The organism is Streptomyces sp. NPDC001744 (genome assembly GCF_042892575.1).
GTDB lineage: Bacteria > Actinomycetota > Actinomycetes > Streptomycetales > Streptomycetaceae > Streptomyces.
Genome location: NZ_JBIAUG010000005.1, coordinates 1 through 113,770, shown reverse-complemented (window position 1 = coordinate 113,770; position 113,770 = coordinate 1). Strand labels below are relative to the sequence as shown.

100 protein-coding genes and 2 pseudogenes (1 of these 102 cut by a window edge) are annotated in these 113,770 nt (G+C 74.2%); 67 read left to right on the top strand and 35 right to left on the bottom strand.

Annotated features, from left to right (window positions below; translation table 11 throughout):
- From ACFYZY_RS08460 to ACFYZY_RS08360, 21 genes are all read left to right on the top strand, one after another.
- Positions 1-574 carry the 3' portion of an SDR family NAD(P)-dependent oxidoreductase gene (locus ACFYZY_RS08460; protein ID WP_388690877.1) on the top strand. The gene continues 239 nt to the left of window position 1, outside the view, so only the last 574 of its 813 coding nucleotides appear in the window; its start codon lies off the left edge, out of view; it ends in the stop codon at positions 572-574.
- Between the two features lie 49 nt (positions 575-623).
- Entirely contained in the window at positions 624-1,844 is a 1,221-nt protein-coding gene (locus tag ACFYZY_RS08455; RefSeq protein ID WP_388690875.1) for an acyl-CoA dehydrogenase family protein, read from the top strand.
- A 58-nt stretch (positions 1,845-1,902) separates the two neighbouring features.
- A complete protein-coding gene (locus ACFYZY_RS08450) occupies positions 1,903-2,400 on the top strand; it encodes a PhzA/PhzB family protein (protein ID WP_388690872.1) in 498 nt (165 codons plus the stop codon).
- A gap of 10 nt (positions 2,401-2,410) precedes the next feature.
- Positions 2,411-3,034: an isochorismatase family protein gene (locus tag ACFYZY_RS08445; protein WP_388690870.1), complete on the top strand. Its 624-nt coding sequence runs from the start codon at positions 2,411-2,413 to the stop codon at positions 3,032-3,034.
- On the top strand, positions 3,031-4,899 hold the full coding sequence (locus ACFYZY_RS08440; RefSeq protein WP_388690867.1) for an anthranilate synthase family protein: 1,869 nt from the start codon (positions 3,031-3,033) through the stop codon (positions 4,897-4,899). Before ACFYZY_RS08445 ends, ACFYZY_RS08440 begins: the two co-directional genes overlap by 4 nt.
- Positions 4,896-5,252 (top strand): hypothetical protein, encoded by a 357-nt coding sequence (locus tag ACFYZY_RS08435; protein ID WP_388690864.1) that lies wholly within the window; start codon positions 4,896-4,898, stop codon positions 5,250-5,252. The genes ACFYZY_RS08440 and ACFYZY_RS08435 overlap by 4 nt, the downstream gene beginning before the upstream one ends.
- Positions 5,245-6,105, top strand: a complete 861-nt coding sequence (locus tag ACFYZY_RS08430; RefSeq protein WP_388690862.1) for a PhzF family phenazine biosynthesis protein — start codon at positions 5,245-5,247, stop codon at positions 6,103-6,105. Before ACFYZY_RS08435 ends, ACFYZY_RS08430 begins: the two co-directional genes overlap by 8 nt.
- A 13-nt stretch (positions 6,106-6,118) precedes the next feature.
- Positions 6,119-6,784 carry a phenazine biosynthesis FMN-dependent oxidase PhzG gene (gene phzG, locus ACFYZY_RS08425; RefSeq protein WP_388690859.1) on the top strand — a complete coding sequence of 222 codons (666 nt, stop codon included), beginning with the start codon at positions 6,119-6,121 and terminating at the stop codon, positions 6,782-6,784.
- Positions 6,785-6,802: 18 nt separating this feature from the next.
- On the top strand, positions 6,803-7,324 hold the full coding sequence (locus ACFYZY_RS08420) for a flavin reductase family protein (protein WP_388690856.1): 522 nt from the start codon (positions 6,803-6,805) through the stop codon (positions 7,322-7,324).
- Between the two features lie 81 nt (positions 7,325-7,405).
- Positions 7,406-8,983 (top strand): amino acid adenylation domain-containing protein, encoded by a 1,578-nt coding sequence (locus ACFYZY_RS08415; protein WP_388690853.1) that lies wholly within the window; start codon positions 7,406-7,408, stop codon positions 8,981-8,983.
- Positions 8,980-9,258: a phosphopantetheine-binding protein gene (locus ACFYZY_RS08410; RefSeq protein ID WP_388690850.1), complete on the top strand. Its 279-nt coding sequence runs from the start codon at positions 8,980-8,982 to the stop codon at positions 9,256-9,258. Before ACFYZY_RS08415 ends, ACFYZY_RS08410 begins: the two co-directional genes overlap by 4 nt.
- A 2-nt stretch (positions 9,259-9,260) precedes the next feature.
- Entirely contained in the window at positions 9,261-10,325 is a 1,065-nt protein-coding gene (locus ACFYZY_RS08405) for a 3-oxoacyl-ACP synthase III family protein (RefSeq protein ID WP_388691338.1), read from the top strand.
- Positions 10,326-10,656: 331 nt separating this feature from the next.
- Complete coding sequence (locus ACFYZY_RS08400; protein ID WP_388690847.1) at positions 10,657-11,754, top strand: phenazine antibiotic biosynthesis protein; 1,098 nt, start codon at positions 10,657-10,659, stop codon at positions 11,752-11,754.
- Complete coding sequence (locus ACFYZY_RS08395) at positions 11,754-13,247, top strand: aldehyde dehydrogenase family protein (RefSeq protein ID WP_388690846.1); 1,494 nt, start codon at positions 11,754-11,756, stop codon at positions 13,245-13,247. Before ACFYZY_RS08400 ends, ACFYZY_RS08395 begins: the two co-directional genes overlap by 1 nt.
- 238 nt (positions 13,248-13,485) lie before the next feature.
- Entirely contained in the window at positions 13,486-15,465 is a 1,980-nt protein-coding gene (locus tag ACFYZY_RS08390; RefSeq protein ID WP_388690843.1) for an FAD/NAD(P)-binding protein, read from the top strand.
- Positions 15,462-16,967: a lyase family protein gene (locus tag ACFYZY_RS08385; RefSeq protein ID WP_388690840.1), complete on the top strand. Its 1,506-nt coding sequence runs from the start codon at positions 15,462-15,464 to the stop codon at positions 16,965-16,967. The genes ACFYZY_RS08390 and ACFYZY_RS08385 overlap by 4 nt, the downstream gene beginning before the upstream one ends.
- Positions 16,964-18,154, top strand: coding sequence for a 3-deoxy-7-phosphoheptulonate synthase (locus ACFYZY_RS08380; RefSeq protein ID WP_388690838.1), 1,191 nt, complete (start codon positions 16,964-16,966; stop codon positions 18,152-18,154). The genes ACFYZY_RS08385 and ACFYZY_RS08380 overlap by 4 nt, the downstream gene beginning before the upstream one ends.
- On the top strand, positions 18,151-19,626 hold the full coding sequence (locus tag ACFYZY_RS08375) for an acetyl-CoA carboxylase biotin carboxylase subunit family protein (RefSeq protein ID WP_388690835.1): 1,476 nt from the start codon (positions 18,151-18,153) through the stop codon (positions 19,624-19,626). Before ACFYZY_RS08380 ends, ACFYZY_RS08375 begins: the two co-directional genes overlap by 4 nt.
- Entirely contained in the window at positions 19,623-20,921 is a 1,299-nt protein-coding gene (locus tag ACFYZY_RS08370; RefSeq protein ID WP_388690833.1) for an MFS transporter, read from the top strand. Before ACFYZY_RS08375 ends, ACFYZY_RS08370 begins: the two co-directional genes overlap by 4 nt.
- A gap of 83 nt (positions 20,922-21,004) precedes the next feature.
- The gene (locus ACFYZY_RS08365; protein ID WP_388690830.1) at positions 21,005-21,853 is read left to right on the top strand and encodes a LuxR family transcriptional regulator; all 849 of its coding nucleotides are present in this window, start codon (positions 21,005-21,007) and stop codon (positions 21,851-21,853) included.
- Positions 21,850-22,878 carry a histidinol-phosphate transaminase gene (locus tag ACFYZY_RS08360; protein WP_388691336.1) on the top strand — a complete coding sequence of 343 codons (1,029 nt, stop codon included), beginning with the start codon at positions 21,850-21,852 and terminating at the stop codon, positions 22,876-22,878. Before ACFYZY_RS08365 ends, ACFYZY_RS08360 begins: the two co-directional genes overlap by 4 nt.
- 114 nt (positions 22,879-22,992) lie before the next feature.
- Here ACFYZY_RS08360 and ACFYZY_RS08355 read toward each other — a convergent pair whose 3' ends face one another.
- The 5 genes from ACFYZY_RS08355 to ACFYZY_RS08335 form a co-directional block, all read right to left on the bottom strand.
- Positions 22,993-24,684, bottom strand: a complete 1,692-nt coding sequence (locus tag ACFYZY_RS08355) for a class I adenylate-forming enzyme family protein (RefSeq protein WP_388690827.1) — start codon at positions 24,682-24,684, stop codon at positions 22,993-22,995.
- 190 nt (positions 24,685-24,874) lie between these two features.
- Entirely contained in the window at positions 24,875-25,753 is an 879-nt protein-coding gene (locus ACFYZY_RS08350) for a prephenate dehydrogenase/arogenate dehydrogenase family protein (RefSeq protein WP_388690824.1), read from the bottom strand.
- Positions 25,750-27,885 (bottom strand): aminodeoxychorismate synthase component I, encoded by a 2,136-nt coding sequence (pabB, locus tag ACFYZY_RS08345; RefSeq protein WP_388690821.1) that lies wholly within the window; start codon positions 27,883-27,885, stop codon positions 25,750-25,752. The genes ACFYZY_RS08350 and pabB overlap by 4 nt, the downstream gene beginning before the upstream one ends.
- Positions 27,882-28,229 carry a chorismate mutase family protein gene (locus ACFYZY_RS08340; protein ID WP_388690818.1) on the bottom strand — a complete coding sequence of 116 codons (348 nt, stop codon included), beginning with the start codon at positions 28,227-28,229 and terminating at the stop codon, positions 27,882-27,884. Before ACFYZY_RS08340 ends, pabB begins: the two co-directional genes overlap by 4 nt.
- 422 nt (positions 28,230-28,651) lie before the next feature.
- Positions 28,652-29,044, bottom strand: coding sequence for a DUF6479 family protein (locus tag ACFYZY_RS08335; protein WP_388690817.1), 393 nt, complete (start codon positions 29,042-29,044; stop codon positions 28,652-28,654).
- Between the two features lie 138 nt (positions 29,045-29,182).
- Here ACFYZY_RS08335 and ACFYZY_RS08330 point away from each other — a divergent pair, with 138 nt between their 5' ends.
- A complete protein-coding gene (locus ACFYZY_RS08330) occupies positions 29,183-29,692 on the top strand; it encodes a SigE family RNA polymerase sigma factor (RefSeq protein WP_388690814.1) in 510 nt (169 codons plus the stop codon).
- 138 nt (positions 29,693-29,830) lie between these two features.
- Complete coding sequence (locus ACFYZY_RS08325; protein WP_388690812.1) at positions 29,831-31,111, top strand: hypothetical protein; 1,281 nt, start codon at positions 29,831-29,833, stop codon at positions 31,109-31,111.
- 182 nt (positions 31,112-31,293) lie between these two features.
- Here the strand turns inward: ACFYZY_RS08325 and ACFYZY_RS08320 are convergent, their stop codons facing one another.
- Positions 31,294-32,988, bottom strand: a complete 1,695-nt coding sequence (locus ACFYZY_RS08320; protein ID WP_388690809.1) for a bifunctional 3'-5' exonuclease/DNA polymerase — start codon at positions 32,986-32,988, stop codon at positions 31,294-31,296.
- Between the two features lie 326 nt (positions 32,989-33,314).
- Between ACFYZY_RS08320 and ACFYZY_RS08315 the strand changes: the two genes are divergently transcribed.
- The 3 genes from ACFYZY_RS08315 to ACFYZY_RS08305 all read left to right on the top strand — a co-directional run bounded on the left by ACFYZY_RS08315 (position 33,315) and on the right by ACFYZY_RS08305 (position 37,105).
- Positions 33,315-34,439 carry a DUF2786 domain-containing protein gene (locus tag ACFYZY_RS08315; protein ID WP_388690806.1) on the top strand — a complete coding sequence of 375 codons (1,125 nt, stop codon included), beginning with the start codon at positions 33,315-33,317 and terminating at the stop codon, positions 34,437-34,439.
- 134 nt (positions 34,440-34,573) lie between these two features.
- On the top strand, positions 34,574-36,658 hold the full coding sequence (locus tag ACFYZY_RS08310) for an FUSC family protein (protein WP_388690804.1): 2,085 nt from the start codon (positions 34,574-34,576) through the stop codon (positions 36,656-36,658).
- Positions 36,659-36,892: 234 nt separating this feature from the next.
- Positions 36,893-37,105 (top strand): DUF397 domain-containing protein, encoded by a 213-nt coding sequence (locus tag ACFYZY_RS08305; protein WP_173861569.1) that lies wholly within the window; start codon positions 36,893-36,895, stop codon positions 37,103-37,105.
- 75 nt (positions 37,106-37,180) lie between these two features.
- On the opposite strand, the gene ACFYZY_RS08300 is transcribed toward ACFYZY_RS08305, so the two are convergent.
- Positions 37,181-37,678 (bottom strand): ATP-binding protein, encoded by a 498-nt coding sequence (locus ACFYZY_RS08300; RefSeq protein ID WP_388690801.1) that lies wholly within the window; start codon positions 37,676-37,678, stop codon positions 37,181-37,183.
- A 338-nt stretch (positions 37,679-38,016) separates the two neighbouring features.
- Here ACFYZY_RS08300 and ACFYZY_RS08295 point away from each other — a divergent pair, with 338 nt between their 5' ends.
- The 4 genes from ACFYZY_RS08295 to ACFYZY_RS08280 all read left to right on the top strand — a co-directional run bounded on the left by ACFYZY_RS08295 (position 38,017) and on the right by ACFYZY_RS08280 (position 41,775).
- Positions 38,017-38,889: a helix-turn-helix domain-containing protein gene (locus ACFYZY_RS08295; protein WP_388690799.1), complete on the top strand. Its 873-nt coding sequence runs from the start codon at positions 38,017-38,019 to the stop codon at positions 38,887-38,889.
- Between the two features lie 136 nt (positions 38,890-39,025).
- Positions 39,026-40,483 carry an aldehyde dehydrogenase family protein gene (locus tag ACFYZY_RS08290; RefSeq protein WP_388690797.1) on the top strand — a complete coding sequence of 486 codons (1,458 nt, stop codon included), beginning with the start codon at positions 39,026-39,028 and terminating at the stop codon, positions 40,481-40,483.
- 85 nt (positions 40,484-40,568) lie between these two features.
- Positions 40,569-41,117 carry a DinB family protein gene (locus tag ACFYZY_RS08285; RefSeq protein ID WP_388690795.1) on the top strand — a complete coding sequence of 183 codons (549 nt, stop codon included), beginning with the start codon at positions 40,569-40,571 and terminating at the stop codon, positions 41,115-41,117.
- Positions 41,118-41,160: 43 nt separating this feature from the next.
- Entirely contained in the window at positions 41,161-41,775 is a 615-nt protein-coding gene (locus ACFYZY_RS08280) for a PadR family transcriptional regulator (protein ID WP_388690793.1), read from the top strand.
- 44 nt (positions 41,776-41,819) lie between these two features.
- Here the strand turns inward: ACFYZY_RS08280 and ACFYZY_RS08275 are convergent, their stop codons facing one another.
- Both ACFYZY_RS08275 and ACFYZY_RS08270 read right to left on the bottom strand, forming a co-directional pair.
- The gene (locus ACFYZY_RS08275; protein WP_388690790.1) at positions 41,820-43,109 is read right to left on the bottom strand and encodes an ion channel protein; all 1,290 of its coding nucleotides are present in this window, start codon (positions 43,107-43,109) and stop codon (positions 41,820-41,822) included.
- 280 nt (positions 43,110-43,389) lie between these two features.
- Positions 43,390-43,758, bottom strand: coding sequence for a YbjQ family protein (locus ACFYZY_RS08270; protein ID WP_388691332.1), 369 nt, complete (start codon positions 43,756-43,758; stop codon positions 43,390-43,392).
- Positions 43,759-44,003: 245 nt separating this feature from the next.
- Here ACFYZY_RS08270 and ACFYZY_RS08265 point away from each other — a divergent pair, with 245 nt between their 5' ends.
- Positions 44,004-44,705, top strand: coding sequence for a DedA family protein (locus tag ACFYZY_RS08265; RefSeq protein ID WP_388690788.1), 702 nt, complete (start codon positions 44,004-44,006; stop codon positions 44,703-44,705).
- 25 nt (positions 44,706-44,730) lie between these two features.
- Here ACFYZY_RS08265 and ACFYZY_RS08260 read toward each other — a convergent pair whose 3' ends face one another.
- The gene (locus tag ACFYZY_RS08260; RefSeq protein WP_388690785.1) at positions 44,731-46,428 is read right to left on the bottom strand and encodes a threonine/serine exporter ThrE family protein; all 1,698 of its coding nucleotides are present in this window, start codon (positions 46,426-46,428) and stop codon (positions 44,731-44,733) included.
- Between the two features lie 137 nt (positions 46,429-46,565).
- The gene (locus tag ACFYZY_RS08255; protein WP_388690783.1) at positions 46,566-47,057 is read right to left on the bottom strand and encodes an inorganic diphosphatase; all 492 of its coding nucleotides are present in this window, start codon (positions 47,055-47,057) and stop codon (positions 46,566-46,568) included.
- Between the two features lie 102 nt (positions 47,058-47,159).
- Between ACFYZY_RS08255 and dacB the strand changes: the two genes are divergently transcribed.
- The 6 genes from dacB (at position 47,160) to folE (ending at position 54,723) form a co-directional block, all read left to right on the top strand.
- Positions 47,160-48,569, top strand: coding sequence for a D-alanyl-D-alanine carboxypeptidase/D-alanyl-D-alanine-endopeptidase (gene dacB / locus ACFYZY_RS08250; RefSeq protein ID WP_388690781.1), 1,410 nt, complete (start codon positions 47,160-47,162; stop codon positions 48,567-48,569).
- A 296-nt stretch (positions 48,570-48,865) separates the two neighbouring features.
- On the top strand, positions 48,866-50,005 hold the full coding sequence (locus ACFYZY_RS08245) for a zinc-dependent metalloprotease (RefSeq protein ID WP_388690779.1): 1,140 nt from the start codon (positions 48,866-48,868) through the stop codon (positions 50,003-50,005).
- 218 nt (positions 50,006-50,223) lie between these two features.
- Positions 50,224-51,243, top strand: a complete 1,020-nt coding sequence (gene tilS, locus ACFYZY_RS08240; RefSeq protein WP_388690777.1) for a tRNA lysidine(34) synthetase TilS — start codon at positions 50,224-50,226, stop codon at positions 51,241-51,243.
- A gap of 41 nt (positions 51,244-51,284) precedes the next feature.
- Entirely contained in the window at positions 51,285-51,824 is a 540-nt protein-coding gene (gene hpt, locus ACFYZY_RS08235; RefSeq protein ID WP_388691329.1) for a hypoxanthine phosphoribosyltransferase, read from the top strand.
- A 171-nt stretch (positions 51,825-51,995) separates the two neighbouring features.
- Positions 51,996-54,017, top strand: coding sequence for an ATP-dependent zinc metalloprotease FtsH (gene ftsH, locus ACFYZY_RS08230; protein WP_388690775.1), 2,022 nt, complete (start codon positions 51,996-51,998; stop codon positions 54,015-54,017).
- A 97-nt stretch (positions 54,018-54,114) separates the two neighbouring features.
- Positions 54,115-54,723 (top strand): GTP cyclohydrolase I FolE, encoded by a 609-nt coding sequence (gene folE, locus ACFYZY_RS08225; RefSeq protein ID WP_388690773.1) that lies wholly within the window; start codon positions 54,115-54,117, stop codon positions 54,721-54,723.
- 18 nt (positions 54,724-54,741) lie between these two features.
- On the opposite strand, the gene ACFYZY_RS08220 is transcribed toward folE, so the two are convergent.
- The 6 genes from ACFYZY_RS08220 to ACFYZY_RS08195 form a co-directional block, all read right to left on the bottom strand.
- Positions 54,742-55,221, bottom strand: coding sequence for a DUF3180 domain-containing protein (locus ACFYZY_RS08220; protein WP_388690770.1), 480 nt, complete (start codon positions 55,219-55,221; stop codon positions 54,742-54,744).
- A 47-nt stretch (positions 55,222-55,268) separates the two neighbouring features.
- Positions 55,269-55,868 (bottom strand): 2-amino-4-hydroxy-6-hydroxymethyldihydropteridine diphosphokinase, encoded by a 600-nt coding sequence (folK, locus tag ACFYZY_RS08215; RefSeq protein ID WP_388690769.1) that lies wholly within the window; start codon positions 55,866-55,868, stop codon positions 55,269-55,271.
- Positions 55,865-56,224, bottom strand: a complete 360-nt coding sequence (gene folB / locus ACFYZY_RS08210) for a dihydroneopterin aldolase (protein WP_388690767.1) — start codon at positions 56,222-56,224, stop codon at positions 55,865-55,867. Before folB ends, folK begins: the two co-directional genes overlap by 4 nt.
- Positions 56,225-56,358: 134 nt before the next feature.
- Positions 56,359-56,835, bottom strand: a complete 477-nt coding sequence (locus tag ACFYZY_RS08205; protein WP_388690765.1) for a nuclear transport factor 2 family protein — start codon at positions 56,833-56,835, stop codon at positions 56,359-56,361.
- Positions 56,832-57,692 carry a dihydropteroate synthase gene (gene folP, locus ACFYZY_RS08200; RefSeq protein WP_388690764.1) on the bottom strand — a complete coding sequence of 287 codons (861 nt, stop codon included), beginning with the start codon at positions 57,690-57,692 and terminating at the stop codon, positions 56,832-56,834. Before folP ends, ACFYZY_RS08205 begins: the two co-directional genes overlap by 4 nt.
- Positions 57,693-57,723: 31 nt before the next feature.
- On the bottom strand, positions 57,724-59,565 hold the full coding sequence (locus ACFYZY_RS08195; RefSeq protein WP_388690761.1) for a phosphatidylglycerol lysyltransferase domain-containing protein: 1,842 nt from the start codon (positions 59,563-59,565) through the stop codon (positions 57,724-57,726).
- Positions 59,566-59,731: 166 nt separating this feature from the next.
- On the opposite strand from ACFYZY_RS08195, the gene ACFYZY_RS08190 reads away from it, so the two are divergent.
- Complete coding sequence (locus ACFYZY_RS08190) at positions 59,732-60,844, top strand: alpha/beta hydrolase (protein WP_388690758.1); 1,113 nt, start codon at positions 59,732-59,734, stop codon at positions 60,842-60,844.
- A gap of 147 nt (positions 60,845-60,991) precedes the next feature.
- Here the strand turns inward: ACFYZY_RS08190 and ACFYZY_RS08185 are convergent, their stop codons facing one another.
- Complete coding sequence (locus tag ACFYZY_RS08185; RefSeq protein ID WP_388690756.1) at positions 60,992-62,011, bottom strand: ABC transporter ATP-binding protein; 1,020 nt, start codon at positions 62,009-62,011, stop codon at positions 60,992-60,994.
- Between the two features lie 154 nt (positions 62,012-62,165).
- Between ACFYZY_RS08185 and ACFYZY_RS08180 the strand changes: the two genes are divergently transcribed.
- The 5 genes from ACFYZY_RS08180 to ACFYZY_RS08160 all read left to right on the top strand — a co-directional run bounded on the left by ACFYZY_RS08180 (position 62,166) and on the right by ACFYZY_RS08160 (position 66,378).
- Entirely contained in the window at positions 62,166-62,852 is a 687-nt protein-coding gene (locus ACFYZY_RS08180; protein ID WP_388690753.1) for an ABC transporter permease, read from the top strand.
- Position 62,853: 1 nt separating this feature from the next.
- A complete protein-coding gene (locus ACFYZY_RS08175; protein WP_388690750.1) occupies positions 62,854-63,585 on the top strand; it encodes an ABC transporter permease in 732 nt (243 codons plus the stop codon).
- A gap of 126 nt (positions 63,586-63,711) precedes the next feature.
- Entirely contained in the window at positions 63,712-64,701 is a 990-nt protein-coding gene (locus tag ACFYZY_RS08170; RefSeq protein ID WP_388690747.1) for an ABC transporter substrate-binding protein, read from the top strand.
- A 130-nt stretch (positions 64,702-64,831) separates the two neighbouring features.
- Positions 64,832-65,893: a hypothetical protein gene (locus ACFYZY_RS08165; protein ID WP_388690745.1), complete on the top strand. Its 1,062-nt coding sequence runs from the start codon at positions 64,832-64,834 to the stop codon at positions 65,891-65,893.
- A complete protein-coding gene (locus ACFYZY_RS08160; RefSeq protein ID WP_388690743.1) occupies positions 65,890-66,378 on the top strand; it encodes a GNAT family N-acetyltransferase in 489 nt (162 codons plus the stop codon). Before ACFYZY_RS08165 ends, ACFYZY_RS08160 begins: the two co-directional genes overlap by 4 nt.
- Before the next feature lie 23 nt (positions 66,379-66,401).
- Here the strand turns inward: ACFYZY_RS08160 and ACFYZY_RS08155 are convergent, their stop codons facing one another.
- Positions 66,402-67,544, bottom strand: coding sequence for an NADH-quinone oxidoreductase subunit D (locus ACFYZY_RS08155; protein WP_388690740.1), 1,143 nt, complete (start codon positions 67,542-67,544; stop codon positions 66,402-66,404).
- A 30-nt stretch (positions 67,545-67,574) separates the two neighbouring features.
- Complete coding sequence (locus ACFYZY_RS08150; protein ID WP_388690737.1) at positions 67,575-68,570, bottom strand: SAM-dependent methyltransferase; 996 nt, start codon at positions 68,568-68,570, stop codon at positions 67,575-67,577.
- A gap of 96 nt (positions 68,571-68,666) precedes the next feature.
- Between ACFYZY_RS08150 and ACFYZY_RS08145 the strand changes: the two genes are divergently transcribed.
- Together ACFYZY_RS08145 and ACFYZY_RS08140 are read left to right on the top strand one after the other, a co-directional pair.
- Positions 68,667-69,869, top strand: a complete 1,203-nt coding sequence (locus tag ACFYZY_RS08145; protein ID WP_388690734.1) for a sensor histidine kinase — start codon at positions 68,667-68,669, stop codon at positions 69,867-69,869.
- Positions 69,870-69,898: 29 nt separating this feature from the next.
- Positions 69,899-70,579 carry a response regulator gene (locus ACFYZY_RS08140; RefSeq protein WP_388690732.1) on the top strand — a complete coding sequence of 227 codons (681 nt, stop codon included), beginning with the start codon at positions 69,899-69,901 and terminating at the stop codon, positions 70,577-70,579.
- Positions 70,580-70,647: 68 nt separating this feature from the next.
- Here the strand turns inward: ACFYZY_RS08140 and ACFYZY_RS08135 are convergent, their stop codons facing one another.
- Positions 70,648-71,982, bottom strand: coding sequence for a threonine aldolase family protein (locus tag ACFYZY_RS08135; protein WP_388690729.1), 1,335 nt, complete (start codon positions 71,980-71,982; stop codon positions 70,648-70,650).
- A 125-nt stretch (positions 71,983-72,107) separates the two neighbouring features.
- Between ACFYZY_RS08135 and ACFYZY_RS08130 the strand changes: the two genes are divergently transcribed.
- The 10 genes from ACFYZY_RS08130 to ACFYZY_RS08085 all read left to right on the top strand — a co-directional run bounded on the left by ACFYZY_RS08130 (position 72,108) and on the right by ACFYZY_RS08085 (position 80,238).
- A complete protein-coding gene (locus ACFYZY_RS08130; protein WP_388690726.1) occupies positions 72,108-73,073 on the top strand; it encodes a Rossmann-like and DUF2520 domain-containing protein in 966 nt (321 codons plus the stop codon).
- Complete coding sequence (panC, locus tag ACFYZY_RS08125) at positions 73,070-74,152, top strand: pantoate--beta-alanine ligase (RefSeq protein WP_388690724.1); 1,083 nt, start codon at positions 73,070-73,072, stop codon at positions 74,150-74,152. Before ACFYZY_RS08130 ends, panC begins: the two co-directional genes overlap by 4 nt.
- Complete coding sequence (locus ACFYZY_RS08120) at positions 74,149-75,846, top strand: L-aspartate oxidase (RefSeq protein WP_388690721.1); 1,698 nt, start codon at positions 74,149-74,151, stop codon at positions 75,844-75,846. The genes panC and ACFYZY_RS08120 overlap by 4 nt, the downstream gene beginning before the upstream one ends.
- The gene (gene nadC, locus ACFYZY_RS08115) at positions 75,843-76,868 is read left to right on the top strand and encodes a carboxylating nicotinate-nucleotide diphosphorylase (RefSeq protein WP_388690718.1); all 1,026 of its coding nucleotides are present in this window, start codon (positions 75,843-75,845) and stop codon (positions 76,866-76,868) included. The genes ACFYZY_RS08120 and nadC overlap by 4 nt, the downstream gene beginning before the upstream one ends.
- The gene (locus ACFYZY_RS08110; protein WP_388690716.1) at positions 76,868-77,674 is read left to right on the top strand and encodes a type III pantothenate kinase; all 807 of its coding nucleotides are present in this window, start codon (positions 76,868-76,870) and stop codon (positions 77,672-77,674) included. The genes nadC and ACFYZY_RS08110 overlap by 1 nt, the downstream gene beginning before the upstream one ends.
- A gap of 232 nt (positions 77,675-77,906) precedes the next feature.
- Complete coding sequence (locus tag ACFYZY_RS08105; RefSeq protein WP_388691326.1) at positions 77,907-78,476, top strand: hypothetical protein; 570 nt, start codon at positions 77,907-77,909, stop codon at positions 78,474-78,476.
- Between the two features lie 14 nt (positions 78,477-78,490).
- Positions 78,491-78,670 (top strand): hypothetical protein, encoded by a 180-nt coding sequence (locus ACFYZY_RS08100; RefSeq protein ID WP_388690715.1) that lies wholly within the window; start codon positions 78,491-78,493, stop codon positions 78,668-78,670.
- 116 nt (positions 78,671-78,786) lie between these two features.
- Positions 78,787-79,206, top strand: a complete 420-nt coding sequence (locus ACFYZY_RS08095) for a BlaI/MecI/CopY family transcriptional regulator (protein ID WP_388690712.1) — start codon at positions 78,787-78,789, stop codon at positions 79,204-79,206.
- 9 nt (positions 79,207-79,215) lie between these two features.
- Positions 79,216-79,749, top strand: a complete 534-nt coding sequence (locus tag ACFYZY_RS08090) for an amino-acid N-acetyltransferase (RefSeq protein WP_388690709.1) — start codon at positions 79,216-79,218, stop codon at positions 79,747-79,749.
- Positions 79,750-79,902: 153 nt separating this feature from the next.
- Positions 79,903-80,238 carry an Lsr2 family protein gene (locus ACFYZY_RS08085; protein ID WP_388690706.1) on the top strand — a complete coding sequence of 112 codons (336 nt, stop codon included), beginning with the start codon at positions 79,903-79,905 and terminating at the stop codon, positions 80,236-80,238.
- Here the strand turns inward: ACFYZY_RS08085 and ACFYZY_RS08080 are convergent.
- Positions 80,217-80,807 carry an SCO3374 family protein gene (locus ACFYZY_RS08080; protein WP_388690704.1) on the bottom strand — a complete coding sequence of 197 codons (591 nt, stop codon included), beginning with the start codon at positions 80,805-80,807 and terminating at the stop codon, positions 80,217-80,219. The genes ACFYZY_RS08085 and ACFYZY_RS08080 overlap by 22 nt on opposite strands.
- Before the next feature lie 484 nt (positions 80,808-81,291).
- On the opposite strand from ACFYZY_RS08080, the gene ACFYZY_RS08075 reads away from it, so the two are divergent.
- Complete coding sequence (locus ACFYZY_RS08075) at positions 81,292-83,817, top strand: ATP-dependent Clp protease ATP-binding subunit (RefSeq protein ID WP_388690702.1); 2,526 nt, start codon at positions 81,292-81,294, stop codon at positions 83,815-83,817.
- A 69-nt stretch (positions 83,818-83,886) separates the two neighbouring features.
- On the opposite strand, the gene ACFYZY_RS08070 is transcribed toward ACFYZY_RS08075, so the two are convergent.
- Positions 83,887-86,601, bottom strand: coding sequence for an NACHT domain-containing protein (locus tag ACFYZY_RS08070; RefSeq protein ID WP_388690699.1), 2,715 nt, complete (start codon positions 86,599-86,601; stop codon positions 83,887-83,889).
- Between the two features lie 599 nt (positions 86,602-87,200).
- Between ACFYZY_RS08070 and ACFYZY_RS08065 the strand changes: the two genes are divergently transcribed.
- The gene (locus ACFYZY_RS08065; protein ID WP_388690697.1) at positions 87,201-87,896 is read left to right on the top strand and encodes a M23 family metallopeptidase; all 696 of its coding nucleotides are present in this window, start codon (positions 87,201-87,203) and stop codon (positions 87,894-87,896) included.
- 13 nt (positions 87,897-87,909) lie between these two features.
- On the opposite strand, the gene ACFYZY_RS08060 is transcribed toward ACFYZY_RS08065, so the two are convergent.
- Positions 87,910-88,467, bottom strand: coding sequence for a TetR/AcrR family transcriptional regulator (locus ACFYZY_RS08060; protein ID WP_388690694.1), 558 nt, complete (start codon positions 88,465-88,467; stop codon positions 87,910-87,912).
- Positions 88,468-88,570: 103 nt separating this feature from the next.
- Between ACFYZY_RS08060 and ACFYZY_RS08055 the strand changes: the two genes are divergently transcribed.
- Positions 88,571-90,154 carry an MDR family MFS transporter gene (locus ACFYZY_RS08055; RefSeq protein ID WP_388690692.1) on the top strand — a complete coding sequence of 528 codons (1,584 nt, stop codon included), beginning with the start codon at positions 88,571-88,573 and terminating at the stop codon, positions 90,152-90,154.
- A gap of 120 nt (positions 90,155-90,274) precedes the next feature.
- On the opposite strand, the gene cseC is transcribed toward ACFYZY_RS08055, so the two are convergent.
- From cseC to ACFYZY_RS08025, 6 genes and pseudogenes are all read right to left on the bottom strand, one after another.
- On the bottom strand, positions 90,275-91,723 hold the full coding sequence (gene cseC, locus ACFYZY_RS08050) for a two-component system sensor histidine kinase CseC (protein WP_388690689.1): 1,449 nt from the start codon (positions 91,721-91,723) through the stop codon (positions 90,275-90,277).
- Positions 91,606-92,292, bottom strand: a pseudogene (gene cseB, locus ACFYZY_RS08045) (two-component system response regulator CseB); the annotation flags it as partial. The pseudogene cseB and the gene cseC, both read right to left, overlap by 118 nt.
- Positions 92,293-92,362: 70 nt before the next feature.
- Positions 92,363-93,181 (bottom strand): hypothetical protein, encoded by an 819-nt coding sequence (locus tag ACFYZY_RS08040; RefSeq protein ID WP_388690686.1) that lies wholly within the window; start codon positions 93,179-93,181, stop codon positions 92,363-92,365.
- Positions 93,169-93,741, bottom strand: coding sequence for a SigE family RNA polymerase sigma factor (locus ACFYZY_RS08035; RefSeq protein WP_388690684.1), 573 nt, complete (start codon positions 93,739-93,741; stop codon positions 93,169-93,171). Before ACFYZY_RS08035 ends, ACFYZY_RS08040 begins: the two co-directional genes overlap by 13 nt.
- Before the next feature lie 252 nt (positions 93,742-93,993).
- Positions 93,994-94,929, bottom strand: coding sequence for an A/G-specific adenine glycosylase (locus tag ACFYZY_RS08030; RefSeq protein WP_388690682.1), 936 nt, complete (start codon positions 94,927-94,929; stop codon positions 93,994-93,996).
- A 410-nt stretch (positions 94,930-95,339) separates the two neighbouring features.
- A pseudogene (locus ACFYZY_RS08025) lies at positions 95,340-96,002 on the bottom strand (phosphatase PAP2 family protein); the annotation flags it as partial.
- A gap of 222 nt (positions 96,003-96,224) precedes the next feature.
- On the opposite strand from ACFYZY_RS08025, the gene ACFYZY_RS08020 reads away from it, so the two are divergent.
- On the top strand, positions 96,225-97,133 hold the full coding sequence (locus tag ACFYZY_RS08020; RefSeq protein ID WP_388690679.1) for a hypothetical protein: 909 nt from the start codon (positions 96,225-96,227) through the stop codon (positions 97,131-97,133).
- A 72-nt stretch (positions 97,134-97,205) separates the two neighbouring features.
- On the opposite strand, the gene disA is transcribed toward ACFYZY_RS08020, so the two are convergent.
- Positions 97,206-98,330: a DNA integrity scanning diadenylate cyclase DisA gene (gene disA / locus ACFYZY_RS08015; RefSeq protein WP_388690677.1), complete on the bottom strand. Its 1,125-nt coding sequence runs from the start codon at positions 98,328-98,330 to the stop codon at positions 97,206-97,208.
- A 379-nt stretch (positions 98,331-98,709) separates the two neighbouring features.
- Positions 98,710-100,113: a DNA repair protein RadA gene (gene radA, locus ACFYZY_RS08010; protein WP_388690674.1), complete on the bottom strand. Its 1,404-nt coding sequence runs from the start codon at positions 100,111-100,113 to the stop codon at positions 98,710-98,712.
- 242 nt (positions 100,114-100,355) lie between these two features.
- On the opposite strand from radA, the gene ACFYZY_RS08005 reads away from it, so the two are divergent.
- Positions 100,356-102,149, top strand: coding sequence for a hypothetical protein (locus ACFYZY_RS08005; protein WP_388690671.1), 1,794 nt, complete (start codon positions 100,356-100,358; stop codon positions 102,147-102,149).
- 30 nt (positions 102,150-102,179) lie between these two features.
- On the opposite strand, the gene ACFYZY_RS08000 is transcribed toward ACFYZY_RS08005, so the two are convergent.
- The gene (locus ACFYZY_RS08000) at positions 102,180-102,938 is read right to left on the bottom strand and encodes a hypothetical protein (RefSeq protein ID WP_388691323.1); all 759 of its coding nucleotides are present in this window, start codon (positions 102,936-102,938) and stop codon (positions 102,180-102,182) included.
- 154 nt (positions 102,939-103,092) lie between these two features.
- On the opposite strand from ACFYZY_RS08000, the gene ACFYZY_RS07995 reads away from it, so the two are divergent.
- The 3 genes from ACFYZY_RS07995 to ilvD all read left to right on the top strand — a co-directional run bounded on the left by ACFYZY_RS07995 (position 103,093) and on the right by ilvD (position 107,053).
- Entirely contained in the window at positions 103,093-104,025 is a 933-nt protein-coding gene (locus tag ACFYZY_RS07995) for a Ppx/GppA family phosphatase (RefSeq protein WP_388690669.1), read from the top strand.
- Between the two features lie 136 nt (positions 104,026-104,161).
- The gene (locus ACFYZY_RS07990) at positions 104,162-104,998 is read left to right on the top strand and encodes a sugar phosphate isomerase/epimerase family protein (RefSeq protein WP_388690666.1); all 837 of its coding nucleotides are present in this window, start codon (positions 104,162-104,164) and stop codon (positions 104,996-104,998) included.
- Positions 104,999-105,199: 201 nt separating this feature from the next.
- Positions 105,200-107,053 (top strand): dihydroxy-acid dehydratase, encoded by a 1,854-nt coding sequence (gene ilvD / locus ACFYZY_RS07985; RefSeq protein WP_388690664.1) that lies wholly within the window; start codon positions 105,200-105,202, stop codon positions 107,051-107,053.
- Between the two features lie 85 nt (positions 107,054-107,138).
- Here ilvD and ACFYZY_RS07980 read toward each other — a convergent pair whose 3' ends face one another.
- Positions 107,139-109,334 carry a PQQ-binding-like beta-propeller repeat protein gene (locus ACFYZY_RS07980; RefSeq protein WP_388690661.1) on the bottom strand — a complete coding sequence of 732 codons (2,196 nt, stop codon included), beginning with the start codon at positions 109,332-109,334 and terminating at the stop codon, positions 107,139-107,141.
- A gap of 167 nt (positions 109,335-109,501) precedes the next feature.
- Here ACFYZY_RS07980 and ACFYZY_RS07975 point away from each other — a divergent pair, with 167 nt between their 5' ends.
- The 3 genes from ACFYZY_RS07975 to proC all read left to right on the top strand — a co-directional run bounded on the left by ACFYZY_RS07975 (position 109,502) and on the right by proC (position 111,350).
- Positions 109,502-109,837, top strand: a complete 336-nt coding sequence (locus ACFYZY_RS07975) for an SH3 domain-containing protein (protein ID WP_388691320.1) — start codon at positions 109,502-109,504, stop codon at positions 109,835-109,837.
- Between the two features lie 58 nt (positions 109,838-109,895).
- The gene (locus tag ACFYZY_RS07970) at positions 109,896-110,420 is read left to right on the top strand and encodes a hypothetical protein (protein ID WP_388690658.1); all 525 of its coding nucleotides are present in this window, start codon (positions 109,896-109,898) and stop codon (positions 110,418-110,420) included.
- 120 nt (positions 110,421-110,540) lie between these two features.
- The gene (gene proC / locus ACFYZY_RS07965; RefSeq protein ID WP_388690655.1) at positions 110,541-111,350 is read left to right on the top strand and encodes a pyrroline-5-carboxylate reductase; all 810 of its coding nucleotides are present in this window, start codon (positions 110,541-110,543) and stop codon (positions 111,348-111,350) included.
- A 16-nt stretch (positions 111,351-111,366) separates the two neighbouring features.
- Here the strand turns inward: proC and ACFYZY_RS07960 are convergent, their stop codons facing one another.
- Entirely contained in the window at positions 111,367-111,963 is a 597-nt protein-coding gene (locus ACFYZY_RS07960) for a cysteine hydrolase family protein (protein WP_388690653.1), read from the bottom strand.
- A 76-nt stretch (positions 111,964-112,039) separates the two neighbouring features.
- Between ACFYZY_RS07960 and ACFYZY_RS07955 the strand changes: the two genes are divergently transcribed.
- Positions 112,040-113,080 carry a GlxA family transcriptional regulator gene (locus ACFYZY_RS07955; protein ID WP_388690650.1) on the top strand — a complete coding sequence of 347 codons (1,041 nt, stop codon included), beginning with the start codon at positions 112,040-112,042 and terminating at the stop codon, positions 113,078-113,080.
- Positions 113,081-113,770: the final 690 nt, after the last annotated feature.

The following is a 113,770-nucleotide window of genomic DNA, read 5'->3' as shown; positions in this document are numbered from 1 at the left end:
CGTCGTCAACAACGCCGGCTACGGCCTGTTCGGCGCCGTCGAGGACGTCACCGAGGCCCAGGCCCGGGACCAGATCGACACCAACCTCTTCGGCACCCTCTGGGTGACCCAGGCCGTCCTGCCGGTCCTGCGGGCCCAGGGCGGCGGCCACATCCTCCAGATGTCCTCCATCGCGGGCCTCGCCTCCTGGCCGATGCTCGGCCTGTACCACGCCTCCAAGTGGGCCGTGGAGGGCCTGAGCGACGCCCTGGCCCAGGAGGTCGGCCGCTTCGGCATCCACGTCACGCTGGTCGAGCCCGGCCCGTACCGCACCGACTGGCGCGGCGCCTCCGCCGTCTGGGCCGAACCGGGCGAGGCGTACGCGGAGTTCGCCCACGCGCCCTCGGCCGGAGCCGCCCCCGGCGACCCGGCCGCCACCGCCGGAGCGGTCCTCGAACTGGTCGACACCCCGAACCCGCCGCTCCGGCTGCCGCTCGGCTCCTCCGTGCTCGACACCGTCACCGCCTCGTACGAGGAGCGGCTGGCCGGCTGGAAGCAGTGGGACGCGCTCGCCCGCGCCGCCCAGGGCGCCTGACACCCCGTCCGGCTCCACCCCGAACCACCGACGCGAAGGGAACAGCACCGTGCTGACGACAGCGGTGAACGGCACGACGGCCCCCGGGACCCAGGTCCCCGGCCGTGACGAACTGGTGGCCAGGGCCGCCGGACTGCGCGAGGCCCTGTGGGAGGACGCGGCGGAGAGCGACCGGACTCGCCGCCTCACCGAGCGGGGCGTCACCGCCCTGACCGACGCGGGCCTGATGCGCCTGATGACCCCGCGCCGCCTCGGCGGCTACGAGGCGGACGTGCGCACCCTGCTCGACGTCGCCACCGAGGTCGGCCGGGGCTGCTCCTCCGCCGCCTGGATCACCGGCGTGCTGAACGCGGGCAACTTCGTGGCCTCCCTCTTCCCCGCCGAGGTGCAGGACGAGGTGTGGGGCGCGAACCCGGACGCCCGCACCGCCCTGGTGCTCGGCCGGCCGGCCCGCGGCGTGGAGCCCGCCGACGGCGGCGTCGTCGTCACCGGCGAATGGGGCTACGTCTCCGGCTCGCTGCACGCCGACTGGGTGGGCGTGCTGATCGCCGTGCCCACCCCGGCCGGGGAGAACGCCGTCCACTTCGCGCTGCTGCGCACCGACGAGGTGGAGATCGAGGACACCTGGCACTTCGCGGGGATGCGCGGCACCGGCAGCAACACCGTCGTCGCCACCTCCGTCTTCGTGCCCGAGCGCCGGCTGCTGCCGTACGCGCCGCTGCTCAACGGCGAGACCGACGGCCTGGTCGACGCTTCCCACCGCTACCGCAACAGCCTGGTCGGACTCTTCTCCATCGGCCTGCTCGGCTCCCTCATCGGCGGCGCCGCCGCCGCGTTCGACCTCGTCCGCGAGGCCGCGCCCCACCGGCCCGCCGCCGGCTCGACCTTCCCCCGCCAGGCCGAGTCGCCCACCCTCCAGCTCGACCTCGCCGAGGCCGCCACCGCGATCGAGACCGCGCGGCTGCTGGCCGGGCGGATCGCCGACACCGTGGACGAGGCCGCCTACGCGGGCGAGTTCCCCGACGTGCTGACCCGGGCCGCCGCCCGGCAGAACTCCACCAGGGTCGCCCAGCTCTGCCGCGAGGCGGTGGACCGGCTGATGACCGCCTACGGCTCCTCCGCGTTCAGCGAGTCCAACCCGCTCCAGCGGATCTGGCGCGACGTCAACGTGGGCAGCCGCCACGCCGGCTTCGGCATGGGCATCCCCGCCCAGCTCTACGGCCGGGCGCTGGTCGGCAAGGACCCCCGCGACATCAGCCTGCTGGTCTGACCGGCGGGACGGCCCCGCCCCGACGCCCCCACCCCGACGCCCGAGGAAGGCACTCCCCGTGAGCAACCCCGCAAGCACCGAGGACCAGGCCGGCCCGCAGGACGAGCAGGCGGTGCGCGCCCGCAACCGCGCCGTCGTGGAGCAGTACATGAACACCCGCGGCGAGGACCGGCTGCGCCGCCACCTCCTCTTCACCGAGGACGGCGTCGGCGGCCTGTGGACCACCGAGACCGGCGAGCCGATCACCATCACCGGCCGCGACCGGCTCGGCGAGCACGCGGTGTGGTCGCTGCGCTGCTTCCCCGACTGGGTCTGGACCGACATCGAGATCCACGACACCCAGGACCCCGACCGCTTCTGGGTCGAGTGCCGGGGCGAGGGAAAGATCGTCTACCCGGGCTACCCGGTGGGCCACTACCGCAACCACTTCATCCACTCGTTCCAGTTCGAGAACGGGCGGATCAAGCTCCAGCGCGAGTTCATGAACCCCACGAACCAGTTCCGCGCCCTCGGGATCGACGTCCCGCGGGTCCGGCGCGAAGGAATCCCCACCTAAGGAGAACCCGATGGCCGGCCTGCCGACCGTGGAGTCCTACCCCCTGCCTTCCCCCGGGACCCTGCCGGAGAACGTCGCCCGCTGGACCCCGGACCCGGACCGCGCGGTCCTGCTCGTCCACGACATGCAGCGCTACTTCCTCGCCGCCCTGCCCGACCCGCTGCGCTCCACCCTGGTGCGGCGCGCCGCACTGCTGCGCGAGCGGGCCGCGTCCCTCGGCGTGCCCGTCGCGTACACCGCGCAGCCGGGCCGGATGACGGACGAGGAGCGCGGCCTGCTCAAGGACTTCTGGGGACCGGGCATGCGGACGGAGACCGCGGACCGCGAGGTGGTCCCCGAGCTGGCCCCCCGGGAGGGGGACTGGCTCCTCACCAAGTGGCGCTACAGCGCCTTCTTCCGCACCGACCTGCTGGAGCGGATGCGCGCGGCCGGCCGCGACCAGCTCCTCCTGTGCGGGGTGTACGCCCACGTCGGGGTGCTGGCCACCGCCATGGAGGCGTACAGCCACGACATCCGGACGTTCCTCGTCGCCGACGCGGTCGGCGACTTCTCCGAGGCCCACCACATGCTCGCCCTGACCTACGTCGCACAGCGCTGCGGCAGCGTCGTCACCGCCCAGGAGGTCTTCGCATGAGCCGTGCCCACCGCACCGACCTGCTGGACCGCGTCCTGGCCGGCGAGGTGGCGGACTTCGCCCTGCTGCACCGCCCCGAGGCCGCCCCGGACACCGTCACGGTCCTCACCGGCCGCGTCAGCCGCCCCGAGACCCTCGCCGGCATCCCCCTGGACACCGAACAGGTCCTCGTCCTCGTCCCCCACCGGCAGCTCGCCGAACGCGGGTTCGCCGCCCCCGACGACGGCGCGCCGCTGCTCGCCCTCGCAGTCACCGAGCAGGACAGCCTGCCGCTGGACGCGGTGCCCGAGCGGATCGCGGACACCCCGGTCACCCTGACCGGCGGCCGGTTCGACGTCGACGACACGGACTACGCCGCCACCGTGCGGCGCGTCGTCGAGGACGAGATCGGCACCGGCGCCGGCGCCAACTTCGTCGTCAAGCGCGACTACCTGGCCCGGATCGACTCCTACGGGCCGCACACCGCCCTCACCCTCTTCCGCCGGCTCCTCGCCCGCGAACAGGGCGCGTACTGGACCTTCGTCATCCGCGCCGGCGGCCGGACCTTCGTCGGCGCCACCCCCGAGCGGCACGTGTCGCTGCACGGCGGCACCGCCGTGATGAACCCGATCAGCGGCACCTACCGCTACCCGGCCACCGGCCCCACCCTCGACGGCGTCACCCGCTTTCTCGCCGACCGCAAGGAGGCCGACGAGCTGTACATGGTGGTGGACGAGGAACTGAAGATGATGTCCCGGATCTGCGGGGCGGGCGTCCGGGTCACCGGCCCCTACCTCAAGGAGATGGCCCGCCTCGCCCACACCGAGTACTTCATCGAGGGGACCACGCGCCGCGACGTGCGCGAGATCCTGCGCGAGACGATGTTCGCGCCGACCGTCACCGGCAGCCCGCTGGAGAGCGCGGCCCGGGTCATCGCCCGCCACGAACCCGGCGGACGCGGCCACTACGGCGGCGTCGCCGCCCTGATCGGCCGCGACGCCGGCGGCGAGCGCACCCTGGACTCCGCCATCCTCATCCGCACCGCCGACATCGACGCCGACGGGCACCTGCGGATCGGCGTCGGCGCCACCCTCGTCCGGCACTCCGATCCCGAGTCCGAGGTCGCCGAGACCCGCGCCAAGGCCGCCGGACTGCTGAGCGTCCTGGAGCCCGACAGACCCGCCCGGTTCGCCCAGCACCCCCTGGTGCGCGCCGCCCTGGCCTCCCGGAACGCCGGCATCGCCGACTTCTGGCTGCGCGACGCCACCCGGCCGCCGTGCGCCCCCGTCCCGGGCCTGGCCGGACTGAACGCCCTGGTCGTCGACGCGGAGGACACCTTCACCGCGATGATCGGGCAGCAGCTGGAGTCCCTCGGCCTCGCCGTCACCGTGCGCCGCTTCGACGAGCCGTACGACCTCACCGCCCACGACGTGGTGGTCCTCGGCCCCGGACCGGGCGACCCCCGCGACCTCGGGGACCCGCGGATCGTCCGGCTGCACACGGCGGCCCAGCGGCTCCTCGCCGAGCGGCGGCCCTTCGTCGCGGTCTGCCTGAGCCACCAGGTGCTCTGCACCCGGCTCGGCCTGGACCTGGTCCGCAGGGACGTGCCCAACCAGGGCGCGCAGCGCGTGATCGACCTCTTCGGCAACCGCGAGCGGGTCGGCTTCTACAACACCTACGCCGCCCGGTGCGCGGTCGACGAGCTCGACGCCGGCACCCTCGGCACCGTCGAGGTCAGCCGGGACCGGCGGACCCGGGAGGTCCACGCCCTGCGCGGCCCGCACTTCGCCTCCATGCAGTTCCACGCCGAGTCGGTGCTCACCGTCGACGGCCCGCGCATCCTCGGCGAGGCCCTCCTCGGCGTCGTGGGGGTGCGGGTGTCATGAGGATGGACATCGCCTGGTGGGACCTGGACGGGACGGACCCGGACGTCGACACGATGGCCGCGCGCCTGCGGGACGAGGGCACCGACGCCTGGGCCGGGGTGCCCGGCCTGGTCCTGAAGCTGTGGCTGTCCGACCGGGCGGCCAACCGGTGGGGCGCGGTGATGCTCTGGACCGACCGGCCCGCCGACTCCGCGCTGCCGCCCAACCGGGCCGCCGAGCTGATCGGCCGGCCGCCGACGCACCGCTCCGTGTTCGAGGTCGGGGCCGCCGTGGCGGGCGGGCACGCGTCCGCCGTCCCGGGCGTCCCCGGCACGGCCCCCGCACACGACCGAGGAGCCCTCTCCGATGCATGACTACACGGTGGTGGACGCCTTCGCGCGCACTCCGCTCCAGGGCAACCCGGTGGCCGTCTTCTTCGACGCCGGGGACCTGGACCCGGAACGGATGCAGGCCATCGCCCGGGAGATGAACCTCTCCGAGGTGACCTTCGTCCTGCCGGCCGCGACGGAGGAGGCGGACGCCCGCATCCGGATCTTCACCCCCGTCAACGAACTGCCCTTCGCCGGGCACCCGTTGCTGGGAACCGCCGTCGCCCTGGGGCTGAGCCGCAGGGCGCTGGGCGCCGCCGGCGAGGAGCAGCGGCTGCGCCTGGAGACCGGGATGGGCGTCGTCCCCTTCGACGTCACCCTGGGCGACGACGGCGCGGTCGGCGTGGAGATGCGCCAGCCGTACCCGTCCCGGGAGCCGTACGAGCACGCGGAGGAACTCCTCGACGCGCTCGGCGTGAAGGAGTCCACCGTCCCGGTGGAGGCGTACCGCAACGGCCCCCGCCACGTCTTCGTGGGCCTGGAGAGCGTCGAGGCGCTCTCCGCGCTCCGGCCCGACCACCGGGCCCTGTCCCGCTTCCCCGACATGGCCGCCAACTGCTTCGCCGGCGGGGGCACCACCTGGCGCACCCGGATGTTCTCGCCCGCGTACGGCGTCGTCGAGGACGCGGCCACCGGCTCGGCCGCCGGCCCGCTCGCCCTCCACCTCGCCCGCCACGGCCTGGTCCCGTACGGCCGGCGCGTCGACATCACCCAGGGGGTGGAGATGGGCCGCCCGTCCCGCATGCACGCCGTCGCGCGGGGCGCGGCGGACCGGACCGACGGCGTACGGGTGGGCGGCCACGGCGCCGTCGTCGCCCGCGGAACCCTCTACGTCTAGGGAGCGGCACCCCATGACCACCAGCACCGGCGCACCCGCCGTCGACACCAGCAGGTTCGAGTCCCTCTCCGGGGACGCCGACCTCGACTTCCCCGAGTACGACGACCCGCCCGCCGACCCCATGGTCCTGGTCCGGCGGTGGCTGGCCGGGGCGGAACGGCGCGGGGTGCGCGAGCCCCGCTCGATGGCCCTGGCCACCGCGACCTCCGGGGGCCGCGCCTCCAACCGGATCGTCACCGTGATCCGCGAGACCGGCGACGGGCTCGTCTTCGCCACCCACAGCACCAGCCGCAAGGGCCGCGAACTGGCCGAGACCGGCTGGGCCTCGGGCCTCCTCTACTGGCGGGAGACCGGGCGGCAGATCAGCCTCTCCGGCCCGGTCACCCCCCTGGCGCCGGCCGAGTCCGACGCGCTGTGGGCGGCCCGCCCGGTCCCGCTGCACTCCATGACGGTCGTCTCCCGCCAGAGCGACCCCCTCGACGACCCGGAGGGGATGCGCGCCGAGGCGTACCGGCTCCTGGAGACGGGGCGGGCGCTGCCCCGCCCCGACCGCTTCACCGGATACCTCCTGGCACCGGCCGAGGCGGAGTTCTGGAGCGCCGCCTCGGACCGGCTGCACCGCCGGCTCGCCTACACGCGGCACGGCGCCCGGTGGCGCACCGCCCGACTGCAACCCTGATCGGAGAGTGGACCCCTCATGGAGCGCTCCCTGCTCACCCGCACGATGGCCCTGGTGCCGGCCCCGGTGACGGTGGTCACCACCGTCGACGCCGACGGCCGGCCCTGGGGCTTCACGGCCAGCTCGTTCAGCTCCGTCTCGCTCGACCCGCCGCTCGTCTCGGTCTGCCTGGACAAGGAGGCCAGCACGCACGCCGCGTTCAGCTCCGCGCGCCGCTTCCTGATCAACGTCCTGGCCGAGGAGCAGCACGGCGTGGCCCGCAGGTTCGCGACCTCCGGCATCGACCGGTTCGCCGACGGCGCCATGGAGCGCTGCGAGCTGGGCCTGCCCGGCCTGCACCACACCAGCGTCCGGGTGGCCTGCTCCATGCACTCCGTCGTCGACGCCGGCGACCACAGCATCCTCATCGGCTTCGTCGAGGAGGCGTACACGAGCGACCGCACCCCGCTCGTCTACTACAACCGGGGCTTCGCCCGGCCCGAGCCCGCCCCGGACCGGGCCGAGCGGGACATCCGCGCCTCGCACATCGCCGACTGGTGAGGGCGCCGCGACCACGGACACCACCGGCCGCCGCCCCGCCCCGACCCCGAACCGAACCGCCCCACCTCCCCGGAGGACGTCATGACCCTGACCACGATCAGCCCGCCGCGCACCGAGCCGTCCGCCGGCCGGCGCACCCTGCCCGCGCTGTTCGCCGCCTCCGCCGAGCGCTTCCCCGACCGCCCGGCGCTCACCGCGGACGGGACCTCGTACAGCTACCGCCGGCTCGACGCCTGGTCGGACGCCGTGGCCGCGCTCCTGGAGGGCCTGGGCGTGGGCCGCGGGGACCGGGTCGCCCTGCGGATGCCGCCGGGCGCCGCCGCCGTCGCGACGATGGTCGGCATCATGAAGGCGGGCGCCGCGTACGTGCCGCTGGAGGTGCGCAACCCGCCCTCGCGCAACCGGTTCATCGTCTCCGACAGCGGGATCACCGCCTTCGTCGGCGACCCGGACGGCTGCGACCTCGGCGACGTCCCGCTCGTCCCCGGGGAGCGCGTCGCCGCCCTGGCGGACGCGCCGCCGTCCGCCGCGCCGGACCGGCGGGGCCCGGAACCGCACGACACCGCGTACATCATCTACACCTCGGGCACCACCGGCCGCCCCAAGGGCGTCCTGGTCCCGCACGGCGCCGTCACCGCCCTGCTGGACGCGGCGAGGGGACCGTTCGCCTTCGACGAGCACGACAGCTGGCTCCTCTTCCACTCCATCGCCTTCGACTTCTCGGTGTGGGAGATCTGGGGACCGCTGTCCACCGGCGCCCGCCTGGTGGTGCTGCCGCCGGGCACCTCGCGCTCCCCCGAGGCGTGCGCGCGCTTCGTCGCCGACGAGGGCGTCACCGTGCTCAACCAGACCCCGACGGCGTTCGGCGCGATGGCCGGCATCGTGCTGCGCGACGGGATCGAGCTGCCGGCCCTGCGCTACGTGATCTTCGGCGGGGAGAAGCTCACCCCCGAGACGCTCCGGGGCTGGACCGGACGGTTCGGCTTCACCGCCCCGTTCCTGGTCAACATGTACGGGGTCACCGAGGCGGCCGTGCTCAGCACCCACCACACGGTGACCGAGGAGGACCTCGACGGCGACACCCTCTCCGTCGGACGGCTGCTCTCCGGCTCCGCCCGGGTCGTCACCGACGACGGCCGCGACGCCGCCCCCGGCGAGCAGGGCGAGCTGTGGCTGGCGGGACCCCAGGTCGCCGACGGCTACCTGGGACGCCCCGAGCTGACCGCCGAGCGCTTCCCGGCCGTCGGCGGCGTCCGTCACTACCGCACCGGCGACCTGGTCGTCCCCCGCCCGGACGGCGGCTACCTCTACGTCGGCCGCGCCGACCTCCAGGTCAAGCTGCGCGGCCACCGCATCGAGCTCAGCGACGTCGAGGTCGCCGTGCAGGCCCACCCGGACGTCACCGACGCGGTGGTCTGGGTCCACACGTTCAAACCCGGCGACGACCGGCTGGTCTGCGCCTACGTCCTCGGCGAGGGCGCCGGGGACCCCGGCGCGCGGGCCCTGCGCGGCCATGTGCGGGAGCTGCTGCCCTCGTACATGCACCCGTCGTCCTACCGGGCCCTGCCGGTGCCCCACCTGCCGCGCACCGTCAACGGAAAGGTCGACCGGGCCGCAGTGGCCCGGATCTGGGAAGAAGAGAGGAGCCGGACCCGATGAGCACCGCACCCGCACCCTCCGCGCAGGCCGAGGAGATCCGCGCACAGACCCTGGAGTGGGTCGCCGAACTGCTCGAGGAGCCGGAGGTGGAGCCCGGCGACGGCTTCCTGGAGCTCGGCGGCCACTCGGCCCTCGCCCTCCAGCTCGGCGAGTACGCCCGGGAACGCTTCGGCGACGAGTACGACATCATGGTCCTCTTCGACGGCACCCTCGCCGAGGCCGCCGACGAACTCGCCGCCCGCCTCGCCGCGGCGGCCGCTCCCGAGGCGGCGTGACGATGGCACCGGACACCAGCGCCCCGGACACCGCCGCCGCGAGGAGCGGCGCGCCGGACATCGGCATCGCGGCCTTCGGCTACGCCTTCGGCGAGGACCAGGACGTCGCGGCCGTCGCCGCCGACTACGTGCCCGACCCCGGCCGCGTGCTCAAGTGGGGCTACCGCACCTTCCACCGGGCCCCGGACGGGGTCACCGCCACCGACCTCTCCCGGGAGGCCGCGCAGCAGGCCCTGGACCGGGCCGGCCTCACCGCCGACGCCCTGGACCTCGTGGTCGTCGCCACCACCGACATGCCCGAGTACGCGTACTGGGACAGCGCCTCGGCCCTGGCCCGCGAGCTGAAGATCGAGCGCACCCAGACGCTGCTGCTCAACGAGGGCTGCGGCTCCGGCGTCAACGGCCTGTTCTACGTGGCCTCGACGATGGCGATGCAGCCCGAGGCCCGGCACGCGCTGTTCGTGGTCGTCAACCGGGTCAGCGAGTTCCACCGCAACCGGATGAACGTCATCAACACCGTGCTCAGCGACGCGGCCGTGGCCGTCGTCGTCAGCCGCGGCCACGGGTCCAACCGGTGGCTGTCCAGCGAGCAGTTCACCGACCCCGAGTACAGCGACCTGCTGCGCCTGGACTTCGGCGGCGCGGTCGCCCCGCTCCCGCCGGTCGGCTGGACCAGCGCGGACGCGCCGTCCGCCTACGACCAGGTGCGCGAGCAGTTCGCCGGGGACCCGGCCAAGCTGCGCAAGTTCATCGGCGAGCGCTACACCCGGCTCGTCGAGGTCGTCGACGGGGCCGCCGCCCGCGCCGGCGTCGGCCGGGAGGACATCGACCACGTCATCTACCTCAACGACGTCCCCACCAGCATCGCCGCCGTCGCGACCCCGCTCGGCGTCCCGCCGGAACGGACCAACGCGGCCCTGGCGCCCGACCACGGACACATGGGCGGCGCCGACCAGTTGATCTCGCTGGGACTCCAGCTGGAACGCGGCGAACTGGCGCCCGGAGACCTCGTCGCCCTGTGCGGCATCTCCACGGGCCGCTGGTGCGCCACGCTGATCCGCGTCTAGCCCGCCCGGCCGCCCCCGGTCCGCCGTACGGACCCCGGGCGGCCCCCCCCGGACCAGCGGGTACGCCGACGGGACCGAAACCACCCCCCGTGCCGGGTCCCGTCGGCGTACCCGCTGCACCTCTCCCGACCACGTCCGTCCGCCGTGCCCCCGGGCCCGGCGCTTCCGTCCGTCCGCCGTGCCCCTCCGGTCGGCGCCTCCGTCCGTCCGCCGTGCCCCCGGGCCCGGCGCTCCCGCCCGTCCGCCGTGCCCCCGGCCCGGCGTCCCCGTCCGCCCGCCGTCCCGTGCCCTCCCCGTGTCCGTCCGCCGTGCGCCCCGACAAGGAGACACCGTGCCCTCGCCCGACCACCCGATCCTGGACCTTCCGTACGACGCGCGGCCCGACCCCGACGAGTTCCTGCGGGCGGCGATGGCGTGGCACTTCGACCCGGAGACCGGCTCCCCGTTCTGGCTGCGGCGCGCGGAGACCCTGGACTTCGACCCGCGCACCGACATCCGCACCCACGCCGACCTCGCCCGCTTCCCCGACGTCACCGGGGAGCTGCGCCACGTCCGCGCCGCGGACCTCGTCCCGCGCGGCTACGGCTCCCGGCCCGACGTGGTCGGCGTCTTCGAGAGCGGCGGCACCACCGGCGCGCCCAAGCGGGTCGTCCTCACCCGCGACTGGCTGGACCGCATGGTCGCCTGGTCGAACGCCAACCTGGACGCGCACGGCTTCCCGCGCGGCGCCGACTGGCTGGGCCTGGTCCCGACGGGCCCGCACATCGTCGGCGAGTTCTTCCGCCGCTCGGCCGACACCCACGGCCGCCGCGGCTTCACCATCGACCTCGACCCGCGCTGGGTGAAGAGGCTGATCGCCTCCGGTCGCGGCGCCGACGCCGGTGCCTACGCCGAACACCTCCTGGACCAGGCGGAGTTCGTCCTCGCCACCCAGGACATCGAGGTCCTCACCATCACCCCCTCGGTGCTGGAGCGGCTGGCCGGCCGCGAGGACCTGGTGGAGCTGGTCCACAAGAAGGTGAAGGCGATCCGCTGGGGCGGCACCCAGCTCGACCCCGACTCCCGCCACCTGTACCGGACGGAGATCTTCCCGGACACCGTCTTCTGCGGGAACTACGGCAGCACGATGATCCTCGGCTTCGCGGGCGAGCGTCCGGGCCTGTCGGACGAGGACCCGTGCACCTTCGACCCGCTCAGCCCCTACGTCACCTTCTCCGTCGTCGATCCGGACACCCGCGAGCCCGTGGCGTACGGCGAGCGCGGCCGGGTCGTCGTCAGCCACGTCAGCAAGACGTTCCTGCTCCCCAACAACCTGGAACGCGACCTGGCCACCCGGATCCCGTTCCCCGGCGGGGTGGGCGACGCCGTCGCCGACATCGCCCCCGTGGCCACGTTCGAGAACGAGGCCGTGATCGAGGGGGTCTACTGATGCCCGCCCCGTCCACGGCCGCGCACCCCGACTCCGCGCGCCCCGCACCCGTACACCCCGGTCCCGCGCACCCCGCGCCCTTGCACCCCGACCCCGCGCGGCCCGCGTCCCCCCGGCCCTCCTCCGGTACGGGCCACCTGGACGCGCTCGGCCCCCGGGGCGCCTTCCGGCCCCGCCGCCGCACCGTCGTCACCGACGTCTCCGGCGCGCCCGTGGCCGAACTCGGCCTGGTCCCCTCCCTCTTCGTCGACCGCACCGTCAAGGCCCTGCACCGGGCCCGCCCGCTCGCCCCCGACGAGCGGATCGCCGCCCTCGTCCGCGCCGCCGAGCTGTTCGCCACCGCCGAACTCGGAGGGATGGGCGCGGCGGAGTACGAGCACACCGTCAGCCGTGTCGGCGGCATCCCGCTGGGCGTCGTCCGCACCACCGTCGGGAACATCCGCGCCCGCCTCACCCGGGTCTACGACAGCCTCGCCCAGGCCCGCCCCGCCGGCGCGGCCGAGGACTGGCGCTCCCCGCTCACCCGCACCGGCCGTGCCGTGTGGACCCGGCGCGCCGAGACCCTCGCCGTCCTCGCGGCCGGCAACCACCCCGGCACCCACAGCCTGTGGCCCGAGGCCCTCGCCCTGGGCTACCGGGTCGCCCTGCGCCCCTCCCGGCGCGAGCCCTTCACCCCGTTCCGGCTGGTCACCGCCCTGCGCGCGGCCGGCTTCGGGGACGACCAGGTCGCCTACCTGCCCACCGGGCACACCGAGGCCGACGTCCTGCTGCGGGCCGCCGACCGCTCCCTGGTCTACGGCGGCGACGACGTCGTGCGGAAGTACGGCGCCGACCCGCGCGTCCTGACCCAGGGGCCCGGCCGCAGCAAGGTCCTCGTCACCGCCGACACCGACTGGCGCGACCACCTCGACACGATCACCGCCTCCGTCGCCGGACACGGCGGCACCGGCTGCGTCAACACCACCGCCGTCCTCGTCGAGGGCGACCCGGCCCCCCTGGCCGAGGCCCTCGCCGAACGCCTCGCCGCCCTGCCCGTCCTCCCGCCCGAGGACGAGAGGGCCGTCCTGCCCGTGCGGGACGCCGCCACCGCCCGCGCCCTCGAAGCGCACCTGCTCTCCCGGGCCGCCGGGACCCGCGCCTGGCTCGGCGGGGACGGCGTCGCGGAGGACCTCGGCGACGGAAGCGCCGTCCTGCGCCCGGCCGTCCACCAGCTCGACCGGGCCGACGCCCCGCAGGCGGGGGCCGAACTCCCCTTCCCCTGCGTGTGGGTGGCCCCCTACGACCGGTCCGCCGGCACCGCCCCGCTGCGCGGCAGCCTCGTCGTCACCGCCCTCACCGCCGACCGGCGGCTCCTCGGGGACCTGGTCGACGAGCCCTCCATCGGCAACGTCCACGCCGGTGACCACCCCACGTACTGGATGGGCCCCGGGCTCCCGCACGACGGATACCTCGCGGAGTTCCTCATGCGCGCCAAGACCGTGATCCGCGACTGACCCCGACCCGCCCGCCGGCTGCGGACCGACGGGCGCGCACGCGTGAACGACCGGCCGACCGGCCGGCCCCCGCGAACGACCCACCGGCCGCGAACGGCCACGAACGAGAGGAGAGGACCGTGCCCACCCCCTGCGCGCTGTCCGACGTCGGCTGGAACACGTCCGTCTGACCCGGCCCGGCCGTTCCGGCGCGGGCCAGACCACCAGAAACCTTTTTCCGCCGGCGGGAGAGGAACACATGCCGCAGCACAGCCACGCCCGGATCGCCCTCGTCGGGGCCGGGCCCCGGGGACTGTCCGTCCTGGAGCGCATCTGCGCCCAGGAGCGCAAGTCCCCGGCCCACGACGCGTTGACCGTCCACGTCATAGACCCCTCCCCACCGGGCTCCGGCGCGGTGTGGCGGCCGGACCAGTCGCGCCACCTGCTGATGAACACGGTCTCCTCGCAGATCACCCTGTACACGGACGACAGCGTCACCGTCGAGGGACCCATCGAGGAGGGCCCCAGCCTTTACGCGTGGGCGCGCCGGATCGCCGCCGACCCCGACGCCACCGAACGCCGCTTCGGCGCGCAGACCCTCGCGGAGGCCCGTGCGCTCGGGCCCGACGCCTACCCGACCCGCGCCTTCTACGGCCACTACCTCCAGTGGGCGTTCGAGAGGGTGCTGGAGGGCGCCCCCGCGCACATCGCCTTCCACGTGCACCGCACCCGGGCCGTCGCCCTGCACGACGCGGACGCCCCCGACGGCCCGCAGGCCCTCGACCTCGCCGACGGCGCCCGCCTGACCGGCCTCTCCGCCGTGGTCCTCGCCCAGGGCCACCTGCCCGCCGCGCCGGAGCCCGAGGAGCGGCGCCTCGCGGAGTTCGCCGCCGCGCACGGCCTCACGTACATCGGCCCCGCCAACCCGGCGGACGTCGACCTCGACGCCATAGGTCCCGGACGGCCGGTGCTGCTGCGGGGCCTCGGACTGAACTTCTTCGACTACATGGCCCTGCTCACCCACGGCCGCGGCGGATTCTTCGAGCGGCGGTCCGACGGGCGGCTGGTCTACCGCCCCTCCGGCCTCGAACCCCGGATGTACGTCGGCTCCCGCCGGGGCGTCCCCCACCAGGCGCGCGGCGAGAACGAGAAGGGCGCCCACGGCCGCCACGCGCCGCGCCTGCTGACCGTCGAGCGGGTCGCGGCGATGCGCGCCGCCGCACGGGACGGCGACTGGATCGACTTCGGCGTCCACATCTGGCCGCTGGTCCGCAAGGAGGTGCAGAGCGTCTACTACGAGCGGCTGCTCGCGGCGCGCGGCGGCTCCTGGACGCCCGACCGGATCGAGGACTTCACCGCCCGCTACCTGGCCGCCGGCGACGACGCCGAGGAGGCCCTGCTCGCCGGGGCCGGCATCGACGGCGAGGAGCGGTGGAACTGGCGCACCCTCTCCCGCCCCTACGGCGACCTGCGCTTCACCGACCGCGACGACTTCCGCCGCTGGATGCTCGCCTACCTGCTGCGCGACGCCAAGGAGGCCCGGGAGGGCAACGTCAACGGCCCGCTGAAGGCCGCCCTCGACGTCCTGCGCGACCTGCGCAACGAGATCCGGCTCGCCGTCGACCACGGCGGCCTGGAGGCCGGTTCGCACCGCGAGGAGCTCGACGGCTGGTACACCCCGCTCAACGCCTTCCTCTCCATCGGCCCGCCGGTCTCCCGCATCGACGAGCTGATCGCGCTGGCCTCGGCCGGCGTCGTCGAGTTCACCGGGCCCGGCCTGCGCGTGCGCACCGAGGCCGAGGGCCCCGACGGTCCGGTGTTCGTGGCCGCCGCCGACGGGGTGGACGGCGACGACATCCGGCTGACCGCGCTCATCGAGGCCCGGCTGCCGCACCCGGACGTGCGCCGCACCGCCGACCCGCTCCTGACGCAGCTCCTGGAGACCGGCCAGTGCCGCCCGTACACGATCCCCGGTCGCGACGGCGCCGTGTACGAGACCGGCGGCCTCGCCGTCTCCGAGCGGCCCTACCGGCTGATCGACGCGGCGGGCACCCCGCACCCGCGCCGGTTCGCCTACGGCGTCCCCACCGAGGGCGTGCACTGGGTCACCGCCGCCGGCATCCGGCCCGGCGTCGGCTCGGTGACCCTGGAGGACTCCGACGCCGTCGCCCACGCGGCCCTCGCCCTCCCCGCCGTCGCCCGGCCGGCGGACGCGCCCCGCGCCGAGGCCCGCTCATGACCGCCCCGGCCCGCCCCGCCCCGCACCCGGCGCCGGCCCCGGCGGCCCCCGCGATCCCGCCGGCCCCCGTCCCGCCCGCCGCGCCCGACGCCGGGCTGCTGTCGCCGGTACGGGCCGGCACGCCCGCCGAGGCGGCGACCGACGACACGGCCTGGCTGCAGGCCATGCTCGACGCCGAGGCGGCGCTCGCACGGGCGCAGGCACGGCTCGGGACGCTGCCCGGGGAGGCCGCCCGGGTGATCACGGAGGCGGCCGACGCCCGGCGGCTCGACGTCCGGGCGCTGGCCCTGGCCGCGCGGGAGAACGCCAACCCCGTCGTGGGCCTGGTCGCCGCCTTCACCCGGCTCGTCGCCGAACGCGACCCCGCCGCCGCCGAGTACGTGCACCGGGGCTCCACCAGCCAGGACATCCTGGACACCGGCATGATGCTGGTCGCCGCCCGCACCCTGAAGGTGCTCCGCGCCGACCTGCTGCGCACCGCCGGGTCGCTGGCCGTCCTGGCCGCCGAGCACCGCGACACCCCGCTGGCCGGACGCACCCTCGCCCTGCACGCCGTCCCCACCACCTTCGGCCTGAAGGCGGCGGGCTGGCGGCACCTGCTGCTCGACGCCGTCCAGCGCGTCGACCGCCTCCGGCTGCCGGTGTCGCTCGGCGGCGCGGCCGGCACCCTGGCCGGGTACCTGGAGTACGCCCGCCTCGACGCGGACGCGCCCCCGGGCGGGGACGGCGGCACCGGTGCGGACGCGCCCTGGACCGGGGACGACTACGCCGCCCGGCTCGGCGCCGCGTTCGCCTCCGAGACCGGGCTCTGCGCGCCCTCCCTGCCCTGGCACGCCCTGCGCACCCCGGTCGCCGACCTGGGTGCCGTACTGGCCCACGCGGCCGGCGCGCTGGGCAAGTTCGCCGTGGACGTCCTGGTCCTGGCGCGCACCGAGACCGCCGAGGCGGCGGAACCCGCCCCGGCCGGCCGGGGCGCCTCCTCCGCCATGCCCCACAAGCGCAACCCGGTGCTCGCCACCCTGGTCCGGTCCGCCGCCCTGGTCGTCCCCGCCCTCGCGGGCACCCTCGCCCAGGCCCTCGTCACCGAGGACGAGCGGTCGGCCGGCGTCTGGCACAGCGAGTGGCACACCCTGCGCGAATGCCTCCGGCTGACCGGCGGCGCCGCGCACACCGCCGCCGCGCTCGCCGCCGGACTGACCGTCGATCCGGCCCGGATGCGGGCCAACCTCGGCCTGACCGGGGGCCTGCCGGTGACCGAGCGGATCGCCGCCGTCCTCACCCCCCGGCTCGGCAAGGCGGCGGCCCGCCGCCTGCTGACCGAGGTCTCCGTCACCGTCCACACCACCGGAAGGCCCCTCGGGGACGTCCTCGCCGCCGACCCCCGGCTGCGCGGCGTCCTCGGCCCGGAAGAACTGCGCGACCTGCTGGAACCCGCCCACTACACAGGAGCGGCCGGTCCCCTGACCGACCGGGCCCTGAGACGAGGAGCGAACACCTCATGACCGGTACAGCCCTGGAGGCACTGAAGTCGGCACAGCAGCCCGACTGGCCCGACCCCGTGGGTCTCGCCACGGTCGCCGGACTCCTGAGCGAACTCCCCCCGCTCACCCCCCTCGCGGAGAGCGACGCCCTGCGCGCGCGGCTGGCCGCCGCCGCCCGCGGCGAGGCCCTCCTGCTCCAGGGCGGCCACTGCGCCGAGGAGTTCGGCGAACGCGCCCTCGGCGAGGCCGAGAGCACCGCCACCACCCTGCGCCAGATGGCCGAGATCGTCTCCTACGGCGCCGCCGTGCCCGTGGTGCCGCTCGGCCGGATGGCGGGCCAGTACGCCAAACCGCGCTCCAGCCCCACCGAGACGCGCGACGGCACCGAACTCCCCGCCTACCGGGGCGACGCGGTCAACGGCCTCGGGTTCACCGCGTCCGAGCGCACCCCCGACCCGTGGCGGATGACGACCGCCTACGACACCGCCGCCCGGACCCTGGACCGCATCCGCCTGCTCGGCGGGCCCGACGCCCCGGACGGCCTCCCGCTGCACGTCAGCCACGAGGCGCTGCTCCTCGACTACGAGACCCCGCTGGTGCGCACCGACGAGGAGACCGGCCGCCGCTGGGCCGGCTCCGGCCACTTCGTGTGGATCGGCGAACGCACCCGCCAGCTCGACGGCGGGCACGTGGCGTTCGCCGCGGGGATCGCCAACCCCGTCGGCGTCAAGGTCGGCCCGACCGCGACCGCCGACGAACTGCTCGCCCTCGCCGAGGTCCTCGACCCCGACAACGAGCCCGGCCGGCTCACCTTCATCACCCGCATGGGCGCGGGCACCGTCCGCGAGGTGCTGCCCGGCCTGGTGGAGAAGGTCACCGCCGCCGGTTCGCCCGCGCTGTGGGTGTCCGACCCGATGCACGGCAACACCCGGGTCGCCCCCAACGGCCGCAAGACCCGGCTGCTCGACGACATCACCGCCGAGCTGCGGGCCTTCGTGGAGATCCACCGGGAGCTGGGCACCCACCCCGGCGGCCTGCACCTGGAACTCACCGGCGCCCACGTCACCGAGTGCGTCGGCGGCACCGACCCGGTGGCCCTCGACGACCTCGACCTGCGCTACACCACCGCCTGCGACCCGCGCCTCAACCGCGGCCAGGCGCTCGACCTGGCCTTCCTGGCCGCCGACCTGTGGAGGCCCGACCGATGAACACAGCCCCGACCCCGCCGCCCGGCCCCGCCCCGGCTCCGGCCACGTCCGCATCCCCGACCCCGGCGTCCGGCCCCGCCCCGGCGTCCGGCCCCGCCCCGGCGGTCGGCACCACCCCGGCCCCGGCCACGGCCACGGCTCCGTCCCCGGCGTCCGGCAGGCCCGCCGCCTTCCTCCTCACCGGCTCCTTCCTCGCCGTCTGCCGCGCCCCGCTCTACCTGGAGGAGCTGACCCGGCGCGGCCTGCGGATCCTGCTGATCACCCCCGCCGCGTGGCGGGACCAGGCCCTGGCCTCCCGGTCCGAGCCCGGTCACCCGGCCGCCGCCATCGACGACTTCGCGTTCGTCGAGGGCTCCGTGGACCGCGAGGGCTCCTTCAACGCGGGCGTCGTGGCCGCCGTCCGCGCCTGGGAGTCCCGCTACGAGATCGTCGGCGCCTACGCCGCGGGGGAGACCCTGGTCGAACCCACCGGCCTCGTCGCCGACGCCCTCGGCCTGCCGTCCCCGGGGCTGCGCGCCAGCCGCGTCTGCCGCAGCAAGTACCTCCAGCGGCTGTACCTGGGCGAGTTCAGCCCGCGCGCGCTGGTCGTCCCGCCCGGCGGCCGGGACGGCGCCGACCTGTCCGCCGTCCCCTTCCCGGCCGTCGTCAAGCCCGCCACCCGGCACTCCAGCTCGGGCGTGCGGACGGTCACCGACGCGGACGCGCTGGCGGCGGCCCTGGCCGAGTACCCCGCCCACGAGACGATCCTGGTCGAGGAGAAGGTCCCCGGCCAGGAGTTCTCCGTCGAGGCGCTCGTCCAGCACGGCCGGACCGTCTGGAGCTCCGTCACCGTCAAGCGGACCACCGACGCGCACGCCGACACCTTCGTGGAGCTGTCCCACACCGTCTCCGGCGCCCCGGGGCCGGAACGCGACGCGCTCCTCGACGTCAACGAGCGCCTGCTGCGCCGGCTGGACTTCCGGGACGGCATGACCCACTCCGAGTGGCGCCTGGACGCCGGGGGCCGCCCCCGCCTGATGGAGATCGCCGCCCGCACCCCCGGGGACGGCCTCACCGTCCTCTACCACCTGGCCACCGGGCGGCCCGTCGAACCGGAGATCATCCGCATCGCCCTCGGCGAGACCGCCGAGTACCCCGCGCCGGTCCGGTACGCCCGCCAGGTGTACCTGGAGCACGAGCCCGGCACCCTGGAGGAGGTCTCCGTCGACTGGCCGGGCGTCGGCGTCGAGTGGGCGGGCGAGGGCGACCTCTGGCCCGAGGTGCGCGGCGGCCGCGCCGACGACCCGCCGACCCTGCGGGCCGTCTTCACCCAGAAGGAGAAGGGCTCCTACGTCGGCCCGCTGAACAGCAGCGAGGACCGGGTGGCGAACTTCTTCATCGACGCCCCCGGGCCCGCCGAACTGGACGACCTGGAGGCGAGGGTCCGCGCGGCCGTCACCGTCCGCACCGCGCCCGCGGAGCCGGCCGGATGAGCGGGAACGGGGCCGGAGGGCCCTCCTCCTCCGTACGGGCGGCGGCCACCGCCCCGGACCCGGCCACCGCTCCGGACGCGGACGCCGCCCCGGAAGCGGTGTCCGCGCGCCGGACGTTCGCCGAGGCGCCGGTCGCCGTCAAGACGCTGCTCGCCGGGGTGTTCATCAACCGCCTCGGCGGCTTCCTGAACATCTTCCTCGTCCTGTACCTGACCTCCCTCGGCCACTCCTCCGGCCGGGCCACCCTCGCGCTCGGCGCGTACGGGGCCGGGACCGTCCTCGGGGTGCTCATCGGCGGCTCCCTCTCCGACCGGATGGGGGCCCGCAACACCACCGCCGTCAGCATGGCGGCCTCGGCCGTGCTGACCGCCGCCCTGCTCTACCTGGACGACTACGGCACCCTGCTGGCCGTCGTCGTCCTCGCGGGCCTGGCCGGGCAGATGTTCCGGCCCGCCTCCGCGGCGCTGCTGTCCGAACTGGCCGGCGAGGACCGGCAGGTCATGGTCTTCGCCATGTACCGCTTCGGCCTGAACCTCGGCGCGATGGCCGCGCCGCTGGTCGGCTTCGGGCTGTTCCGCCTCGGTCACGACAGCTACGACCTGCTGTTCTGGGGGGAGGCGGTGATCGCCCTGGCCTTCGCCGTGCTCGCCTGGCGCACCCTGCCGGCCGACCGGGCCGGCGGCGCCCGCAAGACCGGGGAGGCCACCGGAAGCTACCTCGCGGTCCTGCGCGACCGGAGGTTCTCCCTCTACCTGGTCGCCACCCTCGTCCACACCGCGGTCTACGCCCAGTACCTCTCCACGCTCCCGCTCGACGTGGCGGCGGCCGGCCTGGCCGTCTTCTGGTACACCGTCGCGGTCTCCCTGAACGGCTTCCTGGTCATCGCCTTCGAGCTGGTGCTCACCCGGGTCACCCAGGCGTGGCCGGTGCGGATCACCATCGGGGCGGCGTTCGCCCTGCTGGGGTCCGGGGTCGCCCTGTACGGGCTGCCGATGGGCCCGGCGGTGATCGTCGCGGGCACCCTCGTGTGGACCCTCGGGGAGATCGTCGGCGGGCCGGCGATCTTCTCGTACCCCGCCGTCGTCGCCCCCGCCCACCTCAAGAGCCACTACCTCGGCAGCTTCCACTTCGCCTTCGGCCTCGGTTCGGCCGTCGGACCGGTGGCCGGCGGCTGGCTCTTCACCGAGCTGGGGCACTCGTTCTGGTTCGTCCTCGGCGGGGCCTCGCTCCTCGCCACCCTGCTCGTCCTGGCGGCGCTGGGAGGTTCCGGCGCCCCCGGACGGCGGGGGGCGTGACCGCGCCGGGCGGAGGGCCGCGGGACTCCCCGCGGCCCTCCGCCCGTTCCACCGCCCCGTTCACCCCTCCCGGAAGGAATCGCATGCGCAGCAACCTCGCCCTGGTCCCCCCGCCGGCCGAACCCGCGGTCTCCCCGCAGGACACCCTCCGGCGGATGGCCGACACCCTGGAGGACCTGTCCCGGTACGCCGCCGAGGCCGCCCGCACCCCGGCCCGGCCACCCGAGCCGGCCCCGGCCCCGGAACCCGGGCCCGGCCCCGGCCGGGCCCGGGTCGAGTACCTCCACGGCGCCGACCGGATCACGCACGCCATCCACGAGGCCCTCGGCCGGGCCCGCGAGGAGATCCTCACCGCCCAGCCCGACGGCCCCCGTCCGGGCGCCGTCCTCGACGAGGCGTACGCGGCCGTCCGGGACCACCTCTCCCGGGGCGTCTCCATGCGCACGCTCTACCAGCACAGCTCCCGCTTCCACGAGGAGACCCGGCGCTACGTCCAGGCGGTCCAGAAGCACGGCGCGCAGGTCCGTACCCTGCCCGAGTTCTTCGACCGGCTGATCGTCATCGACGGCGAGGTGTCCTTCATCCCCGCGGACGACACCCGCGCCTCCGCCGTCGTGATCCGCGACCGGGCGGTCACCGGCTTCCTCGCCGACGTCTTCGAGAAGGCGTGGGACCGGGCCGAACCCTTCCCCTACCGCCCGGTGCGGGCCGTGCGCGCCGCCTCCGAGGTGGTGCCGGACATGCGGCTCGCCATCCGCAAGCTGCTCATCGAGGGCTGCTCCGACAAGGCCATCGCGCGCCGGCTCGGGGTCAGCCTGCGGTCGGTCCAGGGCCACGTCTCGTGCCTGCGCGACCAGTACGGAGCACAGCACCGCTTCCAGCTCGGCTACCTCGTGGGCCGGGGCGAGAGCGCCCTGCCCCCCATCGACTGAACCGCCCTCGACCGAAGGAAATCCCGACCATGCACCGGCTCGACGCCAACGAGAACCCCTACCCCCCGCTGCCCTCGGTCCGCGCGGCCCTCGCCGGGGCGGCCGGCCGCGCCCACCGCTACCCCGACCGCTTCTCCACCGACCTGACGGCGGCCCTCTCCCGCCGCCTCGGCGTGCCGGCCGCCCGCCTGGCGGTCGGCGCCGGCTCGGTGGCCGTGCTCCAGCACCTGCTGCACGCCGTGCTCCGCGACGGCGACGAAGTGCTGTTCGCCTGGCCGTCGTTCGAGGCGTATCCGCACCTGACGGAGGTCAACCGGGCGGTTCCGGTCCGGGTGCCCCTGTCGGGCGCGGACGCCACCCACGACCTGGACGCCATGGCCGCGCGGATCGGTCCGCGCACCCGGCTGGTCCTCGTCTGCAACCCGAACAACCCGACCGGCACGGTGGTCGGCCGGGCCGCGCTGGAACGTTTCCTCGACCGGGTGCCGGACGGGGTGACCGTCGTCCTCGACGAGGCGTACCGCGAGTTCGTCACCGACCCGGACTCGCCCGACGGCGTCGAGCTCCAGCGCGACCGCCCCCACCTGGTGGTCGTCCGCACCTTCTCCAAGGCGTACGGCCTGGCCGGCCTGCGCGTCGGCTACGCGGTCGCCCACGAGTCCCTCGCCGCCGCGATCCGCTCCTCCGCCGTGCCGTTCGGGGTCTCCGCGGTCGCCCAGACGGGCGCCGTCGCCTCCCTGGCGGCGGAGGAGGAGCTCCTGGAGCGGGTGCGGCTGCTGGTCGAGGAGCGCGAACGGGTCGCGGCCGCCCTGCGCGCCGGGGGCCTCGCGGTCCCCCGGAGCGAGGCCAACTTCCTCTGGCTCCCGCTGGCGGACCGCACGGAGTCCTTCGCCTCGGCCTGCGCCGACGCGGGCCTCGCGGTCCGGGCCTTCCCCGGCGAGGGCGTCCGCGTCACCCTGGGCACCCGCGAGGCCGACGACGTCCTTCTCACGGTGGCCGCCTCCTTCGTCCCGTCGGTCGTCTGATCCTCCGCCGTGCCCGGACCCTGAGGGCCGGCTCCCGCCGGGAGCTGGCCCTCAGGGCTTCCGTGCCCGCCCCGTACCGGCCCGCCCCTCGCCGGGCCGGTACGGGGCCGTCCGTCAGCCCGCCGCGAGGGCGAGCACCTTCCCGGCGGCGGCGCCCTCCGCGGCGTACGTCCCCAGGTCGGCGTACTTGTCGCGCAGCTTCCGCTTCAGCACCTTCCCGGTCACCCCGACCGGGAAGTCCTCGTCACCGAGGGCCACTTCGAGGAGCCGCAGCGCCGGCTGGCCCGCCGCCGCCAGCGCCTCGTTCGCGCGCAGCAGCAGCTTCTCCGCGTCGGCCCCGGCGTCCTGCGTGGTCACCACGGCGACCGGCACCGAGGCCCCGCCCTCGCCGCCCGCGACCACCGCGACGTCGTCGAACTCGGGCACGTCGTTGAGCAGGACCTCCTCCATCAGCGTGGAGTACGCCGGTCCGGCGGCGGTCCTGATCTGGTCGGCGGTCCGGTCCACCAGGTAGAAGTCGCCGTTCGCGTCCCGGTAGGCCATGTCGCCCGGCAGCCAGTACCCGGCCAGCTTGTAGCGGTAGGTGGTCTCCGAGTCGCCCCAGTACCCGGGCGTGATCGCCGGGCCCCGGGCGGCCAGGAAGCCGACCTCGCCGTCGTCCGCGTGGCTGCCGTCCTCGCGCAGGATCGTCACCTCGGCGACCCCGACCGGCTTCCCGGCGCAGCGGTCGTTGCGCTCGGTGTCCTTGGTGCGGATCTTCAGGAGCACGCCCCAGCCCAGCTCGGTGGTGCCGAGCCGGTCGAAGAACTGCGCCGACGGCAGGTGCGGGGAGCGGTGCTCCAGGGTCCGGGTGATGTGCGCCTGGTGCACGGCGTCGCCGATCGACACCCAGGTGCCGACGCTGTCCAGGCGGCCCTCGGCGTTCTCGAGCGCGGCCAGTTCGGCGTAGGAGTGTGCGAACGCCATCACCGCGGTCGGCCGGTGCTCGGCCACGGCCTCGGCCAGCTCCTCGCCGCTGCGGTCGCTGTGCGCGACGATCGGGGTCCCCGCCAGGACCGCGTACACGGTGAAGGCGATGCAGCCCAGGTGCGACTGCGGAAGCGCCGTCAGCATCAGCGAGTTCGGCTGCTCCACGAAGTCCACCAGCCGGAACTGCGGACCGGCGACGATCGTGCCGTGCGTGTGGATCGTCGGCTTCGGCCGGCCCGTCGTGCCGGAGGAGTGGAGGATGACGACCGGATCCTCCTTCACGTGCTGCCAGTACGCGCCCGGGGGCAGCGTCGCCGGCGGCGGCGCCGGCAGGTCCTCCTCCTCCTGGGTCCAGGCGAGCCGGTCGAGGACCCCGCCGTGGGCGCGCAGGTCGGCGAGCCGGGCCCGGTCCGCGTAGAGGCCCACGGGGGCGGTTTGCTCGATGAGGGACCCGGCGATCGGCGCGGTGGCCTTGCTGTTGACGAGGACGGCGACGGCGCCGATCTGGGCCAGCGCGTAGAAGTGCACGGAGTACGCGAAGGAGTCCTCGAACCAGACCGCGACGCGGTCCTTGGGCCGGACGCCCCGCGCGAGGTACCAGGCGGACCACGCCTGCGCCAGCCGGTCCACCCCGGCCAGGCTCCAGTCGTGCTGCTCGGCGCCCTCCAGGTTGGTGAGCGGCCGGGTGGAGTGGACGAAGGGGGTCGTGGGGCTCGGGCTCGCGGCGAGGGCCGAGCGCAGCAGGTTGCCGCCGCCGACGGTGGTGTCGGCGGCCAGCGCCGCGCGCTGCTCGGGGTCGAGGACGGTCGCGGCGAAGCCCGTGCGGGAGTCGGTCATGTCGTGCCTCTCTTGATGGGGAGGTCGGGATGCGCGCGGGTGCGCGGCGGTGGTGCGAAGGCGCGGCGGGGCCCTTCCGGGGGCCCGCCGGGGCGGGCCGGCCGGGAGGCCGTGCCGGGGTCGTGCGGGAGGGAGTGCGGGAGGGAGTGCGGGAGGGCCGTGCCGTGGCCCGGCACGGACGGTCGGGTGGTCAGACGGACGAGAAGAGGCGTGCGCAGAGGTCGCGGTAGTTGTCGAGCTCCGCGCCCAGGGCCCCGCGCACCTTGGACATCAGCGCCGTGAAGTCCTCCTCGGTGCCGTCCCTGACGGTGTCGGCGAGGCGGCGCGCCGCCTCGGCCAGGGCCGTACGGGCCGCCACCGCCTGCGGGTTGGCCGCCTGCACGTCCCAGTACACCTCCGGCGTGCCGGAGGAGACCCGGGCCACCAGCGAGGCCAGCGTCTTGTGCGGGGGCGGGGCGATCCGCGCGACCTCCTCCGCGTCGGTGCCCATGCCCGACAGGGCGAGCCCGAAGGAGAGCACGGTCGCGTGGGTGAGCGCCTGGGACACGGCCGTCAGCCGGTCGTGCTCGGCGGCGTCCACCCGGACGATCCGGCTGCCCCAGGACTCCACCAGCTTCAGCAGCGCGGCGGCCATCGGCCCGTCGAACGACACCGACGCGGCGACCACGCGCCCCTCGAAGCCGAGCGCCGGGGCGAACATGGGGTTCAGGCCCACGCCCTCCACCCCGCGCAGGTGCTTCCGGAACTCCTCGTCGATCCGCTGCTTCACGGACAGCGTGTCGACGAGCAGGGCGCCGGGCCGCAGCGCGGCGGCCACCCCCTCGACGGCGGCGAGCGCCACCGGTTCCGGCACGGCCAGGACGACCATGTCGGCCTCGCCCAGCTCCCCGGCCAGCGCGGGGGAGAGGTCGGTGATGTCGCCGGGGAGGGCGCGGACGCCGTCGGGGACGGGCGGGCCCGCCCCGGCCGGGTCCACGACGCGGACCCGGACGCCGCTGCCCAGCAGCTTCTCGGCGAACAGCCGGCCGACCGCGCCGCGGCCCCCGGCGATCACCGCGCTGCCTATCACGCCGGACTCCCGGCGGGGGCCAGGGCGGCGGACCGGGCCCGCCCCGCCGCGGGCCGCTCCAGCGCGGTGCCGACCACCGCCTGGACCATGGCCCGCGACTTGACCACCGTCTCCTCGAACTCCTCGTCCGGGTCGGAGAGCGCGATCACCGCGCCGCCGACGCCGAACGTGACCCGGTCGCCGGTGGCGACCAGCGTGCGGATGACGATGTTCAGGTCGGCGGCGCCGCCCAGCGAGAACCAGCCGAGCGAACCCGAGTAGACGCCCCGGGCGCCCTCTTCGAGCCGGTCGATGATCTCCATCGTCCGTTCCTTCGGCGCCCCGGTCATCGAGCCGCCGGGGAAGGCCGCCCGCACCGCCGACACCGCGGACTCGTCGTCGCGCAGGGTGCCCCGGATGGTGGACACCAGCTGGTGCACGGGCGCGTACGTCTCCACGTCGAACAGCTTGGGCACGTGGACCGAACCGACCTCGGAGACGACGTTGAGGTCGTTGCGGATCAGGTCCACGATCATCAGGTTCTCGGCGCGGTCCTTCTCGTTGCCGAGCAGGTCCCGCCTGAGCAGCTCGTCCTCCGCCGGCGTCGCGCCGCGCGGCCGGGTGCCCTTGATCGGCTTGGACTCGACCGTCCGGTCGGTGCCCACCGTCATGAAGCGCTCGGGGGAGGCGCTCAGGACGGCGACCCCGGGGAAGTCCAGGAGCGCGCCGTACGGGACGGGGCTGATCCGGCGCAGCTCGGAGAAGGTCGTCACGGGGTCGATCCGCGCGTCCATCCCGACCTGGTTGGTCAGGCAGACCTCGTAGCTCTCGCCGTCGTGGATCTCCCGGTGGATCTCGGCGATCCGGCTCAGGTAGCCCTCGCGGTCGTGGCGCATGCGGACCAGCCCGTCGAGCGCCGGGTCGGTCATCCCGGTGGTGGCGAAGGCGCTCCGGCCACCGGACCGTCCGGCGGGGGCCGCCGGGCCGAGGGCGCGCAGCCGGGCCGCGGTGCGGTCCAGCCAGGCGCGGGCGTCGTGGTCGTCGTCGCCCGCGGACAGGGCGAGCAGGTACGTGTCGCCCCCGGCGTGGTCGAAGGCCACCATCCGGTCCACGAACAGCAGGGCGGCGTCGGGGGTGTCGGCCTTGTGCGCCTCCTGGCCCCCGCTGTCGGCCTTCAGTTCGTAGCCCAGATATCCCACGTATCCCAGGTTGAATTCGAAGGGGAGGCCCTCGGGAACCGGAACGCGGCGCCGGGCGAGCTGGTCCTCCAGATAGGTGAAGACGCTCTGCGCGACGAGTTCGTCGCGGCCGCCGGGGCGGTGCACGCGGACGGTGTGTTCGAGCACCTGATACGTGAGGTATTCGGAAAGCGGGCCGGTTCCGTCGCCCATGAAGGAGAAACGCGAAAGGCCGTCCACGACCCGGCTGCTGTCCAGCCAGAAACTGTGTTCCCCGCCGGCGAAGAGTTCCCGGTAGGCGACTTCGGTGTCCGGCAGCAGGGAAAGCTTCCGCACGTGCGTCCGGTACGGCTCGCGGGGCCGTGCCGCGTCGTGCCGGGCCCGTTCGGCCCGCCGCGCGCCGTGGGCCAGGGCCAGGTCGCGGAAGTTGGCCAGGAGTTCCCGGCCGTACTCGCTGCTGATGGACTCCGGGTGGAACTGCACGCCCCACACCGGCAGGCCGCGGTGGCGCACGGCCATGACCACGCCGTCGGAGGTCCAGGCGGTCGGCTCCAGCTCGTCGGGCAGCCGGACGGCGGCCAGCGAGTGGTAGCGCACCACGTCGTAGGGCGAGGGAATGCCCGCGAAGAGGTCGGTGCCGTCGTGGGTGACGGACGAGATCCGGCCGTGCATCGGCAGCGGCGCGTGGCCGACCTCGCCGCCGAAGAGGTGGCAGATGCCCTGGTGGCCGAGGCAGACGCCGAGGACGGGCAGCCCGCTCTCCAGGATGGCGCGGCGGCTGATGCCGAAGTCGCGCTCGCGCTCGGGGCGGCCGGGGCCGGGGGAGACGACGACGGCGTCGTAGTCGGCCATGTCGAGGGTGGACCAGTCGGTCTCGTTGGGGACGACGACCGGCGGGCGGCCGTTCACCTCCCCGAGCAGCTGGTAGAGGTTGTAGGTGAACGAGTCGTGGTTGTCGATCAGCAGGGTCCTCATATCGCGCTCCCGGACGTCGTGGGGGCGGGGGACCCGGGGGCCGGGGAGGCGCCCGCGATGACGAGGTCCTCGACCCGGCAGGTCTCCTCGATGACCAGGTCGTAGAGCCGGCGCAGGAAACCGAGGTCCAGTCCGTGTTCCGTTCCGAAGGCCGCCGCCCTTTCCTGGACCAGCCCGATGCGGTGCGGCTGCATCATCGGAATGCCGCTCTCCTTCTTCACGCGGGCGATCTCCACACAGACCTCGATGCGGTCCCGCAGATTTTCCAGGAACCGTTCGTCGATCCGGTCCAGCCGCGTGCGCAGCTCCTCGATACCAGCAGTGGCTTGCGCCGTGATGGTCATGCCCCCATACCTCCCGGGTCCCTACGCTCACGGAAATCGCTTCACGCAGGAACTCTCGCCCGGTGGGGCGCCCCGGGAGAAGAGCCGCCGGGGGGGGGGGGGGGGGTTAGCCGGTTTGTTTTTACACCCCCGCGGGGGGCGGAGCCCGCGGGCGGGGGCGGGGGCGGGGGGGGGGGCGGGGGGGGCGGGCGGGGGGCTTCCCCCCCCCCCCCCCCCCCCCCCCCCCCCCCCGGCGGAGGGGAAATCACCGGCCCGGAGGGCCGGGGGCGGGGCCGGGAGCGGGGAGGAGACCGGTGGGAGGGACGGGAGCGGTGGCGGTGGCGGTACGGAGAGTCCGGCGGCCGGGTCGTGTCCCGGGCCGCCGGACCGTCCGCGCGGGCGGTCCGGCCGGGCGCTCCTCCCGGCCGCCCGCCCGTCCCGCGTCAGTCGCCGTGGCCGGTGCCCCCGCTGCCGAAGCCGCCGCTGGAGATCCCGCCCCACTTGCGCTTCTCCTCGCCCGGGGGCTCGGGGGAGGTCTCCGACCCCGAGCTGCCGGGGCCCTTGAGCTGGTAGGGCATGAGCCGGTGCTCGCTGTCGGTGTGCGGCATCTCGGTCGGCCTGCGGTACTCGGTCGCCTCGCCGGGCAGGCCGGCGTCGGCGGGCCGGTGCGGCTGCTCCTCGGCCCTCGGCGGGGCCGGTTCCCGGTTGCGGAGCCGGATGCCGAAGGCGAACGCGCCGATGAGGACGGCGACGACGACGAGACCGCCGAGAACCTGTGCCAGGCCGGACTGCCAAACTCCAGCGGCCAGGTTCTCTGCTGCGCTGAGAGTGTTCATGCCTACGGATTACCCGGTTCCGCTTCTTTGGATGCGCTCGACGGACATCTCTTCGGATTTATCTGAAACATATGCGGGCTCCCGGCGCGTCGATGAGGTGGAGGGCGGCCGCACCGGCGGCCGGAGGACGGGGGGAACATGAGACAGGCCCGCGCGGACGCGTTCCTGGAGTTCGCGGCCGCACGCACGGGGCATCTGTTCCGTTCCGCGTGCCTGCTGACCGGCGGCGACACCCACCTCGCCGAGGACCTCACGCAGGAGACGCTCGGCCGGATGTACGTCCACTGGGGCCGCATGGCGCGGGTCGGGAACCCCGCCGCGTACGCCCAGACCGTGCTCGTCCGCACGTTCCTCAGCCACCGGAGGCGCCGTTCCGCCACCGAGCGCCCGCTCGGGGAACTGCCCGACCGCGCCTCCGACACCGGGGAGGACCCGGCGCTCCGGGTCGCCCTCCTCGACGCGCTCGCCGGGCTCGCGCCCAAGGACCGGGCGGTCGTGGTCCTGCGCTACTGGGAGGACCGCAGCATCGAGGAGACCGCCGACGCGCTGCACGTCAGCTCCGCCGCCGTCCGCACCCGGTCCGTGCGGGCCCTCGCGAAGCTGCGGGAACGGCTCGGCGGCGGCATCGCCGAGTTCGCCGCCCGCTGACCGGCCCGGAACCCCGCGCTCCTTCCCCGCCCCGCGTACCTCCCTCCCCGCCCCACGTGCCCCCTCCCCTCCGGCGGTCCGGCCGGTCGCTCCTCTCCCCGCGCCTCCCCACCACGAACCGGAAACGGTGATTCCGACATGAACCAGCCCAGAGACTCCCGGCACGACGACTTCGAGGAGGAGTTCGGCGCGGTCCTGCGCCGCACCGGCGAGGGCTTCACCGCCGACGGCCGGGGCGAGCTGGCCGACGGCGGGCTCCGGCGCGGCCGGCGCCTGCTGGTGCGCCGCCGGCTCGCGGTGACCGGCGGCGTCCTCGCGCTCGCCGCCGTCTGCGCCGGCGGGGTGTACGGCGGCTCGCTCCTCGGCCCCGCCGGAGGGACGGCGACCGCCACCGTGGCGGCGCCCCCGGTGACACCCGCCGCCGGCGCCTCCCAGGACCGGGACCCGGCGGAGGCACGCATCCCGGTGAAGGACATCGCGGCCGTCCTCCAGGCCCGCACCCCGCCCGGCACGTGGCGGATCGAGAACCCCGACGGCACGGGACAGAGCGCCGGCGGCGTCTACGACGACGGCCGCGGCGAGGCGGCCGTCACCGTCGGCCTCTACCGCGCCGCCGGTTCCGGCGAAGCGGGCGAAGGCCGGGTCGCGTGCCCCGACAAGGTCTTCACGCCCTACGACAGGTGCGCCACCGAGAGGCTGCCGGGCGGCGGCCGGCTCATGATCCTCCAGGGGTACGAGTACCCCGACAGGCGCGAGGACACCAAGAACTGGCGGGCGGTCCTGCTCACCGGGGACGGGTTCCTCGTGGACGTGAGCGAGTACAACGCCCCGGCCCAGAAGGGCTCCCCGGTCAGCCGCCCGAATCCGCCCTTCACGCCCGCCCAGCTCAAGGCCCTCGTCACGGCCGACGCCTGGCGCCCGCTCCTCGCGAAGCTGCCCGCGCTCCCGCGGCGGAAGCCCGCCCCGGACGAGCACCGGGAGCCCGCCGGGCCCGACGCCGCCGCCACGCGGGCGATCCTGCGCTCCCTCCTGCCCCGGGACGTGCGGGTGAAGGACCAGGGCGGCCAGGACGGCTACGCCTACGTCGTCGTCGACGACGGCAGGGGCCGGAGCTTCGTCCAGATCAACGTCCAGTCCCACATGGAGGACGTGGCCGGCCACCTGTCCGCCGACGGGGACGTCACCACGCTGCCCGACGGCCGGATGGTCGGGGTCACCCGGGGGGCCGGCGAGAAGGGCGGTGCCGGTGTCGTCCAGTGGACCGTGGACACCCTGACGCCCGGGGGCTTCCGGGTCGTGGTCTCCGCCTTCAACGCCGGGGCGCAGCACGAGGCCGCCACGCGCGCCGAGCCCGCCCTGAGCGTGAAGGAGCTGAAGGCCGTCGCGCTCAGCCCGAAGTGGCTGAAGTACGCCAAGTAGGCCGGGCGGCCCAAGTAGACCGAGCGGCCCGGGTGGGCCGAGCGGACGGCCGAACGAACGAGCGGGGCACGGAGGCGGCGGCACGGGGGTCCGCCGTCCCCGTGCCCCCGCCCGCTGCCCGGCATCCGCCGTCGCCGTGCCCCCGCCCGCTGCCCGGCATCCGCCGTCCCCGCCCCCACCCGCTACTTGGCGTCCGCGTACCGCTCCACCGTCGCCGTCGTGAACGGGAACCTCACCGGCGTGTCGCCGAACGTGATCCTCCCCGCCTCGTCCCCCGCCGCGCGGACCGCCTCCGTGACCGCCCCCGCCTCCTCCGCCGGGCAGTGCACGATCACCTCGTCGTGCTGGAAGAAGACCAGCTCCGCCCGCGTCCCGGCGAGCGCGCGCCGCAGGGCCGCCAGCATCAGGAGCGCCCAGTCGGCGGCGCTGCCCTGGACGACGAAGTTGCGGGTGAAGCGGCCGCGCGCCCGGGCGTTGCCGGAGGCGTACCCGGGGACGGGCCCGCCGTCCTCCGCGTCCGGTCCGGCGCCGTCCTCCTGGGGCAGGCCCGCCTCCTCCGCGTCGGCCGCGCCGGCCGCGCGCGGGCTGGTCCGGCCCAGCCAGGTCCGGACGAGCCGGCCCTCCTCGCCCGCCCGCGCGGCCTCGTCCACGTACGCCACCGCGCGCGGGAAACGGCGGCGCAGGGCCGCCAGGTTCTTCAGGCCGTCCCCGCTGGTCTGCCCGTAGATCGCGCCCAGGAGCGCGAGCTTGGCGTGGTCGCGGTCGCCGGAGAAGGCGCGGGCCGAGAGCCGGGTGTACAGGTCGTCGGGGTGGCCCGCGACCTCCATCAGGCCCGGGTCGCGGGAGATCGCGGCGAGGACGCGCGGCTCCATCTGGTCGGCGTCGGCCACCACGAGCCGCCAGCCCGGGTCGGCGACCACGGCCCGCCGGATCACCTTCGGGATCTGGAGGGCCCCGCCGCCGTTGGTCGTCCACCGTCCGCTGACCGTGCCCCCGGGCAGGTACTCCGGCCGGAAGCGGCCGTCCCGCACCCAGTCGGCCAGCCACGACCAGCCGTGCGCCGTCCAGATCCGGTACAGCTTCTTGTACGCGATCAGCGGCGCCACCGCCGGGTGGTCGATCTCCGCCAGCTCCCAGCGGCGCGTGGACCGCAGCCGGATCCCGGCCCCCGCGAAGGCCCTCACCACGTCGGCCGGGAGGTCGGGCCGGACGCGGCGGCCGAACGCCGCCGACACCTCGTCCGCCAGCTCCGCGAGCCGGCGCGGCTCGCCCCCGCCCGCGTACCGCTCGCCGAGCAGCTCCGTCAGCAGCTCCCGGTGCACGTCGGCCCGCCAGGGCAGCCCCGCCCGGTGCATCTCGGCGGCCACCAGCGTCCCCGCCGACTCGGCGGCCGTGAGCAGCCGCATCCTGCCCGGGTGCTCGGCCCGGTCGTGGCGGCGCGCCTGTTCCGCGTAGACCGCGAGCAGCCCCTCGAAGGGCACGGAGGCCGCCGGGCGCGGCTCGAAGAGCGCGTCCTGCGGGCCGGGTCCGGGCCCGCGCTGCGGGGGGTCGGGCGGTACGGGGGCGTTCCGCAGGCGCGCCCACGCCGCGGCCGCCGAACGGGGTTCGCCGAGCCGTCCCTCGTGCCCGAGGAGCAGCTGCTCGGCTGCCTCCACGTCGTAGCACCGTGCGACCCGCACCCCCGCGGCGAGCAGTCCCGGATACACCTCGGCCGTCGACCGCCACACCCAGCGGGTCACCTCCGGGCGGGCCCGCACGGCCGCCACCAGGTCCGGCTCGCGCCGCACCGGTCCGGCGGGCGTCCCGTCCGGGGCGAGGGGCGCGAGCAGCGCCCCGTCCCCCTCGGCCTCGGCCGCCAGCGCCCACCTCTCGCCCATGGGAGCGAGTCTGGCAGCCGCCACTGACAGGGGAGGGGGTAGCGGCGCGGGCCCCGCGCACCGGGGCGGGGCGGCGACCCGGCTCCGACCCCGGTCACCGCCCCGTCGTCCCACCATGGCCGGTCGGCGCTTCGGCCGCCACGCGGGAAGGGCCGGGCCCACCCGTATGCCCCCCGTGTGTCCCCCGCGCCCCGGAGGCCCTTCGCGGGCGCGGGGCGGCGGCTGAGACCATCGGAGGGACGGGGACGCGCCGGCCGCCACGGAGCCGGGGCGCCCGGTGAGCGGCGGAGCGTCCGGCAGGGCGCGGAACGGGACGCGAGGACGGCGTGGGCACCACCATCGACAAGGCGTTCGAGGCGCTGTACGCGGGCGACGACGACTCGCTCGACACGGCGGCCTCGCTGCTCGCCGCCGACCCGGGCGCGGACGCGGAGCTGGCGCGGCGGGGCGAGGGGTTCGTACGGAGCCTGTGGGAGCGGGGCTGGCAGCCGGCGGACCTCGCCCGCGCGGCCCGCCGCGACCTCGCGGAGGAGCACGTACGGCTCCTCTCCGGCCTGATCGGGACGGAGACGGCGGGGTACGCGCGGCTGCCGCGCCGCTGGCGGGCGCAGCTGGACGGGCTGGAGACGGGACCCGGCCGGCCGGCGGACCGCTTCTCGCGCGCGACGGCCGTCCTGGAGCTGTACCGGCTGCTCGTCCGGCTGCCGCGCCTGGACGCGGTGGGGCCGGTGCCGGGGGAGGAGCTGCCCCCGGCCGCCGCCGGGGAGCCCCGGATGCTCACCCGGATCAGGGCGCTGCTCGCGAAGGCGGAGGCGACCGGCTACCCGGAGGAGGCGGAGGCGCTGACGGCCAAGGCGCAGGAGCTGATGGCCCGCCACAGCCTCGACGGGGCGACGCTCGCGGCGGCGGCGCCGTCCCCGGAGACGCCCGGCGCGATCCGGATCGGGGTGGACCCGCCGTACGAGCAGGCGAAGGCGATCCTGCTCGACGCGGTGGCGACCGCCAACCACTGCCGGGCGGTGTGGAACGAGACGTACGGCTTCTCGACGGTGATCGGCTTCGAGACGGACCTCGACCCGGTGGAACTGCTGTACACGTCGCTGCTCGTGCAGGGGACGGCGGCGATGACGCGGGCGGAGGCGGAGCAGCGGGCGGGCGGCCGGAAGCGCACGAAGTCCTTCCGGCAGTCCTTCCTCCTCGCGTACGCGAACCGGCTGGGCGCCCGGCTCTCGGCGACGTCCCGCCGGGTGGCCGCCGAGGCCCCGACGCTCCTCCCGGCCCTCGCCTCCCGGGAGGCGGCGGTCACCACCCGTACGGACGAGCTGTTCCCGGAGACCCGCACGACCCGCGTCCGCGCGGCCTGGGACGAGGCGGGCTGGACCCACGGCGCGTCGGCGGCCGACCGGGCGGCCCTCCACCCGGAGCGGCGGCGGGTGGGGGACGGGAGGTAGCGGGGCCGCCGGGGGGAGCGGGAGGCGGCGGGCGGGGGCCGCCGGGGGGAGCGGGAGGCGGCGGGCGGGGGCCGCCGGAGGGACGGAACGGGACGAACGGACGATTCGGCGCGGATCGTGGTTACGCTTCCCGCATGAGCTGGCTCCGGGCCCTGAAGGAGACCGCCCGCTCCGGGTTCGCCGTCGAGCGGCGGAGACTGGAGCCCGCCGGGGCGGCGCGCGGCGCGCTGGGGCTCGCGCTCGTCGTCGGGTTCTCGCTCGCCCTCTTCGGGCCCGCCGTCGCCGTCTCCTCCGCGTTCGGCGCCTTCCAGGCGGCCATCGCCACCTTCCAGCGTTCCTGGCGGCCCCGCCCCGTCCTCGCCCTCGCCTCCGGCGGCAGCCTCGCCGTGTCCACCTTCCTCGGCTACCTCACCGGCGCCCACGACGGCCTCTTCCTCGCCCTGCTCCTCCTCTGGACCTTCCTCGCGGGGCTCGCCTGGGCGGCGGGGCCCATCGCCGGTCTCATCGCCTCCTCCAACGTGGCGATGATGCTGGTGACGGTCACCCTCCCCACCTCCGTCGCCGCCGCCGCCGGGCACGCCGTCGTGATCTTCGCGGGCGGTGTCGTCCAGGCCGTCCTCCTCGTCCTTTTCCCGCCCCGCCGCTGGGGCGCCCAGCGCGACGCCCTCGCGGACGCGCTCGCCGCCGAGGCGGACTACGCCCGCCGGCTGCGCCACGACCCGGTCGCCCCCTTCGACCCCGCGCCGTTCATGACGGCCCGCAACGCCGCCGCCGTCACGCCCCGGCAGGCGCGCCGCCGCCCGGCCGAGCTGCACGGGGTCCGGGGCCTCGCGGAGCGCGTCCGGCCGGTCCTGGCCTCGCTCGCGGACCCGGCGGTCGGCGTCCCCCCGGAGGGGCCGGAGCGGGCCCGCGTCCGGGAGCTGCTCGCCGCGGCCGCCTCCGTCCTGGACGCCGTCGCGCACGCGATCCGGCACGGCGAACCGGTCGTCGTGCCCGCGCCCGCCCTGGCCGCCCTCCGCACCCCGGACACCGGCGCCGTCCTGGGCGGCCCGCCCCGCCGCGCCGCCCGCCGCCTCGCCGCGCTCCTCGACGACGTCCTGGAGACGGTCGGTCCGGACGCGGAGGTGTCGGACGACGCGGCGGCGGCCCGCTCCCGGCCGACCCTGCTCCGCCTCGCGCCGGTCGCCCTCGCGGAGGTCCGCGCCGAACTGCGCCCCGGCTCCCCGGTCCTGCGCCACGCGATCCGCCTCTCGGCGGTCGCGGGCGTCGGCTACCTCCTGGGCGCGGCGCTCCCCTTCGGCCACGGCTACTGGGCGCCGATGGCCGCGGTGATGTCGATGCGCCCGGACTTCTCGCAGACGTACGCCCGCTCGGTGGCGCGGTTCGGCGGCACCCTGATCGGCGTCGGCCTCGCGACGGCGGTCGTGCGGGCGGCCCACCCGGGCACGTACCTCTCCGCCGGGCTCGCGGTGCTGTGCGCCTTCGGGATGTACCTGCTGATGCGCACGGGGTACGCGGTGAGCCAGGTCTGCGTCTCCGCGTACGTCGTCTTCCTGCTCGGCGTGGTCGGCCAGGGCGGGGACCAGACCGTACGGGAACGGGTGCTGCTCACCCTGATCGGTGGGGTCCTCGCGATGCTGGCGTACGCCCTCTACCCGGCCTGGGAGACGCCCCGGCTGCGCGGCCGGCTGGCGGACTGGCTGGAGGCGATCGGGCGGTACGCGGCCGTCGTCGCCGCCGGATACGCCGACCCGGCCGGCCCCGCCGATCCCGTCGTCCGCGAGGCGCTGCTCAGGACCCGCGACGCCCGGGTCGCCTGGCAGGAGGCGCTGGACCGGGCCACCCACGAACCGGTGCGCCACCGGGGCCTCTCGCACGCGGCGGTGGAGCAGGCCGAGGAGGCGCTCGGCGAGTTCGGCCGGGTGGCGATGCTCATGGAGGCGCACCTGCCCGACCACGGCGCCGAACCCCTCCCGTACGCCGCCGTCCTCGCGGAGTCCCTGCGCCGCTCGACGGAGCGGGGCGCGAAGGAGGTGCGGGAGCGGGAGGACCCGGCCTGGGACGAGCTGCGGGGGACGGTCGGGGCCTGGTCGCGGGAGCCGCCGGACCACTTCCTGCTCCACAAGGGGGCCGTCCTCCTCCTGGAGTCCCTGGACGACCTGACGACGGCTCTGACGGCGTCCGCCCGGAGCCACCGGGGCCCCTCCGGCGGGTCCTGAACGGACGGCGCCGTTCCGGGCCCGCGCGGCGGAAAGCGGCCAGGTGGGAGCCGGTGCGGGCGCGCCGCGGCGGCCGGTCGCACGCTCTGTCGCGTAGCCGCTACGCCACCCCTCGTGCACGTGCATCTGCTCACGCGTCGGCATGTGAACACGGCTATGATCCGAGGAAGTTGACACCTGCACCGAACAACCCGGGAGCTACCAGTGCATCCTGCGCATCACGCGTACAACGGCATGGCGGCCACGGAACTGCGGGGTGTCGTCTGGCAGAAGAGCCGGCACAGCAATTCCCAGGGATCGTGCGTGGAATTCGCGAAACTTCCCGGGGGAAACGTTGCCGTCCGCAATTCCCGTCATCCCGAGGGCCCCGCGCTCGTCTACACGCCCGCCGAGATCGAGGCGCTCCTGCTGGGCGTGAAGGACGGGGAGTTCGACCACCTCGTGTGAGCGCGGACGGCGCGTCCGGCACGGAAGGGGCCCCGGCGGCGACCGCCGGGGCCCCTTCTCCGTCTCCGTCCGGGGCTACTCGGGGCCGACGCGGAACAGCGCCCACACGACCTTGCCCCGGAGCGTGCCCGCCAGCGGGTGCCAGCCCCAGCCGTCGCTGAACGAGTCCACCAGGAACAGGCCGCGCCCCGACTCGGCGGCGAAGTCCTCCTCGCCGTCGCGCGCCTCCGGGCTCTCCGTGCTGGGGTCGCGCACGGCGCACACCAGGCGCGAGGCCCAGCGCATCAGATGCAGCCGGACCGGCGGGTTCCGGTCGTCGTCCTGACACGCCTCCGCCGGCACCGCGTGGCGCAGGGCGTTGGTGACGAGTTCGGAGACGACGAGGGACACGTCGTCGAAGCGCTCGGACAGCTCCCAGCGGTCGAGCGTCGCGCTGGTGAACTTCCGTGCCCCGCGCACCGCTTCGTACCGCGCGGGCAGCGCGCAGGAGGCGGAGGTGGAGACGGCGCCGGGATCGAGCGGCGGAAGGCCCTGCCGTAACGGCTCGAGCACGGTCGATCCATTCGTCCCCATGCGAGGCACTCCCGGGAATCGCGACTGTGGTGCGACAACACGACAACACGAACGAGTACGCGGCTGCGCGGGCCCCATGGTTCCGAATGCGACCACGGGATGCAAGGGCAGATGCACGTGCATGTGCCGGACCTGTCCGTTCCCATGCTGAATCTATGCATAAGTCATCCGGACCTGGAGGGAAACTTTCCGCTATCTGCACGCACTGTGCTCACGAAGACCCAGAAGTCGCCACTCATCTGTAATCGCCTGTGTACGCCCCGGAGCGTTTGGTGGCAGAATCCGGGGCTCGACGGGGGGCCGGACGGGGGTTCGACACCAAAGGGGAGGCTGGGGCCGTGACCGCAGGCGAAACGGGCGGAGCGAGCGGGAGCGTGGTGCGGCGCATCCTGCTGGGCTCCCAGCTCAGGCGGTTGCGGGAATCGCGCGGGATCACCCGCGAGGCGGCCGGCTACTCGATCCGCGCGTCCGAGTCCAAGATCAGCCGCATGGAGTTGGGACGGGTGAGCTTCAAGGCCAGGGACGTCGAGGACCTGCTCACGCTCTACGGGGTCACCGACGAGGCCGAGCGCGACGCCCTCCTCGGGCTCGCCCGCGAGGCCAACGTCGCCGGGTGGTGGCACAGCTTCGGCGACGTCCTGCCCGGCTGGTTCCAGACGTACATCGGCCTGGAGGGCGCCGCCTCCCGCATCCAGGTCTACGAGGTGCAGTTCGTGCACGGCCTGCTGCAGACCGAGGAGTACGCCCAGGCCGTCGTCGCCCGGGGCATGCCCGGCGCCCCGCGCGCCGAGGTCGACCGCCGGGTCGCCCTGCGGCTCGAACGCCAGAAGATCCTCGTCTCCGAGCACGCCCCCCGGTTCCACGCCGTCCTCGACGAGGCCGCCCTGCGCCGTCCGTACGGCGACCGCGACGTCATGCGGGGCCAGTTGAGGCACCTCATCGAGGTGTCCGAGCACCCCGGCGTCACGCTCCAGGTCATGCCCTTCAGCTTCGGCGGCCACGCCGGCGAGAGCGGCGCCTTCACCGTGCTGAGCTTCCCCGAGTCCGACCTCTCCGACGTCGTCTACCTGGAGCAGCTCACCAGCGCCCTCTACCTCGACAAGCGCGAGGAGGTCGCCCAGTACCGGCGGGTGATGGAGCGGCTCCAGCAGGACGGACCGGATCCGGCCGAAAGCCGGGACATCCTCCGGGGCATCCTTCAACTCTCCTGAAGCATCAGTACGATGACGCCACATCAGTCGCACGCCAGTCGCACCCGGTCGCGCGCCAGTCGCGTCCGTCCGTACGGCGGTCGTGCTCAGTCGCGCACCGGGCGCGCCTCAGGCAGCGGGTAGAGGGGTCTCCACCATGTCGCACTTCACCGACCTGGCCCACCAGTACATCGACGGCGAGTGGAAGCCGGGCAGCGGCTCGTGGGACATCATCGACTTCAATCCGTACACCGGGGAGAAGCTGGCGTCGATCACCGTCGCGACCATCGGTGAGGTGGACCGCGCCTACCGGGCCGCCGAACGCGCCCAGACCGCGTGGGCCGAGACCAACCCGTACGCGCGCCGGCTCGTCCTCGAACGCGCGCTGCGGATCGTCGAGGACCGCGAGGAGGAGATAGCGGAGACGATCGTCGCCGAGCTGGGCGGCACCCGGCTCAAGGCGGCCTTCGAACTCCACCTCGCCAAGGAGTTCCTGCGCGAGGCGGTCCAGCTGGCGCTGCGCCCCGAGGGCCGCATCCTGCCCTCCCCGGTCGACGGCAAGGAGAACCGCGTCTACCGCGTCCCGGTCGGCGTCGTCGGCGTCATCTCCCCCTTCAACTTCCCCTTCCTCCTCTCGCTCAAGTCGGTCGCGCCCGCCCTCGCCCTCGGCAACGCGGTCGTCCTCAAGCCGCACCAGAACACCCCGATCTGCGGCGGCACCCTCGTCGCCAAGGTCCTGGAGGAGGCGGGCCTGCCGGCCGGCCTGCTGAACGTCGTCGTCACCGACATCGCGGAGATCGGCGACGCCCTCCTGACCCACCCCGTCCCGAAGGTCATCTCCTTCACCGGATCCGACAAGGTCGGCCGGCACGTCGCCACGGTCTGCGCCCGGAACTTCAAGCACGCCGTCCTCGAACTCGGCGGCAACAGCGCCCTGATCGTCCTGGACGACGCCGACGTGGACTACGCGGTCGACGCGGCCGTCTTCAGCCGGTTCGTGCACCAGGGCCAGGTCTGCATGGCCGCCAACCGCATCCTGGTGGACCGCTCCCTGGAGGAGGAGTTCACCGGGAAGTTCGTGGCGAAGGTGAAGACCCTGCGCGTCGGCGACCCGGCCGACCCCGCCACCCACATCGGCCCGCTCATCAACTCCCAGCAGGCCGAGTCCGTCTCCTCCCTGGTCGACCAGACGGTCGCCGCCGGAGCCACGGCGCTGCTGCACGGCACCGTCGAGGGCAACCTCGTCTCCCCGTCCGTCCTCACCGGCATCGCCCCCGGCTCCCCGGTCCTGAGCCAGGAGATCTTCGGCCCCGTCGCCCTGATCGTGCCCTTCGACGGCGAGGAGGAGGCCGTGCGGATCGCCAACGACAGCCCGTACGGGCTCAGCGGCGCCGTCCACACCGGCGACGTCGAGCGGGGCGTACGGGTCGCCAAGCGCATCCGCACCGGCATGATCCACATCAACGACGGCACCGTGCACGACGAGCCCATCGTCCCCTTCGGCGGCGAGAAGAACTCGGGCGTCGGACGGCTGAACGGCGACTCGATGGTGGACTCCTTCACCACCCAGAAGTGGATCTCGGTCCAGTACGGCCGGAGCCGCTTCCCCTTCTGACCGAACCGCCTTGAGGACAGCGGTCGTCCGCAAGCCTCCGTAACGTGGTCGGTGTCGGAAGAACCAGCCACAGAAGGCGGACATCATGGTTGCCCTCGTTCCCGCAGGAACCCCCGGTGACGAGCGCGGCACGCTCCTCGACTTCGTCGAGGCCCAGCGCGCCGCGCTCCGCCGCTCCCTCCTTGGCCTCACCGAGGAGCAGGCGGCGAGCACCCCCAGCGCCAGCGAGCTGAGCCTCTCCGGCCTGGTCAAGCACGTCGCCGAGGTCGAGCTCAACTGGCTCCGGCTCGCCCAGGAGCGGCCCAACGAGCGGCAGCGGACCCAGGAGACCTGGGGCGACGGCTTCCGTCTCGTGGACGGCGAGACGGTCCCGGAGGTCCTGGCGTTCTGGACCGACGTGGCGAAGCAGACGGAGGAGTTCGTCCGCACCGCGCCGAGCCTGGACGACACCTTCCCGCTGCCGCCCGCGCCCTGGTTCCCGAAGGACGGGCGCGTCACCGTCCGCTGGATGCTGCTCCACCTCGTCCAGGAGATGGGGCGGCACGCCGGCCACGCGGACATCGTCCGCGAGACCATCGACGGCAAGGGGTCCTTCGACCTGATCGCGGAGGAGGCGGAGGAACGGACGCCGTGACCGCCGCGCGTACCCTGGTCGGGATCGACCAGGAGGTACGTGCATGTCGGCCATCCGTCTTCTCGTCCTGGGCGCGGTGCGGCAGCACGGCCGCGCCCACGGCTACCAGGTGCGCAACGACCTGGAGTACTGGGGCGCCCACGAGTGGTCCCACGCCAAGCCCGGGTCGATCTACCACGCGCTGAAGCAGATGGCGAAGCAGGGACTGCTGCACGCCCACGAGGTCGCGCCGAGCGCGGTCGGCGGCCCGCCGCGCGTCGAGTACGAGCTGACGGAAGCCGGCACGGAGGAGTACTTCGCGCTGCTCCGCGAGGCGCTGACCACCTCCGACCAGAGGACGGACGTCCTGTCGGCGGGCATCGGCTTCATGGTCGACCTGCCCCGCGAAGAGGTGGTGGAGCTGCTGCGCCGCCGGGTGCGGGCGCTCGACGAGTGGCGGACCTCCGTCACGGAGTACTACACGCCGGCGGACGGCCCGGCCGGGCTCGGCCACATCGGCGAGATCATGCACATGTGGCTCGCCTCGGCCGACGCGGGCAAGGCGTGGACGCTCGGCCTGATCGGGCGGATCGAGGACGGGGCGTACGTGTTCGCGGGCGAGGGCGCCCCCTTCGTGGGGGTGCTCGCCGACGGCGAGGAGAACCCGTACGCGACCTGACGGGCCCCGCCTCCGGCCGGCACGGGCGCGGAGCCCCCGTGCCGTCAGCGCAACGGCTTCCCGGCCCCGTCCAGTTCGAGCTGCGGGCGGCCGGTGACGATCAGCCAGGCGGGCAGCGAGGCCAGGCAGAGCAGGGCGAGCATCGCGGGGGAGGCGGCGAGGACGGCGCCGACGAAGAGGCTGATCCAGCCCTGCCGGGTGGTGGCGAGCAGGACCCCGAGGACGGCGGAGGAGACGGCGACGGCCGGGTGGACCTCGGGGACGAGCGCCTGCGCGAGGAGCCCGAGGGCGGAGCCGACGAAGACGGCGGGGAAGATCCGGCCGCCCCGGAAGCCGCAGGAGGAGGCGACGAGGAGCGCGAGGAGCTTGACGACGGTCAGTTTCGCCAGCTCGCCCGAGGACCAGCCGCCGATGTTCGCCGTGAGCTGCTTGACCTCCTCCAGGCCCTTGAAGAGGGTCAGGGGCCCGCCGAGGGCGCCCAGGAGGCCGAGGACCAGACCGCCGAGGGGCAGCATCAGCAAGGGGTGCCGCAGACGCCGCGCGGCGGCGTGGACGTACGGGAAGAGGTGACCGGCCAGGAGGCCGAAGAGGGCCCCGGCGGAGGCGATCACCAGGGCCGCCAGGAGGTCCTCCCCGCCGGGGTCGGTCAGCGGCGGCAGCCCCAGGGCGAAGGTGGGCTCGGCGAGCAGCTGGGTGGTCACGGCGCCGGTGCCGGCGGCGAGCAGCGGGGCGAACAGGCGGTCCCAGAGGGAGCCGGGGCCCGGGTGCCCGGCCAGGGCCTCGGAGATGACGAGGGCGGCCGCGACCGGGGTCCCGAAGAGGGCGCCGATCGTGGCGGCCGTGGCCAGCGCCACCCAGGCGCCGCCCGGCACGGCGGGCGCGGCCCTGCGGCCCAGCCCGTACGTGAGCGCGACGGCGGAGGCGATGACCGGGTTCTCGGGACCGAGGCTGACCCCGCCGGCGAGGGCGAGGGTGCCGGCGACCAGCAGCCCCGGCACCGCCCCCGGGGCGAGCGGCGCCCCGTCGAGCCCCGTGGTCGCCGGATCGGGCCCGGCGTGCCCGGGAACCTTCCACACGACCAGGCCCACGGCGACGCCGGTCGCGGTGAGTACGGAGACCGTCCAGAGCGCGGAGTACGCGCCGATGCCCAGGGCGCCGGGCAGGTCCTCCCAGAGCACGTCCTTGAACTCCTCCGCGAGCGCGCTGATCCCCAGGAACAGCAGGGCCGCCCCCACGCCGACCACGAGCGCGGGCAGGATCTGCGGCAGCAGGACCCGCAGCGGGGCCTCGTCGGCGGCGGGGGACGGTGCGGACGGAGCGTGATCACTGGACACCGCCCCACCATAAGGACTGAAACCCCCGCAAACCCTCGGGACGGGGCGGGGCGTCCGGGGGGCCGGGCCGGCGCCTTCCCCGGGTGCGGCGTGATCACCTGGCCGGGGGTGGCGTCCTCCCCGGGTGCGGTGCGACCGCCGGGCCGGGGGTGGCGCCTTCCCCGGACGCGGTGCGACCGCCGGGCCGGGGGTGGCGCCTTTCCCGGACGCGGTGTGATCACCGGACCGGGCCGGCGCCTTCCACGGGTGCGGCGTGATCACCGGACCGGGCCGGCGCCCTCTACGGATGCGGCGCGATCACCACCGCCGTGCCGTACGCGCAGACCTCGGTCCCCACGTCCGCCGCCTCCGACACGTCGAAGCGGAACATGAGCACGGCGTTCGCGCCGCGCGCCCGCGCCTGCTCCACCAGGCGTTCCATCGCCTGGTTGCGGGTCTCCACCAGGGTCTTCGTCAGCCCCTTCAGCTCCCCGCCGATCATCGACTTCAGCCCCGCGCCGATCTGGCTGCCCAGGTGGCGGGACCGCACGGTGAGGCCGAAGACCTCGCCGATCACCTCCCGGACCTCGTGGCCCGGCACGTCGTTCGTGGTCACGACCAGCACGTCGGGATGCGGACCCTGGCCGCCCCCGTACTCCTCGATGCCCATCGGCATGCACCTCCTGACCCCACCTTCTGCCCCCCGCGCCGCGTCCGCACCCCGTCCGCACCGCGCGGAAGGTCGGGAAGGTCCGGTACGAGGGGGCTCGGGAAGGCCGGACGAGCCCGGGGGAGGGGGCCCGGGGAGGCCCGGGGAAGCCGTGGGGACCGGGTGGAACCGGGGGCGGCCGGACCGCGTTGATAGTTTGGGGCAGCCGTCCCCGAGCCCCCACCGACCGCAGGAGTCCGGAACCCGTGAACACGCTTGCCCTCGGACCGAGCTGGCTGGACCCGGATTACCTGATCCAGACCTTTGGTCTGATCGGTGTCCTGGTGATCGTCTTCGCCGAGTCCGGACTCCTCATCGGGTTCTTCCTGCCCGGTGACTCGCTCCTCTTCACCACCGGCCTCCTCGTCACCACCGGAAAGCTGGACTCGCCGCTGTGGCTGGTCTGCACCCTGGTCGTGGCCGCCGCGATCATCGGCGACCAGGTCGGCTACCTCTTCGGCCGCAAGGTCGGACCGGCCCTCTTCACGCGCCCCGACTCCAAGCTGTTCAAGCAGGAGAACGTCGAGAAGGCGCACGAGTTCTTCGAGAAGCACGGCCCGAAGTCGCTGATCCTGGCCCGCTTCGTCCCCATCGTCCGGACGTTCACGCCGATCATCGCGGGCGTCAGCCGGATGAACTACCGCTCGTTCATCACCTTCAACATCATCGGCGGCCTCCTGTGGGGCGCCGGGGTGACCCTGCTCGGCGCCTCCCTCGGCAAGATCGACTTCGTGCACCAGCACATCGAGATGATCCTCGTCGGCATCGTCCTGATCTCCGTGATCCCCATCGTGATCGAGTACCTCCGGGCCCGCGCCCAGTCCAGGAAGGCCCGCGCCCAGGACGACCGGGACCACCCCGGCTCCCCGGACTCCCCCTCCTCGCGGGGCCGCCACGCCAAGCGGTGACGGCACGCGGGCCACGGCCCGGGAGTCAGAAGCCCCTGGTGCGCTTCGCGGCCCGCCGGGCCGCGGCCGCGCCGGGGGCCTGCATGAAGAGACGGGCCAGCTCGCCGCCCAGGTTCACCCCGATCGCGATGGCCAGGGCCAGCGCCGACGCCTTCGCCAGCGACGCGAACCCCTGGTCCAGGTTGTTCTGCGCGATCGCCAGCACCCCGAAGTACGTCGCCGAACCGGGCAGCAGCGGCCCGATCGCCGCCGTCACGTACGGCAGGGACGAGGTGTGCTCGTACCGGGCGATCAGCTGCCCGAAGAGACCCACCAGCCCCGCCGCCACCGCCGTCGCCATCACCGCGGACCCCTCCGCCGTCACCGCGATCGACGCGTACACCACCCACGCCACCCCGCCGTTCAGCGTCGCGAACAGCACCGTGGCCCGCGACTGCTGCAACAGGACCGCGAAGGTCGCGCACAGCACCATCGACGCCAGGATCTGCGTCACCGGCCGCTCCACCGTCCGCAGCACCCCCTCCGGGTTCAGCTGCGCGTCGAACTGCACCGCCACGTACAGCACCGACAGCACGCCCACCACGATCGCGACGAAGAAGTACGCCACCTCCAGGAGCCGCGCCGAGGCCGTGATGTAGAAACCGGTCAGACCGTCCTGCACGGCCGCCACGAGCGCCCGCCCCGGAATCAGCGCGAACAGGCCACCGGTGATCACCGCCGACGGACGCAGGTCCGCGTGCAGCAGCGTCAGCAGCACCCCCATCGCCGCCGGGGGCATCGCCGCCACCAGGAACTGGTAGAACTCCGGCAGCCCCCGCCCCGCGCACAGCCACGCCAGCCGGTCGCCGAGGACCGCGCCGAGCGCCGCCACGAAGAAGACCGTCGCGCCACCGCCCAGCAGCACCGACGCCGCCCCCGCGAGCACCCCCGCCGCCGACGTGAGCACCCATCCCGGGTACGGGTGCCGGTTGCGCCGGATCTCCGCGAGCCGCCGGTACGCCTCCTCCGGCGTCACCTCGTGCGCCTGGTCGTCGTGCGCCGGCGCGTTGATGTCCGCGAGCAGCTGGTACACCGCCGCGAGCCGCGTGTAGTCCGTTCCCCGGCGGCGCACCGTCCGGTTCGCCGTCACCGGGTCGTCCACGAGGGACGGCTGGTACGTGACGGACAACAGCGTGAACGTCACCGTCGGCTCGCACCGGTCGAGCCCGTACGAACGGCAGATCGCGAACATCGCCGCCTCGACGTCCTCCGCGCCCTCCCCGCCCGCGAGCAGCAGCTCCCCGATGCGCAGGGTCAGGTCGAGCACGCGCGGCACCGAGGGCCCGGCCTCGTCCGCCTTGCGCGGCGCCTCCGGCACCGGCCGCTCGTTCACCGGCAGCCGCAGCATGGTCCGCATCCGGTCCTGCCACGGCGCGTCCTTCGACAGCCGCACCAGGGGCACCCCGTACGCGGGGGTGAACGCGGGCGGCGAGTTCTTCGCCGAGTACGTGGCCGGCGGCGCGAACGCCGAACCCTCAGGCTCCCGCTCCGTCTCCGTCCTCGTCCCGGGCGGGAGGGCGAACTCCGAGGTCGGGTGCTCCTCCTCCGGCGGCGCGGCCGGCTCCACCCCGGCCGGCGGGGCGAACGCGCTCCGCGCCTCGTCCGACAGCGGCTTCCGGTCCTCCGCCCCCTCCTCGGCAGCCTTCTCCCGCGCGTCCTTCGAGCCGTCGGGCTCCGCCACCACTCTGCCCGCCTCACTTCCTCGCACATCTGGAACCGTGGCCTCCAGTATGGGCGCGTACAGAACGCACGAAGGGCGGTGCACCCGCCGGGGACTCCCCGGGGGCACACCGCCCGTCACACGGTCACGGCCGAACCGGCTCAGTGGCCGCCCTGCTCCTTGGCCCGCGCGTACGACTTCTCGATCTCGGCCTCGGCCTCGGCCCGGCCGACCCAGTCCGCGCCCTCGACCGACTTGCCCGGCTCCAGGTCCTTGTAGACCTCGAAGAAGTGCTGGATCTCCAGGCGGTCGAACTCCGGCACGTGCTGGATGTCCTGCAGGTGCTCCATGCGCGGGTCCGTGGCCGGGACGCACAGCAGCTTGTCGTCGCCGCCCGCCTCGTCCGTCATGCGGAACATGCCGATCGCACGGCACTTGATCAGACAGCCCGGGAAGGTGGGCTCGTCGAGGATGACGAGCGCGTCCAGCGGGTCGCCGTCCTCGCCGAGGGTGTTCTCCACGTAGCCGTAGTCGGTCGGGTAGGCCGTCGAGGTGAAGAGGCGACGGTCCAGGCGGATGCGACCGGTCTCGTGGTCGACCTCGTACTTGTTCCTCGATCCCTTGGGGATCTCGATGAGAACGTCGAACTCCACGGGTGGCTCCTCCTGAATCAGCACAAGTGAACGCTCGCGACGACGCGCGGTGATTAAGTGTCCCTCACGCACCCGGGTGATCGCGAAAGGGGCTGGTCAGCAATGCCCGAGCCGAGGAACTGGCAGCTCGCGGCGGGCTCCGCCGCCCTCGGTCTGGCCGTGGCCGCCACGGCGGTGACCCTGGCCGGCCCCTGGGACTCGGGCCAGCGTACGGCCGAGCGGACCCGTGCCGCCGCCCCCGCGACGGGTGGCGCACGTCACGCCCCGCACCCCGCCCCCGCCGCACCCCGGCGCCCCGCGCCCGCCCCGAGCGCCCCCGGGGTCCTCACCGCCCCCGCCGGACGCCCCGCCGCCGGACGCCCCGCCGACCTCGCCGCCGTCCTCGCCCCCCTCCTCGCCGACCCCGGCCTCGGTCCCCTCCGCACCGCCTCCGTCGTGGACACCGCCACCGGACGGCAGCTCTACGGGGAGGGCGCCGCCACCCCCATGACCCCCGCCTCCACCGTCAAGATCGCGACCACCGCCGCCGCGCTCTCCGCCCTCGGCCCCGACCACCGCATCCCCACCACCGTCACCGCCACCGCCGACGGGAAGACCGTCACCCTCACGGGCGGCGGCGACCCCACCCTCGACCCCGCCCGTCTGCGCGCCCTCGCCACCGACACCGCCCGCGCCCTCGGGGCCCGCGGCCGCGCCGCCGTACGCCTCGCCTACGACACGAGCCTCTACCCGGGCCCCCGCCTCCACCCCATCGGCCCCAACGAGAACATCGCCCCCGTCACCGCCCTCATGACCCGCGGCGGACGCCTCGACGACAGCGCCACCGGACCCGCGCCCCGGGGCGACGACCCGGCCCGCGACACCGCCACCGCCTTCGCCGCCCTCCTCACCCGCGCCGGCGTCCGGGTCACCGGCGACCCCGCCCCCGGCCGCGCCCCCGGAACCGCCCCCCTCGCCCGCACGTACTCCGCCCCCCTCGCCGACCTCGTCGAACGCACCCTCACCAACAGCGACAACGACCTCGCCGAAGCCCTCGCCCGGCAGACCGCCCTCGCCCACGGCCTCCCCGCGAGCTTCGACGGCGCCGGAAAGGCCGTGCGCGACGAACTCGCGAAGCTCGGCCTCCCCGTCACCGGAACCCGCTTCGCCGACGGCAGCGGCCTCGACCGCCGCGACCGCGTCACCGCCGCCCTCCTCACCGCGCTCCTCACCCGAGCGGCCGACCCGGCCCGCCCCGTCCTGCGCCCCCTCCTCACCGGCCTGCCCGTCGGCGGCTTCACCGGCACCCTCGCCGACCGCTTCGACACCGCTCCCACCGCCTCCGGAGCCGGACTCGTCCGCGCCAAGACCGGCACCCTCACCGGCGTCAACACGCTCGCCGGAACCGTCGTCGCCCCCGACGGCCGCCTCCTCGCCTTCGCCTTCCTCGCGGGCCGCACCCCCTCCCCCCACGAGGCGCAACCCGCCCTCGACCGGCTCTCCGCCGCCCTCGCCGGCCCGGACCGGCCGTAGGGCGCGTGTCGAAAGTCCCGTCCGCCCGGCGGCGCCCGGCACGCACTCCCCCGTAGCCCTTCGGGCACGGGGGTGCCCCCAGCGGTGTTGTCGGGACCGCCCCGATGCATCCGGTACCGGGGCGGCCCTCCGCCGTGCGCTCGCACGCACCGGACACCGCCGGGCCCGCCCTCCGGGCGGACGACGCCCCTTTCGGCACACGCCCCGGGACGCACCCGGCGGACCGCGCCCGACGTGCCCCGCCCCGACCGAACCGAACACGTACCGAACGGGCGCCGGGGCCGTACGGTTGACGCATGACGAGCATCGGTGGAGCAGGCACATCCGGGATGGTCGACTGGAACCTCGCGGTCGCGACCGCGACCCGCCTCGTGCGGCCCGGACCCGACATCGGCCGCGACGAGGCCCGCGAGGTCGTCGCCGAACTCCGCGGGCACGCCAAGGCGTCGGAGCAACACGTCCGCGCCTACACCCGGATGATCCCCGAAGGCCACGAACCCCCCGACACCCCCGTCCTCGTGGTCGACCGCACGGGCTGGATCAAGGCCAACGTCGCCGGCTTCCGCGAACTCCTCACCCCCCTCCTCGGCAAGATGAGGGAACGCCGCTCCACCGTCCCCGGCAGCGCCGTCCTCGGCGCCGTCGGCGGCAAGGTCACCGGCGTCGAACTCGGCGTCCTGCTGTCCTTCCTCGCCTCCCGCATCCTCGGCCAGTACGAGACCTTCGCCCCCGCCACCCGCGACCTCCCCGGCGGCGACTCCGGCGGCGGACGCCTCCTCCTCGTCGCCCCCAACATCGTCCACGTGGAACGCGAACTCGACGTCTCCCCCCACGACTTCCGGCTCTGGGTCAGCCTCCACGAGGAGACCCACCGCACCCAGTTCACCGCCGTCCCCTGGCTCCGCGACCACCTCAGGGGCGAAATCCAGTCGTTCCTCGCCGCCACCGACATCGACCCCGGCACCTTCGTCGAACGCCTCCGCGACGCCGCCCAGGCCCTCGTCGGCGGCCGCCCCGAAGGCGAGGAGGACGACCCCTCCCCCTCCCTCGTCGAACTCGTCCAGACCCCGGAACAGCGCGAGATCCTCGCCCGCCTCACCGCCGTCATGTCCCTCCTCGAAGGCCACGCCGACCACGTCATGGACGGCGTCGGCCCCCAGGTGGTCCCCTCCGTCGCCGAGATCCGCGAGAAGTTCCAGGCCAGGCGCGCCCAGGGCGCCTCCCGCCTCGACCTCGCCCTCCGCAAACTCCTCGGCCTCGACGCCAAGCTCCGCCAGTACCGCGACGGCGAACGCTTCGTCACCGCCGTCGTGAACCAGGTCGGCACCGACGGCTTCAACCGCGTCTGGACCTCCCCCAACACGCTCCCCACCAAGGCCGAGATCGCCGCCCCCGCCGACTGGATCGCCCGGGTCCACGGCAGGACGGACTCCTGAGGCGGAAGGGACGGACGGCACGACGACCGCGGGAGGAACGCGCCCGGACGCCCCCCAATCACCCGTCCGAGGGACCCTGCCCCCGGGGCGAGGCGTGCAATGCTCGGTCGACGGGCGGGTTTCTGTCACCATCGACGCACTCTGAGTGACCGAACCCCCCCTTCCGACCGTTAAGACTCCGACCGAGGCACCCCACCCCATCACGAAGGGCACCGGACATGGGTCCCCATCCTGCGGTCGCGGCGATACGCCTGGCGGTCCGCCGCGTACTCCACGACATCCTCGCCGAGCACCAGACCGACCCCGCCCCCGCACCCGGCGCGCACACCCCCCTCGTGCTCGTCGCCTGCTCCGGAGGCGCCGACTCCATGGCGCTCGCCTCCGCCCTCGCCTTCGAGGCCCGCAAACTCCCCCTGCGCGCCGGCGGCATCACCGTCGACCACGGCCTCCAGGACGGCTCCGCCACCCGGGCCGCCGAAGTCGCCGAACGCATGACCGCGCTCGGCCTCACCCCCTCCGAGGCCGTCGCCGTCACCGTGGGCCGCGAAGGAGGACCCGAAGCCGCCGCCCGCGACGCCCGCTACGCCGCCCTCGACGCCGCCGCCGAACGCCACGGCGCCGCCGCCGTCCTCCTCGGCCACACCCGCGACGACCAGGCCGAGACCGTCCTCCTCGGCCTCGCCCGCGGCTCCGGAATCCGCTCCCTCGCCGGCATGGCCGCCGTCTCCGGCGCCACCGGCCGCTACCGCCGCCCCTTCCTCCGGCTCGACCGCCAGACCGTCCGCAAGGCGTGCGTCGCACAGGAACTCGCCGTCTGGGACGACCCCCACAACAGCGACCCCGCCTACACCCGCTCCCGCCTCCGCCACGAGGGCCTCCCCGCCCTGGAGAAGGCCCTCGGCAAAGGCGTCGTCGAGGCCCTCGCCCGCACGGCCCGGCTCTCCCGCGACGACGCCGACGCCCTCGACACCTGGGCCGCCGACGCCGAGACCGCCGTACGCGACGAAGCGGGCGCCCTGGAGTGCGCCAAACTCTCCGGACTGCCCCCCGCCGTACGCCGCCGCGTCCTGCGCCGGGCCGTCATCGCCGAGGGCGCCCCCGCGGGCTCCCTCTTCGCGCGCCACATCGAAGAAGTCGACCGGCTCGTCACCGGCTGGCGCGGCCAGGGCGCCATCAACCTGCCCGGCCGCGTCGAAGCCCGCCGCCAGGGTGGCAGACTGGTCATCCGGCAAGGCTGACGCACGCTGCAACGAAAGTGACCCGGGTGAACGAGAAGGACATGGGCACCGACCTCCAGTCGGTGCTCATCACCAAGGAAGAGATCGACGCCAAGCTGGCAGAGCTGGCCGCGAAGATCGACACGGAATACGCGGGCAAGGACCTGCTCATCGTCGGCGTCCTCAAGGGCGCCGTGATGGTGATGGCGGACCTGGCCCGCGCCCTGTCCACCCCCGTCACCATGGACTGGATGGCCGTCTCCTCCTACGGCGCGGGCACCCAGTCCTCCGGCGTCGTCCGCATCCTCAAGGACCTCGACACCGACATCAAGGGCAAGCACGTCCTGATCGTCGAGGACATCATCGACTCCGGCCTCACCCTGTCCTGGCTCCTGTCGAACCTCGGCTCGCGCGAACCCGCCTCCCTGGAGGTGTGCACCCTCCTGCGCAAGCCCGAAGCCGCCAAGGTCGCCATCGACGTCCGGTGGATCGGCTTCGACATCCCCAACGAGTTCGTCGTCGGCTACGGACTCGACTACGCGGAGAAGTACCGGAACCTCCCCTTCGTCGGCACCCTCGCCCCCCACGTCTACGGCGGCTGATCCCACGGCCGCACGGGGAACCCGCACCGCCTTCCCACCGTTGAACCACGGGAAGGCGGTCGCGGGCGACGATGCTGAGGTACCGTCCGAAGAACAGCTTTTTCACACAGCAGCTCACACAGCAGCATTTTCCTACGGGCAGGAGGGACGGAGCGTCATCGCTCCGTATGGATGGACGTGAAGCGATACTTCCGTGGGCCGGTCATGTGGATCGTGCTGGCCGTCCTCGCCGTGGTCGTGCTGATGCAGGTCGTCGGCTCGTCCGAGGGCTACAAGACGGTGGACACCGGCCAGGTCGTCCAGGCGATCGACAAGAACCAGGTCAAGCAGGCAAAGATCACCACCGGTGACGAGCAGCTCATCAAGATCGAGCTCGTCGACGGCCAGAAGATCGACAAGAGCGACAAGATCCAGGCCAGCTACATCGGCAGCCAGGGCGTCGCCCTCGCCGACAAGCTCCAGGACAAGTTCGAGGCCGGACAGATCGAGAAGGGCTACACCGTCTCCCCGACGAAGCAGTCGCCCTTCGTCTCGATCCTGCTCTCCCTCCTCCCCTTCGTCCTCATCGTGGTCGTCTTCCTCTTCCTGATGAACCAGATGCAGGGCGGCGGCTCCCGCGTCATGCAGTTCGGCAAGTCCAAGGCGAAGCTCATCACCAAGGACACGCCGAAGACCACCTTCGCCGACGTCGCGGGCTCGGACGAGGCCGTCGAGGAACTCCACGAGATCAAGGAATTCCTCCAGGAACCCGCCAAGTTCCAGGCCGTCGGCGCCAAGATCCCCAAGGGCGTCCTGCTCTACGGCCCCCCCGGAACCGGCAAGACGCTCCTCGCGCGCGCCGTCGCCGGCGAGGCCGGGGTGCCGTTCTACTCGATCTCCGGCTCCGACTTCGTCGAGATGTTCGTCGGCGTCGGCGCCTCCCGGGTCCGCGACCTCTTCGAGCAGGCCAAGGCCAACGCACCCGCCATCGTCTTCGTCGACGAGATCGACGCCGTCGGACGCCACCGCGGCGCCGGCCTCGGCGGCGGCCACGACGAGCGCGAGCAGACCCTCAACCAGCTCCTGGTCGAGATGGACGGCTTCGACGTCAAGGGCGGCGTCATCCTGATCGCCGCCACCAACCGGCCCGACATCCTCGACCCGGCGCTCCTGCGCCCCGGCCGCTTCGACCGGCAGATCGCCGTCGACCGCCCGGACATGCTGGGCCGCCTGGAGATCCTCAAGGTCCACCAGAAGGGCAAGCCGGTCGCCCCGGACGTCGACCTCGGCGCCGTCGCCCGCCGCACCCCCGGCTTCACCGGAGCGGACCTCTCCAACGTCCTCAACGAGGCGGCGCTCCTCACCGCCCGCGGCGGTCACAAGCTGATCGACAACAAGGCGCTGGACGAGGCGATCGACCGCGTGGTCGCGGGCCCGCAGAAGCGGACCCGCATCATGTCGGACAAGGAGAAGAAGATCACCGCGTACCACGAGGGCGGCCACGCCCTGGTCGCGGCGGCCTCGCCCAACTCCGACCCCGTCCACAAGATCACCATCCTGTCCCGCGGCCGCGCCCTGGGCTACACGATGGTCCTGCCGGACGAGGACAAGTACTCGACCACCCGCAACGAGATGCTCGACCAGCTCGCGTACATGCTGGGCGGCCGCGCGGCCGAGGAACTGGTCTTCCACGACCCGACCACGGGCGCCGCGAACGACATCGAGAAGGCCACCGCCACGGCCCGCGCGATGGTCACCCAGTACGGCATGACCGAGCGGCTCGGCGCCATCAAGTTCGGCGGCGACAACACCGAGCCCTTCCTCGGCCGTGAGATGGCGCACCAGCGCGACTACTCGGAAGAGGTCGCCGCGCTGGTGGACGAAGAGGTCAAGAAGCTCATCGAGACCGCGCACAACGAGGCGTGGGAGATCCTGGTCGAGAACCGCGACGTCCTCGACAACCTGGTCCTCGCCCTCCTGGAGAAGGAGACGCTGGGCAAGGAGGAGATCGCCGAGATCTTCCGCCCCATCGTGAAGCGCCCGGCCCGCCCGGCGTGGACCGGCTCGTCCCGCCGCACCCCCTCCACGCGCCCGCCGGTCCTCTCCCCCAAGGAGCTGGCCCTGACGAACAGCGCGAACGGCTCGTCCACCCAGGTGGAGACCACCAAGGGCATCGACATCGCCCCGGTGGACCCCCCGTCCCCGGAGGACTGACCGCCCGGCGGACCCGGAATGAACGCCGCGCCCTCCCAGGTTCTAGCCTGGGAGGGCGCGGCATTTCGCGCATCGGTTCATACGGAACGAGGCACAGATGACCGACCCGGTGACGCTGGACGGCGAGAGCACGATCGGCGTGTACGACGAGAAGCGCGCCGAGAACGCCGTGCGGGAGCTCCTCCTCGCGGTCGGCGAGAACCCGGACCGCGAGGGTCTGCGGGAGACGCCGGCGCGGGTGGCGCGGGCGTACAGGGAGCTGTTCGCGGGGCTGTGGCAGAAGCCCGAGGACGTGCTGACGACGACGTTCGACCTGGGGCACGACGAGATGGTCCTGGTGAAGGACATCGAACTGATGGCCACCTGTGAGCATCATTTGCTCCCGTTCCACGGCGTGGCTCACATCGGCTACATCCCGGCGGAATCGGGCAAGATCACGGGCCTGTCCAAGCTGGCGCGCCTCGTCGACGTCTTCGCCCGCCGTCCGCAGGTGCAGGAGCGCCTGACGACGCAGATCGCGGACTCCCTCATGGAGATCCTGGAGGCGCGCGGCGCGATCGTCGTCATCGAGGCCGAGCACATGTGCATGTCCCTGCGCGGGGTCCGCAAGCCGGGCGCGAAGACGACGACCTCGGCGGTGCGCGGACAGCTGCGCAACGCCACCACGCGCGCCGAGGCCATGTCCCTGATACTGGCTCGCCGGTAGCGGGAGCCCCGGTGGGGGTCAGGCCGCCGAGGGCCGGTCGTCGTCCTCGTCGTCCGGGAGCCTGCAGACGCGCTCCAGGAAGAGGGCGGCGGCGATGACGCCGAGGCCCGCCAGGACCGCGAGGGCCGCGTAGAGGGCCTGGTCGCGGCGGGCCGGGACGTCGAGGAAGCCGAGGAGGAAGACGCCCGTGCCGCCGTACATGCCGGCGACGAGGGCGACGACCAGGGCGCTGGCCTGGCCGAAGACCACCGCGCGGGCCGCCATCAGGGGTTCGATGCCCTTGGCGCCGGGCCGGCGCTCGCGCTGGGCCCTGAGACGGGCGCGGATCGAGAGGGCGGTCGCGGTGAGGACGACGGCGATCACGGCGAGGACGACCGGCGCGGCGACCGGCACGCTCGGCAGGGTGCCGACCGAGTCCCAGAGGCGGGCGCCGCCCCAGGAGAGGACGCCGGCCGCCAGGAACAGCCCGGCGAGCACCTTGAGCCGCAGTTGTTTCACCGGGTGTCCTTCGTGTGGTCGAGGTCGGTCTGCCCCGAGCCTAACGACTATTCGGGCAGTCGGAGTTCCAGGTCGGCACGGACGGTGACGCCCTCGCGGCCCACGGTGTCGAGGAGGCCGGCGACCGGGCCGTGGCCGGGGAGCAGGGCCCCCGGGTCCACGTCGTGCCAGGGAGCGAGGACGAAGGCGCGCTGGTGGGCGCGGGGGTGCGGGAGGGTGAGGGCGGGGTCGTCGGAGACCACGTCCGCGTACGCGACGATGTCCACGTCGAGGGTGCGCGCGCCCCAGCGTTCCTCGCGGGCGCGGTGGAACGCCTCCTCGACGGCGTGGGCGCGCTCCAGGAGGGAGGAGGGCGGCAGGGTCGTCTTCACGAGGGCGACGGCGTTGAGGTACGGGGGCTGGGAGCCGGGCTCGACGCCCCAGGGCTCCGTCTCGTACACGGGGGAGACGGCCTTGACCCGGAGGCCGGGGGTGTCGGCGAGGGCGTCGAGGGCCCCCTGGAGGGTCTCCAGGCGGTTGCCGAGGTTGCCGCCGAGGGCGATGACGGCGCGGCGGGGGTTGGAGAGGGTGGTGTCGGCGGCGTCGACGGTCTCCACGACGGAGGCCGGCACGGGCTGGACGGTGGGGTCGCTCTGCGTCGCTTTCATCGTCGGCTCCGGGTGATCGTGACGGTGACGTCGTCGAAGGGAACGGTGATGGGCGCGTCCGGCTTGTGGACGACGACCTCCACCTCCTGTACCCCGGTGTGGTCCAGGCATCGCTGGGCGATGCGTTCGGCGAGGGTTTCGATGAGGTCGACGGGCTCGCCCCGGACGATCTCCACGACCTCTTCGGCGACGATCCCGTAGTGCACGGTCTTCGTGAGGTCGTCCTCGGCGGCGGCGGGACGGGTGTCCAGGCCGAGGACCAGGTCCACGATGAAGGTCTGTCCCTCCTCGCGCTCCTTGGGGAAGACGCCGTGGTGGCCCCGGGCCTTGAGGCCGCGCAGCGCGACACGATCCACGCGAATCACTCCTGCTGTCGTAGTTCGGGTGGCCACGCAGCCGGGTGCGGACGGCCGGGTGTCCAGCGTCGAATCTACCCGCGGGGACCGAGAGGGGGTGCCCGTGGGGGGCGGGGGACGGGTGGGGCCGCCGGTCAGAGGGGTGGTCCGGCGTCGTCGGGGGCGGGTTCACCGGTGTCCGGGCCGGTGGTCTCGGCGAGGACGGGGGAGGCGTGGTGGGACCAGAGGCGCCAGCCGTCGGGGGTGCGGCGGAAGACGTTGGTGGCGACGACGAGCTGGCCGACGAGGGGGCCCAGGTCGTCGCCGTCCTCGGCGGGGCCGCCGCTGAGGATGTTCTCGGTGCAGGTGACGAGGGCGGTGTCGCCGGCCGGGGAGATCCGGAGGTCGGTGAGGAAGAACTGGATGTACTCGGTGTTCGCCATGATCAGGGCGTAGGAGCGGAGCACTTCGCCGCGGCCGGTGAGGACGGGCCAGCCGGGGTGGACGCAGGTGACGGGGGTGCCGTCGGCGAGCCAGAGGTCGGAGAGGGTCTCGAAGTCGCCGTTCTCGAGTGCTTCGTAGAAGGCGGTGTTGGCGGCTTCGACGGCTGTTTCGTCCGTGGTGGGGGTCATCCGGCTCCTTCGACGGCGCGGGCGACCCGTACGGCGTCGGCGGTGGCGCGGACCTCGTGGACGCGGACGGCCCAGGCGCCCGCGTGGGCGGCGAGGGCGGAGACGGCGGCGGTGGCGGCGTCGCGTTCGCGGGCGGGGGGCGGGGCGGCGCCCCCGTCGGCGAGGACGTGGCCGAGGAACCGTTTCCGCGAGGCGGCGACGAGGAGGGGGCGGCCGAGGGCGCGCAGGGCGGGGAGGTGGGCGACGAGGGCCAGGTCGTGCGGGGCGTGTTTGGCGAAGCCGAGTCCGGGGTCGATCACGACGCGCTCGGGGTCGATGCCGCCGGCGACGACGGTCTCCAGGCGGACGCGGAGTTCGTCGACGACCTCGGCGACGACGTCCCGGTAGACGGCGAGGCGGTTCATGTCCTGGCTGAAGCCGCGCCAGTGCATGACGACGAAGGGGACCTCGGCGGCGGCGACGGCGGGGACCATGGCGGGGTCGGCGAGGCCGCCGCTGACGTCGTTGACGAGGGTGGCGCCCGCTTCGACGGCGCGGGCGGCGACGCGGGCGCGCATGGTGTCGACGGAGACGGTGACGCCTTCGGCGGCGAGACCGCGGACGACGGGGACGACCCGGCGGAGCTCTTCCTCCTCGTCCACGCGGGTGGCGCCGGGGCGGGTGGACTCGCCGCCGACGTCGACCAGGTCGGCGCCCTGCGCGACGAGGTCGAGGCCGCGTTTGACGGCGGTCGTGGTGTCGAACCAGCGGCCGCCGTCGGAGAAGGAGTCGGGGGTCACGTTGACCACGCCCATGACCGCGCAGCGGTCCCACTCCGGCAGGCCCCGGGCCGTGCCCCGGTCGGTCGTCGTACGCATGGTTCCAGCGTAGGGCCTGCCGGGGCGGGGCTCAGGCGGCGTGGACGCCCCGCTCGGCCGGGCCGGGGGTGAGGTGGGCGCAGGGGCGGGGGGCCCGGGCGGGGCGCCGGCGGGCGAAGGGGCGGGGCAGGGAGAGGTTCACGAAGCCTTCGGCCTGCATGGCGGCGAAGCCGATGCGGGGGAGGTCGCGGCTGGTGCGGTAGACGACGAAGCGGGGTTCCCAGCGGGGCTGGAACTTGGCGTTGAACTTGTAGAGCGACTCGATCTGGAACCAGCGGGAGAGGAAGACGAGGAGTCCGCGCCAGAGGCGCAGGACGGGGCCGGCGCCGATCTTCTCGCCGCGGGCGAGGGCGGCGCGGAACATGGCGAAGTTGAGGGAGACGCGCGCGATGCCGAGACCGGGGGACGCCTGGAGGGCGGCGACGATCAGGAGCTCGTTCATGCCGGGGTCGGCGGTGCGGTCGCGGCGCATGAGCTCCAGGGACATGCCGTCGGGGCCCCAGGGGACGAAGTGGATGATCGCCTTGAGGTCGCCGTAGGGGGAGTCCGTGCCGTCGTCGTCCTTCTTGTGGGCGGTCGCTATCACCGCCTCGCCGTCGCCGGGGGCGCCGATGCGGCCGAGGGCCATGGAGAAGCCGCGTTCGGTGTCGGTGCCGCGCCAGGCGGCGGCGGCCTGGCGGACGCGTTCGAGTTCCTCGGGGTCGAGGTCGCGGACCCGGCGGACCCGGGTGGTGTAGCCGTTGCGTTCGATGCGCTTGACCATCTGGCGGACGTTGCGCATGGCCCTGCCGGAGAGGGAGAAGTCCTCGACGTCGACCACCGCCTCGTCGCCGAGTTCGAGGGCGTCGAGGCCGGTCTCGCGGGTCCAGACCTGGCCGCCGGTCTCGGAGCAGCCCATGACGGCGGGGGTCCAGGAGTGGATCTTGGCCTCGTCCATGAACCGTTCGATGGCGCCGGGCCACGCCTCGACGTCGCCGATGGGGTCGCCGCTGGCGAGCATGACGCCGGAGACGACGCGGTAGCAGACGGCGGCCTTGCCGCTGGGGGAGAAGATGACGCCCTTGTCGCGGCGGAGGGCGAAGTGGCCGAGGGAGTCGCGGCCGCCGTGCTGGGCGAGGAGGGTGCGCAGCCGCGCCTCGTCGTCGTCGGTGAGGCGGGCGGCGGGGTGCTCGGGGCGGAAGGCCAGGTAGATGGTGGTGAGGGCGGTGAGCATGCCGAGGGCGCCGAGGGAGTAGCCGACGGTCCAGTCGACGCCGTGGGTGTATTCGACGGGGCCCTCGAAGCCGAAGAGTCCGTACAGGACGTGTTCGAGGCGGTCGGTGAGGCTGGGGCTGCCGAGGACGCGGCGCGGGTGGGCGCTGACGATGACGAGGCCGAGGGCGAGGGACCCGGCTCCCATGACGACGAAGTTGGCGAGGGCGCGCCAGCGGCTGCGGGGGTCGGGGAGGGCGGCGAACTCGCCGCGGTGGCGCAGCAGGAGGGTGAGGAGCGCGACGGAGAGGAGGGCGCCGAGGACGGAGTGGCGCCAGACGAACTGGGCGGCGGCGCCGAGGGGGAGGAGGACGACGGCGGCGCGCCAGGCGCGGCGTTTGTGCCGCTTGAGGCCGTGGGCGAGGAGCAGGAGGAGGACGCCGACGCTCAGGGAGAGGGCGGCGGAGAGGGGGCCGAGGGTGCCGGGGAGGACTTCGGCGAGGGCGTGGACGCGGCTGACGCGGAAGCGGGGGAAGACGCCGGCGGCGATGTCGATGAGGCCGATGAGGGTGCAGGCCGTGCCGACGAGGGAGGGGACCTTCGCGGGCCGGGGGCCGCGGAGAATCCGGCGTACGCGGGTCGGAACCGATCCTGCTTTGTCCCCATCTACCGTGACAGACATGGCTTCCCGTGCTTCTCGTGGTCCTGCGCGGCGTTTTTCGGTCCCGGTCGGTTCCCGCGGTGGTCTCGGCGGGCCGTCCCGGCCGGTGCGCCTTCTAGGACGGCGCCGCGGGGGGCCGGGTTCATCGGTGTACGGGAAAATATCGGAAAGAAGGCTCGGTCGGCTCATGGGACTCACCAGTACCAAGGTCCTCGTGTTGGCCGTCGTGGTGGCGGTGGCGCTGTTCGTGGCCACGGTGTGGCTGTGGCCGCGGCTGGCGCGCGGTGGGTGGCGCGCGGTCGTGGGCCGGGTGGGACTGCTGTTCGTGACCCAGGTGGCCCTGTTCGCGGCGGTGGGTCTGGCGGCGAACCGGTCGTTCCTCTTCTACGGCTCGTGGGCGGACCTGTTCGGGCAGGAGCAGGAGCCGGGTGTGGTGGTGGACCACGCGGGCGGCTCGAAGGACGTGCGGGTGGTGGGGACGCAGGCGCTGGACGTGCCGGGCGCGGGGCGCCCGGAGGTGGGCGGGCAGATCCAGAAGGTCGTGGTGGCGGGGGAGCGGTCGGGGATCGTCTCGTCGGCGTACGTGTACCTGCCGCCGGAGTACTTCCAGGCGCGGTACGCGAAGCGGACCTTTCCGGCGTCGGTGGTGCTCACGGGGTACCCGGGGACGGCGGAGAACCTGATCAAGGGGCTGAAGTACCCGCGGACGGCGTACCTCCAGGCGAAGGAGGGACGGATGCAGCCGATGGTCCTGGTCATGCTGCGTCCGACGGTGGCGCCGCCGAGGGACACCGAGTGCCTGGACGTGCCCGGGGGGCCGAGGACGGAGACGTTCTTCGTGGACGATCTGCCGAAGGCGGTCTCGGAGGCGTACCGGGTGGGGACGGAGCCCCGGAACTGGGGGTTCATGGGGAACTCGACGGGCGGGTACTGCGCGCTGAAGTTCGCGTTGCACCGTCCGGACCGGTTCGCGGCGGGGGCGGGCTTCTCGGCGTACTACCGGGCGGCGGAGGACGTGACGACCGGTGACCTCTTCCGGGGGGACGACGGGCTGCGCAAGCGGTCGGACCTGCTGTGGAGCCTGGACCACCTGCCGCAGGGGAGGTCGTCGTTCCTGGTGACGACGTCGCAGCGGGGCGAGGACAACCTGAGGGCGACGAAGGAGTTCATCCGGAAGGTGAAGAGGCCGGCGCGGGTCTCGTCGATCGTTCTGGAGAGCGGCGGCCACAACTTCAACACGTGGAACCGGGAGATTCCGGCGGGGCTGGTGTGGATGGGCCGCCGGCTCAGCGCGACCTGAGGCGCGGGGCGGGGCCCGCCGCCCGCGACCGGCCCGGCACCGGGCCGTGGTGCCGGGGGCCGTCCGCTCCCGCGGGCCGCCGGGTGCCGTTCCGGCCGGTCGGGGGGCCGGCGGTCGGGGGGCGGTGTCCCGGGGCAGGGGTTCCGCTCACGCGGGCGGGGCCGGGGCCGGTTCCCGCCCCGGGGCGGGGGTGGCCCGGCGCAGGGCGCGGTGGACGCCGGCGGGGGTGAGGACGCCGAGGGGGCGGCCGTCGGCGCCGGTGACCGTGAGGCGGCCGGCGTCGTGCTGGAGGAGCGCGGCGAGCGCCTCCTTGAGGGGGGTGCCGAGGGGGACGGGGGCGGGGGCGCCGTTCTCGCCGCCGGAAGACCCCTGGGCGGGGTCCCCGGCGGGTACGGGGTCGAGGTCGGCCTCGGTGACCGGGGTGACGGCCAGCCGCTTGAGCCCCCGGTCGCTGCCGACGAAGTCCGCCACGTACGGGGTGGCGGGGGCGCCGAGGACGGTGGCGGGGGTGTCGAACTGTTCGATGCGGCCCTGTCCGTAGACGGCCATGCGGTCGCCCATGCGGACGGCCTCCTCGATGTCGTGGGTGACGAGGAGGACGGTCTTGCGGACGGTGGCCTGGAGGGCGAGGAACTCGTTCTGGAGGCGTTCGCGGACCACGGGGTCGACGGCGCCGAAGGGCTCGTCCATGAGGAGGACGGGCGGGTCGGCGGCGAGGGCGCGGGCGACGCCGACGCGCTGGCGCTGGCCGCCGGAGAGCTGGGCGGGGTAGCGGGGGCCGTGGACGGCGGGGTCGAGGCCGACGAGTTCGAGGAGTTCGGCGGCGCGCGCGCGTGCGGCGGACTTCTTCCAGCCGAGGAGGGCGGGGACGGTCGCGGTGTTGTCGAGGACGGTCCGGTGGGGGAAGAGCCCGACCTGCTGGATGACGTAGCCGATCTTGCGGCGCAGGGCGACGGGGTCGACGCCGGCGACGTCCTCGCCGTCGACGAGGACGCGGCCCGAGGTCGGCTCGACGAGCCGGTTCACCATCATCATCGTGGTCGTCTTGCCGCAGCCGGACGGGCCCACCAGGGTGACGAGTTCGCCCTCGGCGACCTCGAAGGAGAGGCCGTCCACGGCGGTGGTGCCGTCGGCGTACCGCTTGGTCACGTGCTCGAACCGGATCATGGTTCCCCATTCTGTCCCCCCGGTGCCGGGGGTGTGTGAAGGGCGTGTTGCCGCCTTGTGGCGGTCCCGGGGGATTGTCGGTGCCGGGGGCTAGTGTCGTCCCACGTGTCGTCAGGGGCGCGTGGGGGTAGGCGGGATTCCGGGGGGAGGGCCGATGGGCGAGCCGAACTGTCTGGTCACGAACGACTGGATCTGCGGGGAGTACCTCCGCACGCGGAGCGGGGAGTTGACGGGGGCGCTGCTCCAGCACGTGGGGATCACGGTGGCGTCCGTGCTGATCGCGCTCGTCGTCGCGGTGCCGCTCGCGCTGCTCGTCCGGGCCAGGCCCCGGTTCGCGGGGCCGGTGCTCGGACTGACCACCCTGCTCTACACGGTGCCGTCGCTCGCGATGTTCTCGCTGCTGCTGCCGTTCTTCGGACTCTCGGCGGCGCTCGTGGTGACCGGTCTCGTGCTGTACGCCCTGACGATCCTCGTGCGGAACGCGCTGGCGGGGCTCGCCGCGGTGCCGGCCGAGACGCGGGAGGCGGCCCGGGGCATGGGGTACGGCTCGCTGCGGATGCTCTGGTCGGTCGAACTGCCGCTGGCGCTGCCGGTCCTGATGGCCGGGGTGCGGATGGCGACGGTCTCCACGGTCGCGCTGACGACGATCGGGTCGGTCGTCGGGCGCGGGGGGCTGGGCAATCTGATCGAGGACGCGCTGCCGTCCTTCTTCAAGGCGCAGGTCCTCGCCGCGTCGGTGCTGTGCGTGCTGCTCGCCGTCGTCGCCGACCTGCTGCTCCTGGGACTCCAGAGGCTGCTGACGCCGTGGACCCGGGTGCGGGCCGTGCCGGGAGGAGACTGAGATGGGGGCCGTGACGGACGCCTGGGGCTGGCTCACCACCGGCGCGCACTGGACGGGCGAGGGCGGCATCGGGCAGCGGCTCGCGGAGCACGTGTACGTGAGCGGGGTGTCGCTCCTGATCGCCGGGGCGGTCGCGCTGCCGCTGGGCCTGTGGCTGGGCCACCTGGGGCGGGGCGGGGCGCTCGCGGTGAACGTGTCCAACGCGGGGCGGGCGGTGCCCGTCTTCGCGGTGCTCGCCCTGTTCATGGTGTCGCCCCTGCGGAACGCCGGGTACGTGCCGACCGTGGTGGCCCTGGTGCTGTTCGCGGTGCCCCCGCTGCTCACCAACGCGTACGTGGGGGTGCGGGAGGTGGACCCGGCGGCGGTGCGGGCCGCGCGGGGCATGGGGATGACGGGGGGCCAGCTCTTCCTGCGGGTCGAACTCCCGCTGGCCCGGCCGGTGATCATGACGGGCGTCCGCTCGGCCGCGGTCCAGGTGGTCGCCACGGCGACGGTCGCGGCCATGGTCGGCCAGGGCGGCCTGGGCCGGATCATCACGACGGGGTTCGCCACGTACGACACGGGGCAGGTGGTGGCGGGCGCCGTGCTCGTGGCCCTGCTCGCCCTCCTGGTGGAGGGGGCGCTCGTGGGCGCGGACCGGCTCCTGGCGGGACCGGTGCCGGGCGCGGAGCGCGGAACGGCCCGGCGGCGCGCCCGTCCGCCCCTCGCGGAGCCGGAGAAGCCGGGGGCGTGAAGCCCCGGACGGCCGGAGTCCCGGGCGACCGGGCAGCCGAAGACCTGAAGAACCGAAGACCTGAAGAACCGAAACAACCGAACAACCGAGCAACCGAGCAACCGAACAACCGAAGAAGCCGACTGGATGGGTGATCTCGTGAACAGGGTCTCGCGTATCGCGGGCGCGCTGCTGGGTACGGCGGCGCTGACCGCCGCCCTCGCGGCGTGCGGCGGTGACAGCCTGGAGGACGGCAGGAAGAAGGCCCCGGGGGGTTCCGGCGACGGCTCCAAGGGGTCGCTGGTCGTGGGCGCGGCCGCCTTCACGGAGTCCAAGGTCCTCGCCGAGCTGTACGCCCAGGTGCTGCGGGGCGCCGGGTACTCCGTGTCCGTCACCACCGTGAAGAACCGCGAACTGTACGAACCCTCCCTGGAGAGCGGCGAGATCGACGTCGTACCGGAATACGCGGCGACGATCGCGGAATTCCTCAACGCGAAGGCGAACGGGCCGAAGGCGCCCGAGGAGAAGCCGGTCGCCTCGGGCGACGCGAAGGCCACGGTGGAGGCGTTGCGGAAGCTCGCCGAGCCGCGCGGTCTGAAGGTGCTCGCGGTCGGGGAGGCGGTCGACCAGAACGCCTTCGCGGTGTCGAGGGAATTCGCCGACAAGAACGGCCTGAAGACCCTTTCGGATCTCGGTGCCGCCAAGCTGAAGGTGAAGATCGCGGCCGGTGACGAATGCGCGGTGCGCCCCTTCTGCGCGCCCGGTCTGAAGAAGGCGTACGGGATCGACGTGGCCGGGATCGACCCCAAGGGCGTCGGTACCCCGCAGGCCAAGCAGGCCGTCAAGGACGGGGTGGACCAGCTGGTCCTGACGACCACCACGGACGCCACGGTGGAGAGTTACGGCCTGGTCTTCCTCACCGACGACAAGAAGCTCCAGAACGCCGACAACGTGCTGCCCGTGGTCAACGCCCGGGACGCCGGTTCTCCCGCGATAGCCGCCGCCCTCGACGGGGTCACCAAGGTGCTGACCACAGTGGATCTCGCCGAACTCAACCGCAGGGTGGATGCCGAGCGCGCGAAGCCGCAGGATGTCGCCGAGGAGTATCTGACGAAGAAGGGGCTGCTCAAGAAGTAGGCGCCGGAGCGGGGGAGTCGGCCCGAAACGGAACCGGAACGACTGATATCCACTTCCGGTGACGAGAAGTGGCCAAGAGATTGCCGGGCCGACCCCCCACAAGGCGCCTACGCACGGTAAATTTCAGGCCATGCCACGTGGACGCCACCGCCATTCCCCGCCTCTGCACAAGCTGCTGCCGCCCTCCGCGGTCGCCGGCACCGCGGTCGTGTGCGCCGCGGTCGCCTGGCTGCCCGGCGACCTGACGGTCGTACGGCTGCTCGCGGCCGCGTCGGCGGCCGCCGCCGTCACCGGTGCCGTCCTCATGCGCGGCTGGGACCGGAGCGCCGGACTGCGGGTCGCCGAACTCTCCCGGGCGCGCGCCGCCGACCAGTGGAAGGCCGAGGAACGGGTCGCCGAACTGGAGTCCGACCTGGAGGAGGCCCGCGCGCTGCGCGCCCGCCTCGACGCCAAGCTGCGCGCCAAGCGCGTGGAACTCGCCGGACTGCGCGGCGAGCACGCCGACCTGCTCCGCCGGTACGCCACCGCCGAGACCGAGCGGGCCAGCGCCCTGGAGGGCCGCCGCGTCCTCGCCCTGGAGGCCCACGGCTCGTCCGGCTCGTCCGGCGGGGGGCCCGGGGCGCTGCCGCCCGGCGGCTCCACGCCCACTCCGGAGACGTTCCGCCGCGCCGCCGGGGCGCTCCGCGACCTCTCCCGCAACGCGGCCGCCCAGCAGGCCCGCCGCACCACCGAGGCGGCCCGCGCCCGTGACCTCGCCGAGCGCGCCGGGGAGACGGAGGAGCAGCGGGGGAAGCACGCGGCGGACGCCGGAACCGGGCAGGGCGTCCGTCCGGCCGCCCTCGCGCTCCCGCCCGCCGGCACCGTCGGCGTGCCCGTCGCGGCCGCGATCGTCCCGTACACCGCCCGCAGGTCCGTCCCGCGCCCCGAGGGGGGCTTCGACTTCTTCGGCACGCAGAAGACGGCGGACGCCATCGAGGCGGTGCGGAACACGGACCTCGCCGACGTCGTGGGCGAGGAGGTGCTGGCCGCGGGCCCCGTGCCCGGCGCCCCGTCCCTCACCCCGGTCGCCGCCCCCGCCGTCCCCCGCAGCCCGGCGCCGCCCCGGACGATCGGCCAGGTCATCGACCTGACCGCGCACGACGAGACGGAACAGCTCGACCTGGCGGAGCTGCGCGGGGCCGTGAACTCGTGACGCACCGCCTCACCGCCTTCCCCGCCGGTGAGGCCGTCCGCCGCCGGGACGAACTCCTCGACCTGTGCGGCCGGGCCTTCGGCGGCGCCCCCTGGCACGAACCGCCGTCCGGCACCGTACGGACCGTGGAGCGGCTGCTCGGTTCGGCGGTCGGGCGGCCCGACTTCCGGGCCGTCGCCGCGTTCGGGCCCGAGGGCGCGCTGCGGGGGTTCGCGGCGGGCTGGACCGACACCCTCCTGACCGGCCGGGAGCCCGCCTTCGAACTCGCCGAACTCGTCGTCGCCCCCGCCCACCAGGGCGCCGGCCTCGGGCGGGCCCTCCACGACGCGCTCCTCACGGGCCTGGCCCCCGGGTCCCGGCTCCTGATGACCCTGGACGTGCCGGAACTGACGAAACGGTACGAACGCTGGGGCTGGTCCGTCACCGACCGGCGGACGACCGGCACGCCGGGTCGCGCGTACGCCGTGATGCGCCGCGAGGACTGAGCGGCGGGACGGTCGCCGCTCGTCTACTTGTCGATGTCGCCGACGACGAAGAAGAGCGAACCCAGGATCGCCACCATGTCCGCGACGAGCGTCCCCGGCAGCAGCTCGGACAGCACCTGGACGTTGTTGAACGAGGCGGACCGCAGCTTGAGCCGGTAGGGCGTCTTCTCGCCCTTCGACACCAGGTAGTAGCCGTTCACGCCGAGCGGGTTCTCGGTCCACGCGTACGTGTGGCCCTCCGGCGCCTTGAGCACCTTCGGCAGCCGCTGGTTGACCGGACCCGGCGGCAGCTCCTCCATCCGGTCCAGGCAGGCGTCCGCCAGGTCCAGGGAGTTGTGCGTCTGTTCGAGCAGGCACTCGAAGCGGGCCAGGCAGTCGCCCTCCCGCCGCACCGCGACCCGCAGGACGTCCCCCAGCTCCCCGTACGCGAGGTACGGCTCGTCCCGCCGCAGGTCGAAGTCGACGCCCGAGGCGCGGGCGACGGGCCCCGACACCCCGTAGGAGTGGACCGCCGCCTCCGACAGGACCCCGATCCCGCGCGTACGGCCCCGGAAGATCTCGTTGCCGAGGACGAGCCGGTCGTACACGTCCATCCGCGACCGCACGTCCGCGACGGCCCGCCGCGTCCGCTCCGTCCACCCGGCGGGCAGGTCCTCCTTGAGGCCGCCGACCCGGTTGAACATGTAGTGCATCCGCCCGCCGGACGCCTCCTCCATCACGGCCTGGAGCTCCTCGCGCTCCCGGAAGGCGTGGAAGACGGGGGTGATGCCGCCCAGTTCGAGGGGGTACGAGCCGAGGAACATGAGGTGGTTGAGGACCCGGTTCAGCTCGGCGAGGAGCGTACGGGTCCACACCGCGCGCTCCGGGACCTCCATGCCCAGCATCCGCTCGACGGCCATCACCACCCCCAGCTCGCTGGAGAAGGCGGACAGCCAGTCGTGGCGGTTGGCCAGCATGACGATCTGCCGGTAGTCCCGCGCCTCGAAGAGCTTCTCCGCGCCCCGGTGCATGTAGCCGACCACCGGCTCCGCCGACCGGACCACCTCGCCGTCGAGGACCAGCCGGAGCCGGAGCACACCGTGGGTCGAGGGGTGCTGCGGCCCGATGTTCAGCACCATGTCGGTGCTCTCCGCCGCGCCGCCGATTCCGACCGTCGTCTCCGTCATGCGGCCAGTATCCCCCGCACGGGAAACCCCCTACGGCCCGTCCGCCCCCCGCACCCGCCGGGTCAGCCAGAGGAAGTCCCCGAGGCCGCCGCGGGCGGTGAGCTCGGCCGCCGTGCCGGCGGAGGCGAGGGCCCTGACGTACCCGGCGGGGTCGGACGAGGCGAGCGCGAGGGGCGGCCGTTCCCCGGACACCCCGAGCCGCCGCAGCGCCTCGCGCTGGGTGACCAGCTCCACGTCCTCCCCGGCGGCCCCGCCGCAGGCGGCCGCGCACGCGTCGAGGGCCACGTGGGACGTCAGGTCGCAGGAGCCGTCCGGGACCGGGGGCACCTCGCGGCCCGCGCGGAAGCCGGTCAGGGAGCCGAAGGGCGGCCGGGCGCCCCGGAGGTGCGCGTAGTCCACGGCCACCGCGCGGCCCTCCGCGAGCGAGGCCACCGCCGCCGCCCAGGCGTCGTCCCGGGGCCGCCCGATCTCGGCCCTGGCCCCGGGCTCCCGCAGGGGCCACCAGCGCTCCAGCCACTCCGCGTCCGGGCCGGAGACGGGCGCGCCGGGCCGTTCCGTGCCGTCCGGGCGGACCTCCACGTACCGGACCGTGCCCGCCGCGTCCGCCTCGGCGACGTCCACCGGCACGTTGTCGAGCCACTCGTTCGCGAGGAGCAGCCCGCGCGTCCCGCGCGGCAACCGGTCCGTCCACTCCACCCGGGGGTCGAGCCCGGACGGGCGGGCGGCGCGCTCGACCGCGTGCGCCCGCACCGAGAGGCCGCTCCCGGCGACCGCCGCGAGCACCGCCGTGAGCAGCTCCCCGCGCCCCGCGCCCACGTCCACCAGGTCCACCCGGTCCGTCCCCAGCTCCCCGGCGACCTCGCCGAGGAGCCGGGCCACCGCCGCCGCGAAGAGCGGGGAGGCGTGCACCGAGGTCCGGAAGTGCCCCGCGGGCCCCTCGGGACGCAGATAGAACCCCCCGGGGCCGTACAGCGCCCGCTCCGTGGCCGCCCGCCACCCCCGCCACCGACACGTCTCATCCGTCACACGCCCCAGTCTCCACCTCCGGGACTAGGGGCCCGGAGCGGAGGATCGACCCCACGGTTGATCCCCTGCCCGCCTCCTTTGCCTACTCTGGGTGACGTGCAGCGCCTCTACGACTTCCTCCGCAGACACCCGACGGGCGTCGACGGCTTCTGGGCCCTCGTCCTCCTCGGGTTCTCCCTGCTGTGGGTGGGGTCGACCTACCCGGCGATCGACCACCCCGTGCTGTACGGGACCGTCGCCGCGCTCCTCTCCCTGGTCGTGGCCCTGCGCCGGCGGGCCCCCGAGAAGATGCTGCTGCTCACCGTCGCGATCGGCCTCGTCCAGCTCGCCCTCGGCCTGATCCCGTTCGTGGCGGACTTCGCCATGCTTGTGATCATCCACACGGTCGCGGCGCACGCCGGGCCGCGCTGGGCGTCCCGCCTCGCCCTCGCGGGCGGGCTGAGCGCGTCCCCCCTCTCCCAGCTGCGCTGGCCGTCCACGGAGTTCAGCTCGTGGATCGTCCGGATCTTCTTCACGGTCATCATGGCCGTCCCGTTCGTCCTCGCCTGGGTCCTCGGCGACTCGCTGCGCACCCGCCGCGCGTACTTCGCGCAGCTGGAGGAGCGGGCCTTCCGCCTGGAGCAGGAGCGCGAGGCCCAGGCGAAGGTCGCGGTCGCCGCCGAGCGGGCCAGGATCGCCCGCGAGCTGCACGACGTCGTCGCGCACAACGTGTCGGTGATGGTGGTCCAGGCCGACGGCGCCGCCTACGTCATGGACACCTCCCCGGAGACCGCGAAGCAGGCCCTGGAGACCATCTCCGGCACGGGCCGGCAGGCGCTCGCCGAGATGCGCAGGCTCCTCGGCATCCTGCGCACCGGGGAGCACGAGGAGGCCGGGGAGTACGTGCCGCAGCCCGACGTGCGGCAGATCGAGGACCTGGTCGAGCAGGTCCGCGGCGCCGGCCTCACCGTCGACTTCGCGATCGAGGGGAGCCCGCGCCCGCTGCCCAGCGGCGTCGAGCTCACCGCGTACCGGATCGTGCAGGAAGCCCTCACCAACACCCGCAAGCACGGCGGCCCCGACGCGGGCGCCAGCGTCCGGCTGGTCTACTTCGACGACGGCCTCGGCCTGCTCGTCGAGGACGACGGCCGGGGAGCGCCCCAGGGGATGTACGAGGACGGGGGCGCCGACGGACGGGGCCACGGCCTGATCGGCATGCGGGAGCGGATCGGCATGGTCGGCGGCACCCTGGACGCGGGACCGCGACCCGGCGGAGGCTTCCGGATCAGCGCCCTGCTCCCCCTCAAGCCCGCCCACTGACGACCCCCGAACCCCGAGGAACCGCCCCTATGCCCTCCATCCGCGTGATGCTCGTCGACGACCAGGCGCTGCTGCGCACCGGCTTCCGCATGGTGCTCGCCGCCCAGCCGGACATGGAGGTGGTGGCCGAGGCGGGCGACGGGGTCGAGGCCCTCGAAGTGCTGCGGTCCACGGCGGTCGACGTCGTCCTGATGGACGTGCGCATGCCGAAGCTGGACGGGGTGGAGGCGACGCGGCGGATCTGCGCCGCCCCCGGCGCCCCGAAAGTGCTGATCCTGACCACCTTCGACCTCGACGAGTACGCCTTCTCCGGCCTGAAGGCGGGGGCGAGCGGCTTCCTGCTGAAGGACGTGCCGCCGGGGGAGCTGCTCGGCGCGATCCGCTCGGTGCACAGCGGGGACGCCGTGGTGGCGCCCTCGACCACCCGCCGGCTCCTGGACCGCTTCTCGCCCCTGCTGCCGTCGTCGGGCAAGGAGCCCGAGCACACCGGACTGGCGCGCCTGACGGACCGGGAGCGCGAGGTGATGATGCTGGTCGCGCAGGGCCTGTCGAACGGCGAGATCGCCGCCCGGCTCGTCCTCTCCGAGGCGACGGTGAAGACGCACGTGGGCCGCATCCTGACCAAGCTGGGCCTGCGCGACCGCGTCCAGGTCGTGGTCCTCGCGTACGAGTCGGGCCTGGTCAGGGCGGGCGGCGGGGGCGCGGCCTGACGTCCCCTCGGCGCCCGACGCGCGAGAGGAAGCCCGGCCCTCAGTGCTGCCAGGTCGCGGGCCACCTCTCAGCGCCCGACGCGCGAGAGGAAGTCCCGTACCGCCTCCCGCACCTCGGCCGCCGTCCACTCCAGGCCGGGGCCCGCCACCGTCAGCTCCGTCACGGCCACCCCCGGCGGACCGCCCGCGCCCGGGGCGGACCAGCGGCGGAAGAGGGCGGTGCCGGTGGCCTCGGTCTGGGCGAGGGCCGCCGCCGTCAGGTCGTCGGGGGCGTACGGGAGCCAGACCTGGAACTGGTGGGTGTGCGGGACCTCCGGGTGGACGCGGAACCAGCCCGTGCCCGCCTCCGCGAGCGCCTCCCGGACCGCGCCGGCCACCACGCGCGCGTGGGCCGCGTACGCGGGCAGCCGGGGCAGTTCGACGTCCAGGCCCCGCAGCGCGGAGAGCGCCGCCGGGTACTGCTGGAAGACCTGGCCGCCGTACCGGTGCCGCCAGACCCGGGCCTCCTCCATGACGTCCCCGGGCCCGGCGAGCGCGGCCCCCGACAGACCGCCGAGGGACTTGTAGAACGACACGTACACGCTGTCGGCGAGCCCCGCGATCTCCGCGAGCCCCCGGCCGAAGCGGGCCGTGCACTCCCACAGCCGGGCGCCGTCGAAGTGGACCACCGCGTCCCGTTCCCGGGCCGCCTCCACCACCTCGGTCAGCTCCTCCCAGGTGGGCAGCACGAAGCCGGCGTCCCGCAGCGGCAGCTCCAGCATCAGCGTCCCGAACGGCTCCGGGTGGTCCCGCACCTCCTCGGCCGTGGGCAGCCGGGGCGCGTCGGTGGGGTGGACGGTGCGCAGCCCGGAGACGGCCGCGAGCGCCCCGCCCTCGTGGACCTCCGGGTGGGCGAGCGGGTGGAGGGCGACGACCGGGCTGCCGGTGCGCCCGGCCCAGCAGCGCAGCGCCACCTGCTGGGCCATGGTGCCGGTCGGGAAGAAGACGGCGTCGGGGAGGCCCAGCTCCTCGGCGACCCGCCGCTCCACCGTCTCCACCAGGGCGTCCCCGTACGTGTCGGGGAGGGCCCCGCCGTGGCCGGACTCCTCCGCCCAGTCGGCCAGCTCGCGCAGCCGCTCCCCGACCGTGCCGTCCGCGGGGGAGCGCCACAGCGTGCGCCGGGCTCCGCCCCAGACCCTCGCCCGGCGCAGCCGGGCCGTCTGCTCGTCCACGGGTTCCACAGGTTCCACAGGTTCCGGTTCCACGGGGTCCGGGGCGTCCCCGGTCCGGCCGGTGTCCACAGTTCCCCCGGCCCCCTCGGCGTCCCCGGCCCCCTCGGCGTCCCCGGCCCCCGGGGCGTCCGCGGTCACGGCCTTCGCGGGCCCCGGGGCGTTCACGGGGTCACCGGCTTCCACAGGATTCATGAGCCGATCATCACACCGCCGTCCCCACCCTGTGGACGGCCACGGAGGGGCGCGTACCGCTGGCGTAGCATGACCAGAAATCGTCCGGTACCCGCCGAGGACTGGAACGGAAGGCCGTCCCCACCGTGAACGCACCAGCAGCGCCAGAGCCCCGGGCCGAGGACCGACCCGCCCGGCTCACCGTCGGAGTCGTCGGCGCCGGCCGGGTGGGCCCCGCCCTCGCCGCCGCCCTCCGGCTCGCGGGACACCGTCCCGTCGCCGTCTCCGCCGTCTCCGACGCCTCCCGGCGCCGTGCCGCCGTACTCCTGCCGGACGTCCCGGTCGTGGAGCCCGCCCGCGTCCTCGCCCTCGCCGACCTGGTCCTGCTGACCGTGCCGGACGACGCCCTGCCCGGCCTCGTCGAAGGGCTCGCGGACACCGGGGCCGTACGACCGGGGCAGCTGATCGCGCACACCTCGGGGCGGTACGGGACGCGGGTCCTCGACCCCGCCCTCCGGGCCGGCGCCCTGCCGCTCGCCCTGCACCCCGCCATGACCTTCACCGGCACCCCCGTGGACGTCCAGCGGCTCGCCGGGTGCTCCTTCGGCGTGACCGCGCCCGAGGAGCTGCGGCTCGCCGCCGAGGCCCTGGTGATCGAGATGGGCGGCGAGCCCGAGTGGATCGCCGAGGAGGCCCGCCCGCTCTACCACGCGGCCCTCGCCCTGGGCGCGAACCACCTGGTCACCCTGGTGGCCCAGTCGATGGAGCTGCTCCACAAGGCCGGGGTCACCGCTCCCGACCGGATGCTCGGTCCCCTCCTGGGCGCCGCCCTGGACAACGCCCTGCGGTCCGGCGACGCGGCCCTCACCGGGCCCGTCGCGCGCGGTGACGCCGGTACGGTCGCCGCCCACGTCGCCGAACTGCGCGCGCACGCCCCCGGCACCGTCGCCGGCTACCTGGCGATGGCCCGGGCGACCGCCGACCGGGCGCTGGCGCACGGCCTGCTCAAGCCCGAGCCGGCCGAAGCCCTGCTGGAGGTGCTCGCCGACGGCTCGGCGGGCGCGGCCGGCACCACCGGGTCCGCCGACGGGCCGCGAGGAGACGACCGATGAACCCGCCCGTCCGCGACCGCGCCGCCGACCGGCCCGACGACGACCGCGCCGCCGGCCGGCCCGTCCGCCACGCGCCGGCCGCGCTGGTCCCCACGGCCGGGGAGCTGCGCGCCGCCGCCGCCCGCCACGGCGTCCCCGGCCGCAACGCCGTGGTCATGACCATGGGCGCGCTCCACGAGGGCCACGCCACCCTGATCCGTGCCGCACGCGCGCGCGTGGGCAGCGAGGGCTTCGTCGTCGTCACCGTCTTCGTCAACCCGCTCCAGTTCGGCGCGGGCGAGGACCTCGACCGCTACCCGCGCACCCTCGACGCCGACCTGGAGCTGGCCTTCGGCGCGGGCGCGAGCGTCGTCTTCGCGCCCTCCGCGGAGGAGGTCTACCCGGGCGGCGAGCCCCAGGTCCGGATCACCGCCGGCCCCATGGGCGAACGCCTCGAAGGCGCCTCCCGGCCCGGCCACTTCGACGGCATGCTGACCGTCGTCGCCAAGCTCCTCCACCTCACCGGCCCCGACCTGGCCTTCTTCGGCCAGAAGGACGCCCAGCAGCTGGCCCTGATCCGGCGCATGGTCCGCGACCTGAACTTCCCGGTCGAGATCGTCGGCGTCGAGACCGTCCGCGAGGACGACGGCCTGGCCCTCTCCAGCCGCAACCGCTACCTGTCGGCCGGGGAGCGCCGTACGGCCCTCGCGCTGTCCCGCGCGCTGTTCGCCGGCCGGCAGCGGCTCGCCGCCCAGGAGGCGCTGCGCGCGCGGGCCACCGCCCTGCCCGGCGTACGGGACCGGGCCGAAGCGCTCTCCCGGCTCGGCGAGGCGCGGGCCGCCGCCGACGCCCACGCGGTCGCGCAGGCCGCCGAGGGCGGCGGCGCCGAAGCCGTGCGCGCCGCGGCCCGCGCCGTCCTGGACGAGGCGGCGGCGGCCGAACCGCCGCTCGTCCTCGACTACCTGGCCCTGGTCGACCCGGCCGACTTCACCGAGGTCGAGGACGACCACACCGGGGAGGCGGTCCTCGCCGTCGCCGCGCGCGTGGGAAGCACACGGCTCATCGACAACGTCCCCCTCATCCTCGGAGCCGCCACGTGACCGGAACCCGGCTGCACGCCCCCGAACCGGGCTGGGCCCTCGACGCCGACGTCGTCGTGGTCGGCTCCGGCGTCGCCGGTCTCACCGCCGCCCTGCGCTGCACCGCCGCCGGACTCCGCACGGTCGTGGTCACCAAGGCGTCCCTCGACGACGGCTCCACCCGCTGGGCCCAGGGCGGCATCGCCGCCGCGCTCGGCGAGGGCGACACCCCCGAGCAGCACCTGGACGACACCCTCGTGGCCGGTGCCGGACTCTGCGACGAGCGGGCCGTGCGGACCCTGGTCACGGAGGGCCCCGGCGCCGTCCGCCGGCTGATCGAGACCGGCGCCCACTTCGACACGACCTCCGGCGGCGAGCTCTCGCTGACCCGCGAGGGCGGCCACCACCGGCGCCGGATCGCCCACGCGGGCGGCGACGCGACCGGCGCCGAGATCTCCCGCGCGCTGGTCGGGGCGATACGCGACCGGGGCGTGCGCACCGTCGAGCACGCCCTCGTCCTGGACCTCCTCACGGACGACGGGGGCCGGACGGCCGGGGTGACCCTGCACGTCATGGGCGAGGGGCAGCACGACGGCGTCGGCGCCGTCCACGCCCCCGCGGTGGTCCTCGCCACCGGCGGCATGGGCCAGATCTTCTCCGCGACCACCAACCCGCCGGTCTCGACCGGCGACGGCGTCGCGCTCGCGCTGCGCGCCGGGGCCGAGGTCTCCGACCTGGAGTTCGTCCAGTTCCACCCGACCGTGCTCTTCCTGGGGACGGACGCCGAGGGGCAGCAGCCGCTGGTCTCCGAGGCGGTGCGGGGCGAGGGCGCCCACCTGGTCGACGCCGACGGGGTCCGCTTCATGCTGGGACAGCACGAGCTGGCCGAGCTGGCGCCCCGGGACGTCGTCGCCAAGGCGATCACCCGCCGGATGCGGGAGCGGGGCGCCGACCACATGTACCTCGACGCCCGCCACTTCGGGGCCGCGATGTGGGAGCGGCGCTTCCCGACGATCCTGGCGGCCTGCCGTGCCCACGGCATCGACCCGGTGACCGAGCCGGTCCCGGTGGCCCCCGCCGCCCACTACGCCTCCGGCGGCGTCCGCACGGACCTGTACGGCCGGACCACCGTCCCCGGCCTGTACGCGTGCGGGGAGGTCGCCTGCACGGGCGTCCACGGCGCCAACCGGCTCGCCTCGAACTCGCTCCTGGAGGGCCTGGTCTTCGCCGAGCGGATCGCGGAGGACATCGCCGCGAACGGCCCGCACCGCGAGGGGACGCCGGTCCCGGCCGCCCCGGCGCGGACGGTGCCGGTGCCCGACCCCGCGCTGCGCCCCGTACTCCAGCGGATCATGAGCGCGGACGCGGGCGTGCTGCGTTCCGGGGAGAGCCTGCGCAGGGCGGCCGGGGCCCTGGAGTCCCTGGGCGCGGACACCGCCGCGGGCCACCCTGGCAAGGGCGCCGAGCCCTGCACCGAGGCGTGGGAGGCGGCCAACCTCCTGGAGGTCTCCGGCGCCCTGGTGGCGGCGGCCCTCGTCCGCGAGGAGACCCGCGGCTGCCACTGGCGCGAGGACCGGCCCGCACGCGACGACGACGCGTGGCGGCGCCACCTGGTCGTGCGCCGCGCCCCCGGCGGCACGCTCGCCGTCCGCCCCACCGCCACCGCGGACCTTCCCCCCGTCACCGCCCGAACAGCCGAGGAGTCGCAGTCGTGAGCACGCCCGAGGAAGCCCGTCCCGAGCCCGTGGACGTCCCTCTCATCCAGATCAGCGCCTCCGGGCCGGCCGCCGGGGAGACCGGCGGCTGCGGCGACGGCTGCGGCTGCGGCGGCGGCGAGGAGTTCGAGTGCGGGCTCGACCCGGCGCTCGCCGCGCTGCTCGCGGAGGCCGGCCTCGACCCGGTCCAGGTCGAGGACGTCGCCCATCTGGCGATCGCCGAGGACCTGGACGGCGGGGTGGACGTGACGACCGTGGCGACCGTTCCCGAGGAGGCCGTCGCCACCGCCGACTTCACCGCCCGCGAGGCGGGTGTGGTGGCCGGCCTGCGGGTCGCGGAGGCGGTCCTGTCGATCGTCTGCACCGACGAGTTCGAGGTCGAGCGGCACGTCGAGGACGGCGAGCGCGTCGAGGCCGGGACCGTGCTCCTGAGCGTCACCGCCCGCACCCGCGACCTGCTCACCGGCGAGCGCAGCGCCCTCAACGTCCTGTGCCGCCTCTCCGGCATCGCCACCGCCACGCGCGCGTGGGCCGACGCCCTGGAGGGCACGCGGGCGAAGGTCCGCGACACCCGCAAGACGACGCCGGGCCTGCGCGCCCTGGAGAAGTACGCGGTCCGCTGCGGCGGCGGCGTCAACCACCGCATGTCGCTCTCCGACGCGGCCCTGGTGAAGGACAACCACGTGGTGGCGGCCGGCGGCGTGGCCGAGGCGTTCAAGGCCGTGCGCGAGCTGTTCCCCGAGGTGCCGATCGAGGTCGAGGTGGACACGATGCACCAGGTCCGCGAGGTCCTGGACGCCGGCGCCGACCTGATCCTGCTCGACAACTTCACCCCGGACGAGACCGCGGAGGCCGTCGCGCTCGTCGCGGGCCGCGCCGTCCTGGAGTCCTCGGGCCGCCTGACCCTGGAGAACGCGGCGGCGTACGCGGCGACGGGCGTCGACTACCTGGCGGTCGGCGGCCTCACCCACTCCTCCCCGATCCTCGACATCGGCCTCGACCTGCGCGAGGTGCGGGCCTGATGCTGCTCACCATCGACGTCGGCAACACGCACACGGTCCTCGGCCTCTTCGACGGGGACGAGATCGTCGAGCACTGGCGGATCTCCACGGACCCGCGCAGGACCGCCGACGAGATGGCGGTCCTGCTCCAGGGCCTCATGGGCATGCACCCGCTGCTCGGCGTCGAGCTGGGCGACGGCATCGAGGGCATCGCCATCTGCGCGACGGTCCCCTCGGTCCTGCACGAGCTGCGCGAGGTCACCCGCCGGTACTACGGCGACGTTCCGGCGGTCCTGGTGGAGCCGGGCGTCAAGACGGGCATCCCGATCATCACCGACAACCCGAAGGAGGTCGGCGCGGACCGCGTCGTCAACGCGGCCGCGGCGGTCGAGCTGTACGGCGGCCCGGCGATCGTCGTGGACTTCGGCACGGCGACGACGTACGACGCGGTCACCGCGCGCGGGGAGTACGCGGGCGGGGCGATCGCGCCGGGCATCGAGATCTCCGTGGAGGCGCTGGGCGTGCGCGGGGCGATGCTCCGCAAGATCGAGCTGGCCCGTCCGCGCAACGTGATCGGCAAGAACACGGTCGAGGCGATGCAGTCCGGCATCATCTACGGCTACGCGGGCCAGGTCGACGGCGTGGTGTCCCGGATGAAGCGGGAGCTCGTCGGCCCGGACGGCGACCCCTCCGACGTGACGGTGATCGCGACGGGCGGTCTGGCCCCGATGGTCCTCGGCGAGTCGCGGGAGATCGACGAGCACGAGCCCTGGCTGACCCTGATCGGCCTGCGCCTGGTGTACGAGCGGAACGCCTCGCGGATGTGAGGCGCGACCCCGTCGCGCCGGCCGCCCCCGGTGGCCCGCGCGCGGGGGCCGGGTGCGGGCCGGGGCCGGATACGTGACGGGCCCGGGTGCGCGACGGGCGGGCCGTGTGGGACGCCGCCGTCCGCGCCCCGGGCGTCCGGCCGACGGCGCGCCGAAACGAGCGCTAAGCGGAAATTGTCCGATTAGCGCGTATCGTCGGCCCATGCCCACGCCATACGGATCTCGCGGCGGCATGGCCTTCGGCGCGGACGAGCTGCGCGTGCTCCGCCGCGCCCTCGCCGCCGCCCTCGGCCCCGCCCCCCTCCAGGACCAGGACGTCCAGGACTGTCTGCGCCTGACCGCATCCCTGGACGAGGCGGTACGCGAGGCCGATCGGCTGCGCGCCTTCCTCCTCGCCGACCTGACCCGCTACCGCGAGGCGCTGCCCGGCTCCCTCGGCGGCTACCTGGGGCTCCTCCGGGAGGCCCTGGCCGCCGGGTACGACCCCGGCGCCGACGACCTCGCCGCCCTGCGCGCGCTGCGCGGCAACCCGGCCGCCGCCGCACTCCTGTCCCGCTGCCAGGGCCTCGCCGAGCGTTCCGTACGCGCGCGCCTGGCCCGGGTCACCCAGGCCACCGCCTCCGCCTCCCGCGCCCCCCGGACCCGGCTGCTCGCCCTCCCCGGCGGGCGCGCGGCGGGCGACGGGCCCCGCCCCGCGCCGCCCGCCCCGGAGGAGCGGCCGGTGCCCAAGCCCTCCGAGGTGTTCCCGCCGCGCCGGCGGCCCGTTCCGCCGCCCCCGCCCGAGGAGCGGGCCGCCGGATAGCTACCCTGGTCGTCATGGACTACGTATCCGCGCTCCTGCCCCCCGTCGTGATGGCCGCGTTCTTCATCGGCCTCGTCGTCACGATCGTCAAGAGCCAGGGCGGCCCGAACAAGGCCAAGGAGGACGCCGTCGTGGACGCCGCCCTCGCCCGCGCCGAGGCCGCCCGCCGGCCGGAGGGCTCCACCGCCTCCTGATCCCGGGGGTTCCGGAACACCGGGGACGCGCGGCCTTTCGAGGCCGTGCGTCCTTTTTGTTCGTCTCGGTGTCGTCAATCGACCCTTTTTGGCGTTTTGCGCATTAGGGTGGCGCTGTGCCCCGTCCCTTGGGAGAGCTCGAAGACGCCGTCATGACGCGCGTATGGCAATGGAACCGTCCGGTGACCGTCCGGGAAGTTCTGGAGGACCTCCAGCGGGAACGTTCCATCGCCTACACCACCGTCATGACCGTCATGGACAATCTCCACCAGAAGGGCTGGGTCCGCAGAGAGGTCGAAGGCCGCGCCTATCGCTATACGGCGGTCTCCACCCGGGCCGCCTACGCGGCCGCACTGATGAACGAGGCGTGGTCCCGGAGCGACAATCCGGCTGCCGCCCTCGTCGCCTTCTTCGGGATGATGTCGCAGGATCAGCGCGAGGCGCTCGACGACGCCATTCGGATCGTCCGGCGCGACACTCCGCAGTCCGCCCCGCCCGCGGAGGGCGACGACGGAACCGGGGCCCGGGAGCGATAACGTCCCCCCATGTCGCCGTCCGCCTCTCCGGCCCCCTCCGAAGCCGTCACCGTGCGCAGGGCCCGCACCACCGATGTCACCGCCGTCCGCCGGCTCGTCGATCCTTTCGTCCGGCGCGGCATCCTGCTCGACAAGGCGACCGTGACGCTTTACGAGTCCATCCAGGAGTTCTGGGTCGCGGAACGCGACGAGGACGGCGTCGTCGTCGGCTGCGGGGCGCTCCACGTGATGTGGGAAGACCTCGCCGAAGTGCGCACTCTCGCCGTCGATCCCGCGTTCAGGGGAGCCGGTGTGGGGCATCAGGTGCTCGACAAGTTGTTGCACACCGCCCGGTGGCTCGGGGTGCGGCGGGTATTCTGCCTGACCTTCGAAGTCGACTTCTTCGCGAAGCACGGCTTCGTCGAGATCGGTGAGACGCCGGTCGACGGGGATGTGTACAGCGAGCTTCTGCGTTCCTATGACGAGGGAGTCGCGGAGTTCCTCGGTCTCGAACGAGTGAAGCCGAACACCTTGGGCAACAGTCGGATGCTTCTGCACCTGTGACGGGGAACCGGCCCGAACGCCGCCCGAACCCTATGTCCGAAACGCGCACGTTTCCCGCGTCCCCGGGCTTCTGAACCCCTCCCGGGGGTTTGTGTTTTGCAGGGAAAAGCGGTTTCCTTTCCGCGTACTGCATTTTCGATGAAAGGAAAGCCGGTGGCACAGAAGGTTCAGGTCCTTCTTGTCGACGACCTCGACGGCGTCGAGGCGGACGAGACCGTGACGTTCGCGCTGGACGGCAAGAGCTACGAGATCGACCTCACCACCGCCAACGCGGAAAAGCTCCGTGGTCTTCTCGAGCCCTACACCAAGAGCGGCCGGCGCACCGGTGGCCGCGCCGCCGCCCCCCGGGGCAAGGGCCGGGTCGCCGCCGGCGGCAACGCCGACACCGCGAAGATCCGCGCGTGGGCCAAGGAGAACGGCTACGAGGTGAACGACCGCGGCCGCGTTCCGGCGAAGGTCAAGGCCGCCTACGAGGACGCGAACCGCTGAGGCGACAGCTGCTGAGCCGCCGGCCCCCGGGCCCGGGCACTCAGCAGCCGCACCCGGTGGCACTCGGCCGCGGCGGCGGCCACGAGCCGTGCCAGGCAGGGGACGCCCGCACCGTCCCGCGGCGCGGCCCGCAGGGCGGGGAGCGAGGCGGCGGCCCCGCGCCCCGGCACGGGCGGCCGCAGCCACACGGCGGCGCCCGGCGCGCCGGAGCCGCCCCGCCCCGGCGGGAGGGGCGCGGTCATCCGGCCACCGGCGCCGAGGGCGGTGAGGTCCAGCGCGATCCCGCCCCACTCCAGCCAGTCGAGCAGCCCCGGCAGCTCCTCCGCGCCCCCCTCGGCCACGAGCAGCGCCATCCGGTGCCCCGCCAGGGCCACCGGCCCGGTCGCCCCGCCCAGCCGCCGCAGGACGCCGCGGCCGGCGTCGGCGGGCAGCTCCAGGACGTCGAAGCACACCCCCGTGACCAGTTCCAGCGGCGGGCCCGCCACCGTCGTCCAGCCGAGTGCGTCCTCGTACCACCGCGCCGGGCCGGCGTCGGGCGGCACACGGGGGGACGGGACGGCGAGGACCATGCCCGGGGAACTCCTCCGGGCGCGTCTTGGTTACGCATCCGAAGACGACGGTGCCGCCGCTCCGTGACGCACCGTCCGCCTCCGGGCGCGTGCCGTGTCCGGGATGAGGCGTACGTGTGCATTCGAGCGCGCAAGGATGTTCGCTGGTAGCGGAGGGAACCGGGGTTCCCCGCATGGAGTGTCCGTACTTACGGGTAAGACATTCCTAGTGGAGAGGGGTGGCCCCGCGGACCCGGGCGTCTCGCGTTCGCCATCGGCGTACTGAAGGCGCGGCTTACTACTTGGCCTGCGGGAACATCGTCTCGCACCATCGGGTTGGAGCATTTGTCGGCTGTTCGGCAGCAGGTCTCCCCGCGAAGAGGGGGGTGATCCGGACGGATGTCGGCAGTTGGAATGAGCGGTCCCCGCTCGCGGGACTAAGCTGCGGAAGGACAGGGAGGGGATCGACCCCTAACTGACTGACCGCTCTGAGGAGCGATTAACGATGTTCGAGAGGTTCACCGACCGCGCGCGGCGGGTTGTCGTCCTGGCTCAGGAAGAAGCCCGGATGCTCAACCACAACTACATCGGCACCGAGCACATCCTTCTGGGCCTTATCCACGAGGGTGAGGGTGTCGCCGCTAAGGCCCTGGAGAGCCTCGGGATTTCGCTCGAGGCGGTCCGCCAGCAGGTGGAGGAGATCATCGGGCAGGGCCAGCAGGCCCCGTCCGGGCACATCCCCTTCACCCCTCGTGCCAAGAAGGTCCTGGAGCTGTCGCTCCGCGAGGCCCTCCAGCTCGGCCACAACTACATCGGCACCGAGCACATCCTGCTCGGCCTGATCCGCGAGGGCGAGGGCGTCGCCGCCCAGGTCCTCGTGAAGCTGGGCGCCGACCTCAACCGGGTCCGGCAGCAGGTCATCCAGCTGCTCTCCGGCTACCAGAGCGGCAAGGAAGCCGCCACGGCCGGCGGCCCCGCCGAGGGCACGCCCTCGACGTCCCTGGTCCTCGACCAGTTCGGCCGCAACCTCACCCAGGCGGCCCGCGAATCCAAGCTCGACCCGGTCATCGGGCGCGAGAAGGAGATCGAGCGGGTCATGCAGGTGCTGTCCCGCCGTACCAAGAACAACCCGGTCCTCATTGGCGAGCCCGGCGTCGGCAAGACCGCCGTCGTCGAGGGCCTGGCCCAGGCCATCGTCAAGGGCGAGGTGCCCGAGACCCTCAAGGACAAGCACCTCTACACCCTGGACCTCGGCGCCCTGGTCGCCGGCTCCCGCTACCGCGGTGACTTCGAGGAGCGCCTGAAGAAGGTCCTCAAGGAGATCCGCACCCGCGGCGACATCATCCTGTTCATCGACGAGCTCCACACCCTCGTGGGTGCGGGCGCCGCCGAGGGCGCGATCGACGCCGCCAGCATCCTCAAGCCGATGCTGGCCCGCGGTGAGCTCCAGACCATCGGTGCCACCACGCTCGACGAGTACCGGAAGTACCTGGAGAAGGACGCGGCCCTCGAGCGCCGCTTCCAGCCCATCCAGGTCGCCGAGCCGTCGCTGCCGCACACCATCGAGATCCTCAAGGGCCTGCGCGACCGGTACGAGGCCCACCACCGGGTCTCCATCACCGACGAGGCCCTCGTCCAGGCCGCGACCCTGGCCGACCGGTACATCTCGGACCGCTTCCTGCCGGACAAGGCGATCGACCTGATCGACGAGGCCGGTTCCCGGATGCGCATCCGCCGGATGACCGCGCCGCCGGACCTCCGCGAGTTCGACGAGAAGATCGCCGACGTCCGCCGGGACAAGGAGTCCGCGATCGACTCGCAGGACTTCGAGAAGGCCGCCTCCCTGCGCGACAAGGAGAAGCAGCTCCTCGCCGCGAAGACCAAGCGGGAGAAGGAGTGGAAGGCCGGCGACATGGACGTCGTCGCCGAGGTCGACGGCGAGCTGATCGCCGAGGTCCTCGCGACCGCCACCGGCATCCCGGTCTTCAAGCTGACCGAGGAGGAGTCCTCGCGCCTGCTCCGCATGGAGGACGAGCTGCACAAGCGCGTCATCGGCCAGAAGGACGCCGTCATCGGTCTCTCGCGGGCCATCCGCCGTACGCGGGCCGGCCTGAAGGACCCGAAGCGCCCCGGTGGCTCGTTCATCTTCGCCGGTCCGTCCGGTGTCGGTAAGACCGAGCTGTCGAAGGCCCTCGCCGAATTCCTCTTCGGCGACGAGGACGCGATGATCTCCCTCGACATGTCGGAGTTCAGCGAGAAGCACACGGTTTCCCGTCTCTTCGGTTCGCCGCCCGGATACGTCGGCTACGAAGAGGGCGGCCAGCTCACCGAGAAGGTGCGCCGCAAGCCGTTCTCCGTCGTCCTCTTCGACGAGGTCGAGAAGGCCCACCCCGATATCTTCAATTCCCTTCTCCAGATCCTGGAGGACGGTCGTCTGACCGACTCCCAGGGCCGGGTCGTGGACTTCAAGAACACGGTCATCATCATGACGACCAACCTCGGGACCAGGGACATCTCGAAGGGCTTCAACCTGGGCTTCGCGGCCCAGGGCGACACGAAGTCCAACTACGAGCGGATGAAGGCGAAGGTCAGCGACGAGCTGAAGCAGCACTTCCGTCCGGAGTTCCTCAACCGCGTGGACGACATCATCGTCTTCCCGCAGCTGACGCAGGACGACATCCTCCAGATCGTCGACCTGATGATCGGCCGCGTGGACGAGCGCCTCAAGGACCGGGACATGGGCATCGAGCTCTCCCAGTCCGCGAAGGAGCTGCTCGCCAAGAAGGGCTACGACCCGGTCATGGGCGCCCGGCCGCTGCGCCGGACGATCCAGCGCGAGATCGAGGACACGCTCTCGGAGAAGATCCTCTTCGGCGAGCTGCGCCCCGGTCACATCGTGGTCGTGGACACGGAGGGCGAGGGCGAGGAGCGCAAGTTCACCTTCCGCGGCGAGGAGAAGTCGGCGCTGCCGGACGCTCCTCCGGTGGAGGCGGCGGGCGGCTCGGGCCCGAACCTCTCGAAGGACGCGTGACGCCGCGCCGAACGCGTAGCGTGACGAGGGGCGGCCCCGGAACCATTCGGTTCCGGGGCCGCCCCTCGTTCATCGTCCCGGGAGGGCCCAGCTGCTCCGGGCGCGGTGGACGTTGACGGTGCGCAGCTCCCCGAAGGGCTCCAGCACGGAGCGGTCGTACGAGGGGGGCAGATCGTCGCCGAAGAGGTGGAGGGCCCGGAGCCCGGGGAAGGCACGGGCGAGCGCCTCGAAGGGCGGCCGGCCGGACGCGACCCGTATGTTCACGTCCGTCACACCCGGCAGACCGAGGTCGGCGACGTGTTCGAGCACCGCCGCCCTGCTCTGGCAGAGATCGAGGTGCCGGACGTGGGGGAGCAGCGGGCGCAGCAGCTCCAGGCCGCGTTTCGTGACGTTGTAGCGGATGTCCAGGCGTTCGGGGCGGAGACCGAGGGCGGCCAGGGCGCCGGCCTGCTCGTCGTTCGTCACGGTGTAGAACAGCCGGTCCGGGTCCAGCCGCGAGACGACCTCCTCCGCATACCGCTCCGTGTCGAACCGGGACCACGCCCAGACGAGCTGCGAGCGGACGTCCAGTGACCGGTGCCGTGCGAAGCGGGCGAGGTAGGGGAGCGACGCGTCGGTCGTGACGCGGGTCGCGGTGATCACCGAGGTGCGCGCCTCGTCGTCGGTCAGTTCCTCCGGCGAGCCCAGCAGCTCCAGTACCAGGGGACCGACCTCTGCCAGCTGCCGCGCCTCCTCGGGCGTGCGGGGCGGGACCACCTCGGCCGTCCGCCGCAGCACCTCCCGGCGGACCTCCGGGGGCACCTCCGTCGCGTGGTCCAGGGCCGTCGCCGCCAGCAGGGTGAGGCGCAGCCGGATCTGGCGGTCCTCGGCCGCGTCCGCCGCTCCCAGCAGTTCCCGCAGGATCTCCGCGCACTCGCGCGGCCGGGCGTGGCCCACCGCCATGCGGATGACGTCCTCCCACTGGTCGTCGGCCGCGTGGCGGACCAGGACGCCGATGTCCCAGTGGTCCACGAGGGCCTTCGCGGCCAGGTGGTCCTGGAAGGTGCGGTGCACGAACTCGACCGTGTCCGCCGTCGGTTCGCGCAGGAGGCCGCTGCGGTGCAGGAGGTGGGTGAAGACCTCGTCCGGGGAGTACGCGGAGGCGTCCGGTACGGCCGGTACGGCCTCGGCGACGACCGCCCCGGCGCGGGCGCGGTCCATCTGCGTGCGCCCGTTCAGCGTCAGCCAGTACGCCAGGCGCTGGACCAGCTGGATCTGCGGGGCCTCGTCCAGGGTGACCCCGGTCGGGGCGCCCATGTCCCGCTCGCGGTCGCGCCGGGACAGGAGCATGGAGAGGGCCGCCTCGTAGAGCGCCTTGCGGCCCCGGGGCAGGAAACCGCGCCGGTCGCGGTGGAGGGCGCAGATCAGGCCGCACATCAGGGGGTTGGTGGCGAGCCGGGCCACGGGCCCGTCGGTGCGCAGGGAGTCCAGGAGCGGCTGCTCGTACCCGGCCGCGTCCGGTCCGGCGGCCTCGTGCCAGCGGCGTACGAAGGTGGTGACCTCCGCGCGGCCCATGGGCGCGAGGGTCAGTTCGGCGAAGCCGTCCGGGGCCAGCCAGTCGTCCCGCACGGCGGTGGGGCGGGAGGTGACGAGCCAGCGGTTGCCCTCGTACGCGCCGAGGAGGTCGCGCAGCCAGTCCCGGGCGCGGGCCCGCTCGGCCTCGGGGATCTCGTCGATGCCGTCGACCAGGACCAGGCCCCGGCCGGCGGCCAGGACCCGGTCGGCCCAGCCGTCGGGCGGGGCGAGCGGGCAGCCGGCGGCGGAGAGGAAGCGGTCGGGGGAGGGGAGCCGTTCGCCGTGGCGGGTGAGGGCGCGCAGGGGCAGGACGAAGGGGACGCGGCCCCGCAGGTGGGCCATGCCCTCCGGGGCCGCGTCCCCGGCCGCCGCCGAGACCGTCAGCCACTGGACGAGCGTGGTCTTGCCGGAGCCCGCGAGGCCCCGCAGCAGGACCTTCTCGTGGCGGGCGAGGGCGAGGTCGGCGCGGCCGGAGGCGTGCTCCCGCTGCCGGCCGGACGTCTCGTGCGCGTCCTCCCCGCCCGTCGCCTCCAGGGACAGGTAGGCCGCGTCCAGCGGCCACTCGTGCGGTGAGTGGCGCAGGTCGACGCCGTGGATGGTCAGGCGGCCGTGCTTCTTGGCGAGGTGGGAGAGGTAGCGCCGCTCGAACTCCGCGTCCCGCGCCTCCGCCGGTGGCGTCCGGCGGATCACCTCGTCCACCTTCGCGAGGACGTCCGCCTGGGCGCGGGTCTGCTCGACGAGGCTGCGGGCGACGAAGGCGGAGCGCCGGGTGAAGAACTCCAGGATGTGGAGGCAGGACCACTCGGTCACCGTCTCCAGGTAGAGGACGGAGTCGGTGGAGAGGCCGTCGGGGGCCGGGGCGGCGGCCCGCAGCCGGCGGGCGAGGTCGCGGTGGCCGAGACGGACGGCCTGGACGTCGTCCATGTCGAGGTCGCCGAGGGCCAGCAGGTTCGCGGCGAGGGCGTCGGTGACGGCCTCGCTCTCGTCGGCCGGGAACGGCGGCTCCCCGGGGCCCTGCCGGGAGCGTTCGACCAGGGTGGCGGCGAGCCTGCGGACGTCCTTCTCGGTGAGCGTGCGCTTCTCGCCGCGGAAGGAGACGAGTCCGGAGAGCCGGACCTCCGCGTCCTTGCGGACGAGCCCCGCCCCCGGGCCCTCGCTGACCAGAAGCTTCTTCAGGAGCGGCCCGATCGCGGCGGAGGCGAGGCGGGTGCCGATGAGTGCCGGTTCCATGTGTGACCCCCTGTGGTTCCCCGGAGCGGTCAGCGTAACGGGCGGGGGTTCTCCGGGGGCCCGGACGTGTGACCCGGGTCCCTTCCGGACGCCTTTCCCCACCCTTCGAATCCCTTTTCGTGGCCCCGGTCACGTGACCCGGATCGCACGCGGAATGCCTTTTCGCGTGACCCGGATCTCATCCGGAACGGCCCTCTGGTGACAAGGCGCACAGGGGTTTTGGCCGGTACTAACCAGAATAGTGGGGGTGATCGGGGTGAAATCACGTGATTCGGGCACGGCGTCCGGGCCCGGAGGGGCCCGGGTGTGCCGGACCGGGCGGACGGCGGGGACTTCGGCGGTTCGGGCCCCCGCGACGTGCGGCTAAACCGCCTCCGCGAGGGGTTTGCGCCCGCCTTCGAGTCCTTTCCTTCCGGTAGTCAAGAGGTCAACTTTCCCGGGGCCCACTACGAGGACATGTCGTAGATGGGGTGTTTTGGCCGGAGCGGGAGGCCGGGTTACCAAAGATGAGCAAGCCCGACATCACGCCGAAAGCGCGTCGGGCCCCGCACCCCCGGCGAACACGTCGGGTCCCGTACACCCCGGAGGATCACCCCCGTATGTCGAAGCGCGTCATGAACCCCGCCGCCCGTGCCACCGCCGTCGCTCTCGCCGCCGCCGGCCTCGGAGCGTCGCTGGTGGCCGGAGCAGGGTCCGCCTTCGCCGCCGAGGGCAAGGCGGTCGCCCCGGTCGCGGCGACCGCGTCCGCCGCCGTCGCCGCCCAGGCGGAGACGCAGGCCCACCTCGCCGCCCAGGTGAAGGCCGCCGCCGCGAAGGCGAAGGTCACGGTCGTCAAGGCGACCGCCACCAAGAAGGCCGTCACGGCCAAGAAGGCTCCGGCCTGGGTCAAGCCGGTCAGCTCCTACACCCTCAGCGCCAGCTTCAACCAGGGCGGCGCCATGTGGGCCCACAAGCACTCCGGCCAGGACTTCGCCGTCCCGGTCGGCACCCCGGTCAAGGCCGCCGCGGCCGGCACCGTCGTGAAGGCCGGTCCGTACGGCGGCGGCGACGGCCCCGCGTACGGCAACGCCATCGTCGTCAAGCACGCCAACGGCCGTTACTCGCAGTACGCCCACCTGTCGAAGATCCAGGTCAAGATCGGCCAGAAGGTCGGCGTCGGTCAGCGCATCGCCCTCTCGGGCAACACCGGCAACTCCTCCGGCCCCCACCTGCACTTCGAGATCCGCACCACCCCGAACTACGGCTCCGCCCTGAACCCGGCCGCCTTCCTGCGGGCCCACGGCGTGGGCATCTGACCCACCCGGGGACTCACGGGGCCCGGTGGGCCTCGTCGACGAGATCGAGGGCGACCTCGAGGACGGCTTCGCGCTTCTCCTCGGGGTCGCCCTCGATGTTCTGCGCGAAGAACGTTCCCGCGTGCAGCGTGAAGACCGCGCTGACGCAGCGGACCTTCTCCTTGACGGAGAAGTCGTCGTCGTACAGCAGCCCGGTCAGCGCCAGCATGCGCTCCTTGAAGGTGAGCCCGATGCTCAGCTCGCGCACGGCCGCCTGGTTCTCCTGCATGAAGCGGTAGAGGGGCGCCGCCGCGAGCAGCGCCACCTGGTAGCGGCGCACGATCTCCCGCCTGGTCTCCAGGGTGCGCGGCCGGTCCCCCGCCCACGCGATCAGCTCGTCCATCGGCCTGGTCAGGTCCTGGAAGATCCCGACGAGGATGTCCTCCTTCGTCTTGAAGTGGTAGTAGAGCGCCGCCTTGGTGACGTCGAGGCGTTCCGCGATCTCGCGCAGGGAGGTCTTCTCGTAGCCCTGCTCCGCGAAGAGTTCGAGGGCCACGTCCTGGATGCGCTGACGGGTGTTGCCGCGGGCCATGGGGGTGCCCTCCACTTTCCAAAGAACTTACTTGACGGCCGACAAGTTAGGGGCCTACCGTCCCCAGTCTAGTAACCAGCCGGGCGGCAAGTAAGGGAACGACATGGCGACGCGACGGACCGTGGGAACGAACGAGGGAGAGGCACCACCGGCGCGCAGCGTCCGGGTCGTCCTGCTCGCCCTCATGATCGCGATGCTTCTCGCGATGCTGGACAACATGATCATCGGCACCGCGATGCCGACGATCGTCGGCGAACTCGGCGGCCTGGAGCACCTCTCCTGGGTCGTCACGGCCTACACCCTGGCCACCGCCGCCTCCACCCCCCTCTGGGGCAAGGTCGGCGACATGTTCGGCCGCAAGGGCGTCTTCCTCACCTCGATCGTGATCTTCCTGATCGGTTCGGCGCTCAGCGGCATGGCCCAGGACATGGGCCAGCTCATCGGCTTCCGCGCGATCCAGGGCCTCGGTGCCGGCGGCCTCATGGTCGGCGTGATGGCGATCATCGGCGACCTCATACCGCCCCGCGAGCGCGGCAAGTACCAGGGCATGATGGCCGGCGTGATGGCCCTCGCCATGATCGGCGGCCCCCTCGTCGGCGGCACCATCACCGACCACTGGGGCTGGCGCTGGTCCTTCTACATCAACCTGCCGCTCGGCGCGGTCGCCCTCGCGATGGTCACCACCGTCCTGCACCTGCCGAAGAAGCCGAGGAACACGGACGCCCGGATCGACTTCCCCGGCGCCGCGCTGCTGACCGCCGGCATCACCGCGATCGTCCTGGTCACCACCTGGGGCGGTACGGAGTACGCCTGGGGCTCGGTCACCATCGTCGGCCTCGCGGCCGGGGGCGTCGCCGCGCTCCTCGCCTTCCTGTGGGTGGAGACCCGGGCGAGCGACCCGATCGTGCCGCTGCACATCTTCCGCAGCCGCAACTTCACCCTGATGTCCCTGATCGGCTTCATCACCGGCTTCGTGATGTTCGGCGCGGTCCTCTACCTGCCGCTCTTCCAGCAGTCCGTCCAGGGCGCCTCCGCGACCAACTCCGGACTGCTGCTCCTGCCGATGCTGCTCTCGATGATGGTCGTCTCGCTGGTCGCCGGCCGGATCACCACCAGCACCGGCAAGTACAAGGTCTTCCCCATCGCGGGCGGGGTCCTCATGACGGCCGGCCTCTTCCTGCTCTCCACGATGGACACCGGCACCTCGCGGCTGGTCTCCGGCGTCTGGATGGCCGTCCTCGGCGCCGGCATGGGCTTCCTCATGCAGATCACCATGCTGGTCGCCCAGAACAGCGTGGAGATGAAGGACATGGGCGTCGCCTCGTCCTCCACCACCCTCTTCCGGACGCTCGGCTCCTCCTTCGGCGTCGCCATCATGGGCGCGCTCTTCACCGCCCGCGTCCAGGACGAGATGACGGCCCGCGGCGGGTCCGGGCTCACGGAGCGGACCGCCCAGCTCGACGCGGCGAGCCTCGCCAAGCTGCCGGCGCAGCTCCGCGAGGCGTACCAGCACGCGGTGGCCTCCGGCACCCACGGGGCCTTCCTGCTCGCCTCGGCGGTCGCCGTCCTCGCCTTCCTCTTCGCCCTCTTCGTCAAGGAGGTGGCGCTCCGGGGCGCCGGACCGGTCGCGGAACCGGAGGCGGAGCCCTCCGGCGACGGCCCGGCGAAGACCACCGAGAAGGTCTGAGCGACCCGGGCGGGCCGGACCGGGCGGCCCCGGGCGGCCCGAGGACCGCCCGGACGGTCCGCGGGGCCGGTCCCTCCCGGGGCCGGCCCCGCTCCGCTTCCTCCCTCGTCCCCCCCGCTCCTACTGCTCCGGCTGCCGCAGCACCGGGAAGCTCCCCGTGTTCGTCGGGGCGTGGTCCGGGAGCCACAGGACCGCGACGGCGCCGCCCACCCCGCCCGGGGACCCCTCGGAGGCCACGTTCCGGAAGGTCAGCCGGGCGCCGAGGACCCGGGCCTGGCCCGCCGCGATCGTCAGGCCCAGGCCGTGGCCCTGGCCCGCGCGGTCGCTCGTCCCCGTACGGAACCGGCTCGGTCCCTCCCTCAGCAGCGCCTCGGGGAAGCCCGGCCCGTGATCGCGGACGCGCACCACCCGGCCCTCGACGGTGACCTCGACCGGCGGCCTGCCGTGCTTGGCCGCGTTGGCGAGGAGGTTGCCCAGGACCCGCTCCAGACGGCGCGGGTCGGTGTTCACCCAGGAGTCGTGGACGACCCGGACGACGATCTCCGGATCGAGGTTCCGCACCCGCCGCTCCACGAACTCGCCGAGCGCGATCTCCTGGAGCTCGGCCCGCTCCGACGCGCTGTCGAGCCGGGCCACCTCCAGGACGTCCTCGACCAGCGTCCGCATGGCCTGCACCCGGTCCCGCACCAGCTCCGTGGGGCGCCCCGGGGGCAGCAGCTCGGCCGCCGTGAGCAGCCCGGTGACGGGGGTGCGCAGCTCGTGCGCGATGTCCGCGGTGACCCGCCGCTCGGCCTCGATCCGCTCGTTCAGGGCGTCGGTCAGCGCGTCGACCGCCCACGCCAGGTCGTCGGTCTCGTCCCGTACGACCCCGCCCACGGCCTCCCGCACCCGTACGTCGGTGTTGCCCTGCGCCACCCGGCCGGCCGCGACGGCGGCCTTCCGCAGCCGCCGCGACAGCTGACCGCCGATGAGCACGCCGAGCGCGCAGCCGCCGAAGACCACCGAGACCGAACCGACGACGAGGGCCCGGTCCAGGTCCCGCATGATCTTCGCGCTGCGGTCCGCGAAGGGGATGTGCAGCGAGAGCACGTCGCCGTTGGCGAGGGGGACGGCCGCCCACACGTCCGGCGGCCCGCCGTGCCGGTGCTCCTGCACGAACGTGCCGCGCCGCTTGGACCGCATCAGCCGGTCGAGCTGGGGCGGCAGCGCCGAGTCGTTGATCTTGGTGCCGAAGCGGGGCTCCTTGGGCTTCGACGTCTCGTACATCCGCTGTGCGAAGAGCAGCCGCTCCATCTGCACCTCGCGCGCGTTGTCGAGCATCGAGATGCGGGCGGCGTTGTGCACGACTACGCTCAGGGTGACGGCGATGAGCGCGCCGACCGCCGCGATGGCGACGGCGATCTTCCAGCGGACCCCGGTGCGGAGGGGGAACGGCCTCACCCGCCCTGGCCCCTGAGCTTGTAGCCGAAGCCGCGGACGGTCTCGATCCGGTCCTGGCCGATCTTGGCGCGCAGCCGCTGCACGTGGACGTCCACCACCCTGGTGTCGCCGCCCCAGCCGTAGTCCCACACCCGCTCCAGGAGTTTGTCCCGGGACAGCACGGTGCCCGGCGCGGACGAGAACTCCAGGAGCAGCCGCATCTCGGTCGGGGTCAGCGCCACCGGCGCCCCGCCCCTGCGGACCTCCATGCCCTCGGTGTCCACCTCCAGGTCGCCGAAGACGAGCGGACCGGCGCCCTCCGCCGGCTCGCCCCCGCCCTCGCCGCCCGCCTGTCCGAACCGGCGCAGCACGGCCCGGATGCGGGCCATGAGGACGGAGCCGTCGAAGGGCTTGGTGACGTAGTCGTCCGCCCCGGCCTCCAGGCCGAGGACGACGTCGATGGAGTCGGCGCGCGCCGACAGCATGATCACCGGCACCGACGACTCGTCGCGGATGCGGCGGCAGAGGCTGACGCCGTCCATGCCCGGCAGCATCACGTCGAGCAGCGCGATGTCCGGCCGCCGCGCCCGGAAGGCGTCCAGGCCGGAGAGCCCGTCGGGCATGGCCGTGACCCGGAAGCCGTCCCGCTCCAGGGCGAGCTGGGTGGCCTCACGGATGACGTCGTCGTCCTCGACGAACAGGACATGGGTTTCGGCCATCGTGGATGTCCTCCGGAGTCGTGCGTTCTCCTGGGGCGGGCTCCCGGAGTCGGTGTGCTCGGCGTACGGCTCAGCTGGGGTGGGGCTCGGCCGGGGCGGGCGCCTCGGCGCCCCCGGCCGACCGGCTGTAGTCGTTGTGCACCCAGTCGTGCTGGGTGAACCGGTTCCCCGTCCAGCGGTAGGTGACCACGTCCTCGCCCGAGGGGTACGCGACCGGGTCGCCCTTCGCGTACACCTGCTTGGTGACGACGAGGTCGCCCCGGTCGATCGTGGCGTAGACCGCCGCGTCCTCGACCATGAAGACGTTCTCGTACCGGTCGCTCTGCCTGCGGTAGACGTACGTGCCGATGCCGATGGCGTCGCCGCAGGTCATCACGTTGACGACGACGTCGGGGGCGGGGGCGCCGGTGAGGTTCCCGTAGGAGGTGTCCACCGGGTACGAGCGCGCGGAGCACGGCTTCAGGTCCGCCTTGAACCGCTCGCCGATCTTCGGGTCGGACTTGAGCAGCTTGACCGGGTCCACCCGGTCGGCCGCCCGCGGGCCGGTGGCGGACGGGGACGAGGAGGGGGCGGCCGCGGTGATCCCGTCGGTGCGCGCCGCTCCCTCGTCGCGGGAGCCGGTGCCGCCGCTGGAGCAGGCCGCCAGGGACAGGCCGACGGCGACGATCCCGGCCGTCGCCGTGGCACCCGCCGCCTTCACGGTACGACGCCGGTGGCCGCGCCCGTCCGGGAGCCGGTCCCCGCCGTCCCCGGGGGCGCGGCCGGGGCCGTCGCCGGAGCGGGCCCCGGGGCCGAAACCGCCGCCGGAGCCCTCGTCGTCCCGCCCGGCACCGTCCCCTCCGGCACTGCGGCTTCCGCCGTCGTCTCTTCCGTCGTCTAGGCCGCGCACCGCTCCCGACCCCTTTCGTCCCCTCGTACGCCCGTCCGCTCCCCGGTCCGCCCCAGGGCCCGGGCGTCGATGTCACGGCTCTCCAGCTCCTGGCGGAGCCGGGCGAGCGCCCGGTGGAGCGTCGACTTCACCGTACCGGTCGACATGCCGAGCGCCGTCGCCGTCTCCTCCGTGCTCATCTGCTCCCAGTGGCGCAGGACGACGACGCTGCGCTGCTTGGGGGCGAGCACCTTCAGGATGTCCATGAGGAGGGCCCGGTCGGCGTGCTGCTCGGTGGCGTCGGCCACGCTCGCGTCGGGCAGCTGCTCGGTCGGCACCTCTTCGAGCTTGCGGGAACGCCACCACTCGGTACGGGTGTTGATCATGACGCGGCGCAGGTAGGCGTCCGCGAGGGACTTGTCGGCGATCCCGTCCCAGCGGCCGTACGTACGGGCCAGGGCGGTCTGGAGGAGGTCCTGGGCGTCGACCGGGTCGGCCACGAGGCGGCGGGCGCTGCGCAGCAGGGCGTCCTGCCGGGTCCGTACGTACTCCTCGAAATCGAGCACCTCACCGTGCCTCATCCGAACCGCCTCCCGTTCCCCGTGTCCTGCTGGTCCCTCGTGTCGTGGACGACGCTACGGAGCGGTTGTCACGGGGCTGTGCGGGGCAGCCGTCGGTGGACGCACGGCTGTCCATCGGTTGTGTAACAGCCGGGACGGAAGAGGTTTGGACGAGGGGTCCCCGGGACAGTGGATGAGGTTGTTCCGGAACACCGGCGGACGCCGGCTCCGGAGCGGCGGGCCCCCGCCGCTCCGGGAGGCGACGGCGCGGTCTCAGGAGAGCGGCAGGCGGTAGAAGCCGCCCTCCAGCGGCTCGACCAGACCGTCCGCGACCAGGCCGTCCAGGGCCCGGGTCCGCTGCACCGGCTCGTCCCAGACCGCGTCCAGGACCCCCTGCGCCACCGGATCCGTCGAGTCCCGCAGGACGGCGAGGAGCCGGCCCCGCACCTGCCGGTCGGTCCCGGCGTACGTCTGACCGCGCCGGGGCGGGCCCTCGTGCGCCGGCTTCCCCGCGAGCCGCCAGGCGCACTGCCCGGAGATCGGGCAGCGTCCGCAGTCCTCGTTCTTCGCCGTGCACACCAGCGCGCCCAGCTCCATGGAGGCGGCGGCCCAGCGGGAGGCCGTCGTCTCGTCCTCCGGCAGCAGGGCGCGGGCGAGCCGCCGCTCGGCGGCCGTGGTGGCGTTCGGCGGGTACTGGACGCCGGTCGCGGCCCGCGCGAAGACCCGGCGCACGTTGGTGTCCAGGACGGCGTGCCGCTGCCCGTAGGCGAAGGAGGCCACCGCGGCGGCGGTGTACTCGCCGATGCCGGGCAGCGCGAGGAGCTGCCCGTGGTCGGTGGGGACGTCCCCGCCGTGGCGTTCCGTTATGGCCACGGCCGCCGCGTGCAGGCGCAGTGCCCGGCGCGGGTAGCCGAGCCTGCCCCAGGCGCGGACCGCCTCCCCGGGGGCCTCGGCGGCCAGGTCGGCGGGGCGGGGCCAGCGCGCGAGCCACCGCTCGTACACCGGGAGGACCCGGACGACCGGGGTCTGCTGGAGCATGAACTCGCTGACCATGACGCCCCAGGCACCGGCCTCGGGGCGGCGCCAGGGCAGGTCGCGGGCGTGCTGGTCGAACCAGGCGAGGACGGGCCGGTGCAGCGCGGCGGGGTCGGCGGGGACCCCCGGGACGGCGGGGGACCCGGAGACGGAGGGAGCGTCGATGGAAGTCATGGCCCTCCGATCCTGACACGACCGCGGGGAGATCAGTACGAGCCGCCCGGGGCGCGCCGGTCCCACCCGGGACCGGAAGGCCCCTGCGGACCGGGACCGGCCTGGTCGCCGGGGGCGTACGGATCGGCGGGAGCGTACGGATCGACGGGGGCGCCCGGGGCGTACGAGGCGGGGGAGGCGTACGAGGCGGGGGAGGCGTACGGGTCGCCGGGAGCGTACGGGCCGGCGGAGGCGGCCGGGGCGTACGGAGAGGGCGAGGCGTACGGGGAGGCCGCCGCGTGCGGATCGGCCGGGGCGTGCGGGGACGGGGCGTCGTACCGCGCCGGACCGCCTTCGTACCGCACCGGGCCGTTGTCGTACGACGCCGGACCGCCCTCGTACGACGCCGGGCCGTTGTCGTACGACGGGCCGGCGGCGTGACCGGCCGCGCGGGGCGCGGCGGGCGCGGGGGCCGCCGCCCCGGGGCCCCGTCCCGCGCACCACACCACCGCCGCGCTCCGGCTCGACCGGGCCGTCCTCACCAGGGACTCCACCGGCCGCGCCGCCCCCCGCATCACCAGGAAGGCGACGAGGGCGCCCAGGAGCAGGCCCACGGTCACGTCGTGCGGGTAGTGCACGCCGACGAAGACCCGGGAGAAGGCCATGAGCAGCGCCATCGGCACGGTGAACCGGGCCATCCCGCGCCAGGACAGGGCGAGCGCGATCGCGGCGGCGCCCGCGATGGCCGAGTGGTTGCTGGGGAAGGACCAGTCGCCGTACGGCGGGCAGGTGACGAGCGGGACGGGTGCTCCGGAGACCGCCCGGCAGGGACGTTCCTCGTCGATCAGGGACTTGAGCGCCTCGCTCACCACGTAGCCGAAGGCGGTGGCGAGCGGGGCGAGCAGCGCGAGCGTCATCGCCCGTTCCGTTCCCTCGCGCGAGCGCCACCAGCCGGCCAGGAACAGCGCGCCGAAGAGCAGGAGTCCGGCCTCGGTCCAGACCTCGGCGAGCCACTGGAACCAGTGGGGGGTGGAGTGGGCGAAGCCGGAGACGTCGAGATACAGGCGCTCGGAGAAGCCGAGGAGGGTGTTCATGGGGGACGACGCTAACCGGGATCCGGGACGCTCCGCCCCCGGGCCCGGGGGCGGAGCGGTCCCCGGTGGAAACCGGGTGCGACAATTTGTTGCGGTTCTTCCCTTTTCGGATGGGGCACCGGAAAAAGTTCCCGGGAGACGGGTGTGATCATCGGCAAAACTTGGGGTCTCGGGCGGCGGGTGGGGCGGGAGTTGGGCCGGTTCTCTCGTAAGGTTCGGGGCGTGGGATCTTTGCGCAATCCGGTCGGGCCGCTTCCCTCCACCATCTACTGGCGACGGAGGGCGGTGGCGCTGTGCCTGGTGGCGCTCCTCGCCCTGCTCACCGTATGGGTCGTCACCTCCGCGGGCGGGGGCGGGAAGAAGCCGAACGACTCGGCCAACGGCTCGTCGCCCACGCCGCCCTCGATCACTCCCGGCCCCTCGGGCTCGGGCCCGGTGATCACCCAACAGCCGGGCGGGCGCGACGAGTCGGGCGCGACCGGAGGCTCCTCCGGTGACGGCACCGGCGGCGGAGACGGGGGCACCGGCGGTTCGGGCGGCACGGGCGCGGGCGCGAACGCCGGTACGGGTTCCGGCGATACGGGCGCGGGCGGTGCGAACGGCGGCACGGGCTCCGCGGACGCCGGTACGACCGGTACGGCCGGCAAGAACGGCGACACCGACGGCGCGGGCGGCGACGGCGGCGCGGGCACCGGCGCGGGACAGCGGGTCCCGGCGGACTCCCCGCTCCCCAACTGCCCCGCCGACGCGCTCCGGTTGACGCTCGGCTCCGTCGACGTCTCCTACGAGGCGGACGAGGAGCCCCGCTTCCGTCTCGTCGCCAGGAACACCTCGGACACCACCTGCAAGGCGGACCTCGGGCCGCGCAACGCGGTCCTGACGATCAGCGCGGTCGACAAGCAGGGCGAGATCTGGTCCTCCGCCCACTGCCCGCGCCCCGGCGACCCGGTCCTGCTGCGGATCCCCGCCGGTGCCACCGTCACCCACACCGTGGAGTGGGACCGCGTGCGCAGCGCCCCGCAGTGCGCCACCGCTCCGGCGGGCCGGGTCGGCCCCGGCACCTACCTGGTGGAGGCCACGATGCCGGGCGTGAGGATCCTCCCGGTCTCGTTCACGCTCGCCAAGGACTGACGGCGTCCGGCCGCGCTCCCGCGAGGGCGCGCGCCGGCGCCCGGCCGGTGGTCCCCGCCGCGCGCGGACCCGTCAGACGTACCGCTCCAGGATCGAGGACTCCGCGAGCCGGGACAGGCCCTCGCGGACGCTGCGGGCGCGGGCCTCGCCGACGCCGTCGACGGCCTGGAGGTCGTCCACGCTGGCCGCGAGGAGCTTCTGCAGTCCGCCGAAGTGCTCCACGAGACGCTCGATGATCGCGCCGGGCAGCCGCGGCACCTTCGCGAGGAGGCGGTAACCGCGCGGCGAGACCGCCGAGTCGAGGGTTTCGGGCGAGCCGCTGTAACCGAGGGCCCGTGCCACGACCGGGAGTTCGAGCAGTTCGGTGTGGGTGAGCGCGTCCAGCTCGGTGAGCGCCTCCGCGACCGTCCGCGAGCGCTTGGCCGTGGGTTCCGGCACGTAGTCCCGGATCACCAGCTCGCGCTCCGGTTCCACGCCCGCGATCAGCTCGTCCAGCTGGAGCGAGAGGAGCCGTCCGTCGGTGCCGAGTTCGACCACGTACTCCGCGATCTCGGTGGCGATCCGGCGGACCATCTCCAGGCGCTGGGCGACGGCGGTGACGTCCCGGACCGTGACCAGGTCCTCGATCTCCAGGGCGGAGAGCGTGCCCGCCACCTCGTCCAGCCGGAGCTTGTACCGCTCCAGGGTCGCGAGCGCCTGGTTGGCGCGGGACAGGATCGCGGCCGACTCCTCCAGGACGCGGCGCTCGCCGTGCACGTACAGCGCGATCAGCCGCATCGACTGGGAGACGGAGACGACGGGGAAGTTGCACTGCTTGGAGACCCGGTCCGCGGTGCGGTGGCGGGTGCCGGTCTCCTCGGTGGGGATGGAGGCGTCCGGGACCAGCTGCACGCCCGCCCGGTGGATCTTGGTGATGTCCTTGTCCAGGACGAGCGCGCCGTCGAGCTTGCACAGCTCCCGCAGGCGCGTGGAGGTGAACTCGACGTCCAGCACGAAACCGCCGGTACACATCGAGTCGACCGCTTTGTCCAGGCCGAGCACGATGAGCCCGCCCGTGTTCCCCCGGAGGATCCGCTCCAGGCCGTCGCGCAGGGCGGTGCCCGGCGCGACCGCGCTCAGGGCGGCGCGCATCAGCGCTTCGTTGCCGGAGCCCGCGCCGGACTTTCCGGGAGCTGCTGCCCCGTCCTTGGCTGCCACTGCACTCCTCCGGCTCGTACGGATGGGCGAGACCAGGGCAAAGTCTAGCGACACCACCCAGCCGTCCTCCGCCCCCGACCGATCGCGGGCGGTCGGAAAGGGGTTCCCGCTCCGGGGCGGACCCCACCCCTCTCCTTCCCGGAGGATCCTTCGCCGGACCCTGCGGGGTTGCCCTGAAGGACCCCCCAGGGCCCCCTGGGGTTGCCCCGGAGGACCCCGCCGCGTGCCCGGGAATCGCCCCGAAGGACCTTGCCGAACCCTCCGGAGCGGTCCTCGGGGAGGACTTCCCGGCCCCTCCGGACCGGGCCCGGCGGCCCTTCCCCCGCTTCCCCCGGGGCCGCCCCGGCGGCGGCCCTTCCCGGGACCGGCCCGGTGCGCCCTACCCCTCCACGGCCTCCGGCGCCTTCGCGCGCCGGCCGCGCGGCAGGACCCGCAGCGCGTCGCCCATGTCCGCCACTTCCGTCACCTTCATGCCCGGCGGGACCTTCCCCGGGTCGGAGGGGACCAGGGCGTGGGTGAAGCCCAGGCGGTGCGCCTCCGAGAGGCGGCGCTGGACGCCCGTCACCCGCCGGACCTCGCCCGCGAGACCGACCTCGCCGATCGCCACCAGGTTCTTCGGCAGCGGGGTGTCGCTCGCGGCGGAGGCGAGCGCGAGCGCGATCGCCAGGTCGGCGGCGGGCTCGGTGAGCTTCACCCCGCCCACGGTCGCGCTGTAGATGTCCCGCTTGCCCAGCGCGCTGATCCGGCCGCGCTGCTCCAGGACCGCCAGCATCATCGAGACGCGGGAGGTCTCCAGGCCGGAGGTGGTCCGGCGCGGGGAGGGGATCTGGGAGTCCACCGTCAGGGCCTGCACCTCGGCGACGAGCGGCCTGCGCCCCTCCAGGGTGACGGTCAGACAGGTGCCCGGCACCGCCACGTCGCGCCGGGTCAGGAAGAGTCCGGACGGGTCCGCGAGCCCGGTGATCCCCTCGTCGTGCAGTTCGAAGCAGCCGACCTCGTCGGTCGCCCCGTACCGGTTCTTCACGCCCCGGACGAGACGCAGGCGCGCGTGCCGGTCGCCCTCGAAGCTCAGGACGACGTCCACCAGGTGCTCCAGGAGCCGGGGTCCGGCGATGGCCCCGTCCTTGGTGACGTGGCCGACCAGGAGCGTGGACATGCCGCGCTCCTTGGAGGCCCGGATGAGGGCGCCCGCGACCTCGCGGACCTGCGCCATGCCGCCGGGCGCGCCGTCGATCTCGGGGGAGGCGACGGTCTGCACCGAGTCCATGATCAGGAGCGACGGCTTCACGGCGTCGAGATGGCCGAGGACGGCCGACAGATCGGTCTCGGCCGCCAGGTACAGGTGGTCGCTGAGCGCGTGGATGCGGTCGGCGCGCAGCCGGACCTGGCTCGCGGACTCCTCGCCGGTGACGTAGAGGGTGCGGTGCTCGTCGCTCGCCGCCTTGGCGGCCACGTCGAGCAGCAGGGTGGACTTGCCGACGCCCGGCTCGCCCGCGAGGAGCACGACGGCGCCGGGCACGAGGCCCCCGCCGAGGACCCGGTCCAGCTCGTCCACGCCGGTCGAGCGGGCGGTCGCCTGCCGGCCGTCGACCTGCCCGATGGGGACGGCGGCGGCGGACACCCGGCCCGCGGCGGTCGTGCGGACGGCGGGCGCGCCGTACTCCTCCACCGTCCCCCACGCCTGGCACTCGGGGCAGCGGCCGAGCCACTTGGCCGTCTGCCAGCCGCATTCGGTGCAGCGGTAGGACGGACGGTCCTTGGTGGATTTCGTACGGGCAGCCATGCGCCCCACCGTAACCGCCGCCACCGACAACGGGCCGTCCGTCCCCGGCGCCGCTCCCGCCCGGCGCCGGGGGAGGCCGGCGGCGGCGCCGCCTCCGCCCTCTCGGCTCTCGTGCGCCCCGGACCCCGCCCGTCCACGGAATACCGGATTCCTGTCCCCTTTCGAGCGATACCTTCACCCGTAAGGATGAGAAGTGCGCGACCGGTACGAAAAGTGCCCTCCGTCCTGCCTAGGGTCGACCGGTGACGAGCAGCAGGCTGGAATCCCCCGCACGCACCACCGGCGCACACCGGGCGCACCGCACCACGGACCAGGGACCGCGCACGCTCGGCCGGCGGTCCCCCGCCCGTTACGAAGACGTCCTCGACGGCCTCTTCACGTACTGCCTCTCCGTGCTCTGCGACCACGACACGGCCACCGCCGTCCTCGGCGACGCCCTCGCCGCGGCCGAACGCCACCGGGCCCGCTGTCCCTCCGACGAGGACGGCCGCACGGCCTGGCTGTACGCCCTCACCCGCTGGGCCTGTCTGCGCAGCCTCGGCGAACAGCGCCGCAAGCGCCAGGGCGCCCACACCGGCCGCCCCGCCGTCACCCCGCCCGAACCGCCCCGGGTCTCCGAGGAGACCGCCGCCCGCCACCGCGCCGAACTCGCCCTCCTGGCCTGGCCCGAGGCCGCCGGCACCACGCCCGAGCAGCGCGAGGCGCTCGAACTCGCCGTACGGCACGGCCTCAGCCACCGCCAGATCGCCGCCGTCCTCTCCCTCGACCCGCTCGCCGCCCGCGAACTCCTCGCCGCCGCCTCCTGCGAGGTCGAACGCACCCGCGCCGCCCTCGCCGTCGTGGAGACCGGCAGCTGCCCCACCGTCGCCCGGCTCACCGGCGACCACCGCGTCCTGCTCTCGTCCGTCCTGCGCGCCGAACTCGTCCGGCACGTGGACGACTGCCCCCGCTGCCGCCGCGCGGCCGAGCGCGTGGGCGCCGGGGGCCCCTGGCCCGGCGCCTCGTCCCTCCCCCCGGGCCGGCTGCCGCTCGTGGAGGCGCCCCGGGCCGCCGCGTACCCGGCGGCGGCGCACGTGCCCCGCGCGCGCGGCGGCGCCCCGCGCTTCGCGCCGACCGGCTTCCCCCTCGACCCCAAGGACCACGCGGCCCGCCGCGACCGGATGCGGGCCCGCGCCGTGACCACCACCGTCGTCGCGGCCGTGGTCGCCGCCCCCGTCCTCGCCCTGTGGACCTCCTACCGGGACACCGCCGGGACGAGCGCCCACGGCGGGGGCGGGGTCAGCGCGGCCGAGACGGGCGAGGAGACGGGTCCGGGCGGGCGCCCGTACGACCGGTACGAGAACGCGGGCAACGCCCGGGACACCCCCGAGCCCCGCTTCACCCGGGGCAGCCGCGCCCCCGACGTCTCCGTCGAGGTGGTCAGCCCCGGCGGGCCCACCGGCACCGGGGAGCCGTCGCGGCCCGGCGCACCCGCCCCCGGCTGGATCACGGTCGGCGCGCGCGGCCACGGCGACCTGACCCTCCTGACGCTCACCGCCGCCGGGGGCTCGCCCGTCGGATGGGCCCTGTGGACCGACGCGCCCTGGCTCTACGTGAGCCGCGCCTCCGGCACCCTGCGCCCCGGCGAGACGGTCACGGTCGCGGTCCGCGTCGACCACGCCCGCGAGCCCGCGGGCGCGTGGAGCGCGCGGATCGGGGTGAACCCCTCGGGCGCCGTGGTGCGCATCGACGGCTCAGGCCGGGCCGAGCCGCCCCGCGCCGCCGGGCCCGCGCCCGGCTTCCCCCGGCCCCCGGTGCCGGCGGACCCCCCGCCGGCGACGACGGAGCCGACCAGGCCGCCCACGACACCGCCGCCCCCGACGGAGGAGCCGACCACCCCGCCCCCGACGACCGAACCGCCCGCCACGACCCCGCCGCCGGCGACGACGGAGCCGACCGGCCCGCCGCCGACCACGCAGGAGCCCCCGCCGGCGACCACGGACCCGGGCACGACCCCGCCCCCGGCCGGGGAACCGGCCCCGGCGCTCTCGCCGTGAGGGGCGGCGGGGCCGTCCCCGCCGCGGGGATCAGACCGGGCGCACCGGGTCCGCCGGGTGCGGGGCCACCAGCGGCAGTTGCGAGGCGAGCCGGGCCTCGCACAGCCCGGCCAGGACCGCGTACGCCTCCTCGCCCATCATCTCGGTCAGTTCGGGCCGGTACGTGACGTAGACCGGCTCCCCCGCCCCGTGCGCCGACGTGGCCGAGGTGCACCACCAGTGCAGGTCGTGGCCGCCCGGCCCCCAGCCCCGGCGGTCGTACTCGCCGATCGACACCTGGAGGACCCGGGTGTCGTCCGGCCGCTCGATCCAGTCGTACGTCCGGCGCACCGGCAGCTGCCAGCACACGTCCGGCTTGGTCTCCAGCGGTTCCCGGCCCTCCTTCAGGGCCAGGATGTGCAGCGAGCAGCCCATGCCGCCCGCGAACTCGGGGCGGTTCTGGAAGATGCAGGACCCCTCCCAGCGGCGGGTCTGCCGGTCGCCGTCCTCGTCCAGCTGCACCCAGCCCGACTCCGTGCCGACGTCGTGGAACTGCCAGAGCTCCGGAGTGAGCCGGGCCACGTGCTCCGCGACCCGCTTCTCGTCGTCCTCGTCGGAGAAGTGCGCGCCCAGCGTGCAGCAGCCGTCGTCGGCCCGGCCCGCCTGGATGCCCTGGCAGCCGCTGCCGAAGACGCACGTCCAGCGCGAGGTCAGCCAGGTCAGGTCGCAGCGGAAGACCTGCTCCTCGTCGGCCGGGTCGGGGAACTCGACCCACGCCCGCGCGAAGTCCAGGCCCTTCTCGTCCGGCACCGCCTTCCCGCCCCGTTTCCCGGCGCCCTTCGCGGCCCCGGCCGCCCCGCCGGCCTTCGCGTCCCGGACGCCGACGCTGTCTTTGTCCTGCTTCGCCTTTTTCGTCTTTGGCACGCCGTCAAGCGTATGCGGCGCGCGCAGTAGCGTTCCGTCCATGAGACTCGGAGTCCTCGACGTCGGTTCGAACACGGTGCACCTCCTGGTGGTGGACGCGCACCCCGGCGCCCGCCCGCTGCCCGCCCACTCCCACAAGGCGGAACTGCGCCTCGCCGAACTCCTCGACGCGGAAGGCGCGATAACGCCCGGCGGCGTCGAGCGGCTCGTCGCGACCGTCCGGGAGGCCCTCCAGGCCGCCGAGGACAAGGGGTGCGAGGAGCTGCTGCCGTTCGCGACCTCCGCGGTGCGCGAGGCCGGCAACGCCGACGCCGTCCTGTCCCGGGTCAGGGACGAGACCGGCGTCGACCTCCAGGTCCTCACCGGCGAGGAGGAGGCCCGGCTCACCTTCCTCGCCGCCCGCCGCTGGTTCGGCTGGTCCGCGGGGAGGCTGCTCCTCCTCGACATCGGCGGCGGCTCCCTCGAGATCGCGTACGGCATCGACGAGGACCCGGACACGGCGGTCTCCCTGCCGCTCGGCGCGGGCCGGCTGACCGCCGGCTGGCTGCCGGGCGACCCGGCCGACAGCGCCGACGTGAAGGCGCTGCGCCGCCACGTGCGCGCGCGGATCGCCCGTACGGTCGGCGGGTTCAGCCGCTCCGGCCGCCCCGACCACGTCGTCGCCACCTCCAAGACCTTCAAGCAGCTGGCCAGGATCGCCGGGGCCCCCGGCTCGGGCGAGGGCCTCCACGTCCAGCGGCTCCTGTCCCGCCGGTCCCTGGAGGAGTGGGTCCCGCGCCTCGCCGGGATGACCACCGCCGAACGCGCGGCCCTGCCGGGCGTCTCGGAGGGCCGCGCCTCCCAGCTCCTCGCGGGCGCGCTCGTGGCGGAGGCCGCGATGGACCTCCTCGGCGTGGAGGAACTGGAGATCTGTCCCTGGGCCCTCCGCGAGGGCGTCATCCTGCGCCGCCTGGACCACCTGCCGGAGGCGTAGCGGGACGGGTGCGGGCCCCGCGCGCGTACGGCGGGGGCCTCCCGGCCGCCGTGCGCCCCGCGCGCGTCCCCCGGCGTGACCGGAACCACCCCCCGGCCCCCCGCGGCCCCCCGGCCCCGCCCCGTACCCTGTCCAGGTGGCAGAACCAGTGGTGCGCGTCCCGGATGCGAAGGTCGCCCTGTCCACGGCCTCGGTCTACCCGGAGTCGACGGCGACGGCCTTCGAGATCGCCGCGCGCCTCGGCTACGACGGCGTCGAGGTCATGGTGTGGACCGATCCGGTCAGCCAGGACGTCGAGGCGCTGCGCCGGCTCTCCGACTACCACGGGGTCCCGGTCCTGGCCGTGCACGCCCCCTGTCTCCTCATCACCCAGCGCGTCTGGTCCACCGATCCGTGGGTCAAGCTCCAGCGCGCGCGGGCGGCGGCCGAGAAGCTCGGCGCCTCCACGGTCGTCGTGCACCCCCCGTTCCGCTGGCAGCGCCAGTACGCCCGGGACTTCGTGACCGGCATCTGGCGGATGGCGGACGAGACCCCCGTCCGGTTCGCCGTCGAGAACATGTACCCGTGGCGGTACAAGGACCGCGAGATGCTCGCGTACGCCCCCGAGTGGGACGTCACCAAGGACGACTACCGGCACTTCACCATCGACCTCTCGCACACCGCGACCGCCCGCACCGACGCCCTCGCCATGATCGACCGCATGGGCGACCGGCTCGGCCACGTCCACCTCGCCGACGGCAAGGGGTCCGCCAAGGACGAGCACCTGGTCCCCGGGCGCGGCACCCAGCCCTGCGCCGAACTGCTCGAACGCCTCGCGGTCACCGGCTTCGACGGGCACGTCGTCATCGAGGTCAACACCCGCCGCGCGATGTCCGCCGCCGAACGCGAGGCCGACCTCGCGGAAGCGCTCGCCTTCACCCGTCTCCACCTCGCCTCCCCCGTGGACCGCCCCTCCCGGACCCCGCGCCCGTGACCGGTCCGGGCCCGTCCCGGCACGGAGCCGGGAGCGGGCGGTCCGCCGCCCCCGAGCGACCGTGACCCGGGGGCCCGGGCGCCCCCGCGGCACCCGGCCGGAAGGCGGACGGCCCGTCCGGCATGCGGACGACCTGTCCGGATCTTGGTCCACCGGCGTACGCTCGGAAGCAAGCACACCCGTCACGAGGAGCGAGCGACGATGCCCGAGCTGAGGTCCCGCACTGTCACCCACGGCCGCAACATGGCGGGCGCACGCGCCCTGATGCGCGCCTCCGGTGTACCCGGCGCGGACATCGGCCGGAAGCCGATCATCGCCGTCGCCAACTCCTTCACGGAGTTCGTCCCCGGCCACACCCACCTCCAGCCGGTCGGCCGGATCGTCTCCGAGGCCATCACCGCCGCCGGCGGCATCGCCCGCGAGTTCAACACGATCGCCGTCGACGACGGCATCGCGATGGGCCACGGCGGCATGCTCTACAGCCTGCCCTCCCGCGACCTGATCGCGGACAGCGTGGAGTACATGGTCGAGGCGCACTGCGCCGACGCCCTCATCTGCATCTCCAACTGCGACAAGATCACCCCCGGCATGCTGATGGCCGCCCTGCGCCTCGACATCCCGACGGTCTTCGTCTCCGGCGGCCCGATGGAGTCCGGCCGCGCCACGCTCGTCGACGGCTCGGTCCGCACGCTCGACCTGGTCGACGCGATCTCCGACGCGGTGAACCCGAACGTCTCGGACGAGGACATCGCCCGCATCGAGGAGAACGCCTGCCCGACCTGCGGCTCCTGTTCCGGCATGTTCACCGCCAACTCGATGAACTGCCTGACCGAGGCGATCGGCCTCTCCCTCCCCGGCAACGGCACGGTGCTCGCCACCCACACCGCCCGCAGGGCGCTGTACGAGAACGCGGCCCGCACGGTCGTCGACATCACCCGCCGGTACTACGACGAGGACGACGCCTCCGTCCTGCCGCGCTCGATCGCGACCCGCGGGGCCTTCGAGAACGCCATGGCCCTCGACATCGCCATGGGCGGCTCCACCAACACGATCCTGCACCTGCTCGCCGCCGCCCAGGAGGCCGGGCTCGACTACGGCCTGACCGACATGGACGAGGTCTCGCGCCGCGTGCCCTGCCTGGCCAAGGTCGCCCCGAACGTCGCCAAGGACCGCACGTACTACATGGAGGACGTGCACCGGGCGGGCGGCATCCCGGCCATCCTCGGCGAGCTCTACCGCGCGGGCCTCCTGGACGAGGACGTCCACTCCGTCCACTCCCGCTCCGTCAAGGAGTGGCTGGAGACCTGGGACGTGCGCGGCGGCTCCCCCTCCGAGGAGGCCGTCGAGCTGTGGCACGCGGCCCCCGGCTGCGTCCGCTCGGCGACCGCCTTCTCCCAGTCCGAGCGCTGGGACACCCTCGACACGGACGCGGCGAACGGCTGCGTCCGCGACGTGGCCCACGCCTACTCGAAGGACGGCGGCCTCGCCGTCCTGCGCGGCAACCTCGCCGTCGACGGCTGCGTCGTGAAGACCGCCGGCGTCGACGAGTCCATCTGGACCTTCGAGGGCCCGGCCGTCGTCTGCGAGTCGCAGGAGGAGGCCGTCGAGAAGATCCTGAACAAGCGGGTCAAGGACGGCGACGTGGTCGTCATCCGCTACGAGGGCCCCAAGGGCGGCCCCGGCATGCAGGAGATGCTCTACCCCACCTCGTTCCTCAAGGGCCGGGGCCTGGGCAAGACCTGCGCCCTCGTCACCGACGGGCGCTTCTCCGGCGGCACCTCGGGCCTCTCCATCGGCCACGCCTCCCCGGAGGCCGCCTCGGGCGGCACGATCGCGCTCGTCGAGGACGGCGACCGCGTCCGCATCGACATCCCGAACCGCTCGATCGAGCTCCTCGTCGACGACGCCACCCTCGCGGCCCGCCGCGAGGCCCTCGGCGGCGTGTACGCGCCCAGGAACCGCGAGCGCAAGGTGTCGGCGGCGCTGCGGGCCTACGCGGCGATGGCGACCAGCGCCGACAAGGGCGCGGTCCGGGACGTGACGAAGCTGGGCTGAGCCCCGCGCGCGTACGGAGGGGGAGCGGGTCCCGGACCCGCTCCCCCTCCGCGCGTTTCCGGCCCGCCGGTCCCGGGCCGGACGCTCACCAGGAGGCCGGGTCGCGCGCGTCCACCGCGAAGACGGAACCGTCCGGCGCCGTCCCGAACACCCGGTCCCCGGCGGCCAGCGGCGCGGGCACCAGGGACGCGTACCCGAGCCGCCCGTCCAGCAGGCGCGGCCGGGTCTGGCCGGCGAGCGCCCCGCGCGCGGTGTCGACGGCGAGCAGCCGCCCGTCCTGGACGGAGAAGTACAGGCGGTCGCCGGGGCCGAGGACCGGCTCCGAGACGTTCCCCGCCGCCGTCTCCAGGTCCCACAGCGCCCGCCCCTTCCGCGCGGCGGTGTCGAAGGCGGTCAGGTGGCCGCCCGCGTCGAGCAGGTACACGACGGCACCGCGCACGGCGGCGCCCCGGAGGTCGAACCGGTGCGGCAGGGCGAGCCTGCGCACGGGACCGGCCGCCCCGCCGCCGGCGTCCAGCAGGACGAGGGAGTCCACCGACCCGTCCCTGCGGCGGGAGGCGAGGACCGGCGAACCGTCCCCGGTGTGCCCCAGCGGGTCGAGGTCGCCCGCCAGGTCCCGCCGCCACACCACCTCCCCGGTCGGGGGCCTGAGCGCGCCCACGCGCGTGCGCGTCCCGTCGGCCGAGGTCTCGGAGACCGCGAGCAGACCGGAGCGGGCGTCGTACGGACCCGGGCGCGGCACCCGGAAGCCGCTCGGGACGCGCCGCCACAGCACCGCGCCGCTCCGGGCGTCGACGGCCCGGACGCCGCCGGTGCCGTCGGCCAGGACGACGGCGGACCCGGCCGGCCGGTACGTCTCGGGGCGGTCCGCGCGGGCGGTCCACCCCGGAGCGCCGTCCCCGGCCGCGTACGCCCGCAGCGGACCCGTCGGGGCGGCGGCGCCGACCAGCCCGTCCGCGAGGAGCACGGGCGCGCGGGGCGCCTCCTCCTCCACGGGCGCGGCCCGCGACCAGAGGACCTTCCCCGTCACGGGGTCGAGCCGGGCGATGCCGACGCCCCGGGCCGCGCAGTACAGCGCGCCCCCGCCGTCCCCGCAGGCGGGAGCGGACGCGGGGCCGTGCGTCCGGAGCGTGGTGTGCCAGCCCGCGAAGGAGGTGGCCACCTCGTCCGGGCGCGGCGGAGCCACGCGCTCGCTGTCCGCCGACGGGCTCAGCGTCGCGTACAGGCCGGCCCCGGCGAGCGCGAGCGCGGCGGCGACGGCGATCGTCGGGCGCGGCCGGAACCGCCCGCGCCGGCGGGGCACGGCCGGCGCGGAGACCCGTACCGGCGTGTCCGCGTCCCACGCGCCCGCCGGGGACGGCCCGCCGTCGTCCCGGCCGCCCCCGGACCCGGCCTCCGGCAGGACGGGCCGCCGCCGCTGCGCCGGTATGAACGCCTCCGCCGCGTACGAGGGCGGCAGCAGCGCCCGCATGATCTGGGCCGGGTCCGGCCGCTCGGCGGGCTCCTTGGCGAGGCAGCGCGCGACGAGCGGCGCCAGCTCCTCCGGCACGCCCGTCAGGTCGGGCTCGTCGTGGACGACCTGGTACGCCACGACGTACGGGCTGTCGGAGTCGAACGGGCCCCGCCCGGTCGCCGCGTGCACCAGGACCGAGCCGAGCGCGAAGACGTCCGCCGCCGGCCCGACCTCGCGCGGCCGCTGGAACTGCTCGGGCGCCATGAACGGCGGCGAGCCGATGAGCTTGCCCGTCTCGGTGCGCAGGTCGCTGTCGACGGGCCGGGAGATGCCGAAGTCGATGACCTTGGGACCGGTGTCGGTGAGCAGGACGTTGCTGGGCTTGAGGTCCCGGTGGACGACCCCGGCGCGGTGGATGTCGCGCAGCGCCTCCGCGAGCCCCGCCGTGAGCCGGCGCAGTTCGGCGGGGGACAGGGGGCCGTTCCGCCTCACCTGGTCGGCGAGGGTGGGACCGGGGACGTAGAGGGTCGCCATCCAGGGCCGCACGGCATCGGGATCGGCGTCCACGACCGGTGCGGTGAAGGCGCCGCTGACCCGCCGGGCGGCCGCCACCTCCTGGCGGAAACGCGCCCTGAACTCCGGGTCCTCCGCGTACCGCGCGTGCACGACCTTGACCGCGAGCCGCAGTCCCGAGGCCGAGGAGGCGAGGTGCACGACGCCCATGCCGCCGGAGCCCAGACACGCCTGGAGGCGGTAGTCCCCCGCGTACTCGGGTTCCTCCGCCTCCCGGTCCTCCCGGCCGGCACCGGTACCGCGCAACGGTGGCATCGCCCACCCCCGTGTGATTCCCCGTCGCGTCGCGCCCGCGTGCGCGACGCGACGGAGCCTAGTCGATGGTGCCTCCGATGTCGGTGGGGCTTGCTAGCCTGCGCGTCGCGGAGAGTGAGACTCGGCGGAGCGCTTGTGCGCCAAGGGGGAGGACCAGGATGGACGCCATGGACGGCATGGACGCCGTGGGCACGAAGGACGCGTCGGACGGTACGGCGGCCGCCGTGACGACCGCGACCGTCACGGCGGCGAGCACCACCCGCTACCCGGTCGCGCCGGGCTACCGGGTCAACGTGCGGTCGGGCCCGGGGACCCAGTACCCGATCGTCCGCTCGCTGCCCCTGGGCGCCACGGTGGCGATCTCCTGCCAGAAGTACGGCGAGTGGATCACCGGCCCGTACGGCACCACACGGATCTGGGACTGCGTCGCGCCGGGGGAGTACGTCTCCGACGCGTACGTGCGCACGGGCAGCGACGGGCTCGTGGCACCGCGCTGCGCCTGACCCGCCCCGGCGCTCCGGGACGACCGGGGCGACCGGCACGACCGGGATAATCGGTTCCGTGAGCGACGACGAGCAGAACCCCCGCACGGCCCGCACGGCGGACGGCACGACCGGCGGCCCCCGGCCCGAGGAGATCCGTTTCTTCGGCACGACCTGGGTCGACCACGACGGCCACTACGCGCTGCGCCGCGCCGGCCTGGCCGCCGGCTCGTTCGCCACCGCCGTCGCGGCCTGCCTCGTGCTGCGCTTCGCCTTCCAGGGGCTGCGGATCGCGGACACCGGCGGCTTCGTCGAGGGCCTGGTGATCGTCATGTTCGCGGTCTGCAGCGCCCTCGCCTGCCGCGCGACCTGGGAGGGCTTCCGGCGCCGCCCGGACGACCCGGCCCGCGAGGACTCCCTGCGCAGCCTGAGGACGATCGGCTTCGTCGGCTCGCTCCTCGCGTACGGCGTCCGCTGCCTGACCGAGGCCCCCGGCGAGGGACTGCGCCGCGCCGAGTACGAGGCGGCCCTCGCCCGGTACGAGAAGCGCCGCTCCTCCCGCGCGGGCAACCCGTCCGCCCGCAGGAAGCCCCGGCGCGGCTGACCCCGTCCCCCTCCCGCCGCCCCGGCCGGCCGTTGACCGCCCCTCGGACACCCGCCGCACCGGTACGGCCCCGGTGCGAGGATGACGCCCCGTACCCCCTCCGGCGAGGTGAACAGAGCCATGACCCAGACCGTCGCAGTCCTCGGCACCGGCAAGATCGGTGAAGCGCTCCTCAGCGGCATGATCCGCGCCGGCCGGCGCCCCGGAAACCTCCTGGTCACCGCGCGCCGCGCCGAACGCGCCGACGAACTGCGCACCCGCTACGGCGTCGAGACCGTCACCAACGCCGAGGCCGCCGAGCGCGCCGACACCCTCATCCTGGCCGTCAAGCCCCAGGACATGGGCCGCCTCCTGGAGGAACTCGCCCCGCACGTCACCACCGGCCACCTGGTTGTCAGCGCGGCGGCGGGCATCCCCACCTCCTTCATCGAGGACCGCCTCACCCCCGGCACCCCCGTCGTCCGGGTCATGCCCAACACCCCGGTCCTGGTGGACGAGGGCATGTCCGTCCTCTCGGCCGGCAGCCACGCCACCCCCGACCACCTCGCCCACACCGAGAAGATCTTCGGCGGCGTCGGCAAGACCCTCCGCGTCCCCGAGTCCCAGCAGGACGCCGCCACCGCCCTCTCCGGCTCCGGCCCCGCGTACTTCTACTTCCTGGTCGAGGCCATGACCGACGCCGGCATCCTCCTCGGCCTGCCCCGCGCCCAGGCCCACGACCTCATCGTCCAGGCCGCCATCGGCGCCGCCGTGATGCTCCGCGACAGCGGCGAGCACCCGGTCAAGCTCCGCGAGGCCGTCACCTCCCCGGCCGGCACCACCATCAGCGCCATCCGCGAGCTGGAGAACCACGGCGTACGGGCCGCCCTCATCGCCGCGCTCGAAGCGGCCCGCGACCGCAGCCGCGAGCTGGCCTCCGGCAACGGCTGACCCGTCCCCGCCGGGGTCACCGGGCCCCGGCGGACGCCCCCCGCAGCACGTCCTCCGCCGTCACGACCTTCGCGAACCCTCCCCCGTGCAGGGAGATCGCGGTCGCCCGCGTCAGCTCGTCCGCGCTCGCCTCCCAGCCGTGCGGCCCCTCCAGGCCGAAGGTGTGCATCGCGTCCAGCGGGAACACCACGTCGTACCCGAGGTTCCCGCCCATCCGGGCCGTCGTCTCGTTGCACATGTTCGTCTGGATGCCGACGATCACGATCTGCCCGATCTCCCGTCCCCGCAGCCACGCGTCCAGGGACGGCTCCCCGTAGAAGGCGGAGTTCACGGACTTCGTGACCAGCAGCTCCGGACCGCTCCCCTTCCCCCGCCGCTCCGCCACGAAGTCCTTGAAGTCATTTCCTTCGTATCCGGACCGCAGCGGCGACCGCGACCCCTCCGCGGAGTCGTGCCGCACGAAGACGACCGGACGGCCCGTCTCCTGCCACAGGTCGATCAGTGCCGCGATGTTCTCCTCCGCGGCCGGGTTGTTCCGCTTTCCCCAGTGCTCCTCCTCGAAGCCCTTCTGCACGTCGACGACAACCAGCGCGGCGTTCTCGGTGATCTCCATGGTCCCGATCCTGCCGCCGCCCCCCGGCTCCTTCCCAGAAGGCCGCATGCCACTGATCGATGGTTTACTGCCACCCATGCCGCCGTCCACGCCGTCGCCCACGCGGACCCGCCCCCAGCGCGTCGCCCTCCTCGCCTTCCCGGGCGTCCGGGCCTTCGACGTCGCCGTCATCACCGAGGTCTGGGGCAGCGACCGCACCCTCCGCGGTGTCCCCCCGTTCGCGCTCCACCGCGCCGCCGCCGACCCGGGCACCCCCGTTCCCCTGCGCGGCGGCCTCTCCCTCGCCCCGGACCGCCCGCTCGACTGGCTGGACGGGTTCACCTCCGCGGACCTGGTGGTCGTCCCCGGCATCGAGGACCCGGACGCCGACTTCCCGGCCCCCGTCCTCGACGCCCTCCGCCGCGCCCACTCCGCCGGCGTCCCGGTCGCCTCGCTCTGCGCCGGCGCCTTCGTCCTCGCCCGCGCCGGACTCCTCGACGGCCGCCGTGCCGTCACCCACTGGCACCTGGCCGGGACCCTCGCCGCCCGCCACCCGGCCGTACGGGTCGAACCCGACGCCCTCTACGTGGAGGACTCCGGCATCTGGACCTCGGCCGGCACCGCGGCGGGCATCGACCTCTGCCTCCACCTGGTCCGTACGGCCCACGGCGCGGAAGCGGCGGCGACCGTGGCCCGCTCCATGGTCACGGCTCCCTTCCGTACGGGGACCCAGGCCCAGTTCATCGAGCGCCCCACCCCCCGCGCCGACCGCGACGCCGACGCCCTCGCCGCCGTACGCGCCCACGCGCTCGCCCGCCTCGACGAGCCCCACACCGTCGCGAGCCTGGCCGCCCTCGCCGGCATGTCCCCCCGCTCCTTCGCGCGCCACTTCCGGGCCACCACCGGCACCACGCCTCTGCACTGGCTCGTCGCCCAGCGCGTGGCCGCCGCCCAGAAGCTCCTCGAACGCACCGACCACCCCCTCCCCGAGGTGGCCCGCCGCGCGGGCTTCGGCAGCGAGGTCACCATGCGCCAGCACTTCGCCTCCCACCTCTCCACCAGCCCCCGCGACTACCGCAACGCCTTCCGCCACCGGGCCTCCCGGACCGAGGTTGACACGGCATACCGGTCTCCGTAGTGTTCTCCGAGTTGTCCGACGTGAGCACCGACCCCGGTCGGCCCCGGACAACCATTCCGCAAGACCCCCAGAAGCCGACAGTGCTTTGCCGCGCCGTCGTGTTTTCCGTGAGCTTTTGCGAAATGAGGAATCCGCGTTCGAAGGTTTGGGCGCAGGCCCCCGATTAGCGTCGGAGGCGGGGAATCCGCTAAAGTCTCACTCGTCGGAACGGCCCAACAGCCGGAAAGACAACTCCCGCTGACCGGGAATCAGACGCCGAAAGGATCTGATAGAGTCGGAACCGCCGGAAGGGCCCGGAGCGAAAGCGAATGGGACCGGAAAGCACCGGGGAAATCGGATCGGAAAGATCTGATAGAGTCGGAAACGCAAGACCGAAGGGAAAAGCCCGGAGGAAAGCCCGATGAGGGTGAGTACGAAGGAAGCGTCCGTTCCTTGAGAACTCAACAGCGTGCCAAAAATCAACGCCAGATTAGTTGATACCCCGTCCGGCCGGGTCTGCCCGGTTGGTCGAGGTTCCTTTGAAAAATCAAGTCCATCCCTTTGCCGGGGTGGCACACACAGCGAGGACGCTGTGGGCAGCCGGCCTTATTCCGGTCTGGCTGTCCCGCTCAACGCGAGTGTTTCACCCGATTACGGGTACACATTCACGGAGAGTTTGATCCTGGCTCAGGACGAACGCTGGCGGCGTGC

Bases quoted from the DNA above. Each gene is read 5' to 3' on its own strand.
- ACFYZY_RS08445 (WP_388690870.1), top strand. From the start codon at position 2,411: ATGGCCGGCCTGCCGACCGTGGAGTCCTACCCCCTGCCTTCCCCCGGG.
- ACFYZY_RS08440 (WP_388690867.1), top strand. From the start codon at position 3,031: ATGAGCCGTGCCCACCGCACCGACCTGCTGGACCGCGTCCTGGCCGGC.
- ACFYZY_RS08435 (WP_388690864.1), top strand. From the start codon at position 4,896: ATGAGGATGGACATCGCCTGGTGGGACCTGGACGGGACGGACCCGGAC.
- ACFYZY_RS08430 (WP_388690862.1), top strand. From the start codon at position 5,245: ATGCATGACTACACGGTGGTGGACGCCTTCGCGCGCACTCCGCTCCAG.
- phzG (WP_388690859.1), top strand. From the start codon at position 6,119: ATGACCACCAGCACCGGCGCACCCGCCGTCGACACCAGCAGGTTCGAG.
- ACFYZY_RS08420 (WP_388690856.1), top strand. From the start codon at position 6,803: ATGGAGCGCTCCCTGCTCACCCGCACGATGGCCCTGGTGCCGGCCCCG.
- ACFYZY_RS08415 (WP_388690853.1), top strand. From the start codon at position 7,406: ATGACCCTGACCACGATCAGCCCGCCGCGCACCGAGCCGTCCGCCGGC.
- ACFYZY_RS08410 (WP_388690850.1), top strand. From the start codon at position 8,980: ATGAGCACCGCACCCGCACCCTCCGCGCAGGCCGAGGAGATCCGCGCA.
- ACFYZY_RS08405 (WP_388691338.1), top strand. From the start codon at position 9,261: ATGGCACCGGACACCAGCGCCCCGGACACCGCCGCCGCGAGGAGCGGC.
- ACFYZY_RS08395 (WP_388690846.1), top strand. From the start codon at position 11,754: ATGCCCGCCCCGTCCACGGCCGCGCACCCCGACTCCGCGCGCCCCGCA.
- ACFYZY_RS08390 (WP_388690843.1), top strand. From the start codon at position 13,486: ATGCCGCAGCACAGCCACGCCCGGATCGCCCTCGTCGGGGCCGGGCCC.
- ACFYZY_RS08385 (WP_388690840.1), top strand. From the start codon at position 15,462: ATGACCGCCCCGGCCCGCCCCGCCCCGCACCCGGCGCCGGCCCCGGCG.
- ACFYZY_RS08380 (WP_388690838.1), top strand. From the start codon at position 16,964: ATGACCGGTACAGCCCTGGAGGCACTGAAGTCGGCACAGCAGCCCGAC.
- ACFYZY_RS08375 (WP_388690835.1), top strand. From the start codon at position 18,151: ATGAACACAGCCCCGACCCCGCCGCCCGGCCCCGCCCCGGCTCCGGCC.
- ACFYZY_RS08370 (WP_388690833.1), top strand. From the start codon at position 19,623: ATGAGCGGGAACGGGGCCGGAGGGCCCTCCTCCTCCGTACGGGCGGCG.
- ACFYZY_RS08365 (WP_388690830.1), top strand. From the start codon at position 21,005: ATGCGCAGCAACCTCGCCCTGGTCCCCCCGCCGGCCGAACCCGCGGTC.
- ACFYZY_RS08355 (WP_388690827.1), bottom strand. From the start codon at position 24,684: ATGACCGACTCCCGCACGGGCTTCGCCGCGACCGTCCTCGACCCCGAG.
- pabB (WP_388690821.1), bottom strand. From the start codon at position 27,885: ATGAGGACCCTGCTGATCGACAACCACGACTCGTTCACCTACAACCTC.
- ACFYZY_RS08340 (WP_388690818.1), bottom strand. From the start codon at position 28,229: ATGACCATCACGGCGCAAGCCACTGCTGGTATCGAGGAGCTGCGCACG.
- ACFYZY_RS08335 (WP_388690817.1), bottom strand. From the start codon at position 29,044: ATGAACACTCTCAGCGCAGCAGAGAACCTGGCCGCTGGAGTTTGGCAG.
- ACFYZY_RS08330 (WP_388690814.1), top strand. From the start codon at position 29,183: ATGAGACAGGCCCGCGCGGACGCGTTCCTGGAGTTCGCGGCCGCACGC.
- ACFYZY_RS08325 (WP_388690812.1), top strand. From the start codon at position 29,831: ATGAACCAGCCCAGAGACTCCCGGCACGACGACTTCGAGGAGGAGTTC.
- ACFYZY_RS08320 (WP_388690809.1), bottom strand. From the start codon at position 32,988: ATGGGCGAGAGGTGGGCGCTGGCGGCCGAGGCCGAGGGGGACGGGGCG.
- ACFYZY_RS08310 (WP_388690804.1), top strand. From the start codon at position 34,574: ATGAGCTGGCTCCGGGCCCTGAAGGAGACCGCCCGCTCCGGGTTCGCC.
- ACFYZY_RS08305 (WP_173861569.1), top strand. From the start codon at position 36,893: ATGGCGGCCACGGAACTGCGGGGTGTCGTCTGGCAGAAGAGCCGGCAC.
- ACFYZY_RS08300 (WP_388690801.1), bottom strand. From the start codon at position 37,678: ATGGGGACGAATGGATCGACCGTGCTCGAGCCGTTACGGCAGGGCCTT.
- ACFYZY_RS08290 (WP_388690797.1), top strand. From the start codon at position 39,026: ATGTCGCACTTCACCGACCTGGCCCACCAGTACATCGACGGCGAGTGG.
- ACFYZY_RS08285 (WP_388690795.1), top strand. From the start codon at position 40,569: ATGGTTGCCCTCGTTCCCGCAGGAACCCCCGGTGACGAGCGCGGCACG.
- ACFYZY_RS08280 (WP_388690793.1), top strand. From the start codon at position 41,161: ATGTCGGCCATCCGTCTTCTCGTCCTGGGCGCGGTGCGGCAGCACGGC.
- ACFYZY_RS08270 (WP_388691332.1), bottom strand. From the start codon at position 43,758: ATGGGCATCGAGGAGTACGGGGGCGGCCAGGGTCCGCATCCCGACGTG.
- dacB (WP_388690781.1), top strand. From the start codon at position 47,160: ATGCCCGAGCCGAGGAACTGGCAGCTCGCGGCGGGCTCCGCCGCCCTC.
- ACFYZY_RS08245 (WP_388690779.1), top strand. From the start codon at position 48,866: ATGACGAGCATCGGTGGAGCAGGCACATCCGGGATGGTCGACTGGAAC.
- tilS (WP_388690777.1), top strand. From the start codon at position 50,224: ATGGGTCCCCATCCTGCGGTCGCGGCGATACGCCTGGCGGTCCGCCGC.
- hpt (WP_388691329.1), top strand. From the start codon at position 51,285: ATGGGCACCGACCTCCAGTCGGTGCTCATCACCAAGGAAGAGATCGAC.
- ftsH (WP_388690775.1), top strand. From the start codon at position 51,996: ATGGACGTGAAGCGATACTTCCGTGGGCCGGTCATGTGGATCGTGCTG.
- folE (WP_388690773.1), top strand. From the start codon at position 54,115: ATGACCGACCCGGTGACGCTGGACGGCGAGAGCACGATCGGCGTGTAC.
- folK (WP_388690769.1), bottom strand. From the start codon at position 55,868: ATGAAAGCGACGCAGAGCGACCCCACCGTCCAGCCCGTGCCGGCCTCC.
- ACFYZY_RS08205 (WP_388690765.1), bottom strand. From the start codon at position 56,835: ATGACCCCCACCACGGACGAAACAGCCGTCGAAGCCGCCAACACCGCC.
- folP (WP_388690764.1), bottom strand. From the start codon at position 57,692: ATGCGTACGACGACCGACCGGGGCACGGCCCGGGGCCTGCCGGAGTGG.
- ACFYZY_RS08195 (WP_388690761.1), bottom strand. From the start codon at position 59,565: ATGTCTGTCACGGTAGATGGGGACAAAGCAGGATCGGTTCCGACCCGC.
- ACFYZY_RS08190 (WP_388690758.1), top strand. From the start codon at position 59,732: ATGGGACTCACCAGTACCAAGGTCCTCGTGTTGGCCGTCGTGGTGGCG.
- ACFYZY_RS08185 (WP_388690756.1), bottom strand. From the start codon at position 62,011: ATGATCCGGTTCGAGCACGTGACCAAGCGGTACGCCGACGGCACCACC.
- ACFYZY_RS08180 (WP_388690753.1), top strand. From the start codon at position 62,166: ATGGGCGAGCCGAACTGTCTGGTCACGAACGACTGGATCTGCGGGGAG.
- ACFYZY_RS08175 (WP_388690750.1), top strand. From the start codon at position 62,854: ATGGGGGCCGTGACGGACGCCTGGGGCTGGCTCACCACCGGCGCGCAC.
- ACFYZY_RS08170 (WP_388690747.1), top strand. From the start codon at position 63,712: ATGGGTGATCTCGTGAACAGGGTCTCGCGTATCGCGGGCGCGCTGCTG.
- ACFYZY_RS08165 (WP_388690745.1), top strand. From the start codon at position 64,832: ATGCCACGTGGACGCCACCGCCATTCCCCGCCTCTGCACAAGCTGCTG.
- ACFYZY_RS08155 (WP_388690740.1), bottom strand. From the start codon at position 67,544: ATGACGGAGACGACGGTCGGAATCGGCGGCGCGGCGGAGAGCACCGAC.
- ACFYZY_RS08140 (WP_388690732.1), top strand. From the start codon at position 69,899: ATGCCCTCCATCCGCGTGATGCTCGTCGACGACCAGGCGCTGCTGCGC.
- ACFYZY_RS08135 (WP_388690729.1), bottom strand. From the start codon at position 71,982: ATGAATCCTGTGGAAGCCGGTGACCCCGTGAACGCCCCGGGGCCCGCG.
- panC (WP_388690724.1), top strand. From the start codon at position 73,070: ATGAACCCGCCCGTCCGCGACCGCGCCGCCGACCGGCCCGACGACGAC.
- ACFYZY_RS08110 (WP_388690716.1), top strand. From the start codon at position 76,868: ATGCTGCTCACCATCGACGTCGGCAACACGCACACGGTCCTCGGCCTC.
- ACFYZY_RS08105 (WP_388691326.1), top strand. From the start codon at position 77,907: ATGGCCTTCGGCGCGGACGAGCTGCGCGTGCTCCGCCGCGCCCTCGCC.
- ACFYZY_RS08100 (WP_388690715.1), top strand. From the start codon at position 78,491: ATGGACTACGTATCCGCGCTCCTGCCCCCCGTCGTGATGGCCGCGTTC.
- ACFYZY_RS08090 (WP_388690709.1), top strand. From the start codon at position 79,216: ATGTCGCCGTCCGCCTCTCCGGCCCCCTCCGAAGCCGTCACCGTGCGC.
- ACFYZY_RS08080 (WP_388690704.1), bottom strand. From the start codon at position 80,807: ATGGTCCTCGCCGTCCCGTCCCCCCGTGTGCCGCCCGACGCCGGCCCG.
- ACFYZY_RS08075 (WP_388690702.1), top strand. From the start codon at position 81,292: ATGTTCGAGAGGTTCACCGACCGCGCGCGGCGGGTTGTCGTCCTGGCT.
- ACFYZY_RS08070 (WP_388690699.1), bottom strand. From the start codon at position 86,601: ATGGAACCGGCACTCATCGGCACCCGCCTCGCCTCCGCCGCGATCGGG.
- ACFYZY_RS08065 (WP_388690697.1), top strand. From the start codon at position 87,201: ATGTCGAAGCGCGTCATGAACCCCGCCGCCCGTGCCACCGCCGTCGCT.
- ACFYZY_RS08060 (WP_388690694.1), bottom strand. From the start codon at position 88,467: ATGGCCCGCGGCAACACCCGTCAGCGCATCCAGGACGTGGCCCTCGAA.
- ACFYZY_RS08055 (WP_388690692.1), top strand. From the start codon at position 88,571: ATGGCGACGCGACGGACCGTGGGAACGAACGAGGGAGAGGCACCACCG.
- ACFYZY_RS08035 (WP_388690684.1), bottom strand. From the start codon at position 93,741: ATGAGGCACGGTGAGGTGCTCGATTTCGAGGAGTACGTACGGACCCGG.
- ACFYZY_RS08030 (WP_388690682.1), bottom strand. From the start codon at position 94,929: ATGACTTCCATCGACGCTCCCTCCGTCTCCGGGTCCCCCGCCGTCCCG.
- radA (WP_388690674.1), bottom strand. From the start codon at position 100,113: ATGGCTGCCCGTACGAAATCCACCAAGGACCGTCCGTCCTACCGCTGC.
- ACFYZY_RS07995 (WP_388690669.1), top strand. From the start codon at position 103,093: ATGAGACTCGGAGTCCTCGACGTCGGTTCGAACACGGTGCACCTCCTG.
- ilvD (WP_388690664.1), top strand. From the start codon at position 105,200: ATGCCCGAGCTGAGGTCCCGCACTGTCACCCACGGCCGCAACATGGCG.
- ACFYZY_RS07980 (WP_388690661.1), bottom strand. From the start codon at position 109,334: ATGCCACCGTTGCGCGGTACCGGTGCCGGCCGGGAGGACCGGGAGGCG.
- ACFYZY_RS07975 (WP_388691320.1), top strand. From the start codon at position 109,502: ATGGACGGCATGGACGCCGTGGGCACGAAGGACGCGTCGGACGGTACG.
- proC (WP_388690655.1), top strand. From the start codon at position 110,541: ATGACCCAGACCGTCGCAGTCCTCGGCACCGGCAAGATCGGTGAAGCG.
- ACFYZY_RS07960 (WP_388690653.1), bottom strand. From the start codon at position 111,963: ATGGAGATCACCGAGAACGCCGCGCTGGTTGTCGTCGACGTGCAGAAG.
- ACFYZY_RS07955 (WP_388690650.1), top strand. From the start codon at position 112,040: ATGCCGCCGTCCACGCCGTCGCCCACGCGGACCCGCCCCCAGCGCGTC.